Below are 111302 nucleotides of genomic sequence, written 5' to 3'. Positions count from 1 at the left end.
GGGTGGACGGCTCTGCCGTCCACGCGTCCAGCCAGCGGTCGCATGGACGCACGCGTGGTAGGGTGGACGGCTCTGCCGTCCACGCGTCCAGCCAGCGGTCGCATGGACGCACGCGTGGTAGGGTGGACGGCTCTGCCGTCCACGCGTCCAGCCAGCGTTCGCATGGACGCACGCGTGGTAGGGTGGACGGCTCTGCCGTCCACGCGTCCAGCCAGCGTTCGCATGGACGCACGCGTGATCTGAACGCGTGGACGGCGAAGCCGTCCACCCTACTTGCTAACGATATACCGAGCGTGTATTGTTCGCTGGAAATATTCTTGCCAATTTTTCCAGCATGTCCACGACGACCACTCTCGACTTCCTTCCCCTCGGCGCTGCCATCCTGTCCACCGACACCGGCCAGCGCACCCAGATCGTCATCACCAACCACGCAGCGTCCGCCCTGAAGGTGTTCTGGATCGACCGCGCCGGCGTCGAACAGCCGTATGGCGAGATCGCGCCGGGCGCCAGCTGGCGGACCGACACCGTGGGCGGCCACGCCTGGAAGGTCGTCGGCGCGGACGGGACGACCGGCTTCAAGTTCCTCGCGACGCTGCCTGGCGAGATCACCGTCGGCGCCGGCGGCGCGCCGTCCTTCTTCGACTTTTCGGAGCACGTCGGCGCCACCCCGCTGGGCGACTGGTCGACGGCCCAGGGCTATGGCCTGATCAACGTCGCCGCGTCGCTGGGCGTGGCCGACCTCGGCGCCACGCTGCCGATGAACGGCCAGAACAACAACCTGGCGCTGAACCTGATCAGCGCCTCGTCGGCCTGGGCCGCGGGCTATACCGGCAAGGGCGTGAAGGTGGCCGTGGTCGACATCGGCATCGCCGCGCATCCGGAGATCGACGGCAACCTGGCCGGCGGCGTCGACCTGCTCGACAACGACGCCGATCCGCGCCCCACGCCCGGCACCTACCAGTACCACGCGCTGGGCGTGGCGTCGATCATCGCTGCCAGCCATGCCGCCCACGGCGGCCGCGACACCATGGGCGTGGCGCCGGACGCCAGCCTGCTGAGCGTGCGCATCGGCGACGGCAACAACAGCAGCGACAAGGTGGCGCTGGGCATCCGCTGGGCCGTCGACAACGGCGCCAGGGTGATCAGCCTGCCGCTGGGCAGCGGCAGCACCGCCATCGACGGCCAGATCGACGACGCCATCCACTACGCCTACCAGCACGACGTGGTGGTCGTCATCGCCGGCGGCAACAACAGCCACTACGGCGCCACCGGCCCGGCGCTCAGCGCGCAATCGGGCGAGGCCATCGCCGTCGGCAACCTGAACGCGCTGGCGGGCAGCCCCTACGCCTCCTCGAACCAGCCCGGCCAGGCGCCCTTTCCCTGGGTGATGGCCGGTTCGAGCGGCTACGTCCCGACGGGAGACGGCGCCTACGCGTTCTACGACGACGGCGGCACCTCGTTCGCCGGCCCCTACGTCGCCGGCCTGGCCGCGCTGCTGTTCCAGCAATCGCCGCACGCCAGCGCCAGGGACGTCATCGCCAGCATCGTGCGCGGCGCCGCGCTCGGCCCCGGCGCCGCCAACGACGCGCCGCACCAGGTGCTGGCCGGCGGCGACGGCGCCGACTGGCTCGGGATGGCCGCCGGCATCGCTGCGATCGACGGCAAGGCCGGCATCGACACCGTGCAGTTCGGCGGTAAGCGCGCCGACTACACGATCGCGCACGCCGCCGACGGCTTCCACGTCGGCGGCAAGGACGGCGCCGTCGTGCTGTCCCACGTCGAGCGCCTGGCGTTCGACGACGCCACCGTCGCCATCGACATCGACGGCAATGCCGGCATGGTCTACCGGCTCTACCAGGCCGCGTTCGGCCGCACGCCCGACAGTGCCGGCCTCGGTTTCTGGATCCAGGCCAGGGACGCCGGCCAGTCGCTGGAGGCCATCGCCAGCCAGTTCATGCGCTCGGACGAAGCGGCCAGGCTGTACGGCGCGCAGGCGGGCAACGCCGACCTGATCCAGGCCGTGTACCGGAACGTGCTGCACCGCGCGCCCGACCAGGCCGGCTACGACTACTGGCTGGCGGCGCTCGACCACGGCGACGTCCCCGTCGCCCAGCTGCTGACCTCGTTCAGCGAGAGCGCGGAAAACCAGCAGGCCGTCGCCCAGATCGTCGGCAACGGCTTCGCCTTCACGCCCTACCACTGAGCCCCCCACCCGCGCGGCGCCCCGCCCGGAGCGCCGCGCCCCGCCGCATGCGGATATGGCACCATATCTTCCAGACAGCCTCCTGACGTAGTAAATTTACTTGCGAAATACCTTATTGCGTAGTAAATTTACATTATTCCTCACCTCCCGATTCCGACACCATGGCTCTTTCCGACTTCGACCTCGTTTTCTTCGGCGGCAGCGGCGACCTTGCGATGCGCAAGCTGCTGCCTGCGATGGTCGCGCGCGACGTCGCCGGCGACCTGCCGGCGAGCGCGCGCATCATCTGCGTGGGCCTCGACCCGATGTCGCAGGAAGCCTTCCTGCAGATGATCGAGACGAATGCGAAGCCGAACATCAAGGAAGCGGTGGACGCCAGGGCATGGCAGCAATTCCTGGACCGCGTCACCTACGTGGCCGTGAACGCCAGCGACGTCGCCAGCTACGCCCCGCTGGTCGAGGCGCTGCGCAAGGACGCCTCGCTGACGCGCGTGTACTACCTGGCCACCCCGCCCTCGCTGTTCGCGCGCATCTGCGACAACCTGGCCGCCGTGGGCCTGGCCACGCCGAACTCGCGCGTGGTGCTGGAAAAGCCGCTGGGCCGCGACCTGGCGTCGGCCAGGCAGATCAACCTCGACGTCGGCAAGGTGTTCGCCGAGTCGCAGATCTACCGGATCGACCACTACCTGGGCAAGGAGACCGTGCAGAACCTGCTGGCCCTGCGCTTCGGTAACATCCTGTTCGAGCCGCTGTGGCGCCGCGAATGGATCTCGGACGTGCAGATCACCATCGCCGAGAAGATCGGCGTGGGCAACCGCCTGGGCTACTACGACAATTCCGGCGCGCTGCGCGACATGCTGCAGAACCACCTGCTGCAACTGCTGTGCATCGTGGCGATGGAACCGCCGACGTCGATCGCGCCGGACGCCGTGCGCGACGCCAAGCTGCAGGTGCTGCGCTCGCTCAAGCGCTTCACCCCGACCACGCTGGCGCAGAACATCGTGCGCGGCCAGTACCGCTCCGGCTACGTCGACGGCCAGCCGGTGCCGGGCTACCGCGACGAGCCGAACGCGCCCCGGCACTCGAAGACCGAGACCTTCGTGGCGATGAAGGCCGAGATCGACACCTGGCGCTGGGCCGGCGTGCCGTTCTACCTGCGCACCGGCAAGCGCATGGCCGACCGCCTGGCCGAGATCGTCGTGCGCTTCAAGCAGATCCCGCACTCGATCTTCAACCAGCCGACGTCCAGCTTCCAGCCCAACAGCCTGGTGATCCGCCTGCAGCCGGACGAGGGCCTGTCGATGAACCTGATGGCCAAGACACCGGGCGACTCGATGCGCCTGAAGCAGGCCGAGCTCGAACTCGACTTCCGCGAACAGTTCACCTCCCCGCGCATGGAAGCCTACGAGCGCCTGCTGCTCGACGTGCTGCGCGGCCAGCTGACGCTGTTCATGCGCGGCGACGAGCTGGAAGCGGCCTGGGAATGGGTCGAGCCGATCCTCGAACATTGGGAACAGGACGACTCGGCGCCGGCGCCCTACACCTCGGGCACCTGGGGCCCGGCGGCATCGTCCGCGCTGATCGGCCGCGACGGCCTGCAGTGGCGCGAAGAAGCATTGCCTGAAGACTGAAGGACGCGATCTTGCTGCTCGATTCGATCCGCACCCAGCTCGACTCCCTGTCGAAGTCCGAACGCAAGGTGGCGCTGGCGGTGCTGGCCGCGCCCGGCGCCACGGTCAGCCAGAACATCACGGCGCTGGCGCGCAGCGCGCAGGTGTCGGAACCGACCGTCGTGCGCTTCTGCCGCACGATCGGCTACGACGGCTGGCACGAGTTCAAGCTCAAGCTGGCCCAAGGGCTGGCGCTGGCGCTGCCCGGCGCCAGCGAACAGCCGACCCAGGACGACCTGGCGTCGGACCTCGTCAACAAGATCTGCAGCCGCTCGATCAACACCCTGCTCGACCTGCGCAACAACCTCAAGCCCGAGCTGATCCAGAAGGCGCTCGACATCCTGTCGCGCGCCAACAAGATCGAGTTCTACGGCCAGGGCACGTCCGGCTTCGTGGCCGCCGACGCCCAGCACAAGTTCTTCCGCTCGGGCGTGCCCACGGTCGCCTACACCGACCCGGCGATCCATTCGATCGCCGCGGCGCTGCTGCGCGAGGGCGACGCCCTGGTGGCGATCTCACAGCGCGGCAACAATCCGTCGCTGGTGCGCTCGGCCAAGCTGGCGCGGCGTGGCGGCGCCGAGGTGATCGTGCTGGCGCCGTCGGGCACGCAGCTGGCCGACATGGCCAGCCTCCTGATCCCGATCGACCTGGTGTTCGCGACCGATCCGTACACGCCGATCTCGGCGCGCCTGGCCTACCTGGTCGTGATCGACGTGCTGGCCGTCGGCCTGGCGCTGCAGCGCGGCCCCGAATTCCGCAAGAAGATGCAGAACGCGCAGAAGGCGCTGCAGGAATTCGACATGCAGTTCGATTCCTTCATCGGCTGAGCCCCGTCGCCCCGGCGCAGGAGGCTGTCGCAAAAGGCGCCTGGCCGTGCACTCACCGACCTGCACGTCGTCCCGGCGCAGGCCGGGACCCAATGCGCATGCAATGCGACAACGCATGCATGATTGGGCCCCGGCCTGCGCCGGGGCGACGGTTTCGAGGCAACCTACGCGACGCCCGCCGCCTGCGCCGAGGCCGCCGTATCCGCCTTGCGCCGCCGCGCCAGCAGCACCATCAACGCCGCCACCCCGCACGCGCCGGCCGCCACGTACACCGCCGGGCTGTAGGTGAAGCTCACGGTGCGGATGTAGCCGGCGCCATAGGCCGCCACGGCCGCGCCGAGCTGGTGGCCGGCGAACACCCAGCCGAACACCATCGGCGCGCGTTCCTTGCCGTAGTTCTGGGCGGCCAGGCGCACGGTCGGCGGCACCGTCGCGATCCAGTCCAGGCCGTAGAAGATGGCGAACAGCGACAGGCCCGTGAGCGTGAAGTCGGCCGACGGCAGCCACGCCAGCGACAGCCCGCGCAGCGCGTAGTACCAGCACAGCAGGTAGCGGCTGTCGTAGCGGTCGGACAGCCAGCCGGACAGGATGGTGCCGACCAGGTCGAAGGCGCCCATCATCGCCAGCACCGAGGCCGCCGGGATCGCGCCCAGGCCGGCGTCGCCGCACAGCGAGATGAAGTGGCTCTGGATCAGGCCATTGGTGCTCAGGCCGCAGATGAAGAAGCTGCCGAACAGGACCCAGAACACGCGGTCGCCGCGCACCGCGGCCAGCGTGCGGAACGGCGTCATGACCGACACCGGCAGGCGCGGCGGCACGACCGGCGGCGCCGCCGCCTCCCCGCCGAAAGGATGCAGGCCGAGTTCCTGCGGATGGTCGCGCACCAGCAGGAAGGCGGCGACGCCGACCAGCACGCAGCTCGCCATCACCGGCAGCAGCGCCATGCGCCAGCCGCCGTGCTCGATCAGCCAGGTGCCGAACGGCAGGAAGACCAGCTGGCCGGTGGCGGAACTGGCCGTCAGCAGGCCCATCACGAGACCGCGGCGCCGCTCGAACCAGCGGTTCGACACGACGGCGTTCAATACCAGCGCCGTCATGCCCGAGCCGACGCCCAGCACGACGCCGAGCAGCAGCACCAGCTGCCAGAACGCGGTCACCTGGCGCACGCAGGCCAGGCCGGCGGCGATCAGGCCGAGCGCCGCGACCATCACGTTGCGCAGGCCGAAGCGCTGCATCAGGATCGCCGAGAACGGTCCCATCAGGCCGAACAGGGCGAAGCGCAGCGCCAGCGCCGTCGAGATCTGGTCGACGCTCCAGCCGAACTCGCGGCTGAGCGGCTGCAGCAAGGCGCCGGGCAGGCCCAGCGCGGCGGACGAGGACAGCGCCGTCAGGAAGGTGACGGCGGCGACGATCCAGCCGTAGTGCACGCCGCGGCGGGCCAGCGCGTCCGCCAGGCGCTGCGACAGGGGCGCGCGGTTCATGCCTGCGTGGTTCATGCCTGCGCGGCTCATGCCTTGTCTCCCAGCAGGCTGGCGGCGGCCGCGGCGAGGATGCGCCGGGCATAGTCTTCGTCCTCGACGGCGCGCGCCAGCAGCAGCGCGCCGACCATGGTGGAAAACGTGGCGAGCGCGGCGTCGGGCGCGGCGTCCGGCATGGCGTCTTCGAGGATGGCGGCATAGGTCTTGATGCCTGCCTCGAAGCGGCGCGGCAGTTCGGGGCCGTGGCGCGCCGCATCGGCGGCCAGCGCGGCGAACGCGCAACCCGTGCCGACGTTCGCGCGGTGCCCCGGCGCGAGGTAGCGCTCGACCAGGGCGGCATACGCATCCTTGCCCTCGGCATTGGCCGCATCGGCCGCACGGCGCCAGCCGTCGGCGCCCTTCTCCAGCGCGCGCTCGCAGGCCTCGAGGGCCAGCGCGTCCTTCGAGGCGAACTGCTTGTAGAAGCCGCCGTGGGTCAGGCCGACCGACCCCATCAACTCGTTCAGGCCCACGCCGTCGAACCCGCGTTCGCGGAACAATTTTCCTGCCGCTTCGACGACGGCGCGCCGGTTGTCTTCTGCCTGCTCGCGACTGACGCGCATGGTGTTCCCCCTTCGTTTTTCAGTTAGATGGCAATGATAATCTAAATGTTAAAATAGATGTTAACCGCCATCTAATTCGACGATATTCTCGTTGACATCAGGGATTCATCTGACTAGAGTCAGGTAATGGACGATGACCACATTTCGCAGGTACGCCGCTTCAACCGCACGGTAACGCAGCGCATCGGTGTACTCGACGGCAATTACCTGGACAGCGGCCGCCCGCTGGGCGAGGCGCGGCTGTTGTTCGAGATCGGCCGCGACGGTGCCGCAGTGCGCGACTTGCGCGCCCGGCTCGGGCTGGATTCGGGTTATCTCAGCCGCATGCTGCGCGAACTGGAAAGCGCCGGCCTCGTCAGCTCGCAGCGCGACGCCATCGATGCGCGGGTACGGCGCGTGGCCCTGACGGCCGCTGGCATGCAAGAGTGGGACCGGCTCGACCGGCGTTCCGGGGAACTGGCCGCCGCGCTGCTGGCGCCGTTGGGCGCCACCCAGCGCCGGCGCCTGCTGGCCGCGATGGGCGAGGTCGAGCGATTGTTGCGGGCCGCGGCCGTCACCGTCGAACTCGCCGATCCCGCCGGGCCGGACGCCGCCGCCTGCATCCGGGCCTACTTCGAGGAACTGCAGGCGCGCCTGGACGATGGCTTCGATCCCGCGCGCAGCGTCCCGGCCGATCCGCACGAACTGGTGCCGCCCTCGGGCTGGTTCTTCCTCGCGCGCCTGGACGGCGCCGCGCTGGGCTGCGGCGCGCTCAAGACACTGGACGACGACCACGGCGAGATCAAGCGCATGTGGGTGGCGCCGGCCGCGCGCGGCCTGGGCATCGCCCGGCGCCTGCTGGACGCGCTCGAGGCCCAGGCCGCGGCCGCCGGCCTGGACGTATTGCGCCTGGACACGAACAAGCACCTGGTCGAGGCGCGCGCCCTCTACCTGCGCGGCGGCTACGTCGAGATCCCCCCTTACAACGCCAATCCCTACGCCCACCACTGGTTCGAGAAGCGCGGCCTGCGGGCGCGCTGAACCATCGCGTCAGGCGCCGCCGCGCAGCGGCCGGAAGAAGGCGCGGATGTCCTCGGCCAGCAGCGCCGGCTGTTCCAGCGCGGCGAAGTGGCCGCCGGCCGGCATCGCCGTCCAGCGCCGCACGTCGAAACCGCGCTCGACCCAGCTGCGCGGCGGCATCACGATCTCGGCGGGGAAATGCGCCACGCCCAGCGGCGGCCGGATCTTTTGCTGCAACGTCATCGGCCGCGCGCGTTCCTCGGCATACATGCGCATCGACGGGCCGATCGTCTGCGTGAACCAGTACAGGCTGACGTTGGCCAGCAGCGTGTCGATGCCGATGGTGTCGTCGAACTTCTCGGACCAGGCGTGGAACTTCTCCCCGATCCAGGCGGCCAGGCCCGCCGGCGAATCGTTCAGGCCGATGGCCGCCGTGTACGGCCGGGTAGCGTGCATGTGGGCGTAGGCGCCCTCCTCGTCGGCCCATGCCTTGCGGCGCTCCAGGTAGGCCCGTTCCTCGGGCGTGGTCGGCGCGCCCTCGGGCGGGCGGTAGGCGCCGGGGATGAAGTTCAGGTGCATGCCGACGACCCGTTCCGGGAAACGCTGGCCGAGCCAGGCGCTGACGCCGGCGCCGAGGTCGCCGCCCTGGACGCCGAAGCGCGCGTAGCCCAGTTGCGCCATCAGGCCGGCCCACAGGTAGGCCGTCGCATACGTGCCGAGCCCCGCGACCGGCGGCGCCGGCGAAAAGCCGTAGCCCGGCAGCGAGGGCACGACCACGTGGAAACTGTCGGCGGGATCGGCGCCGTGCGCGCCGGGGTCGGCCAGCAGCGGCACGATCCGCTCCATCTCTAGGAAGGAGCCGGGCCAGCCGTGCGTCAGCACCAGCGGCAGCGGGTCCGGCCCGTTGCCGGGCTGGTGCACGAAGTGGATCGGCTGGCCGTCGACGTCAGCGACGTATTGCGGCAATTCGTTCAGGCGCGATTCGTGGGCGCGCCAGTCGAATTCGGACGACCAATAGTCGAGCAGGTCGCGCAGGAAGCCGGGGTCGATGCCTTCGCGCCAGCCCTGGTCCGCGATACCGTCCGGGATGCGCAGGCGCAGCAGGCGTTCGTCCAGGTCGACCAGGGCGGCGTCGGGAATGGCGATGCGGAACGGGGCGATGCTCATCGTGGTCCTCGCGGCGGGATCGGCAGGTCATTGTAGACCGGCGCGCGCGCGTGCCTGCGCACGGCTGTCGTGCGCGCCGTGCGGGCGCATCCCGTGGATCGGGCCGTGGACGCCCAGCACCAAACCGCGCGCTGCCTTAAAATACGCCGCTTCGACATCGACAGCTTCCGTCTCCGCCATGCACATCAATCCCGAACGCAGCACCCGCCCCGACTACGACCTGCTGGTACGCCAGGTCGCCAGCGTCCTCGAGGGCGAGCGCGACCTGACCGCGAACGCCGCGCAATTCTCGGCGCTGGTCTACGACACCATCGCCGACCTGAACTGGGCCGGCTTCTACCTGACCGTGCCGGGCAAAAAGGAAGGCACGCAAGACCTGCTGGTCGGCCCGTTCCAGGGCAAGCCGGCCTGCGCGCGCATCCCGTTCGGGCGCGGCGTGTGCGGCACCACCGCCGTCGAGCGCAAGACCATCGTCGTGGCGGACGTGCACGCGTTCCCGGGCCACATCGCCTGCGATTCGGCCTCGGCCTCGGAAATCGTGATCCCGCTGCTCAAGGGCGACAGGCTGGTCGGCGTGTTCGACATCGACAGCCCGCTCCCGGACCGCTTCTCGGACGAGGACAAGGCCGGGCTGGAAGCGATGGTGGCGGCGTTCCTGGACGCGACCGACTGCTGATCGTCGCACGGCCCGTGCGCGCGGCGTGCGCGCCGGGCCGGGCCCCGCGCCGGTCATGCCCCGGTCCGAAGCGGGTACAATAGCGCCTTGATTTCCACCCATCCCCTTCCCTGCACCATGAACCAACTCGAACAGCTCAAGCAATTCACCACCGTGGTGGCCGACACCGGCGACTTCCAGTCGATCAAGGCCTACGCGCCGCAGGATGCGACCACCAACCCGTCGCTGATCCTGAAGGCCGTCCAGAAGCCGGAATACCGTCCGCTGCTGGAAAAGGCGATCGCCGACAACGCCGGCGCCTCGACCGAGGAAGTCATCGACCGCCTCCTGATCGCGTTCGGCGTCGAGATCCTGAAGTTCGTGCCGGGCCGCGTCTCGACCGAGATCGATGCCGCCCTGTCGTTCGACACCGAGGCCACGGTCGCCAAGGGCCGCGAGCTGATCGCCCTGTACGAAGCCGCCGGCGTGCCGCGCGAGCGCGTCCTGATCAAGATCGCCTCGACCTGGGAAGGCATCCGCGCCGCCGAGATCCTGGAACAGGATGGCATCCGCTGCAACCTGACCCTGCTGTTCTCGCTGTGCCAGGCGATCGCCTGCGCCGAGGCCGGCGTGCAGCTGATCTCGCCGTTCGTCGGCCGCATCTACGACTGGTACAAGAAGTCCACCGGTACCGAGTACACGGGTGCGGACGACCCGGGCGTGCAGTCGGTCAAGCGCATCTACCAGTACTACCGCACCTTCGGCTACAAGACCGAAGTCATGGGCGCGAGCTTCCGCAACACCTCGCAGATCCTGGAACTGGCCGGCTGCGACCTGCTCACCATCTCGCCGGACCTGCTGCAGAAGCTGGCCGACGCCGACGGCGCCGTCGAGCGCAAGCTGGTGGCCGACGCCGCTGCCGACATCCAGAAGATCGCCATGGACGAGAAGACCTTCCGCTTCATGCTGAACGAGGACGCGATGGCGACCGAGAAGCTGGCCGAAGGCATCCGCGCGTTCTGCGCCGATTCGGCCAAGCTGCGCAAGATGATCGACGAGATGCGCTGATCGCCCGGCCGGGCCGCGATCGCCCCACCGGCCCATCGCCCCCGCCGCGCGCGGGGGCTTTTTTTTGTCAGCGCGCTGGCGATGGCGCGCTCCGGAACGGGCCCCCGGCATCCGGAAACGCGATGCCGGCCAGTTCCCCGGACACGGCCCACAGGCGCGCGGCGGCGACGCTGTCGAGGGCCTGCGCGGGGATGCGGGCCGGCGCCGGCGCGCCGCGCAGTTCGCCGAGGCCGGCGGGTCCGTAGTATTCCCCGCCGGCGGCCTGGCGCGCCGTGGCGGCGAACAGGGCGGGCAGCGCCCCCTGCGGCGCCGGCTGGAACAGGAACCACAGGTGGGTGCGCAGGCGCCCGGCCAGGCTGTCCCGTCCGGCGCCGTTGTGCAGCAGGTCGGTCCGCGCCACGCCCGGATGGGCGGCCAGGCTGGCGACGCCCCAGCCCTGCGCAACGCTGCGGCGCTGCAGTTCCAGGGCGAACATCAGGCAAGCCAGCTTGGACTGCGCGTACGCCACCATCGGCCGATAGCGCTGCTGCGCCTGCAGGTCGTCGAACGCGATGGCGCCGCTGCGGCTGGCGACGCTCGACAGCGTGACCACGCGCGCGTCCTGGCGCGCGCGCAGCAGCGGCAGCAGGTGCGCCGTCAGCGCGACATGGCCGAGATAATTGGTGGCGAACTGCAGTTCGAAGCCGTCGGCGCTCAGCCGCCGTTGCGGCGGCGTCATCACTGCCGCATTGTTGACGAGCAGGTCGATGCCCTCATGCCGGGCGCGCAGGCGCCGTGCGCAGGCGTCGACCGAATCCAGGCTCGCCAGGTCGAGTGCCTCGAACCGTACCCGCGCGCCCTCGACCTGGCGGCGCACCGCCTCCACGGCGGCCTGCCCCTTGCCCGCATTGCGGCCGGCAATGATCACGTCGGCGCTGGCGGCGGCCAGCGCCAGCGCGATTTCCCGCCCGATCCCTCCCGTGCCGGTCACGACCGCCGTGCGGCCGCGCTGCGCCGGTATATCGGCAACGTTCCAAGCTGTCATACTAACCCCCTCTCACCACAATTAAATGCACCGAGTGCATAATTTATTGCACTCGGTGCAGATTTGCAAGAGGTTCGATGTGACTGCACTTCCCGACCATGACCCGGACGCCGGCGGCGCGCGCGCGCGCAAGCGCAACGCCACCCGCGCACGCATTGCCGAGACCGGCCTGCAACTGTTCCTGCGCGACGGCTACGAAGCGACCACGCTCGACGACATCGCCGCGGCGGCCGGCATTTCGCGGCGCAGCTTCTTTTCGTATTTCAAGTCGAAGGACGATCTGGTACTGGCCTGGCAGGCGGCCGCGTGGCAGGAAGTGTGCGCGGCGCTGCGCACGGTGTCGCCGGACACGGCGCCGCTGGACGCGGTGCGCCGGACCCTGGTCGCGCATGCCGCGCAATACCAGCACGAAGAGATGGAGGCGCTGGACGGCGTCATGCGCGCCAGCGAAACGCTGACGATCCGCAAGCAGGCCGCCTATGCGACGCAGGAAGCGATGTTGTTCGACGTGTTGTGCGAGGTGTGGCGCCAGCCGGAAAAACGCGCCGCGCTGCGCATCGTCGCGATGGTGGCGATGGGCGCCATGCGCCTGGCGATCGAGGACTGGCGGCGCCGGCCGGAAGCCGGCTCTGCCGCGCAGGCGCTCGAGCGGACGTTCGACCTGATCCGGGCCGAGATCTGACGCTCCGGCCGGTCAGCCGGGCAACCGCGCGCGCAGGCCGTTCAGGTAGGGGTCGATCACGCACTCCCCCTGCCGGATCAGGTCGAACGCGGCCTGGTCGAACATCCAGCTGTGGATCAGGCCGTCGATCAGGATCCACATCGACAGCGCCGTCACGTGCACGTCGATGGCCGGGTCGATCAGGCCCTTCTCGGCCGCCAGCCGGATGCGGCGCTCGGCGCGGCTCATCCAGTTGTTGATGTTGTGCTGGCGGCGCTGGCGCACCGGGTCCATCTCGTCGACGAATTCCACCTTCAGCGTCGCGATCTCGAACACGCGGCGCGCGCCCGGGTCTTCCACGGTGCGGCGCAGCACCGCCAGCAGGTAGTTGCGCAGGTCGTCCAGCGGATCGGCCGATTCCGACCGGTCCAGCATCTGCAGTTCCCCCTCCAGCGGCAGCGTGGCGCGCTCCATCATCGCGTTGAACAGCGCGCCTTTGTCGTCGAAATGCCAGTAAATGGCGCCACGCGTCACGCCGGCCTCGGTTGCGATATGCTGTAGCGTTGTGCGCGATACGCCCTGTTCGACGAACAATTTTTCTGCTGCATCCAGGATGCTGTCACGCGTGGCAGCCGCCTCTTCTTTTGTTCTGCGGGCCATCAGCCGGGATTCTCCATTTGTAGGGGCGGAAACATTTAAACATACACTCGTGATAGTATAGCCGGGTTTCTCCAAAATCAGTGATAAAACCGCGTGCCGTGCCAGAGAAGTGCTGCAGGACGGTTTTATCCTTTTTCTAATAAAAAGGAAGCATTCGATGCGCTCTGCCCACTCCCCTTCCCTGTTGCCCATGCGCATGTCCAGGATCGCCGCGAGTACCCTGATCGCCGTGGCCGCGCTGTCGGCCTGCGGTTCCAAGGACGACGCCAAGGCCGGCCCCGGCGCCGCCGCCGGCGCCAAGATGCCGGCGCCGCAAGTCGGCGTCATCACCGCGAAGTTCCAGCCGGTCGCGCTGGAAACCGAACTGCCGGCCCGTGCCCAGGCCATCCGTACCGCCCAGGTGCGCGCCCGCGTCAACGGCGTCGTCCTGAAGCGCCTGTTCACCGAAGGCAGCGTGGTCAAGCAGGGCCAGTCGCTGTTCCAGATCGATCCGGCCCCGTACCAGGCCCAGGTCAACGCCGCGCGGGCGGCCGTGGGCAGCGCCGAAGCCACCTTCACCTCGACGTCCGCGATCGTCGAGCGCTACAAGCCGCTGGTCGCGGCGAACGCCGTCAGCAAGCAGGAATACACCAACGCCGTCGCCGCCGCCAAGCAGGCCGAGGCCGAAGTCAATTCCGCCAAGGCCCAGCTGAAGATCGCCCAGATCAACCTCGATTATTCGAACGTCTACGCCCCGATCACGGGCCGCATCGGCCGCGCGCTGGTCACCGAGGGCGCGCTCGTCTCCGCCACCGAGGCGACCCAGCTGGCGCTGATCCAGCAGACCGATGCGATGTACCTGAACATCACCCAGTCGGCCCTCGAACTGCAGAACCTGCGCAAGAAGGCCGGCGGCAAGGGCATCGACGCGGCGCTGCCCGTCACCGTGGTGCTGGACGACGGCACCGTGCTGCCGCGCAAGGGCAAGCTGCTGTTCTCCGACGTGACCGTCGACGAGACCAGCGGCCAGGTCACGCTGCGCGCCGAGATCGCCAACCCGGACAACGCCCTGCTGCCGGGCCAGTACGTGCGCGTGCGCCTGTCCCAGGCCGAGCTGCCGTCGGGCATCCTGGTGCCGCAGCAGGCCGTCACCCGCGGCGGCGCCCAGGGCGATACCGTGATGGTGATCGGCGCCGACAACAAGCCGGCCCAGCGCACCGTCAAGATCGCCTCGCAGAACGGCGAGAACTGGGTCGTCGTCGACGGCCTGAAGGAAGGCGAGAAGGTCATGGTGGACGGCTTCCAGAAGCTGCAGATGCTGCCGCCGGGCACGCCGGTGCAGCCGGTCGCCTGGACGCCGGCCGCAGCGCCCGCAGCGCCCGCCGCCGCCGGCGCGCCGGCCGGCCAGCCGAATGCGGCCGGTGCCCAGGCCACGGCCGCCGCGGCGGGCAGCCGCACCCCGGCCAGCGGTTCGCCGGCCGCGGGCGCGAACACGCCGGCCAACGGCAACCGGTAAGACTCGACAGGAACAGGACTACCACATGGCACGTTTTTTCATTGACCGCCCCATCTTTGCCTGGGTGATCGCGCTGTTCATCATGGTGCTTGGCGGCGTCGCCATCAAGCAGCTGCCGATCGCGCAGTACCCGACCGTGGCGCCGCCATCGATCGTCGTCAGCGTCACCTATCCGGGTGCGTCGGCGCAGACGCTGGAGGATTCCGTCATCTCGATCATCGAACGCGAGATGAACGGTGCCCAGGGCATGATCTACATGGAATCGACCAGCCAGGCCAACGGCACCGGCTCGATCACCATCTCGTTCGAGACCGGCACCGACCCGGACCTGGCCCAGGTCGACGTCCAGAACCGCCTGTCGCGCGCCACCCCGCGCCTGCCGCCGGCCGTGACCCAGCAAGGCGTGCGCGTCGACAAGGCGCGCTCGAACTTCCTGCTGTTCACCATCCTGTCGTCGGACGACCCGAATACCGACAACATCGCGCTGGGCGACTACGCGTCGCGCAACGTGCTGCCCGAGATCCAGCGGATCAAGGGCGTGGGCCAGGCCCAGCTGTTCGGTACCGAACGCGCGATGCGCATCTGGATCGATCCGGCCAAGCTGGTCGGCTTCAACATGTCGCCGGCCGACGTGACCACCGCCATCAGCCAGCAGAACGCCCAGGTGGCGTCGGGCACCATCGGCGACCTGCCGCTGGCCAGGGGCCAGCAGATCAGCGCCACCGTGATCGTGACCGGCCAGCTGTCGAGCGTCGAGCAGTTCGGCAACATCGTGCTGCGCGCCAATCCGGACGGTTCCACCGTGCGCCTGAAGGACGTCGCCCGCATCGAGATCGGCGGCCAGGCCTATTCCACCACGGCGCGCCTGAACGGCAAGCCGTCGGCCGGCATCGGCGTGCAGCTGTCGCCGTCCGGTAACGCGCTCGAGACCGCGAACCTGATCAAGGCGCGCATGAAGGAGCTGCAGAAGTACTTCCCGAAAGGCATGAAGTACTCGATTCCCTACGACTCGACCACCTTCATCCAGATCTCGATCGAACAGGTGGTGCACACCCTGATCGAGGCGATCGTGCTGGTGTTCATCGTGATGTTCATCTTCCTGCAGAACTTCCGCTACACCATCATCCCGACCATCGTGGTGCCGGTGGCGCTGCTGGGTTCGTTCGCCTGCCTGCTGGCGATGGGCTTCTCGATCAACGTGCTGACCATGTTCGGCATGGTGCTGGTGATCGGTATCGTGGTCGACGACGCCATCGTGGTGGTGGAGAACGTCGAGCGCATCATGTCCGAGGAAGGCCTGCCGCCGCTGCAGGCCACGCGCAAGGCCATGGGCCAGATCTCGGGCGCGATCATCGGCGTGACCGTGGTGCTGATGGCCGTGTTCGTGCCGCTGGCGTTCTTCGCCGGCGCCGTCGGCAACATCTACCGCCAGTTCTCGGCCGTGATGGTGACCTCGATCGGCTTCTCGGCCTTCCTGGCGCTGTCGCTGACGCCGGCGCTGTGCGCGCACATGCTGAAACCCGTCGAGGCGGGCCACCATATGGACAAGAAGGGCTTCTTCGGCTGGTTCAACCGCAACTTCAGCAAGGGCGCCAAGCGCTACGAGGGCTTCGTCGCCAAGCTGCTGAAGCGCGCGGGCCGCTGGATGGTCGTGTTCCTGGTGCTGGTCGCCGTGGTCGGCTGGATGTTCACGCGCCTGCCGAACTCGTTCCTGCCGAACGAGGACCAGGGCTACGTGATCGCCAACATCCAGCTGCCGCCGGGCGCCACCGCAGAGCGCACCGGCACCGTGCTGCGCGCCATGGAAGACTACGTGCTCAAGCAGCCGGAAGTCGCCAACATGGTCGCCGTGACCGGCTTCTCGTTCTCCGGCCAGGGCCAGAACATGGGCCTCGCCTTCATCCCGCTGAAACCGTGGGACGAGCGCAAGGGCAAGGGCCACACGGCGCAGGACTTCGCCGGCCGCGTGACGATGCACATGGGCGCGCTGCGCGATTCGTTCATCTTCGTGGTGAGCCCGCCGCCGATCCCGGAACTGGGCACCGGCACCGGCTTCTCGTTCCGCCTGCAGGACCGCGGCGGCAACGGCCACGCGGCGCTGGTGGCCGCGCGCAACCAGCTGCTGGGCATGGCGATGCAGAGCAAGGTGCTGACCGGCATGCGTCCGGAAGGCCTGGAAGACGCGCCGCAGCTCAAGCTGAACATCGACCGCGACAAGGCGCAGGCCCTGGGCGTGACGTTCGCCGCGATCAACAACGCGCTGTCGACCTCGCTCGGCTCCTCGTACGTGAACGACTTCCCCAACGCCGGCCGCCTGCAGCGCGTGATCGTGCAGGCCGATGCGCCGCAGCGCATGCAGCCGGACGACCTGCTGCGCATCAACGCCCTGAACACCCAGGGCAAGCCGGTGCCGCTGTCCTCGTTCGCCAGCACCGAATGGGTCACCGGCCCGATGCAGACGATCCGCTACAACGGCTATCCGTCGATGAAGCTGACCGGCGAACCGGCCCCGGGCTATTCGACCGGCCAGGCGCTGGACGAGATGCAGCGCCTGGCGGCCCAGCTGCCGGCGGGCTTCGCCTACGAGTGGACCGGCCAGTCGCGCGAGGAAATCCTGTCCGGCTCGACCGTGTTCATCCTGATCGGCTTCGCCCTGCTGGCCGTGTTCCTGGCCCTGGCCGCGCTGTATGAAAGCTGGTCGATCCCGGTGGCCGTGCTGCTGGTCGTGCCGCTGGGCGTGCTCGGTTCGCTGCTGGCGGCCTCGATGCGCGGCCTGTCCAACGACGTCTACTTCAAGGTCGGCCTGATCACCATCATCGGCCTGGCCGCGAAGAACGCGATCCTGATCGTGGAATTCGCCAAGGACCTGCAGGCCGAGGGCAAGTCGCCGTTCGAGGCGGCGCTGGAAGCGGCGCACCTGCGCTTCCGCCCGATCATCATGACCTCGCTGGCGTTCATCCTGGGCGTGCTGCCGCTGGCCATCTCCAACGGCGCCGGCGCCGCCTCGCAGCACGCCATCGGTACCGGCGTGATGGGCGGCATGATCACGGCGACCGTGCTGGGCGTGGTGTTCGTCCCCGTGTTCTTCCTCGTGATCCGCAGCGTGTTCAAGGGCAGCAAGCGCCAGAACGAGTTGTACAAGCACCAGGAAGACGACAAAATCGCAGAATCGAAAGCCTGATCGAGACCATGAAAACAACGACCCTCATTCCCCTGACCATGGCCCTGGCGCTGGCCGGCTGCGTCAACCTGGCGCCCAAGTACGCGCGCCCGGCCGCGCCGGTGGCCGCCGGCTACCCGACCGTGGAAGGCACGGTCAACAGCGGCAACCCGGTCGCCGCCGACGCGCCGGTCAACATCGCCTGGCAGCGCTTCTTCGCCGACGCGCGCCTGCAGCGCCTGATCGAGCTGGCGCTGGCCAACAACCGCGACCTGCGCGTGTCGATCCTGAACGTCGAGCAGGCCCGCGCGGCCTACCGCATCCAGCGCGCCGACCGCCTGCCGACGATCAACGCGGCCGTCACCGGCAACCGCGTGACCACCGGCGAAGACCAGCCGATCAACAGCACCTACCAGGCCGGCCTGGCGGTGACCTCGTTCGAGCTGGACTTCTTCGGCCGCGTGCGCAACCTGAGCCAGGAAGCGCTGGCGCAATTCCTCGCCACCGAGGAAGCGCGCAAGACCGCCCAGATCAGCCTGGTCTCGCAGGTCGCCACGACCTACCTGACCTTCCTGGCCGACGAGGAATTGCTGGCGCTGACCCAGCAGACCCTCAAGACGCGCGAGGAATCGCTGCGCCTGACCCAGCTGCGCTTCGACAACGGCGTCTCGTCCAAGCTCGACCTGCAGCAGGCCGTGTCGCTGGTCGAGCAGGCGCGCACCACGCTGGCCCAGGCCCAGCGCCAGCGCGCCCAGGACGTCAACCTGCTGACGCTGCTGATCGGCCAGCCGATCCCGGCCGACCTGCCGCAGGGCGCGACGCTGGCGACGACCAACCTGCCCGACCTGCCGGCCGGCATGCCGTCGGACCTGCTGGCGAACCGTCCGGACATCCGCTCGGCCGAGCAGCAGCTGATCGGCGCCAACGCCAACATCGGCGCGGCGCGCGCGAACTACTTCCCGCGCATCACGCTGACCGGCAGCGCCGGCAGCGCCAGCACCGAGCTGTCGGGCCTGTTCAAGAGCGGCACCTTCGGCTGGACCTTCGCGCCGCAGGCGATCCTGCCGATCTTCGACTACGGCCGCGTGCGCGCCGGCGTCGACACGGCCAGGGCCGGCCGCGACATCGCCGTCGCCCAGTACGAGAAATCGATCCAGACCGCGTTCCGCGAAGTGGCGGACGCGCTGGCCGGCCAGGCGACCTACAGCGAGCAGCTGCGCGCCCAGCAGGCCGTGGCCCAGGCCGAAGCCGACCGCTTCAACCTGTCCGACCTGCGCTACCGCAACGGCACCGCCAGCTACCTCGACCTGCTGGACGCCCAGCGCTCGCTGTTCACCGCGCAGCAGCAGGCCATCCAGGCCAACCTGGCGCGCCTGCAGAACCAGGTGGTGCTGTACCGCGTGCTCGGCGGCGGCTGGAGCGAACCGGCCAATCCGGCCACGGCGGCGCGCTGACGCCTGCCGTCCCGGCGCGCCGGGACGGCGCCGCGCGTTTCCGCGCGCCATTGCATGGTCCCGACCGGGGCCGGTAGCGCGATTTCGGTATCATGAAATCGCGGACCGGCCCCGGTTTTTTTTCGTCTCCGAACTTGCGTCCCCGGGGCGGGTCTATCCGGTGCGGTCGCCCTTTGCGCCGCACCCGACACCATGCGAAGCTTCTTCCGCTCACACTGGAAAGTCATCGTCGGCATCGTGCTGCTGATCCTGCTGGCGCTGGTGACCGTGAATCCGCGCGCGGCCCCGCACGATGCGCCGCTGGCGCTGCGCCTGCAGGCGCACGCGGCGGCGCTGCAGGCGGCCGGCCTGCAGGCCGATGCCGCCGCGCGCCGGGCCGCCGCCGCGGCCTACGTCACGGACGCGCTGCGCCTGGCCGGCTACCGCGTGACGCAGGCGCCCGCGCAGGACGGCGGCGCCATCGAGGCGAGCCTCGGGAACGTCCCCGCCGGCACCCGCCCCGCGCGCACCTTCCTCATCGGCGCGCGCATCGATCCGGCGCGGCTGGCGGCGCAGCCGGATGCCGAGGCCGATGCCGACGGCGGCGCTCCGGCCCGCGCCACGGTCGACGACCCCGCCGCCGACGCCGCCGCCGTGCTCGAACTGGCGCGCCTGCTGAAACACGTGCGCCCCGGCCAGGGCAGCGCGATCCGCTTCGCCTTCTTCCTCGACGAGTCCGCCGCCGCAGCGGCGCGCGCCGGGCGCGACCCGGAACGGCGCCAGCACCGGCAACCCGCGCCGGGCAGCGGCAGCTTCATCGCCTTCGTCGGCACGCTGGCGGCCTCGCGCCCGGTGCGCGACGCCCTGGCGGCCTTCCAGGGCGCGTCCGCGCCGGCCGGCCGCGGCCTGGCGGCCCCGGCCTACGTGCAGGGCGTGACGCTGGCGGACCGCGCCGCCTACCGCGACGGCGGCGCCGGGCCCGCCCTGATGATCACGGATACCTCGTTCACCAGCTATCCCTACCGCCACGTCCGCCAGCGCGACGGCATGGACGCGCCCTGCCCGGGCGGCCGCGCGCCGGACGAACGACATGAAGAACGGCCCGCAGAACTGCCCGAAGCGCGGCCCGCAGCGCGACGCGACTACGACGGCCTCGCGCGCGTGGTCGCCGGCCTGGCCCGCACCGTCACGGCGCTGGCGGCGGCCAGGCAGGGCTAGCCTTCATATTTTCACCACAATCGCCCCGTACGCTGGCGGCTCCATCGTTCGACGGGGCGCGCCATGCATCGCATCGTTTTTCTCGTACTGCTGTTCGTCACACTATCCGCCCGCGGGGAGACCTGGCTGCTCACGGTGGACCGCTGGGGCACGCCCGCGGCGATGACGCTGGTGCTGGAGGAGCATGCGGGCCGCCTGTCCGGCACGCTCGACGGCGACGCGCTGGCGGGCTGGCGCCGCGGCGACCGGCTCGCCTTCGAGGTCGGCGACCGGCGCGGGCGGCGCTACGCCTACGGCGGCAGCATCGACGCCGCCGGTATGCGTGGCGACGCCGACTTCCCCGACACCAACGACGCCGCCGCGCGCGCACGCCATACGTTCAGCGCGCGCCGCCTGCCCGCGCGCGCCAGCGCCGCGCCGCAGCGCCACGTCTACGTCCCGGCCGACTATGCGAACGCGTTCAGCGCGACGCGCACGCCGGTGCTGACGATCTGGCCGGGCGATACGGTGCGCACGACCACCGTCGATTCCGGCGGCGTCGACGAGCGGGGCCGCACCCGTGCGCTGTACGGCAATCCGCAGACGGGACCGTTCTTCGTGATGGGCGCAGAGGCCGGCGACACGCTGGCGGTGCGCCTGGTGCGCCTGCGCCCGAACCGCGACTGGGCCGACAGCCTGGACGCCATCGTGGGCCGCGCGCAGGGAACCGGCCTGGCGGCCCGCGCGGCCGGGCTGGGCAAGCCGGTGCGCTGGACGCTGGACCGCGACCGGGGCCTGGCCAGGCCGGCGCAGGCGGGTCCGGGACTGGCCGGCTTCTCCCTGCCGCTGCGCCCGATGCTGGGCGGGCTGGCGGTGGCGCCGGACGGACCGGCCATCTCGACCGGCGACACCGGTCCCTTCGGCGGCAATATGGATTTCAACGAAGTCGTCGAGGGCAATACCGTCTACCTGCCGGTACAGCAGCCGGGCGCCCTGCTCTACCTGGGCGACGCCCACGCGCTGCAGGGCGACGGCGAGACCGCGCAGTTCGCGCTCGAGACATCGATGGAGGTCGAGTTCACGGTGGAACTCGTCAAGGGCAAGGCGATCCGGATGCCGCGCGTCGAATCGCCGACCCACATCATGACGCTGGGCCAGGCGGGCTCGCTCGACGATGCCGTGCGGGTGGCCACGGCGGGGATGGTGCAGTGGCTGCAGCAGGACTACGGCCTGAGCCTGTCCGAGGCGGCGGTCGTGCTGGGCAGTTGCGTGCAGTATGCGGTGGCCAACCTGGCGGGGCGCAGCGTGGGGGTGGCGGCCAAGGTCGACAAGCGGGTGCTGGGACGGTGAGGTAACGGGTCGGTCGGCGTCCGACCACCGACATCAATCCCCCAAGAACATCTCCTGCAAATCGTTGAGGAAGCGCTGCCCCAGTGCCGTCGGCCGGATCACCTTGAAATCGCGGTACAGCAAGCCCTTGGCTTCCGCCTCGTCGAGCGCCCGCTCGATCGCCGTGATCGGCATCCCGGTGCGCTCGCCGAACAGGTTCGGCGCGAAGCCTTCGGTCAGGCGCAGCGCGTTCAGCATGAACTCGAAACCCATGTCGCCGCGTCCGATCTCGTGCTCCTCGGCCACCGCGTTGCCCTTCCTGGCCGCCTCGATGAACGAGGCCGGCTGCTTGTAGCGCGCCTGGCGCAGCACGCGGTGCGGGAACGACAGCTTCGAATGGGCGCCGGCACCGATGCCGAGGTAGTCGCCGAACTGCCAGTAGTTCAGGTTGTGGCGCGCGCGCCGGCCCGGCCGGGCGTAGGCCGACACCTCGTAGTGCTCGTAGCCGGCGCCAGCGGTGCTGTCCAGGATCATGTCCTGGATGTCGGCGCTCTCGTCGTCGCTGGGCAGTTGCGGCGGGTACTTGGCGAAGACCGTGTTCGGCTCCATCGTCAGGTGGTACAGCGACAGGTGCGGCGGCGCGAACGCCAGCGCCGTGTCGATGTCCTGGCGCGCTTGCGCCAGCGTCTGGCCCGGCAGGGCGAACATCAGGTCGAGGTTGAAGTTGTCGAAATTGGCGTGCGCGATCTCCACGGCCCGCATCGCCTCCGCTTCGCCATGGATCCGGCCCAGCGCCTGCAGGTGCCGGTCGTTGAAGCTCTGGATGCCGATCGACAGGCGGTTGATGCCGCTGGCGCGGAACGACCGGAACTTCTCGGCCTCGAAGGTGCCGGGATTGGCTTCCATCGTGATCTCGGCGTGCAGGTCGAGCGGCAGCAGCGTGCGCACGTCCGACAACAGGCGGTCCAGGCCCGCGGCCGAGATCAGGCTGGGCGTGCCGCCGCCGATGAAGATGGTCTGGATCTTGCGGCCCCAGACCAGCGGCAGCGACATCTCCAGGTCGGCGCGCAGCGCGTCCAGGTATGCCTGCTCGGGAATGGGTTCCTTCGACTCGTGCGAGTTGAAGTCGCAGTACGGGCACTTGCGCACGCACCAGGGCCAGTGGATGTACAGCGACAGCGGCGGCAGCGCCGTCAGGTTCAGCGACCCCGGTTGCAGGTATTGCAGCGCAGCCTGGGCCGGCGAGCGCGGCGCGGCCCCAGGCAGGCTGGCGACAGGCTTGATCGGGATCATTTCAGTTTTTCCACCAGTGCGCGCAGGGCCTGGCCGCGGTGCGAGATGGCGTTCTTGTCGAGCGCCGACAGCTCGGCCGCCGTCTTGCCCAGCGCCGGCAGCAGGAAGTGCGGATCGTAGCCGAAGCCGCCCTCGCCGCGCGGCATGTCGACGATCTGCCCGCGCCAGACGCCGTCGGCGATCACCGGCTGCGGGTCGTCCGCATGGCGCACGTAGACCAGCACGCAATAGTAATAGGCCGACTTGTCGGCGTGCGCCGCCAGGTCGGCGATCAGTTTCGCGCTGTTGCGCGCATCCGACTTCGGCTCGCCCGCATAGCGCGCCGACAGCACGCCGGGCGCGCCGCCGAGGGCGTTCACGCACACGCCGGAATCGTCGGCCAGCGCCGGCAGGCCGGTCAGGCGCGCCGCATGGCGCGCCTTCTGCAGCGCGTTCTCGACGAAGGTGCCGAACGGCTCTTCCGCTTCGGGGACGTTGAACTCGCCCTGTGGATGCAGGTCGAAGCCGATCGGGGCCAGCAGCTGGGCGAATTCCTTGAGCTTGCCGGCGTTGTTCGAGGCGAGGATGAGGCGTTGGGTCATGGTGAGTGTTCGGTAATGGCGCGCCGTGGCGGCGGAAAGGCGCCATTTTACCGCCGTGGCGCCCGCGCCGCTGGCCGCGCCTTGCCGCGGATCGCCTGCCCGCCGCCGGTCCCGTGCCACGCCGCGTGTCGGTTAGTTGCATGAGTGAGCCAGAGCAATGCGGCGGGCCGTATGTGACAAAGCACGTACTTTCCGCAGCGCATTCCCGCTACCATGCGAGAGAACCCCGCCAGCCGGGCGGCAAACCTCGAGGAGCGACCATGTTCGACCGCATCCAGCGCAGTGTCGATCTCGTGCACGCCAGCATCCAGGTACTGCGGCAGGACAAGCACCTGCTGCTGTTCCCCGTGATCTCCTCCGTGGCACTGCTGCTCGTGCTCGCGGCGTTCGCCCTGCCGCTGTTCGGCGGCGCCGCGATCGACGGCATGCACGCGGGCGGCCTGTATTCGCTCGCCTTCCTGTTCTACGTCGTCCAGTATGTCGTCATCTTCTACTTCAACACGGCGCTGGTGGGCGCCGTCATGCTCCGGCTCGACGGCGGCAGCCCGACGCTGGGCGACGGCCTGCGCATCGCCAACGGCCGCTTCGGCGCCATCCTCGGCTATGCCGTCATCGCCGCGACGGTCGGCGTCGTCCTGCGCGCCATCCAGGAACGCCTGGGCTTCGTCGGCCGCCTCGTCGTCGGCCTGCTCGGCGCGGGCTGGGCGGTCGCAAGCTTCCTGGTCGTGCCGGTCATCGTGACGCGCGACCGCGGTGCGATCGGTTCGATATCGGAAAGCGCCGCCCTGCTCAAGCGCACCTGGGGCGAGAACCTGGCCGGCCAGGCCGGACTGGGCGTCGCCTTCACGCTGGCCTACGTCGGGCTGGCCATCGGCGCCGCCGGGCTCGCCGCGCTGGCGGCGCTGGCCCCGCATGCGCTCGCGCCGCTGCTGCTGGTCGCGATCGTGGTCACCGTCGTGCTGGCCTTCCTGGGCTGCATGCTGCTCCATACCACGCTGAGCGGCATCTATTCGGCCGTGCTGTACCGCTACGCGGCCGACGGCAAGGGCACGGCCGGGTTCGATACGGCCGCGCTGGCGTCGAGCTTCCGGCGCAAGTCCTGAGCGGCGATGCGGCGGGAGCCGCACCGGCGGTGCGCAAGCCGTACAATGCGCCTTTTATCCGGAAGATCCCGCCATGGAAACCGCCGACCAGCGCTACCTCGTCCAGCAGAACAAGATCAACGACGCCGACAAACCGCCCGTCTTCGCCCGGGTCATGCGCAGCAAGGAAGGCAGGTTCGAAGGCGTTTCCTTCATCAAGAACAAGGACAAGGCCACCGTGATGACGATGGCCGAGGCCGAGGAAGCCATCCGCTGGGCGACCCGGAAAAAGCCCAACGCGCACGAATACGCGACCAGGATCATCTGCGTGGGCCAGTAGGTCACCCCGCAAAGGTGATGCTGACCTCCAGTCCCGGCCCCGCATTGCGCAACTCGAACGCCGCCCCGTGCAGCTGCGCGATCGCCATCACGATCGACAGCCCCAGTCCATTGCCCGGCAGGTGCCGGCTCTGGTCGACGCGGTAGAAGCGCTCGGTCACCCTGTCCAGGTCCCCCTCCGGCACGCCCGGCCCGTAGTCGCGCACGGTGACCACGGCGTCGCGCCCGCGGTGGCGCACCTCGACGTCGACGTACAGGCCGGCGCGCGCGTACTTGATCGCGTTGTCGATCAGGCTGGCCAGCGCATTGGCCAGCAGGTGGCGGTCGCCGCGCACCGGCACCGCCTCGTCGCCCAGGAAGCGCAGCGCCACGCCCTGCTCCTCGGCGGCGGCCTCGTACAGTTCCGTCATGTCGCGTGCGATCTCGCCCAGGTCCAGCGCCTCGAACGAGCGGGTGCGCATGCCGGCTTCCGCGGCGGCGATCTGCAGCAGCTTGTCGAACAGCGAGATCAGGCCGTCGATGTCCTCGATCGCCAGGCGCGCGTCGGCCACCAGGGAATCGCGGTCGGCCGCGGCCTGCAGCGCGCGGTCGAGGCGGTTGCGCACCCGGCCCAGCGGCGTGCGCAGGTCGTGGGCGATCGAGTTCGACACGTGGCGCACGCCTTCCATCAGCGATTCGATCCGGTCCAGCATGCGGTTGATGTCGGCGCCCAGGCGCGCGAATTCGTCGTCGCCCTGCACGTCGATGCGGCTGGACAGGTCGCCGGCCGCGATGCGCGCCGCGGTGCGGCGGATGCGGCCGATGCGCGCTTCCAGGCTGCGCCGGAACAGCAGCGCGCCCAGGAAGGCCAGCAGTACCGACACCACGGCGCTGGCGGCCAGCGCGCGTTCGATCACGGTGCGGATCGCATCCAGTTCGCGCAGGTCGCGCCCCACCACCAGCACGGTGCCGTCGTCCAGGTGCTGCGCCAGCAGGCGCGCCGAGACGGGGGCGCCGTCGCGCTCGATGGTGGCGAAGGCCAGCTCGCCCGGCACCGGCAGGGCGCCGCGCCAGACCGGCAGGTTGCCGGCCAGGACGCGGCCGCGGTCGTCCAGCAGGCCGACGATCTCGATATCGCTGTCGATGCTGTCGTTGAGCTGGACGTCGATCTCGTGCTTGAGCGCCTGCGCGCCCTGGTCGTTCCAGGCCTGCACCATGCGCGCGGCGATGGCCGACACCTGGTTGTCGATCGAGCGCTCGAACACGCCCACGGTGCCCAGGTAGAACACCAGCGAGACGGCGGCCACGGCCACGGCCAGCAGCAGGCCGACGCCGACCGCCAGGTGCGCGGCGATCGAGCCGCGCAGGCTGAACGCGGGCCTAGCGGCTCGCATCCGCGCCCGCCTGCGCGTGGCCCAGCACCGGCGTGCTGCTCAGCACGTAGCCGGCGCCGCGCACCGTATGGATCAGCGCCGGGCTGAAGTCCTTGTCGACCTTGCCGCGCAGGCGGCTGATCTGCACGTCGATGACGTTGGTCTGCGGGTCGAAATGGTATTCCCACACGGATTCCAGCAGCATCGCGCGGGTGACGATCTGGCCTTCGTGGCGCATCAGGTATTCCAGCAGGCGGAACTCGCGCGGCTGCAGGTTGATGACGGTGCCGTGGCGCGACACGCGCTGGGTACGCAGGTCGAGCTGCAGGTCGGCCACCTGCAGCTGGTTGACGTCGCGCGACCAGGCGGCGCGGCGCGCCAGGTTTTCCACCCGCGCCAGCAGTTCCGACATGACGAAGGGCTTCGACAGGTAGTCGTCGCTGCCGGCGCGCAGGCCGTGCACGCGCTCGTCCACGCTGTTCAGGGCGGACAGGATCAGTACCGGGGTGGTGTCGGCGCGCGCGCGCATCTGCTCGAGGATGGCGACGCCGTCGACCTGGCCCGGCAGCATGCGGTCCAGCACGATCACGTCCCAGCGTCCCTCCTGCACGCGCGCGTTGCCGTCGGCGCCGTCGGCGCAGGCGACGACGTCGTAGCCGGCGGCGCGCAGGCCGGTGCACAGGTAGTCTCGGGTTTCGGCGTCGTCTTCGATGACCAGGCAATTAGGCATAAACAGTTTCGATGATGCGGCGGCTCGTGGCCCCCCGACTATAACAGGGAAATCTACAGGGTTGCGCCGAGGCGCGCCATCACGCCGACCACGTGGTCGATCTGGGCGCGCGTGTGGCCGGCGTTGAGCATGAAGCGCAGGCGCGCCTGGCCCGGCGGCACCGCCGGGAACTGGATCGCGTCGACGTGCACGCCCTCGGCGCGCAGCGCGCGGGCGAAGCGCTGGCAGCGTTCGGCGTCGCCGATCAGCACCGGCACGATCGGCGTGCTGGTGCTGGTCAGCGTGTAGCCCAGCGGGCGCATGCGCTCGACGAAGTAGCGCTGGTTGTCCCACAGGCGCGCGCGCCGCTCCGGCTCCTGCTCCAGCAGGTCGAGCGCGGCCAGCAGCGCGTTGGCCTGGTCCGGCGGCGGCGGGCAGGTGAAGCCGTAGGCGGAGCTGGTCAGGCGCAGCACGTCGGCCATCTCGCGCTCCAGCGCGACGAAGCCGCCGATCGCGCCGAGCGCCTTCGAGAGCGTGCCCATCTGCATGATGGTCTCGCTGTAGCAGCCGAAGTGTTCCGAGGTGCCGCCGCCGTGCGCGCCCAGCACGCCGGTGGCATGGGCGTCGTCGATGTACAACATGGCGCCGTATTTCTCCGCCAGCGCCGTCAGTTCCGGCAGCGGCGCGATCGTGCCTTCCATGCTGAACACGCCGTCGCTGACGATGATCGGACTGGCGCCGCCGGCCGCCTTCAGCAGCGACTCCAGGTGCGTCATGTCGGCGTGGCGGTAGGTGTGCTTGTCGGCGCCCGACATCAGGATGCCTTCGCGGATGCTGATGTGGTTGTACTCGTCCGTGAAGTAGGCGTACTTGCGGCGCTTCGATGGCCGGAAGCCGTGCAGGCGCGCCAGCAGGCCCGCCTTCACCAGCGTCGACAGCACGCCGATGTTGGTCATGTAGCCGGTGACGAACAGCACGGCGTCGCTCTTGTGCTTGAGCGCGCCCAGGCGCCGCTCGAGCTCGCGGTACACGGGCAGGTCGCCGCCCAGCAGGCGCGACTCGCAGTTGCCCACGCCGTAGCGTTCCAGGCCGGCCTTGGCCGCTTCCACCAGGCGCGGGTGGTTGGCCAGGGCCAGGTAGTTGTTGGTGCTGAAGGACACGGCTTGCTCGCCGCCCACCCGGAACACCGGGTCCGGCAGCGTGTCGTGCACGCTCGATTCGTGGTGGATGGCGTGGCTGTGCAGCCAGTCGGCGATTTCGCTGATGTCGTGCATGGCGGTCATGGCATGGTCCGGCAAGTGAAAGGCGCGCGGCGCTGCGGCAGCGCGGACCAGGCCAGTATAGGGGAGCGATGACACCGTAAATATTACAGTTCGGTAATATCCAGCAAGGGAAATCGTTCATTACCAAACGGTAATCCCACGCTGGATCGGCCTGCTCTATCATGGTTTCCGTTCCCAATGCGCCGGCACGGTCAGTGTCGGCGCCACCGGCGCCTGCCTCGCTCCCGCAAGCCGGACGGACCACCCTTTTTCAACTTTTATGGAGTCCCTTCCATGGGCACTTGTTCGAGTGGCAGTTGTCGCCGGCGTCGCGCCGGCCTCGCCTCGGCAAGATAACGGTTCTCTCCCCGCCGTCATCTCGACCGAGCTAGAGTGACGGCTTTTGCGTTCCGGTCCGCCGGGACGCTTTTTCTACGACGCCGGACGCGGTACCTCCTCCCGGAGGCGGCCGCGTCCAGCACCCGCATCCGCATCGACGATCGCACCCGGAAGGTATGCCGTTACGACGGAGATACCGATGTTGCGCACCCCTTTCGCCGGCCCGTGCCTGCGCTGAAAGGAACGATCATGTTCGAACTGTTCGTTCCCGGCCGCACCGGCCGCACCTTCCTCGCGACCACGCCCAACCGCTGGGACTGGGCCCTGCTGCCCCTGGTCCTGGCCGTGCTGGCCGGCGCCGCGCTGGGCGCCATGCAGATGGCGCGCCCGTTCGCGCTGGGCCAGCCGGACACGCTGGCGCTGCTGCCGGCGCGCCTGCCCTGGTACCTGCTGTGCACGATCCTGCGCATGTTCGCCGCGCTGGCCTGCTCGCTCCTGTTCACCTGCGCGTTCGCGGTCGCGGCCACGCGCTGGCGCGCCGCCGAGAAGATCCTGGTGCCGCTGCTCGACGTGCTGCAGTCGGTGCCGATCCTGGGCTTCCAGGCGATCGCCATCGCCCCCTTCATCGCGCTGTTCCCGGGGCGCATGCTGGGCGTCGAGTGCGCCGCCATCTTCGCCATCTTCACCTCGCAGGCCTGGAACATGGCGTTCAGCCTGTACCAGTCGATGAAGACGATCCCGCCCGAGCTGGCGGAGGCGGCGCGGGTGTTCCGCCTGTCGGCCTGGCAGCGCTTCTGGCGCCTGGAACTGCCGTTCGCCATGCCTTCGCTGCTGTGGAACATGATGATGTCGATGTCCGGCGGCTGGTTCTTCCTGGTCGCCGCCGAGGCCATCTCGGTGGCCGGCCAGGACATCAAGCTGCCCGGCATCGGCGCCTGGATCGCGGTGGCGATCGAGCGCAGGGACGGCGCCGCCATCGCCTGGGCCATCGGCGCCATGTTCGCCGGCATCGTGCTGGTCGACCAGCTGTTCTTCCGGCCGCTGCTGGCCTGGGCCGACAAGTTCCGCGTCGAGGAAACCGGCGCGCCGGGCGACGCCGCGCGCCGTTCCTGGCTGCTCGACTGGACCCGCCGCAGCCGCCTGGCGCGCGCCGCCGGCCGGCGCGCCCGGGCGCTGCTGGGACGCGTGCCCGGCTGGTTCCCCGTTGCCGCCCGCGCCGACGCCGGCGCCGGCGCGCCGGCGCCGCGGCGCCCGGCCCCGCCCTGGCACGCGCACGCCTTCGACGCCGCGCTGGCCGTGCTGGCGCTGCTGGGGGCCTGGCGCTTCCTGCTGTTCGTCCACGCGCAGGTCGGCTGGGACGAGGCGCTGCACGTGGTGGCCCTGGGCGGCATCACCCTGGCGCGGGTGCTGCTGCTGATCGCGCTGGCCTCGCTGTTCTGGGTGCCGGTGGCGGTGTGGATCGGCCTGCGTCCGTGGTGGGCGCAGAAGGTGCAGGCGGTGGCCCAGTTCCTGGCGGCCTTTCCCGTCAACCTGATGTTCCCGCTGGTCGTGTACGGCATCGTGCACCTGCGCCTGGCGCCGAACGTCTGGCTCAGCCCCCTGATGGTGTTCGGCACCCAGTGGTACATCCTGTTCAACGTAGTGGCCGGCGCGTCGACGCTGCCGGGCGAGCTGCGCCTGGCGGCCGGCAACCTGGGCCTGCGCGGCTGGCTGTTGTGGAAGCGGGTCTACCTGCCGGCCGTGTTCCCGAGCTTCGTCACCGGCGCCATCACCGCCAGCGGCGGCTCGTGGAACGCGGCCATCGTGGCCGAATACGTCACCTGGGGCAAGACGGCGCTGGTGGCCGACGGCCTGGGGAGCTACATCCGGCGCATGACCGATGCCGGCGACTTCCACCGCATCGCCCTCGGCATCGGGGTGATGTGCGTCTTCGTGATGCTGTTGAACCGCGTGTTCTGGCGCCGGCTGTACCTGCTGGCCGAGGACCGCAGCCGTTGATGATCGACACCGGGAGAACACCATGAACACCACACTGATCGAACTGCAGGACGTCGCCAAGGTCTTCCACGCCGCCGGCGGCGGCGCGCGCACCGTGCTGGAAGGCGTCGATTTCGCGCTGCACGACGGCGAGATCGTCGCCCTGCTGGGCAAGTCCGGCTCGGGCAAGTCGACCCTGCTGCGCATCATCGCCGGCCTGGTGGCGGCCGACGCCGGGCGCGCCTGCTACCGCGGCAGGCCGATCGCCGGGCCGCTGCCGGCCATCGCGATGGTCTTCCAGTCCTTCGCGCTATTCCCCTGGCTGACGGTGCGCCAGAACGTCGAGCTGGGACTCGAGGCCCAGGGCATGGCGCCGGCCGCGCGCGGCGCGCGCGCCGGCGCGGTGCTGGAACTGGTGGGCCTGTCCGGCGTCGGCGCCGCGCTGCCGCGCGAGCTGTCGGGCGGCATGCGCCAGCGCGTGGGCATCGCCCGCGCCCTGGCCACGCAGCCGGACGTGCTGCTGATGGACGAGGCCTTCTCGGCGCTGGACGTGCTCACCGCCGAGACCTTGCGCAACGACATCCTCGACCTGTGGGACGGCGGCCGCATCCCCACCCGCGGGATGCTGGTGGTGTCGCACAATATCGAGGAAGCGGTGACGATGGCGGACCGCATCGTGATCATGTCGAGCGATCCGGGGCGCATCCTGCACGAGATCCGCATCGACCTGCCGCGCCGGCGCGCGCCGGACGCGCCCCAGGTCAAGGCATTGATCGAGCGGGTGTACGGGTTGATGACGCAGCGCGTCCCGGCGTAGGGTGGACGGGTCCCCCGTCCACGCGTTCAACCATCGTACGATGGCCATGCGCATGCGGTCGACGCGACGCCGTGTGCGGATTCGACGCAGAGCGGGTGTACGGGTTGATGACGCAGCGCGTCCCGGCGTAGGGTGGACGGGTCCCCCGTCCACGCGTTCCACCGTCGTACGATGGCCCATGCGCATGCAGTCGACGCGACGCCGTTTGCGGATTCGACGCATCATGTGGCGCGTATCGCCGCGTGGACGGCACAGCCGTCCACCCTACGCATCACGCCAGGCCGAGGGAACGCTTCTGCAGGACGACCAGTTCCTCGATGCCCTTCTGCGCCAGGTCCAGCAGCCGGTTCATGCCCGCGCGGTCGAACGCTTCCCCCTCGGCCGTGCCCTGCACCTCGACGAAGTGCCCGGCCTCGGTCATGACCACGTTCATGTCGGTATCGCAGCCCGAATCCTCGACGTAGTCCAGGTCCAGCACCGGCACGCCGCCGACCACGCCGACCGAGATCGCCGCGACGAAGTGCCTGACCGGCACCGTCGCGACCAGGCCCGCCGCGGCCAGCTTGGCGAACGCGTCGTAGGCCGCGACCATGGCGCCGGTGATCGACGCGGTGCGGGTGCCGCCGTCGGCCTGGATCACGTCGCAGTCCAGGTGCAGCGTGCGCTCGCCGAAGGCCTGCAGGTCGAAGGCGGCGCGCAGCGAGCGGCCGATCAGGCGCTGGATTTCCTGGGTGCGGCCGGACTGCTTGCCGCGCGCCGCCTCGCGGTCCATGCGCGAATGCGTGGAGCGCGGCAGCATGCCGTATTCCGCCGTCAGCCAGCCCTGCCCCTTGCCCTTCAGGAAGCCCGGCACTTTCTCCTCGATGCTGGCGGTGCAGATCACCTTGGTGTCGCCGCATTCGATCAGCACGGAGCCTTCGGCGTGCCTGGTGTAGTCGCGGGTGATGCGGATGGCGCGCAGCTGGTCGACGGCGCGGCCGCTCGGGCGGGTGGTGACGCTCATTGATGTCCTTTGTCGGTGGTGATGGTGATGATGGGGTTACTTGAGCAGCTGCGAGGATTTCTCGATCGCGCTGCGGATCTCGGCGATCGCCTTCTCGATGTCGTCCTCGTCGAACGGGTCCGGCTCGGCCGGCGCGGCGGCGGCGACGGCGGGATCGATGCGGGTCGTGACCTCGCCTTCCGGCAGCAGCTGGGTCGAGACCACGCTGTCGTCCCCGGCCGACAGCGCCGCGCCCGCGCCCTGCCACTGGATCGCCAGCGCCGTGGTGTTGTCGGCGCGGCTGCCGCCGATCGCGGTGGCCATGCCGATCATGTCCGGCACCGCCTGCACGATGGTGCGGGTGGAGAGCTGGTGCGCGATCTCGCGGTCGGGCAGCATCGACCACAGGCCGTCGGAACACAGCAGCAGCACGTCGCCCGGCTGCAGGCTGGCCTGGCGCGAGATCTCGATGCGCGGCGCGGTCGAGGCGCCCAGGCAGCTGTACAGCTTGTTGCGGTCGGGATGGGTGCCGCGCTCGGACGGGTCGGCCAGGCCGCGCGCGATCAGGTGCTCCAGGTGCGAATGGTCGCGCGTGCACGCCAGCACCTGGCCGCGCCGCAACCAGTACAGGCGCGAATCGCCGCAGTGGGCCCACACGGCGCAGTTGTGCTGCACCAGGCAGGCGACGATGGTCGTGCGCGGGCTGTCCGGCATCGCGCGCTCGCGCGCATGGCGCACGATGTCGCGGTGCGCCTGCAGCAGCCCTTCCTCGAGGAAGCGCTCGGGCTTGCGCACGTAGGGCGCGGCCTGGGCGCGGAACTGCGCGGCCATGCTCTGCAGGGCGACGGTGGCGGCGACCTCGCCGCGCAGGTGGCCGCCCATGCCGTCGGCCAGCACCAGCAGCAGCGCGTCGCGCGTGTACAGGTAGCCCATGCGGTCCTGGTTGACCTTGCGCCCGCCGATGTGGCTTTGCTGGTAGACGGAAAATTGCATGCGGCCTCCTAGCTGCGCCCGCGCCCGAGGGCGCCGATGCGGCCGACCAGGCCGCGCCAGCCCGCTGCCGGCGTCGCGGCCGGCGCTTCCCCGCGCGCCGGCGCCGCCTGCGCGCGCGCCGCGTCCAGGCCGGCCTGCAGCACCTTCTGCACCGCGAACACGCTCTGCGGGCGCGCCAGCGGATCGAGCGCCAGGCAGGACGTCACCATCGCCACCAGTTGCGGCGAATACCCAGACGGCAGGCGGGCCAGGCGCGCGGCCATCTCGTCGCCCGCGCGGCGCTGGTCGGCCGGCTGCGGCGGCGCGCCCGCCATGCAGGCGTAGATGGCGGCGCCGATGCTGTAGATGTCGGTCCAGGGGCCCAGCGGCAGCGCCTTGTTGTACAGCTCGGGCGGCGCGAAGCCGGGCGTGTACATCGGCGCCAGCGCCGGCACGTCGCCGCCCACGGTCTGGCGCGCCGCGCCGAAGTCGAGCAGCAGCGGCGAGCCGTCGGTACGCAGGTAGATGTTGGCCGGCTTGAGGTCCAGGTGCAGCAGCTTGTTGGCATGGACTTCGCGCAGGCCGGCGCAGACGCCGTGGAACACGCGCAGGATGAAGGCTTCGGCGGCGCGGCCGCCGCGCGCCACCAGGTGGCCGACGTGCTCCTGCAGCGAGTGGCCGGATTCGTAGGCCATGACCATGTAGACCGTGTCGTTGGCGCGGAAAAAATTGAGCACCCGTACCACGTTCGGGTGCACGATGCGCGCCAGCGCCCTTCCTTCCTCGAAAAAGCATTTCAGGCCGATGCGGAACACCGGCAGGTTGGGCCGCGACACGACCGGCACCAGCTCGCCGGGCTGGCGCAGGGCCAGCGCGCTCGGCAGGTATTCCTTGACGGCGACCGCATTGCCGTCGCCATCATATGCAAGATAAACAATACTGAACCCGCCGGACGCAATTTTCTTTACAATGCGATATCCGCCAATTTCTAGCCCATCAGGAAGGGGTGCGTTATTTTGGGCAGCCATTTGGGAAAAGTATTCCTTGCTAAACACGGCGATTGTGTGGATAAATCACCGCTTTGTAAAGAATAAAGGGATTTCGAAAATCCTTGACGTTCGCGGCAAGCACGCCGCGCGGCGCGGGGCGTTGGCGAGATCCCATGAAACCGGGGATTCCATTGAGCATTTCTAGCATGACAGGGTATGCGGTTGCCACCAGCGAGGGTGCTGCCGGCACGCTGACGATCGAGATCAAGAGCGTCAATTCGCGCTTCCTCGACCTGCAATTCCGCATCAACGACGAGCTGCGCGCGCTGGAACCGGACCTGCGCTCCGCGATCATGGCCGCGATCTCGCGCGGCAAGGTCGAAGTCCGCCTGTCCTTCGGGCGCAAGGCCGCGAGCGGCTCGCAAGCCCTGAACCACGACCTGCTGGCCGACCTGGCGCGGCTGCAGTCCGAAGTCACGCGCCACTTCGTGTCGGCGCCCCCGATGACGGTGGCCGAACTGCTGCGCTGGCCCGGCGTCATCGAGGAAGCGCAGATCGGCCAGGAATCGCTGCAGGCCGACGTCGCCGCCCTGGCGCAGAAGACCATCGCCGCCTTCGTCGACAGCCGCAGGCGCGAAGGCGCAGCGCTGGAAGCGATGCTGCTCTCCCGCATCGAGTCGATGGAAGCCATCGTCAAGCGCATCACCCCCCTGATCCCGCAAGTCATCGCGCAGTTCCAGCAGAAGGCCGTCGAGCGCATGCAGGACGCCCTCGGCCTGGCCGGCCACGGCAACCCGACCGTATTGACGCGCCAGGAAGTGTTCGAACGCATCCGCCAGGAAGTGACGCTGTACGGCATCCGCATCGACGTCTCGGAAGAGCTGTCGCGCCTGACCGCGCACCTGAACGAGACCCGCCACATCCTCAAGAAGGGCGGCCAGGTCGGCAAGCGCCTCGACTTCATGATGCAGGAACTGAACCGCGAGGCGAATACGCTGGGCGCCAAGGCTTCCGTCAAGGAACTGGCGGACGCGTCGATGGAACTCAAGCTGCTCATCGAGCAGATGCGCGAGCAGGTGCAGAACCTCGAATAATCCGACAAATCGGGGTCAGAGCCCGGTTTACACGGGTGGGCACTGACCCCGACTGACTAGGATCGGGGTCGGAGCCCGGTTTTCCCGGGTGGGCTCTGACCCCGACTGACTCAAGTGTCGCCCCCTTCAGGCGACGTTGGACGCGTGGACGGCGGAGCCGTCCACCCTACGTAGGGTGGACGGGTTCCCCGTCCACGCGTTCAATTGCATTATGCTCAGACGTAATGCGACAATCACCGCAATACACGTAATACAAAGGAAAATCACCATGCTCACGACCGCCTTCTCCGGCAGCCTGTTCATTGTCGCCGCCCCGTCCGGCGCCGGCAAATCGACCCTGGTCAATGCCCTGCTGGCGCAGGAGCCGGGCATCAAGCTGTCGATCTCGACCACGACGCGCCCGCCGCGCCCGGGCGAGCAGGATGGCGTGCACTACCACTTCACGACCGCCGAGGATTTCGTCGCCCGCGCCGAGCGGGGCGAATTCCTGGAATGGGCCGAGGTGCACGGCAATTATTACGGCACGAGCCGCTTGAGCGTGGAACAGGAAATGAAGACCGGCACCGACATCCTGCTGGAAATCGACTGGCAGGGCGCGCGCCAGGTGAAGAAGCAGTTCCCGGACGCCGCCGGCATCTTCATTCTGCCGCCGTCGATCGCGGCGCTCGAAGAGCGCCTGAACAAGCGCGGCACCGACGAGCCGCACATCATCACGCGTCGGCTGCTGGCGGCCGGCGGCGAGATCGCTCACGCTCCCGAGTTCGAATATGCTATCATCAACGAAGAGTTCAACGTCGCCCTGTCCGAGCTGGTGGCGATCGTCAAGGCGACACGTTCGCGCTTTGCCCAGCAGGCAGCCCGCAACGCCTCGCTGTTTGCCCAGTTGGGAATCCACGCACACCAGCCGAACGGCTGACATTCGGGACCGCAGCCCGTCCTGCCCCGCTTGACTGCCCCGCTCGATTTTTTCCAATTTAGCCTGTCCCAGGAGTAAAACCATGGCCCGCATCACCATCGAAGATTGCCTGAAAAACGTCCCGAACCGTTTCCAGCTGACCCTGGCTGCCACCTACCGCGCCCGCCAGTTGCTGCAAGGCCACACCCCGAAGGTCGAAGCCAAGGACAAGCCGACCGTCGTCGCCCTGCGCGAAATCGCCGCAGGCAAGGTCGGCCTGGAAATGCTGAAAAAGGTGCCGATGTAATCCGTCCGCGGCTCGACCCGGACAGTCCAACGTCGTCCCCGCATGGGTGGGGCCCCGATTTGCCGGCGTCGCGCGACGCCGGCAGACCCTGGGTCCTCCGCCTGCGCGGGGACGACGTGCGTTTGGGCGCCCGCGCGCCCGCTCGCACCCGACTTGCTCAATCAGCCCTTTATTCTGATATCCTGCTTTCACACAGCGGCTGATTCTCATAGAGTATGACTTTGTCTTCACCGGATTCCATCCACTCAGGCTCCACTTCCAAGGCGACCCGGCCCGGCCGCGCCGTCGCCAGGCCGCCGGAAGCCGAAGCCCCGCCCGCGCCGGGCGTCGCCTCGATCACCCAGCTGGCCAACAAGCTGGCCGAATACCTCACGCCCGTCGAACTCAAGCGCGTCAAGGAAGCCTATCGCTTCTCCGACGAGATGCACCTCGGCCAGGTGCGCAAGTCGGGCGAACCCTATATTTCCCACCCGATCGCCGTCGCCGAGATCTGCGCCGACTGGAAGCTCGACGCCCAGGCCATCATGGCCGCGCTGCTGCACGACGTGATCGAGGACCAGGACGTCAAGAAGGAAGAGCTGATCGAGCGCTTCGGCGCGCCGGTCGCCAACCTCGTCGACGGCCTGTCGAAGCTCGAGAAGATCGAGTTCCAGAGCGTGGTCGAGGCCCAGGCCGAGAACTTCCGCAAGATGCTGCTGGCGATGGCGTCGGACGTGCGCGTCATCCTCATCAAGCTGGCCGACCGCCTGCACAATATGCGCACGCTGGGCGTGATGGCGCCGGCGAAAAAGCGCCGCATCGCCGGCGAGACGATGGAAGTCTACGTCCCGATCGCGCACCGCCTCGGCCTGAACGACATCTACCGCGAACTGCAGGACCTGTCCTTCTCGCACCTGTATCCGCTGCGCTACCAGACCCTGTCCAAGGCCATCAAGGCGGCGCGCGGCAACCGCCGCGAAGTGGTCAAGAAGATCCTCGACGCGGTCAAGAACCAGCTGGCGGCCGCCGGCATCGCGGCCGAGGTCTACGGCCGCGAGAAGACCCTGTTCGGCATCTATAAAAAGATGCGCAACAAGCACCTGTCGTTCTCGCAGGTACTGGACGTGTACGGCTTCCGTGTCGTCGTCGACTCGATCCCGAACTGTTACGTGGCGCTCGGCACCCTGCACGCCCTGTACAAGCCGATGCCCGGCAAGTTCAAGGACTACATCGCGATCCGCAAGATCAACGGCTACCAGTCGCTGCACACCACCCTGATCGGCCCCTACGGCACCCCGGTCGAATTCCAGATCCGCACCCAGGAGATGCACCGCACGGCGGAATCCGGCGTGGCCGCGCACTGGCTGTACAAGACGGGCGACCAGAACATGTCCGACCTGCAGCAGCGCACCCATGCCTGGCTGCAGTCGCTGCTCGACATCCAGCAGCAGACCGGCGACTCGGCCGAGTTCCTGGAACACGTCAAGGTCGACCTGTTCCCCGACTCCGTCTACGTGTTCACGCCGAAGTCGAAGATCATCGCCCTGCCGCGCGGCGCCACGCCGCTGGACTTCGCCTACAGCATCCACACGGGCATCGGCGACCACACGGTGGGCGTCAAGATCAACCACGAACCCGCCCTGCTGCGCACCGAGCTGCACAACGGCGACATCGTCGAGATCGAGACCGACCCCGATTCGCGTCCGAGCCCGACCTGGCTGTCGTTCGTGCGCACCGGCAAGGCGCGCTCGGCGATCCGCCACTACCTGCGCACGATCAACCTGAACGAATCGGTGGAACTGGGCCAGGAACTGCTGGCCCAGGCGCTGGCCCAGCTGGGCATCCGCACCGAACTGGCGCCGGTCACCATCGAGCGCCTGCTGGCCGAATCCTCGGCCAAGTCGATGGACGAGCTGTACGCCGACATCGGCATCGGCAAGCGCATGCCGGCGCTGGTGGCGCGCCACATCTTCGGCATGCTCGACGCCGACGTCGACGTGCAGCCGGCCCAGCCCAGCGGCGGCGGCGGCGCCGAGCTCGACCCGGTCACGATCTACGGCAGCGAAGGCGTGGCCGTGCAGCTGGCGCCGTGCTGCCTGCCGATCCCGGGCGACCAGATCATCGGCCAGCTGCGCCGCGACCAGGGCCTGGTCGTGCACACGGCCGACTGCTCGCAGGCCAAGCGCCTGCGCGCCAAGGAGCCGGACCGCTGGATCGCGGTCCAGTGGGGCGGCGAGCTGAACCGCCGCTTCGACTGCCGCATCCGCCTCCTGATCAACAACGAGAAGGGCATCCTGGCGCGCGTGGCCGCCGAGATCGGCGAATCCGACGCCAACATCACCTATGTCGGCATGGACGAGGACGACGAAGCCATGATGACCCAGCTGCGCTTCACCATCCAGGTGAAGGACCGGGTGCACCTGGCGCACCTGATCCGCAACCTGCGGCGGGTGGCGGGCGTCAATCGCGTGGAGCGCGAGCGGGCGTAGCGATCGGCGCCGGGGGCGGCGCGGAGGTCGGCGCAGGGGTCAGGGCCCGGTGTTGCCTTTCAGGGCTCCGACCCCGGTTTTCACCCCGGTTTCCAGCAACGGCCCGCCCAGGCAGCCTAGGCGTCCGCCACGCCCCCTTCGCGCAGCGCCAGGATCCGTTCGAACGCCGCGCACGCCCCCGCGCGGGCGTCCGCGATCTCGCCCGGCGTGCGCACGTGCTCGCGCAGCGCCTGCATGAAGGCGCGCCAGCGCGGCCCCGGACCGGCCGCGTCGCCGCGCAGGTAGCGCAGCGGATGCGGCGCCAGCCGCTCGTGCAGGCGGCCGTACAGCACGGCGCCGCCCAGTTGCGAACCTTCCACCACATAGGCCACGCCCCAGCGCCAGGCGGCGCCGGCGGCGGCCGGCCAGCGCTGCGGCGCGCCCGGCCCGGCGGATGCCGGCATGCCCGGCTCGGCCAGGTCGGCATCGATCAGGGCCAGGCGCGCGCCGGCGTCGAAGCGGGCATCGGCCTGCGGCCCGTCGGCATAGCCCGCCTGCCACGCGTGCAGCGGTGCCAGCCAGGCGCGCAGCAGGGCCAGGTGGGCGGCGTAGTCGTCCAGCGAAGCATCCGGCTTGCCGATCGGCAGGCCTTCGTCGAGCCGTTCATGCAGTTCGCCGGTCGCGGCGCGCAATGCGGCCAGCGGATCCGCCGCGCCGGCGGTGTCGTGGGGCTGGTCCATGGTTCAATCCGCGACCGGTTCGGGGTAGGCGACGGCGACGATCTCCAGCTCGTCGACACCCTGCGGCGTGGCGAGCGTGACGACGTCGCCCTCGCGCGCCTTGGTCAGCGCGCGCGCCACCGGCGACACCCAGCTGATGCGCCCGTGCAGCGGATCGAGCTCGTCGATGCCGACGATGGTCACGACGTGCTCCTCCCCCGCCTTGTTGACGTAGGTGACGGTCGCGCCGAAGAACACCTGGTCGTTGCCATGGTGCACCGACGGGTCCACGACGAAGGCGGAATCGAGGCGCTTGGTGAGGAAGCGGATGCGGCGGTCGATCTCGCGCAGCCGGCGCTTGCCGTAGATGTAGTCGCCGTTTTCCGAACGGTCGCCGTTGGACGCGGCCCAGTGCACCACCTTCACGACCTCGGGGCGGTCGACGTCGATGAGCTGCAGCAGCTCGTCCTTGATCGCCTGGTGGCCCGCCGGGGTGATGTAGTTCTTGGCGCCGGCGGGGATGGCCCGCGCCAGTTCCAGCGCCTCGTCGTCGTCGTCGTTGTCCGACTCTTTTACAAATGCCTTGTTCATGCAGCCATTGTAGCGCCACGGGCGCGGACGCGACGCGACGAACCCGGTTTCATATTTACCGTATCATGGGGGCATGACTAGAGTCGTTACGCGAAGCCGCCTGTTCGCCCCGCTGGTAGTCCTGGCGGCGCTGCTGCTGCTGCTCGAGGAATGGTGCTGGAACGCCGGCCTGCGCCTGTCCCGGGCGCTGGCGCGCTGGCCGCTGCTCGCCGCGCTGGAGCGGCGCGTGCGCGCCCTGCCGCCCTGGGCCGCGCTGTGCGCGTTCGCCCTGCCCGGCATCCTGCTGTTTCCCGTCAAGCTGCTCGCGCTGTTCGCCATCGCCCAGGGCCATGCGGCGTCCGGCATCGCCGCGCTCGTCGCCGCCAAGCTGGGCGGCGCGGCGGTGGTCGCGCGCATCTATGCATTGACCCTGCCGTCGCTGCTGGCGCTGGGCTGGTTCGCGCGCTGCCACGGCTGGTTCATGCGCGCCAGGGAACGCTGCCTGGCCCAGTGGCGCGCCAGCCGCACCTGCGCGCGCGCCGGCCGCGCGTTGCGCGCGGCGCGGCTCGGCTTGCGCCGGATCGCGCGCGCGCTGCGCGCCATGCTGCGCCGCCGGCGTCCCGCGCCGTCCGGCCGCCGCCGCGGCAGCCATGCGGCGCGCGTATTGCGCCGCTTCGTCGTCCAATGGCGCGCGCGCCGGCGCTGACCCTTCCCATCCACCTCACCGACCGAGATCCCGTCCATGAGCCTTTCCGTTCCCGTCACCGGCACCGCCCAGGAACCCGTCCTCGCCCCCGAACTGCAGGACGCCGCCGCCGACATCTACCTGTTCGACGCCGCCACCCTGCGCCTGGTCGACGCCAATGCCGGCGCGCGCCTGGGCGGCATCGACCCGGCGCGGCTGGCCGAGATGACGCTGTTCGAGCTGGCGCCCGAACTGGAACAGGCGACGCTGGACGCGCTGCTGGCGCAACTGGGCCACGCGCCGGGCGCCCAGGCGACGCTGCGCACGCGCTACCTGCGCGCCGGCGGCACCTATCCGGTCAAGCTGGTGTTCCTGCGCATCGTGCGCGACGGCCGCGCGCTGCTGCTGGCGGTGGCCGACGACCTGGCGCTGGCGCTCGAGATCAGCGTGGCGCTGGAACAGTACCAGGCCGGCTTCGACGCCGTCGTCGACCATACCCCGGGCCTGGTCTACCAGTTCCTGCGCCAGGCCGACGGCACGGTCGCCTTCCCCTACCTGAGCGAGGGTTGCGCCGCCCTGTTGGGCCTGGCCGGCGCGGAACTGCAGGCGGCGCCGCAGCGCTTCCTGGAACTGGTGCTGCCGGAAGACCGCGGCGACTACCTGGACGCGATGGACGCCTCGCAGGCGGGCCTGTCGGCCTGGAACTGGGAGGGGCGCATCTGGATCGACGCCTGGAAGGACGTCAAGTGGATCAACCTGCGCGCCACCCCGTTCCCGCTGGAAGACGGCGGCGTGCGCTGGGACGGCATCATGACCAACATCACGGCCAGCAAGCTGGAACAGGAAGAAATCCGCGACTCGCGCGCGCGCCTGGCCGAGCTGACCGACCACATCGAACAAGTCAAGGAGCAGGAACGGGCGCGCATCGCGCGCGAGATCCACGACGACCTGGGCGGCAACCTGACGGCGATCAAGATGGCGCTGGCGATGCTGGCCGCGCGCCTGCCCGCCGATCCGGTGCTGGCCGAGAAGGCGCAGTACGTGGACGACCTGGTCGACCGCACCATCGACGCCGTGCACCGCATCTCGCTCGACCTGCGCCCGCCGATGCTGGACCTGGGCATCGTCGCGGCCCTCGACTGGCAGGCGCGCGAATTCGAGAAGCGCATGGGCATCGCCTGCGTCTTCACCAGCAGCGACAGGGAGGTGGCGCTGGCCCCGTCCGAGGCCACGGCGCTGTTTCGCATCTTCCAGGAAGCGCTGACCAATATCGCCAAGCACGCCCACGCCACCCGGGTGACGGTGGACCTGCGGCGCGAAGGCCGGCACCTGGTGCTCGCCATCTGCGATAATGGCCGCGGCATCGCCGCATCGGACCGCGCCAAGCCGCAATCGTTCGGCCTGCGCGGCATGAGCGAGCGCGCCCGGGCGCTGGGCGGCACGCTCGACCTGGCGCCGGCGCCCGGCGGCGGCACGATGGTGACCGTCAGGATCAGGCCGAGCGCCCCGGCGGCCGCAGGGCAACCTTCAACAACCGAAGCATGAGCGACAAGACCAGCATCCGCGTTTTCATTGCAGACGACCACGCGATCGTCCGCGAAGGCCTGAAACAGATCCTCGCCGAGCAGCGCGACATCGCCATCGTGGGCGAGGCCGAGACCGGGCTGGATGCCGTCAAGCTGTTCCGCAAGTCGCGCTGCAACCTGCTGCTGCTGGACATCTCGCTCCCGGACCGCAACGGCATCGAGGTGCTCAAGCAGATCAAGAAGGACAAGCCGGAACTGGCGGTGCTGATGCTGTCGATGCACCGCGAGGACCAGTACGCGATCCGCGCGCTCAAGGCCGGTGCCGCCGGCTATCTCACCAAGCAGAGCGCGCCGCGCGAGCTGGTCGGCGCGATCCGCCAGGTCGCCGCCGGCCAGCGCTACGTCAGCGCCCAGCTGGCCCAGGTGCTGGCCGCCCAGGTCGGCGAGGACCACGACGGCCCGGTCCACGAAACCCTGTCCGACCGCGAATACCAGACCCTCACCATGATCGCCTCCGGCAAGACCGTCAGCGAGATCGCGCGCGACCTGTCGCTGTCGGTCAAGACGGTCAGCGAATACCGCGCGCGCCTGCTGGCGAAGATGAAACTCAAGACCAGCGCCGAATTGACGCATTACGCGATCCGCAACCAACTGATCGACTAGAAGCTGGCCCCGGCGGGCGGACCGGGCGCCAGACTTGCCGGATCGGCAAGCGAACTGTTGCAAACGCTGGACTGAATGGTAATCCCGCGCTTTTTTGCTCGATCAAACCTCCCGAAACTGATTACTATGGTAGGAATAATTCCAATCAGCAAGTTCCGCCATGTCCAGCACCCTCACGCCGCCGCTCAGCCAGAATCCGGCGGACATCGCCCGCGAAGCGTTCCGCCGCCTCGCCACGCGGCGCATCGCGCCGACGCCCGACGCCTACCGCGACATCTATAACGAGATCGCGGGACTGCCGCCGGCCGCGCCGGCGCCGGCGGTCGACGTGGCCGGCGCCGAGACGGTGCTGGCGGGCTTCGCCGGCCGCCTGGCCGAGACCCCGGGCGAACTGGCCGAGTTCGGCACGCGCATGCAGCGCGCCACGCGCCAGCGCGACTGGGACGGCTACGGACGGGCGCTGACGCAGTTGGCGGAAAAGCACCTGCGCCGCCATACGCATCCGGTCCTGGCGCTGGGCGTCGAGGACGCCGAACCGAAGCTGCTGCGTGAACTGCTGGCCCGCACGCTGAGCTATGCCCTCGCCTCGCTGCTGGGCGGCACGCCCAAGCTGGCCGCCGAGGCCGAGGCGCTGGGCGCCGACGTCAAGCAGGCGCACGGCGAGGCGGCGCTGCAGGACGTGGCCGGGCGCCTGAAGGAATTGTGCTACCAGATCGAGCTGAAGGGCGGCGACCTCGCCGAGCAGCAGGAATTGCTGCTGCGCCTGTTCAAACTGCTGCTGGAAAACGTCGGCGAGCTGCTGGAAGACGACAGCTGGCTGCGCGGCCAGGTCGTCGCCGTGCAGGACCTGATCGCCGGCCCGCTCGACCAGCGCGCGCTGGAAGACGCCACGCGCAGCCTGAAGGACGTGATCTACAAGCAGGGCCAGCTGCGCCACGGCATCGCCGACGTGCGCTCGACGGTCAAGAACATGATGATGACCTTCATCGACCGGCTCGGTTCGGTGGCGGCGTCCACCGGCGACTTCCAGCAGAAGATCGGCGGCTTTTCGGAACGGATCCAGAAGGCCGCGAACATCGGCGAACTCGACGAGTTGCTGCAGGAAGTGCTGCGCGAGACGCGCACCGTGCAGGCCGAGACGCTGGCCTCGCGCGACCGCATGGTCGCCGCGCACCAGGAAGTGCAGGAAGCCGAGGCGCGCATCCGCGAACTGGAGGCGCAGCTGCAGCATATGAGCGAGCTGGTGCGCGAAGACCAGCTGACCGGCAGCCTGAACCGGCGCGGCCTGGACGACGTGTTCGAGCGCGAGAGCGCCCGCGCCGACCGCCGCGGCACCCCGTTGTGCGTCGCCCTGCTCGACCTGGACAATTTCAAGCGCCTGAACGATACCTATGGCCACCTGGCCGGCGACAACGCGCTGCGCCACCTGGTGAAGGTGGTGCGCGACACGCTGCGCTCGATGGACGTGATCGCCCGCTTCGGCGGCGAGGAATTCCTGATCCTGCTGCCGGAGACGACGGTGGAGTCGGCCTCGGCGGCGATGGTGCGCGTGCAGCGCGAGCTGACCCGCCATTTCTTCCTGCACGAAAACGAAAAGATGCTGATCACCTTCTCCTGCGGGGTGGCGCTGCGCCACCCGAACGAGGAGCAGGCGCACCTGATGGCGCGCGCCGACCGTGCCATGTACCAGGCCAAGCAGAGCGGCAAGAACCGGGTGGTGGTGGCCGATTGATTGCCGGTCCGATATCGGATCGGCGCCTGGCGCCCCGCCTGCAGCATTGAAAATAAATTTTTTTTGGGCCTAAAGTTCACGCTTTCCGCGCCGCTGAGCGCAGGCTCCGCAAGCATAAAAACGTCGTCTGCCGAAAAATTTCACGTTCTCGCTATAAAGTTTTTTCGCAGAAGTACGTTACCTGAATCAACAGCGGCTTGAATGTCACGGAACAGCGTGGCAGGCCAACGTGAACAGCGGCACGTCGCCGCACCACGCAAGACCAAGTCTGGAGAGACACCATGTCGTCCGTTATCAATACCAACGTCGCATCCCTGAATTCCCAACGTAACCTGTCGGCTTCGCAAAACTCGCTGAACACCTCGATCCAGCGCCTGTCCTCGGGCCTGCGCATCAACAGCGCGAAAGACGACGCCGCCGGCCTCGCCATCTCGGATCGCATGAATTCGCAGATCAAGGGCATGAACCAGGCGACCCGCAACGCCAACGACGGCGTGTCGATGGCGCAGACCGCCGAAGGCGCCCTGTCGAGCTCGGGCGACATCCTGCAGCGTATCCGCGAACTGGCGGTGCAGTCGTCGAACTCGTCGAACTCGGCCAGCGACCGCAAGGCCCTGCAAACTGAAGTCACCCAGCTCAGCTCGGAACTGAACCGCATCTCGAACACCACCGAATTCAACGGCCAGAAGCTGCTGGACGGCACCATGGGCACCGCGAACTTCCAGGTCGGCGCCAACGCCAACCAGCTGATCTCGATGACCGGCGCGAACTTCCAGACCAACACCTACGGCAACAACCAGATCACCGCCGACAGTGTCGCCATCAAGGACACCAGCAATATCGCTGCCGGCGACATCACCATCAACGGCGTCAGCGGCACCGCCACCATCAGCACCAAGGTCGGCGACGACACCGCCACCCCGCCGGTCAAGGGCGACACCGCCAAGTCGGTCGCCACCGCGATCAACAACAAGACCGCCGACACCGGCGTGACGGCCAGCGCCCGCACCGACATGAACGTCAAGCTGGGCGGCGGCGAGTCCTACCAGTTCACGCTGGCCTCGGACAACAGCGACCCGGTGACGGTTTCGTTCTCGGTCGGCGGCGGCGCCTCGAACGCCACCGACTACGCCTCGGCGATCAGCGCCATCAACGCCCAGACCGCGAAGACCGGCGTGACCGCCCAGTACGACCAGGACAACGGCGGCCTGAAGCTGACCAACGCCAGCGGCGAAGACATCAACCTGAAGAACACCAAGACCGACGGCAATACCACCTTCGACGTCAGCAACTACAAGGCTGACGGCAAGGTGCTGGACGCCGCGACCCCGGACCTGAGCCTGGCGGCAGCCGACGCCACCGGCGTGGCCAACGGCCGCGTGACCTTCGACTCGCCGGACAGCTTCTCGATCGCCGACAGCGGCACCGGCCTGGCCGTCGCCACCGACTCTGGCGCCAAGTCGTCGGACCTGAAATCGGTCGCGTCGCTGGACATCACCAGCTTCGAAGGCTCGCAGAACGCGATCAAGATCGCCGACGCGGCCCTGGCCAAGGTCAACGCCCAGCGCTCCCAGTACGGCGCACTGCAGTCGCGCTTCGACTCGGCGATCTCGAACCTGCAATCGACGACCGAGAACCTGTCGGCCTCGCGCAGCCGCATCGTCGACACCGACTTCGCTTCGGAAACCGCGAACATGACCCGCGGCCAGATCCTGCAGCAGGCCGGTACCTCGATGCTGGCGCAAGCCAACTCGCTGCCGAACGGCGTCCTGTCGCTGCTGCGTGGCTAATCGCAAGACCTAGCCCACCGCTAGCGCAGTAACCGGTTCCTCGGCTGGAGAAATTCAGTCGGGGAATTGTTTTTGCTAAAGGGAACTCAACATGCATATCCAACCCGTTGGTTCGCCCGTCACCACCAGGCTCGACGAGCGCGCGCCCGCGCCCGTGGAGCCAGCGGGCAGCGTTGCCGCCGTGGCAAGCAAAAGCGCCGACGACACGGCGACTTCCGCCTCGCGCGAGGAGGTATCGTCCGCCGTCAAGAAGATCAACGCATCGATGCAGGTATCGTCCCAGAGCCTGGAATTCTCGATCGACGAGGACAGCAAGGACATCGTCGTCAAGGTGATCGACCAGAACACCAAGGAAGTCGTGCGCCAGATGCCTTCCGAAGAGGCGCTGCACATCGCCAAGTCGCTCGACAAGATGCGTGGTCTCCTGATCCGGGAAACCGCCTGAGCCGGCACATCCGCCGCCCTCCATGAACCGCTGCCGCCCGCCGGGCGCCGGCGGTTTTTTCATATCCAGCTCAACCGTTCCACGAATTGAACGGGATTTCCTGCTCTCAAGTACGAATTGCTTCTGTCGTTAATGACTTACAGTGTGACTTTCACGGGAGAAAGAAGTGGGACTCAGTTCATCAGGGATCGGTTCAGGGCTGCCTGTCGACGACCTCGTCGCCAAGCTGATGGCTGCCGAGTCGGCGCCGCTGAGCAACTATGACAAGAAAACCGCCGCCTACCAGAACCAGCTGCAGGCCTATGGCAAGGTCGGCGCCGCCGTGGGCAGTTTCCAGGCCGCGCTCACCTCGCTGAATTCGCAGTCGACGTTCGCGGCCCTGTCCACTTCCTCCAGCAACAAGGACATCCTCGGCGCCACCGCCAGCAGCGGCGCGGTGGCCGGCAACTATAAAGTCAACGTCACCCAGATGGCCCAGTCGCAGAGCCTGGTCAGCGGCGGCAAGGCCAGTACCAGCGCGCTGATCGGCGCCGGCGCCAAGACCACGCTGACGTTCCAGTTCGGCAGCGTGAGCGGCGGCACCTTCGGCGCGGCCGGCACGGCGCTGAGCCTGGCCACCGCCGCCTCGGGCATCGCCAGCGGTTCGCTGACCCTGAACGGCACCACGATCGTCACCAACGGCACCACGCGCAGCGCGCGCGACCTGGCCGCCGCCATCAACGACAAGAGCGCGGATACCGGCGTCACCGCCAAGACCGGCACCACGACCACCGCGGCCGACCTGTTCAAGGATTTCGGCGACGTCGCCGTCACCAGCGGCAACTACACGCTGTCGGTCGGCGGCGTCGCGCTGGCCTCGGCGGACAGCGGCGAGACCGTGACCGCGGCCTCGATCGACACCTCGCTGGCCAGCGCCGCCACCAGGAACGCCCTGGCCGCCGCCAACATCACCGTGACCGGTTCGGCCATCGACGGCACGCTGCAATTCCTGGCCGCGGACGGCTCGAACATCAGCGTGGACGAGGACGTGACCGGCGGCGCCACCGGCGGCATCAAGGTGGCCGCAGGCGGCGAGAACAAGGGTTCCAGCGTGATGGCCACGGCCGGCATCACGCTGAGCTCGGCCGACGGCAGCCAGATCCTGGTCGGCGGCAACAACCCGTCCGCCGCCGGCTTCGCCGCGGGCAGCGTCGGCAGCTACCTCGGCGCCGGTTTTTCGCAGGACGGCTCGCAGAACATGGGCATCGTCACGCTGGACGCCAAGGACCAGTCGCTGCAGGGCATCCGCGACGCCATCAACAAAGCCAACATCGGCGTGACCGCGACCATCGTCTCGGACGGCGGCGACAATCCCTACCACCTGGTGGTCACCAACAACGCCACCGGTTCCAACACGACCATGAAGATCAGCGTGGCCGGCGTCGACGGCCAGGACGGCGACCCGGCCATCGCCGCCCTGATGGGCTACGATCCGGGCGGTACCCAGGGCCTGACCCAGACCAGCGGCGCCCAGGACACCAAGCTGACCGTGAACGGCATCGCCGTCACCAGCAAGAGCACCTCCGTGAACGATGCGATCCAGGGCGTGAACCTGAGCGTCACGGGCCTGGGCAACAGCACGCTGACCGTGTCGAAGGACACCAGCACCGTGTCGGACTCGATCAAGGCCTTCGTCAAGGCCTACAACGACCTGAACACGACCATCGCGGGCCTGACCGGCTACAACGCCGAGACCAAGACCGGCGGCGCGCTGCAGGGCGACGCCTCGGTGCGCTCGATCCAGTCGCAGCTGCGGCGCCAGCTGAGCACGAGCGTCGAAGGCCTGGGCGGCAAGCTGACCAACCTGGGCCAGGTCGGCATCTCGTTCCAGAAGGACGGCAGCCTGGCGATCGATTCGACCAAGCTGAACACGGCGATCGCCAACAACTTCAGCGACATCGGCGGCTTGTTCGCCGCGATGGGGTCGGCCAGCGACAGCGGCATCAGCTTCGACAAGTCGACGCCGTCGACCAAGGCCGGCGAGTACGCCGTCAACGTCACCCACATGGCGACCAAGGGCGCGCTGACCTCGACCGCGGCGCTGAGCGGCGCGACGAAGATCGATCCGAACACCACCTGGACCGTGACGCTGAACCAGACCGACCCGGTCACCAGCAGCAAGGTGCAGAACATCCAGATCCCGGCCGGCACCTACGACAACACCCAGCTGGCCGCCGTGCTGCGCGCCGCGATCAACGGCAACAGCACCTTTTCCGGCGCGGGCGACGCGGTCGAGACCTCGGTCGACAAGGACGGCAAGCTGACGATCTCGTCGAGCATCTTCGGCGAGAAGTCGAACATCGCGATCGCCGGCGTCACCGGCACCGCGGTCGATGCGATCTTCGGCGGCGCCAGCCCGGTCAAGGGCAGCAACGTCGAAGGCACCATCGGCGGCGTGGCCGCCACCGGCAACGGCCAGACGCTGACGGCGGCGGCCGGCTCGGACGCGGTCGGCATCCAGATCACGGTCAAGACCGGCGACGTCGGCGACCGCGGCAGCGTCACCTTCTCGCAGGGCTACGCCTACCAGTTGACCAACCTGGCCGCCACCTTCACCGGCAAGGACAGCATCCTGCAGGGCAAGACCGACGGCCTGAACAGCAGCATCAAGCAGGTCGCCAGCCAGCGCGACAAGTTCAGCGACCGCCTGACGGCGATCGAGGCGCGCTACCGCGCCCAGTTCACCGCGCTCGACACCATGCTGGCGTCGATGCAGAGCACCCAGAGTTACCTGACACAACAACTCGCGTCGATTGCCGCGAACAGTTAATCCCACACCTGGACCATTGGAGAACCAAAGATGTTCGGAACCATGAAACGCGGCGTCAACGCCTATGCCCACGTCGGCCTCGAAACGGGCGTCGCCTCCGCGTCGCCGCACAAGCTGATCGTCATGCTGTACGACGGCGCCCTGGTCGCCCTGTTGAACGCCAAGGCGAATATCGCCGCCAACAATATCGCCGCCAAGGGCACCGCCATCTCGAAGGCGATCACGATCATCGACAACGGCCTGCGCGCCTCGCTCGACAAGAGCGCCGGCGGCGAGATCGCGGCCAACCTGGACGCCCTGTACGACTACATGAGCCGCCGCCTGCTGCACGCCAACCTGAAGAACGACGTCGCCATCCTCGACGAAGTGCACCGCCTGCTGTCGGACCTGCGCGAAGCCTGGGTCGCCATCGGCGACAAGGTCGGCCAGCCGGCCGCCCCGGTGCCCGCCGCCGTCGCCGCCTCGCCGATGCCGAAGGCAGCCACCCTGGTCAGCGCCTGAGGAGAGACAGCACATGATGACCGGACAGGAAGTCGTCTCCGTGTATGAAGCCATGGTCGGCATCACCGACCAGATGCTGGCCGCCGCCAGCGCCAGCGACTGGGACCGCCTGGTCCAGCTCGAGCACCAGTGCGCCGCCTGCGTGCGCCAGCTCAAGGACAACGGCGACGGCCAGCCGCTGGCCGGCCAGGAACGCGTGCGCAAGGTCGACGCGATCCGCCGCATGATGGCCTCGGACCGCAAGATCCGCGACCTCACGCAACCCTGGATGGCCAGGCTGACCGCCATGATGAGCAACAACCAGACCGAACGCCGCCTCGCGCGCGCCTACGGCGTCTGAGGTTGCGGTAACGCTGTCCGCGTTCCGCGAACCATTCCCCCATGCTGCCGCGCGACCAGCTGTCCCTGCCCCAGGTCGCGCGCACCGCGCCGGTGGTGCCGGCGCTGTCGTCCGTCGACCCGCGCCAGCAGGCCTTCCAGCGCGCCGTCGCCAACCTGCTCGGCCAGTCGATGCAGGCCGAGGTGCTGGCCAAGCTCCCCGGCGGCGATTTCGTCGTGCGCGTGGCCGACATGGCGGCGCGCATGCCGCTGCCGCCCGGCACGCAACCCGGCGCGCAGGTGCCGATGACGCTGGTCGCCGTCCATCCCCGCCCCACCTTCCAGGTCCGCGACGCCCAGGGCGCGCACGCCTTCGCCGAAGCCGCACCGGCGCCGCAGGACGGCCAGCCGGCCGGCGCGGCGCTGGCCTTCGTCGCGGGCAAGGAAGCCGCCGCGCTGACGCGCAGCGCCGCCCTGCTGGCCAGCGCGCAGGACCTGGGCCGGCTGGCGGGTCAGGGTAACGGTAGCGCCGGCGACGCCAACGCCTCGATCAGCACGGCCGGCAAGGCGCTCGGCGACGTGATCGCCGCCGCCCAGAAGGCCGACGCGCCCGCCACCGCGGCGCTCGGCCGCACGCCCCTGCTGGGCGCGCCGGACGCGAACGCCGGCCGCATCGCCGCCGCCCTGCAGGACGGCCTGGCCAAGAGCGGCCTGTTCTACGAATCGCACGTGGCCGAATGGGCGGCGGGCGCGCGCACGCTGGGCGAGCTGGCTGCCGAGCCGCAGGCGCGCGGCATGCCCGCGCCGACCGATCCGGCCACCGCCCAGTTCATCAACCTGCAGCTGAACGCCCACGAGCAGGGCCGCGTCGCCTGGCAGGGCCAGCTGTGGCCGGGGCAGGAGATGCGCTGGGAGATCGAACGCCATGCCGAACGCGACGCGCCCGACAAGGAACAGGCGGGCCGCGACGCCGGCGAGGAAGGAACGTCGTCCACCTGGCAGAGCCGCCTGCGCCTGCGCTTCGGCGCGCTGGGCGAGGTGGCGGCGCGCATCGTACTGTCCGGCGACCAGGTGCACATCCGCCTGGACGCCGCCAGCCAGGACGCCGGCAGCGCGATGGAAGCCCGGCGCGCCGGCCTGGCGCAGGCGCTGGAGGCGGCCGGCGTGCCGCTGTCGACGCTGGCCATCCACGGCGCCGGCGCCAGGGAAAGCGGCGATGGGCAAGCCTGAGGACGCCGGCACGCGCCGCCAGAACGCCGTCGCGCTCGCCTACGGCGCGGGCGACCCGGCGCCCAAGGTCGTCGCCAAGGGCAGCGGCCTGGTGGCGGAGCGGATCATCGGCAAGGCGCGCGAGGCCGGCGTGTTCGTGCACGAATCGAAGGAATTGGTGTCCCTGCTGATGCAGGTCGACCTCGACCGCCAGATCCCGCCCGCCCTGTACCGCGTTATTGCCGAACTGTTGGCATGGCTATATCATGTTGAATCGGCACAAGCCGCCGGGCGGGAGATGCCTCCCGCGCCGGACACGGCACGGCTGCTGCCCCCACCCGAAGAATCACCGTCTGGAACAGATGCAAGCAATCACTGATGCCGAACTGGCGAACTGGCACGACTACGAAGTCGAATCGCGCAGGGAAATCGTCGCGCTGTTGCGCCAGATCTCCGAAAAGAACCAACTGATCCGCCTGCTGGTCAAGGGCGAGGCCGACGTCTGCGTGACGTCGCTGCTGCACGTCGATCCCGACACCGAGACGATCATCCTCGACCGCTCCGTCAGCGCCGAGCAGAACGCGCGCATCGTCGCCGCCAAGCAGGTGCGCTGCGAGACCTCGCTCGACAAGATCCGCATCCTGTTCGGCCTCGAGAACCTGCGCGAGACCGCCTTCGAAGGCGGCACCGCGCTCGCCGCCGACCTGCCGGCCAGCCTGATCCGCCTGCAGCGGCGCGAGTACTACCGCATGCCGACCCCGCTGACCAACCCGGTGCGCGCCACGATCCCCCTGCCGCCGGAACTGGGCGGCGGCAGCGCCGAGTTCCCGCTGGCCGACATCAGTTGCGGCGGCATCGCGATCTTCGACAACAAGCACCAGCTCGGCACGACGATCGGCGCCACCTTCGGCAACTGCAAAATGGAACTGCCCGACGTCGGCATCGTGACCTGCTCGCTGCAGATCCGCAACTCGCTGGACATGACCCTGCTGAACAACAAGACGACCCGCCGCCTCGGCTGCCAGTTCATCGACATCTCGCGCGCCAACCTGGCGGGCGTGCAGCGCTACATCACCAAGCTGGAACGCGAACGCAACGCGCGCCTGGCCGGCTTCTAAGGAAGGGGTCAGAGCCCGGTGTTTCTTTTGGGGCTCCGACCCCGGTGTTCCGTCCGCGACTCCCATCTCTGCGCAGGCCACGCACACACCTGGGTCAGAGCCCCAACGGAAAAACCGGGCTCTGACCCCTAATTGGTTTTGGTAGCGATATAATTTCCATTAATCCACTATCGTTACCAAAAAGGAAATCCATGTCCGCCCGCCTGCTCCTCGCTACCCTCTCGCTCGCCCTTTCCGCCGGCGCCGTCCACGCTGCTCCCGTGACCGCCACGGGCGAACTGGTGAGCAACGGCGGCTTCGAGGCCACCACCGTCAAGAGCGGCAACTGGATTACCTATACCAACGCGGGCGGCGGCTACAGCGGCTGGACGCTGGGCAGCAACGGCGTCGAGATCCGTAACGACGCCGTCGGGGCCGCCTACCAGGGCAGCAATTTCGCCGAGCTGGACACCAGCGCCAACAGCTGGATCAGCCAGAGCCTGGCGACCACGAAGGACACGCTGTACACGCTGACCTTCGCCTACTCGCCGCGCTCGAACGTGGGCAGCGACAGCAACGGCATCGGCGTCTACTGGAACGGCACGCTGCTGCAGGACATCACGGCCAGCGGCCTGGTGGGCGACGGCGCCGGCAACGACTGGACGCTGTACACCTTCAACGTGCTGGCGACGGGCAGCAGCAGCGTGCTGAAGTTCGCCGCGACCGGCAAGTCGGACACCATGGGCGGCGGCATCGACGCCGTCTCGGTGAAGGCCGCCGCCACGACGGCCGTGCCGGAACCGGCCAGCCTCGCCCTGCTGGGCCTGGGCGCCGCCGCCCTCGCCTTCAGCCGCCGCCGCAAGCGCGGTTGATCCGCGCCCTCTTCAGCAGCCTCCCGTCCCCGCCTCCTGCCTGCGCACCGCCGCCCCGATCGCGGCGGCCATCTTGGCCAGCGCGGCGCGATGGCCCGCCACCAGCGCCTCGTAGCCCTCGCCCACCGGTTCCCGGAACACGCTGCGGCACGCCAGCACGGCGTCGCCGCCCGCCTTGCGCACGCTCCAGGTGGCGTCCAGCAATGCGTAGGCGCCCGGCGCCGACTCGAAGCGCTGCACCGTCGTGCCGATCCGGTACGGCGTGCTGCCGCTCGGGTGCGGCGTGCGATAGACGTCGAGCGCGCCCAGCGCGGCGCTCAGGTCGAGCGACAGCGCGCGGCCGATCTCGTCCGGCAGCGGCCCGGCCCAGCGGTGGTGCTCGAGCAGGTCGACGCGGCCCGGCCCCTCCGTGACGACCAGCTGGCTGCGCCGCACCTGGGCCGGCACCGTCACCGGCAGCACTTCGATGTACAGCGGCGCGGCAGTCGTCGCGGCCGGCGCGGCGGCATCGCCCCCGCCCAACGTGTAGAAGCGGTCCGGCGGCGCATTGCTGGCGCAGGCGGCCAGCAATGCGCCCGCCGCCGCCAGCGCGAACGAAAGTGGAAGACGGTTCATTTGTTCTCCTTTGCCTTGCCCCGGATCAGCGATTCCGGATGGCGTTCGAGATAGTCGGCCAGCTGGTTCAGCGACTCCATCGTGCGCGACACGTCCTGCATCGCCTGGCGCAGGTCCGACTGCAGCGGCGAATCCTGCTGCAACAGCGCCTCGGCGCTGGCGAAGGTCTTGCGGGCCGAGGCCAGCGTGTCCTTCATCTCGGGCAGCAGTTGCTGGTCCAGGCGCGCGACCAAGCGGTTGGCCTCGACCAGCGTCTTGTTCAGGTTCTTGCCGATGTCGTCGAAGGGCACCTTGTCGAGCTTGCTCGCGATGCTGGAAAGCTGGCTCTGCAGCTCGTCGAGCGAGCCCGGCACGGTCGGCAGCAGGATCTCGTCGCCGCGCGCTGCCAGCTGGGCCCTGGGCGCGTTCGGGAAGAAGTCGAGCGCGATGTAGAGCTGGTTCGTCAGCAGGCTGCCGGTGCGCAGCTGGCCGCGCAGGCCGCGCGCGACCATCTGCGCCAGCACGGCGTTGCTGCCGGCGGCGCTGCCGTCCGCGCTGCCGACCGATGCGGCGAACGAGGGGCCCAGGCGTTCCGGATACAGGTCCACCGTCACCGGCATGCGGATCGCGCGCCGGACGCGGTCGAATTCCACGCCCACGCTGCGCACCTCGCCCAGCACGATGCCGCGAAAGTCGACCGCCGCGCCCGGCGCCAGGCCGCGCAGCGACTGGTCGAAGTACAGCACCGTCGCGATCGCCGGCCCGTCGGGCGGACGCAGCGCGGCGGCGCGGTCGGCGGCCAGGCCGAACACGGTGCCGGCCGGGGCCGGCGCCGCCGGCTTCCTGCCGTTCTCCGATTCGAAGGCGACGCCGCCCGTCACCAGCGCCGCCAGCGACTGCGTGTTCAGCTTGAAGCCGCCGGCATCGAGGCGTACGTCGACGCCGCTGGCATGCCACCAGCGCGCATTGGTGCCGACGAAGGCGACATAGGGTTCCTCGACGAATACCGAGAGGTCGACGCCCTGCCCTTCGCGGTTCAGCTCGGCCGAAGCGACCTGGCCCACGCGCACGCGGCGGTAGTAGACCGGCGAGCCGGGCGCGAGCGAACCCAGGCTGTCGCCGTGCAGGCGGTATTCGCGTCCCTTGAGGCCGGGCGGCACGGCGGGCGGCGCTTCCAGGCCGGTGAAGGCGGACGCGGTCTGCGCGGCCGTGCCGGGCGCGGCGCCGATGTAGGCGCCCGACAGCAGCGTGTTCAGTCCCGACACGCCGCTCGCGCCAATCTGCGGGCGCACCACCCAGAAGCAGGTGTCGGCGGCCGCGAAGCGCGCCGCTTCCTTCGCCATCTCGATGGTGGCGACGACGCGGTTGCCGTCCGGGCCGAGCTTGACCGTCACCACCTGGCCGATGTCGACGTCCTTGTACTTGACCTTGGTCTTGCCCGCTTCCAAGCCCTCGCCGGTGGCGAAGCTGACGGCGATCGTCGGGCCCTTGTCGACCAGCCAGTTGACCACCTGCACGGTGCCGATGACGGCGGCCAGGATCGGGATCAGCCAGACCAGCGAGGGCAGCCAGCGGCTCGGGCGGTCCACGTCCGGAGGTGGCGCGGGCGGCGGCAGGGTGGCCGGCGGCACGGCGGGGCCGTCCTGTTCACTCATCTCGTTGTTCTCCATGCGAATCGACGGGGTCCCAGATCAGGCGCGGGTCGAACTGCGCCGAGGCGACCATCGTCAGGATCACGACGCAGCCGAAGGCCAGCGCGCCGGGACCCGGGGTGATCGTCGCCAGCGCCTGGAAGCGCACCAGCGCGACGGTGAGCGCGACGACGAAGATGTCGAGCATCGACCAGCGGCCGATGAACTCGACGAGGCGGTACAGCCGGGTGCGGCCGACGGGCGCCCGGCGCGAGCGCAGCTGCGCCGTCGCGGCCAGCACGCCCAGCGCCGCCAGCTTGAGCACCGGCACGGCGATGCTGGCGACGAAGATGATGACGGCCAGGCCGGGCGAATCGCCGCGCCAGAACAGCAGCACGCCGCTCATGATGGTGTCGCCCTCGGTGCCGCCGATCGACGCGGTGTACATGATCGGCAGGATGTTGGCGGGCACGTACAGCAGCGCGGCCGCGGCCAGCAGCGCCCAGGTGCGCTCGATGCTGTGCGGGATGCGCGCGTGCAGCCTTGTTGCGCAGCGGGCGCAGCGCTGGTGCGGGCGCGGCCGTTGCGCCAGCGCGCGGTTGACCAGGCCGCAGGCGTGGCAGGTCAGGAATCCGGACGGCAGCCCCGGCGTGGCCGGGACAGGGACGGGAGCGGGCCGCGCGCCGGGCAGCCGGTCGCCCATGGCCCACAGGGCGCGCGGCTCGAAGCGCAGCGCCATGGCGGCGAGCACCGTCAGCGCGCCGAAGGCGAACAGGCCCGGATGCGGCGTGACCCTGGCCAGGCTGGTCATCTTGATGGTGGTGACCAGCACGCCGATCATGAACACTTCGGTCATCGCCCAGTGGCGCGCGCCCTGCACGGTGCGCAGCAGCATGTTGAAGCCGCGCACGCGCCGTCCGCGCCACAGGCCGAAGGACACATACAGCAGCGCGCCCAGTTCCAGCGCGGGGAACGCGATGGCGAAGAAGAACACCATGGCGGCGATGACCTGCATGCGCTCGTCCCACAGCACGCGGATGGCGCCCAGCAGCGTGGCGCTGGTGGTCAGGCCCGCCATGTCCAGCGAGACGATGGGGAAGCACTGGGCGATCAGGTAGACCAGCATCGCGCCCAGGGTGACGGCGACCATCGTGGCGGGCCGGCGCGCGTCGTGCCAGCGGTACAGCTCGCCGCTGCAGCGCGTGCAGCGGGCCCGCTCGCCGCGCCCCAGCGGGCGCCAGCGGTGCAGGCGGCCGCAGTCGTGGCAGGCGACGAGCGCGTCCGTCAAGCCGCGGCTCCCGGGCAGGAATGGCACGATGGACGTGGCGGCAAGGAGGTGCTCCGGCGGGTTCGAGGCATAGGCATTGTCATTATGGCTATTTCCAACCATGCTAGTGCGCACGATTGGGATACGAATCGTACCAAAGGACAATATATGCGTGGAGATTGGTGCTCGATTCCACGTCGCACCGGCGCAGGCCGGTGCCCAATTTGCACGCGCGGTCGTGACGCATGCAAGGCTTGGGCCCCGGCCTGCGCCGGGGCGACGATGTGCAAGGGTGGCGTCACACCTGCATGTTCATGATGTCGTGGTAGGCCGACACCAGCTTGTTCCTCACCTGCACGGTGGCCTGGAAGGAAATGCTGGCCTTCTGCATCGCGATCATGGTGTCGGACAGGCTGACCTTGTCGTCGCCGGCGGCAAAGCGTTCGCCCATCTGGTCGGCCTGCACCTGCGCCTTGCTGACGTTGTCCAGCTGCGCCTTGAGCGCGTCCGAAAAGCTGACCCTGGAAGCCGATTCCGGCCTGGCGGCATTGCCCGGCCCGCCGATACCGGCGACACTGCCCGCGCCGTCCGCGGCCGACGCCCCGGCGGCCGGCTTGTTCGCCGCCGCCTTCAGTTGCGCCATCATCGCCTCGATACGGCTGCTGTCGATGCCGCCAATATGCATATCGCCTCCCGGAAGTCGTGCTGCAAACGTGGACAAGATGCCCACGCATGCGATGTCAGGCTCCCAGAATAGCAGCGCAGGTACAATTGTTGCCTTCGAGCAGCGCGGTAAACCTGCCGCTATTCCCGGGTTTGAACGTTGCCGCACAGCTTCATAATGGCGTCCATACCCTCATTCCACCACGACCATGGCCACCGCAGCGGATCCTACCCTCGACAGCGACATCGATACCGACACTCCGGAACCGAAACCCAAGTACTGGGAAACCCCGATGGGGAAAAAGGTCGTCGCCGGCGGCGCGGCGGCGCTGGCGCTGGCCATCGTCGCGGCCATCTGGCTGTGGCAGTCGGAGCCGGAATACCGCGTGCTGTTCTCGAACTACACCGACCGCGACGGCGGCGCGATCACCGCGTCGCTCGACCAGATGGGGGTCAAGTACAAGTTCTCCGATGGCGGCAACGCCATCCTGGTGCCGGCCGAGCAGGTGCCGAGCATCCGCCTGAAACTGGCCGCGCAGGGCCTGCCGCGCGCCGGCAACGTCGGCTTCGAGCTGCTGGAAAACCAGAAGCTGGGCACCTCGCAGTTCGTCGAGCAGGTCAACTACCAGCGTTCGCTGGAAGGCGAGCTGGCCAATTCGATCCAGGCGCTGGCGGCGGTCGGTTCGGCGCGCGTGCACCTGGCGCTGCCGAAACCGTCCGTGTTCGTGCGCGACGTCCAGAAGCCGACCGCGTCGGTGCTGCTGAACCTGCAGCCGGGCCGCACGCTGGACCAGGCCCAGGTGAACGCCATCGTGCACCTGGTGGCCTCGTCGGTGGCGGAACTGCCGGCCTCGAACGTCACCGTGGTCGACCAGAACGGCAACCTGCTGTCCGACAGCGCCAACAAGGCCGGCAAGCAGCTCGACCCGAACCAGCTGAAGTACGTCGAGGCGCTGCAGCAGAACATCGTCAAGCAGGTGCAGTCGATCATCGCCCCGCTGGTGGGCCAGAACAACGTGCGCGCCGAGGCGACCGCCGAAGTGGACTTCGCCCAGGTCGATACCGCCGCCGAGATGTACAAGCCGAATTCGCCGCCGGAGCCGCAGGCGATCCGCAGCCAGCAGACCTCGGAATCGAGCGGTCCGGGCAGCACCAATCCGTCGGGCGTGCCGGGCGCGCTGTCGAACCAGCCGCCGGGCACGGCCACCGCGCCGCTCGACGCCAACGGCCAGCCGGCCGCGGCGCCGGCCACCGCCACCGGCCCGACCCGCAAGGACGCGACGACCAACTACGAAGTCGACAAGACCGTGCGCTACGAGCAGAAGCCGATGGGCGGCATCAAGCGCCTGACGGTGGGCGTGGTGGTCAACTACCGCCGCAGCGTCGACCCGGCCACCGGCAAGGTCACCATCAAGCCGCTGTCGGCCGCCGAAGTGGCCCAGATCAACGAGCTGGTCAAGCAGGCGATGGGCTACAGCCAGGCGCGCGGCGACACGCTGAACGTGACCAACGCCCCGTTCGACGGCGTCGACAAGCCGGAAGACGTGGCGCCGGACTGGTGGAAGGACCCGGCCAACCTGCCGATGGCCAAGGACGTCGCGAAGTGGCTGTTCATCGCCCTGGTGCTGGCCTTCCTGTACTACCGGATCCTGCGCCCGATCCTCAAGCCGGTCATGAAGACCTTCGACAAGGCGGTCGAGATGCCGCCGGAGCCGGAGCCGGAAGAACCGGAGCCGGAACCGGAACCGGACCTGGAAGCCGAGGCCGAGGCCGCGCGCCAGGCGGAAGAAGAGAAGCAGGTGATCATCTACAAGAGCAACCTGGACATGGCCAAGAGCCTCGCGTCGAACGACCCGCGCATCGTCGCGAACGTCATCAAGGAATGGTTGGGAGCTGAACAATGAGCGACAAGGAAAAAGACAACGTCAACAAGGCCGCCATCCTGATGCTGGCCCTGGGCGAATCGGAAGCGGCCGAGGTGATGAAGTTCCTCGGCCCGCGCGAAGTGCTGAAGCTGGGCGCCGCGATGGCGCAGATGAAGGCCGTGCAGCACGAGGAAGTGACCTCCGTGCTGACCGAGTTCCGCGAGCGCGTCGACCTGCAATCCACCGTCGGCCTGGACTCGGACGAGTACATCCGCCAGGTGCTGACCAAGGCGCTGGGCGACGACAAGGCGGCCGTGCTGCTCAACCGTATCCTGGGCGGCAAGGACGCCTCCGGCATCGAGAGCCTGAAGTGGATGGACTCGCAGTCGGTGGCGGAACTGATCCGCAACGAGCACCCGCAGATCATCGCCACCATCCTGGTGCACCTCGAGCGCGACCAGGCCTGCGAGATCCTGGCCCACTTCACCGACCGCCTGCGCAACGACGTGGTGCTGCGCATCGCCACGCTGGACGGCGTGCAGCCGGCCGCCCTGCGCGAGCTGAACGACGTGCTGACCAAGCTGCTGTCGGGCAACGAACACATCAAGAAGTCCTCGCTGGGCGGCGTGCGCACGGCGGCCGAGATCCTGAACTTCATGAGCGGCGAGCAGGAAAGCTCGGTGATGGAAAACATCAAGAACTACGACAACGACATGGCGCAGAAGATCATGGACGAGATGTTCGTGTTCGACAACATCATCGACATCGACGACCGCGGCATCCAGCTGCTGCTGCGCGAAGTGCAGTCGGAGATGCTGATCATCGCCCTCAAGGGCGCCTCGCAGGACCTGCGCGAGAAGATTTTCAAGAACATGTCGCAGCGCGCGGCCGAGATGATGCGCGAGGATCTCGAATCGAAAGGCCCGGTGCGCCTGTCCGAAGTAGAATCGCAGCAGAAGCAGATCCTGCAGATCGTGCGCCGCCTGGCCGACGAAGGCCAGATCGTTCTCGGCGGAAAAGGTGAGGATTCGTTCGTCTGATGGCCATCTCGAAGGAACAGCAGTCCGCATACCAGCGCTGGGAAATGGCGTCGTTCGGCGACGAGCGTCCCAGCGCGCTGGCCCAGCGCCAGGCCGCCGCCGCCCAGGCCGCGGCCGAGGCCGCCGCGCTCCAGGCCCGCCTGGAGCCGTCCCCGCCAGTGCCGGCCGCGCCGGCGATCCCCTTGCCCACCATCGAGGAAATCGAGGCGATCCGCGAGAACGCGCACCAGGAAGGCTACGAGGAAGGCCATGTCCAGGGCCTGCAGTCCGGCCACGACGCCGGCTACCAGGACGGCCTGGCCCAGGGCCGCGCCGAGGCGGCGGAAGAGCTGGCGCGCCTGAAGGAGATCGCCGTCGGCTTCGCCGACGCCGTCACCCAGGCCGACGCGGCGATCGCCCAGGACGTGCTGGAACTGGCCCTGCAACTGGCGCGCAACATGGTGCGCACCGCCTTCGACGTCAAGCCCGACCTGATCATCCCGGTCGTGCGCGAAGCCATCGACTACCTGCCCACGCTGCAGCAGCCCGCGCTGCTGCACCTGCATCCGGACGACGCCGCCATCGTCAGGAACGGCATGGCCCAGGAACTCGAGACGGGCGGCTGGCGCATCGTCGAGGACCCGGCGCTGGCGCGCGGCGGCTGCCGCGTCGACACCGCCAGCAACCAGATCGACGCCCAGATCGCGTCGCGCTGGCAGCGCCTGACGCACGCGCTGAACAAGGACGTGGAGTGGCTCGGATGAGTACCCCCGCGGCCGACGCGCACACCGGGCGCTGGCGCGCGTTCCTGGAGGATTGCGGCAACGTGCTCGACATCGCCGAGCCGATGCAGGTCTCGGGCCGCGTGACGCGCGTGGCCGGCCTGGTGATGGAATGCGTCGGCCTCAAGCTGGCCGTCGGCAGCGCCTGCACGATTCCGGTCACCTCGGGCGCGCGCATCGAGGCCGAAGTGGTCGGCTTCGAGGGCGAACGCCTGTTCCTGATGCCGCAGAGCGACGTCGAAGGCGTGATCCCCGGCTCGCGCGTGTTCCCGGTCGAGGCCAGCATCCCGAAGCCCGGCAGCGTGGCGCATCCGCGCCGCCGTCCGGCCGACCGCGCGCGCCACCTGCCGGTGGGCTGGGGCCTGCTGGGCCGCGTCGTCGACGGCGCCGGCCGCCCGCTGGACGGCAGGGGCGCGCTCGACACCACCGACGTCGGCCCGTTGAATGCGCGCCCCATCAACCCGCTCGAGCGCGCGCCGATCAAGGAAACGCTGGACGTCGGCGTGCGCGCCATCAACGCCATGCTGACGGTCGGCCGCGGCCAGCGCCTGGGCCTGTTCGCCGGCACCGGCGTCGGCAAGTCGGTGCTGCTGGGCATGATCGCGCGCTACACCACGGCCGACGTCATCGTCGTCGGCCTGATCGGCGAGCGCGGCCGCGAGGTCAAGGAATTCATCGAGCAGATCCTGGGGCCGGACGGCCTGGCGCGCTCGGCCGTCGTCGCGGCGCCGGCCGACTCGCCGCCGCTGATGCGCCTGCAGGGCGCCGCCTACGCCACCGCCATCGCCGAGTATTTCCGCGACCAGGGCAAGAGCGTCATGCTGATCATGGATTCGCTGACCCGCTATGCCCAGGCGCAGCGCGAGATCGCGCTGGCCATCGGCGAGCCGCCCGCGACCAAGGGCTATCCGCCGTCGGTGTTCGCCAAGCTGCCGGTGCTGGTCGAGCGGGCCGGCAACGGCCACGAGGGCGGCGGCTCGATCACCGCCTTCTACACCGTGCTGTCCGAGGGCGACGACCAGCAGGACCCGATCGCCGACGCGGCGCGCGGCATCCTGGACGGCCACATCGTGCTGAACCGCCGGCTGGCCGAGGCCGGCCACTACCCGGCCATCGACATCGAACAGTCGATCTCGCGCGCGATGCACATGATCACCTCGCGCGATCACCAGATGGCGGCGCGCCAGCTCAAGCAGCTGTACTCGCGCTACGAGCGCTCGCGCGACCTGATCACGGTGGGCGCCTACGCGGCCGGCAGCGATCCGGTGCTGGACAAGGCGATCCAGCTGCACGAGCGCATCGAGCAGTTCCTGTGCCAGGAAATCCACGACAACACCACGATGCTGCAGAGCTTGGGGGAATTGACCTCGCTATTCGGCTGATTGAAAAGTTGCGGGGCGGAATATACTGCGCTGGAACCTATTTCAGTGGGCAGGAGGAAGCGAATGGCGATGCATGGCAAGCGGGGGCAAGGCGCGAGGAGGCCGCATGGTAATCCATGCAACGACGAGCAACGCGGCACCCGTTTGCCAGGCGCGCCAGGCGCGACTCTTGCCCACTGAAATAGGTTCTCGATGTCTACCCTCTCCGCACTCGAGACCCTGATCGACCTCGCCCAGCGCGAATCCGACGCCTGCGCCAAGCGCCTGGGCGCGGCGCAAAAGGCGGTGGACGACGCCGAACAGAAGCTGCAGATGCTGCACGGCTACCGCGACGACTATGCGAACAAGCTCGACGCCGCCATGGTCAACGGCATCACGCCGTTCGCGCGCCAGAACTTCGTCGCCTTCCTCGACAAGCTGGAGAACGCGGTCAACGGCCAGCGCGAAGTGCTCAAGCATGCGCAGTACAAGGCCGAGAAGGAGCGCAAGGCCTGGCAGGAGAGCGAGCGCAAGCGCCTGTCCTACCGCACGCTGACCGAGCGCGCGGCGGCCCAGGCGCTGGCCGTCGAGAACAAGCGCGACCAGAAGATGATGGACGACCATGCGGCGCGCACGGCGCGCCGCCAAAGCTAGCACGATTCCACGGACGACAGCGACATGCAGACCACGACCCTCCCGATCCAGCTGAACAACACCGCCGGCGTCCAGCGCAACGGCGGCGGCAACGCCAATGGCAGCGACGGCGCCCAGTTCGGCGCCATGCTGTCGAACGAGATGGAACAGCGCGCGGCGCCGCCGGCGCCCGCACCGGCGCCCAAGCCGGCATCCAGCCAGTCCCCGGCCCCGGCCAAGCCGAAGGCCGCCGACAAGCCCGCCCAGCCCGACGACGGCGCCTCCAGGGCGGCCGACGGCCAGCCGGCGCCGGCCACCGCCGGCGGCGCCGGTGCCGCCGGTGCCGATTCAGCGGCCGAGGCCGCCGACACGACCGACGAGCGCGCCGCGTCCGACGATGCCGCCGCCGGCGACCCGGCCGCCGCCATGCTGGCGCTGATGGCCAGCCTGCACACGCCGGCCCAGGACAGCGCCGCGGGCGCCGCCGATGCGGCCGGCCAGGCCTTCGACGCGCTGGCCGGCGCGCGCGGCAAGCGCAGCGACACGGCCCAGCTGGCGTCGCTGCAGGCGGCGCTGAAGACGGCGGCCAAGGACGCCGGCGTCGACGCCACCGGCGCCAGGATCTTCGGCGCCACCGGCGCGCCGAAGAACCCGGCGCTGGCGGCGGCCGGCGCCGAGCTCGGCGCCGGGGCCAAGGCCACTGCCGCCACGACGGCCGACGGCGCGGCCGCCGACGGCATCGACCTGCGCGCGCTGCAGGGCGGCGCCGTCAAGGCCGAGCTCAAGCCGGAAGCCGAGTTCAGCCTGCAGCAGGCGCGCGATGCCGCCCTGCTCCAGGCCGCGCAGAAGGAAGCGGCGCCGGCCGCCGCCGCCATCGCCCAGGCCCAGCCGGGCGCGCTGGCCACCGTCGACGCCGCCGCGGCCGCCGCCGAGCAGCTGACGGCCCGCGTGGGCACCAGCGCCTGGGAAAACCAGGTCGGCCAGAAGGTCGTCTACATGGTCGGCAGCGAGGAGCAGACCGCCTCGCTGACGCTGAACCCGCCGGACCTGGGCCCGATGCAGGTGGTGCTGTCGGTGACCGGCGACCAGGCCAGCGTGACCTTCTCGGCCGAGCAGCTGGAAGTGCGCCAGGCCCTGGAGAACGCCCTGCCGCGCCTGCGTGAAATGATGAGCGAGAGCGGCATCGCGCTGGGCAACGCCACCGTCAACGCGGGCATGCAGGACAACCGCCAGGCCCAGGACCAGCCGGCGCGCGGCAGCCGCGGCTTCGGCCGCGGCGATGGCAACGGCCGCGACGACGGCATCGCCGTCGGCGAAGCCACGGTGCGGCCGGCCCGTACCGTCGGCGCGGGCGGGCTGGGCGCCGTCGATACGTTCGCCTGACCGCGACGGCACGGCGGGCCCGGGGCACGGCGACTGGCGGACGCAGGGTGGGCAGCTCCACCCTTGCGTCCGCAACGACGCTAGCCCTGCGCTGCCCACGCGTGACGGTCGCGTCATGTTGGCGCTTCTTCGTGTGCGGCCGCGGGCCGTGCATGCGTCACGCGTGGGCAGCATGCACGCAGCGTGGTTGCGAACGGCGCAGTGGAGCTGCCCACCCTGCGGGTTATCGATGAAGAAACCTCGAGATAACCCGCCTTCTTCCCTCTTTTCGACCGTTGCCGCTGCTCACTTTTTCCCGATAATGACATAATCACGGGAATGAACCAAAACAGCGGGACCAGACACCATTGAAAGCGAATCCAAAAGTGAAGGCTGATCCGAAAGCGGAAGCAGCGGCGCCCGCCGCGGGCGGCAAGGGCAAACTGCTGATCATCGTCGGTGCGCTCGTCGCCGTGCTCGCCGCCGGCGGCGGCGGCGCCTGGTATTTCCTGCACGGCAGCGCCGATGCCGGCGCCACCGAGGAGGAGGCACCGAAGAAGGAGCACAGCAAGAAAAAGAAGAAGGACAAGGAAGTGGCGCCGGAATACATCGCCATCGAACCCTTCACCGTCAACCTGCAGCCGGAGAACGGCGACCAGTATCTGCAGGTGGCGTTCACGCTGCAGGTGGACGGACCCGAGCAGGTCGAGGTAATCAAGGCTAATATGGCGAAGGTGCGCAGCCGCGTGCTGTTGCTGCTTTCGGGCAAGAAGGCGTCCGAAATCAACACGGTCGAAGGCAAGCAGCAGCTGGCCGGCGAAATCCTGGCCGCGGTCAAGGAACCGTTCGACCGCCACGGCGACGAGCAGGAAGTCTCCGACGTCCTGTTCACGTCCTTCATCATCCAATGAACCGCCATTCTCACCAGTAAAGCAGCATGGCCGATAATTTTCTCTCACAGGAAGAAGTCGATGCCCTCCTCAAGGGGGTCAACGGCGATCAGGACGACGTCGCGACGCCTGAAGACACCTCGGGAGTCCGCACGTACAACCTGGCAACGCAGGAGCGGATCGTCCGCGGCCGCATGCCGACGCTCGAGATCATCAACGAGCGTTTCGCCAGGTACCTGCGGGTCGGCCTGTTCAACTTCCTGCGCCGCAGCGCCGAGGTGTCGGTCGGCTCGGTGCGGGTATCGAAGTACAGCGAGTTCATCCGCAACCTGGTCGTCCCGACCAACCTGAACCTGATCCACATGAAGCCGCTGCGCGGCACGGCGCTGATGGTGTTCGACCCGGGCCTCGTGTTCCTGCTGGTGGACAACCTGTTCGGCGGCGACGGCCGCTTCCACACGCGCGTGGAAGGCCGCGACTTTACCCAGACCGAACAGCGCATCATCATGCGCATCCTCGACATCGTGTTCGAGGCCTATGCCAAGTCGTGGGAACCGGTGTACCCGATCGAGTTCGAGTACATCCGCTCCGAGATGAACACGCAGTTCGCGAACATCGCGACCCCGAACGAGGTCGTGGTATCGTCCACGTTCACCATCGAGCTGGGCTCGGTATCCGGCCAGATCCACTTCTGCATGCCGTATTCGATGATCGAGCCGATCCGCGACGCGCTGACCTCGAGCATCCAGGGCGAGGCGCTGGAAGTCGACAAGCGCTGGATCCGCCTGCTCACCCAGCAGATCCAGATCGCCGAGGTCGAGCTGGTCGCCGTGCTGGGCCACGGCAAGGCGAACTTCGACGAAATCCTGAACATGAAGATCGGCGACGTGATCCCGATCTCGGTGCCGGAAAGCATCCAGGCGACCGTGGACGGCGTGCCCGTGATGGATTGCACCTATGGCGTGTTCAACGGACAATACGCGCTGAAAGTCGAGAAACTGCTCGCCAACAGCGAAACTTTTCATAAGGAAGGTCCCGGCGCAGTCGGCGGCGGCGGCCAGGGGTAACACAGGAGAATCACATGTCCGATACACAAGACGACCAGAGCAGCCTCGACGACGATTGGGGCGCGGCGATCGCCGAGCAGGCCGCCGCCGAGGCGGCCGCGCTGGCGAACCAGCAGCAGGCCGCCACCGCCGCCGTGTTCAAGGACTTCTCGAACAAGGGCCCGCGGCCGGACACGCCGAACGACATCGACTTCATCCTCGACATCCCGGTCCAGCTGACCGTGGAACTGGGCCGCACCAAGATCGCCATCAAGAACCTGCTGCAACTGGCGCAGGGCTCGGTGGTCGAGCTGGACGGCCTGGCCGGCGAACCGATGGACGTGCTCGTCAACGGCTGCCTGATCGCCCAGGGCGAGGTGGTCGTGGTCAACGACAAATTCGGTATCCGCCTCACCGACATCATCACGCCGTCGGAGCGCATCCGCAAGCTGAACAAATGAGGCGCCGGACCAGCCCGGGCCTGCTGGCCATGCTGGCCGTGGCGCTGCCGCTGGCCGCCTGCGCGGCCCAGCCGGCGGGCGCCCCGGCCACGGCGCCGGCCGTACAGCCGGCACCGGAAGCGGCGCCCGAGCTTCCACGAACGGCCCCGCCGCGGACGCGTGCACAGGATGCCGGCCATGCGCCGGCATCTGCCATTCAGGCGCCGGCGCATGCGGCGCCGCAGCAGCGGTCCGCGTCCACGCCGGCGCCGCGCGCCGTCGCGCCGGTTGCCTCCGACGCTGGCGCCACCGCCACCACTACCACATCCGCCACTGCCGCCGCTTCCGGCACCTCGCGCGCCGCCGCGCCGGATGCGCAATCGGGCATGACGGCCGGCACCACGGTCGGCGACGCAGGTACCGGCGCGACCGCCGACGCGGCCGCCGGCACGCCGCCCGCGGCCGCGCCCGCGCCGGCGGCGCCCGTCCCCGCGGCCCCGCTGCCGCCGGTGGCGATGCCGTCCGGCTCCGCCACCGGCAGCCTGCTGCAGACCCTGTTCGCGCTGGTCGCCGTGCTGGCCATCCTGGCCGCGCTGGCCTGGTTCCTCAAGCGCTACGGCCCGCGCGCCGGCGGCGGCACGGCCAGCATCCGCGTCGTCGGCTCGCTCAACCTGGGCGGACGCGAGCGCCTGCTGGTGGTGGAAGTGGGCGACCAGTGGATCGTGGTCGGCGCCGCGCCCGGCCGCGTCAACGGCCTGGCCACGATGCCGCGCCAGGAAGGCGCCACGGGCGCCGCCGGCGGCGCTACACTGGCGCCCCAGGGCGCCCAGGCCCCGGCGCACAACTTCGCCGACTGGCTCAAACAGACGATCGACAAACGCAAGTGATATCCAGACAACGCATCCTGCCGGCCCTGGCGCTGCCCGCCATCCTGCTCGTCCCCCTCCTCGTCCCGCTCGCGGCCCTGGCGGCGCCGGCCGTGCCGGCCGTGACCACCAGCCCGGCGCCGGGCGGCGGCACCACCTGGTCGCTCCCGGTGCAGACGCTGCTGTTCATGACGGCGCTGACCTTCATCCCGGCGGCCCTCCTGATGATGACGAGCTTCACCCGCATCGTCATCGTGCTGTCGCTGCTGCGCCAGGCGCTGGGCACCCAGACCGCGCCGCCGAACCAGGTGATGGTCGGGCTATCGCTGTTCCTGACCCTGTTCGTGATGGGCCCGACATTCGACCGCATCTACAACGAGGCCTATCTGCCGCTGCAGGAAAACCGGATCCAGATGGGCGAGGCGCTGGACCGCGCCGTCGTGCCGCTGAAGGGCTTCATGCTCAAGCAGACGCGCCAGGCCGACCTGGCCCTGTTCGTGAAGATCTCGCGCACCCCGGCCCTGCAGGGACCGGAGGACGTGCCGCTGCGCGTGCTGATCCCGGCCTTCGTCACCAGCGAACTCAAGACCGCCTTCCAGATCGGCTTCGCCATCTTCATCCCCTTCCTCATCATCGACATGGTGGTGGCGTCGGTGCTGATGTCGATGGGCATGATGATGATGTCGCCGGCCGTGATCTCGCTGCCGTTCAAGCTGATGCTGTTCGTGCTGGTCGACGGCTGGCAACTGCTGCTGGGCTCCCTGTCCCAGAGTTTCTACTGAGGTAAAGCATGACTCCGGAAAGCGTCATCGCGATGGGCCGCACGGCCATGGAGGTCTGCCTGATGGTGTCGGCACCGCTGCTGCTGGTGGCGCTGATCATCGGCCTGATCGTCAGCATCTTCCAGGCCGCCACCCAGATCAACGAACAGACCCTGTCCTTCATCCCCAAGCTGATCGGCGTGTTCGTCGCCCTGGTGCTGGCCGGGCCGTGGATGATCGGCGTGATGACCGACTACATGCGCACCATCTTCACCGGCATCCCGGGCATGATCGGTTGACCGCGGCCCGATGATCTCGTTCACCTCGGCGGAGCTGTATGCGTGGATCGGCGCGATCCTGTGGCCGCTGACGCGCATCCTCGGGCTGGTCGCGGCCGCGCCCGTGTTCGGCAATACCGCCGTGCCGATGATGATCAAGGTGATCGTCGGCGGCCTGCTGGCGACCATCGTCGCCCCCACCATCCCGCCCGTGCCCGGCGTCGATCCGACGTCCTGGGCCGGCATGCTGATCCTGGGCCAGGAATTTCTGATCGGCACGGCGATGGGCTTCGCCATGCGCCTGGTGTTCGCCGCCATCGAATTCTCGGGCGAGGTCGCCAGCCAGACCATGGGCCTGTCCTTCGCCAGCTTCTTCGACCCCAACACGTCGGCGCGCACCTCGGCCATCAGCCAGTTCCTGGCACTGGTCGCGACGCTGGCCTTCCTGGCCACCAACGCCCACCTGGTGCTGGTCGAGGCGCTGGTGGAAAGCTTCCACACCCTGCCGATCTCGGCCACGCCGATGTCCCTGTCCGCGCCGCTGGAAATGGTGCGCTGGGGCGGCAGGATCTTCTCGGCGGGACTGCAGATCGCCATGCCGATCGTCGCCACCCTGCTCGTCACCAACATCGCCCTGGCCATCCTGACGCGCGCCGCCCCGCAGCTGAACCTGTTCGGCATCGGCTTCCCGATCACGCTGGGCACGGGCTTCCTGGTCATCAGCCTGACGCTCCCCTACCTGAACACCCCGCTGCAGAACCTGTTCAACCAGGGCATCGAAGCCGGCCGCCGCATCCCGCGCACAGGCGGCGACCGCCCGCCCCCCGCCCCACCCCGTTGACAAACCCCAAACCGGGGTCAGAGCCGGGGTCAGAGCCCGGTTTTTGGAAATAGCTTGGGGGACAGAGCGCGGTGGTTGGGCGGCAGGCGCCGCCCCCCTCGCTCAGGAGATGTAGTTGAACAGGGACAGGCCCGACAGCGTCTTGAACGAGACCTGCGCCGCCTGCAGCGTGGTCTGCTGCTGCGAGAACAGCGAGATGGCCTTGACCATGTCCAGGCCCGTCAGGTCTTCCAGCGTGCTCTGGTACTGGATGTTGAGATCGTCACCGGTGCTGTCCAGCGCATCGATTTCCTTCATGCGCGCGCCCACCGAGGCCTGCACCGTCAGCACGTTGTCGAGGGCGTTCTTCATGTTCTGGCTCGCTTCCGACAGGCGGTTCGCCAGGTCGGCCTTGCCGGACGAGCCATCGGCCGGCATGCGCAGCGTGGAGATCAGGTCGGTGATGGTGCTGAACACCGACTGGCTCTGGCTCGGCTCGACGGTGAAGCTGTCGCCGTCGGCCGGGGCGCCCTTGACGTCGAGCGACATGCCGCCGAAGGTGATGCTGGCGCCCGCCGTGTACGGCTGGTCTTCCAGCACCGCGGCCGGCGGGTCCTGGGTGGTGTCGGTCACCGTGTAGGTGGTCACGGCCGGCTCGCCCGCCACCTTGAAGCTGATCGCGTAGTTGGTGCTGCCGTTGAACTGGCTGGCGTCGACGACCGAACCCGGCGAGATGATGCCCGCGCCCTTGTTGCCGTCCGCCGCCAGCGCCTGGAACTTGCCGTTGCCGGTCTTGATGGCTTCGAAGATGGCGCTGCCGCTCTCGCTGGTCGCCATCTTGCGCGCGGAGCCCACCTGCAGGCTGCGCTGGCCCTGGTCGCCCTGGTAGGTGGCGCCTTCCGGGGTCTGGGTGAACGGCTGCGTGGTCGACTTGTAGCCGGAGAACAGGTAGCCGCCGGTGCCGTCGGCCGTGTTGGCCAGGCCCAGCAGGTCGCTCAGGCGGCCTTCCAGCTCGGTGGCCAGCGCCTGGCGGTCGCTGGTGGTGTAGCCGGCGTTGCCGGCGTTGACGATCAGCGTCTGGATGTCCTGGATCTGGGTGCTCACGTCCTGCAGCGTCTTGTCCACCAGCGACAGCGAGGATTTCGCATTGGTCCGGTTGGTGCCGAACTGCGTGTTCATCGACTGCGACTGCGTGACCTCGAGCGCGCGCGCCGAGGCAATGGGGTCGTCGGCCGCCGTCAGGATGCGCTTGTTGGTCGACAGCTGCATCTGCGTCTTGGCCATCTGGCCCTGCAGCGTGTTGATCTGGTTCGTTCCGGTCGCGTAGATGGACGCGGTGCTCAGGCGCAGGGTCATGGTGCGGCTCCGTTGTTCATTGCGTGGCGCTCAGGATGCGGTGGATGGCCGGTGCCACTCAATGGCCGATCGACAGCAGGGTGTCGAAGATCGTGTCGGCGATCTGCATCACCTTGCCCGAGGCCTGGTAGGCCTGCTGGTACTTCAGCAGGTTGGCCGCCTCCTCGTCGAGGTTGACGCCCGAGACGTTGCTGGCCGCCGTCTGCGCCTGCGCCAGCAGCGCCGCGCTGGCCTCGGCGTTGACCTGCACTTCGCGGGTCTTGTTGCCGATCGCGCCGACCAGGTTGGCGTAGGCCGACTGGTAGGTCGCCTTGCCGCCGTCCAGGATGTTCTTCGACTGCAGGTCGCCCAGCAGGCTGGCGTTGCGGGTGTCGCCGGTGCCGGTGTTCTTTTCGATCTTGAAGGTGTCGCCGACGGCCGGTGCGCCGTTCATCTGCACGGTGATGCCGCCCGCCGTATAGCTGGCGCCGTCCTTGAACGGCACTTCCGAGCCGGCCGGATAGGTGGTCTTGTTGCCGTTGACGGTCATCGTGATGTCCTGGCCGTCCGGGAAGCCGGTCAGCACGCCCGTGCCTTCGGCGCCCAGGCCATAGGTCAGCGTCACCGGCGCGGTCAGCGGCGCGGCCAGGTAGGTCTTGTCGACCGCGCCTTCGCCGATCTTGCCGGTGCCCTTGTTGGTCAGCGGCACGCTGGTGGCGATCGGCGCGGCGGCCGCGACCTGGGACTGGTCGGTCAGCGCCAGCTTGAAGTCGGCGGCGCCGTTGACGGTCGGGCGCACCAGGAAGTTGTCGCCGGCGTCGGCGTCGCCCGTGATCGCGAAGTCGATGCCGTCGATGGTCTGCGGCACGTCCTGCGGATACGGGTCGATCGGGGTCTTCTTGTTGTCCGACAGGCGGATCACGTTGTAGCTGGCGCCGTCGTACTCGACCTTGTAGTCGCTGGTGGTCAGCTGGCTCGCGTCGCTGATGGTGGCCTTGATCTCGGTGGTCGAGGTCGCGGTGTTGTTGACGTCCCTGGTGACCGCGGCCGGCGGGATCGTGAAGACGTCGCCGCCCGGGTTGCCGTTGGCGTCCAGGCCCAGGTGGTGCTGGTCGTTGAAGGTCTGGGCCAGGCCGATGGCGATGCGGCCCAGCGAGTTCTGGGCCAGGTCCAGCGACTTGGTGCGGAATTCCAGCACCGCGCCCAGCGCGCCACCGGACAGGCTGCTTTCCGGCAGCGGCGTGGCCTTGCCGCCGGTGACGTAGCCGACCGTGATCTTGGTCTGGTCGGTCGGCGAATTCATCGCCGCCAGCTGGAAGGACTTGGAGCCGACGATCAGCGGCTGGCCGTTGCCGATCGAGACCGTCAGGCTGTTGTTGTCGCCCGGCGTGACGGTAGCCTTGACCTGCTTGTTCAGCTCCATCACCAGCTGGTCGCGCCGGTCCAGCAGGTCGTTCGGCACATTGGTCTCGCTGCCGGCGGACAGCTTGCCGATCTGGTCGTTCAGCGCGGCGATCTGCGAGGCATAGGTATTGATCGTGTCGACGCTGCTGGTGAGCTGGGTGTTCACGCCCTTGCGGATTTCGTCGAGGCGGCCGTTCATCGCCTGGAAGCGGGCGACCAGCGTGTCGGCCGAGCTCAGCAGCGCACCGCGCGACGGCACGCCGGCGCGGTCGCCGGTGAGGTTCTGCACGGCCGCGAAGAAATCCTGCAGCGCCGGCGACAGGCCCGAGGTGCTGTCGGCCAGCAGGTTGTCGATCTGGGTGATCTGCGCCTCGTAGGCTTCCAGGCCGCTGGTCTGGGCCTGGGCCGTGCGCACCTGGGCGTTCAGGAACTCGTCCGAATAGCGCTTGACCTGGGCGATCTGGGTGCCGGTACCGATGAAGCCCCCGCTCGTGGACATCGAGATGGCCGTCGACTGCACCACCACCTGGCGGCTGTAGCCTGCCACGTTGGCGTTGGTGATGTTGTTGCCCGCGGTCGAGAGCGCCGCCTGGGCCGCGAACAGGCCGGATTTGCCGATGCTGAGGAGGGACATGGTATTAACCTATCTGTTGTGTCATTGACGGCAAGTCGCGCCAAAACTTTATTATTTTCTGCATGCGCCCGTCTGGTACTGGTGTTTCCGCCAAGCTTGTCCTGTGGGCATCAGGCCAGCGAGTGCTTGATGATGCGCGACAGCTTGGCCGCGTACTGCGGGTCGGTCGCGTAGCCGGCGCGCTGCAGGCCGTGCGCGAACGTGGCGGCGTCGCCGCCGTGCTGCAGCACCTTCTCGTAGCGCGGGTTGTTGCCGATCATGCGGGCGTAATCCTTGAACGCGTCCGCATGGCTGTCGTAGGCGCGGAACTTCTCGACCTTGCGGTGCGGATGGCCGTTCACGTATTCGGTGGTCACGGCGGTGGCGACCTTGCCCTTCCAGTCGCCGCCCGCCTTGATGCCGAACAGGTTGTTGCTCGACGTGCCGTCGGCGTTGCGGATCATGCGCTTGCCCCAGCCCGTTTCCAGCGCGGCCTGGCCCAGCATGAACTTGGCCGGCACGCCAGTGGCCTGTTCGGCTTCCTCGGCGGCGTCGGCCAGCTTTTCCTGGAAGGCGCGCACGTGGGCCGGCTTGTTCTCGTTGTTGGTGCCGCGCGCGCTGCCCGTCACGCCCGCGCTGGTCGCGGCGCGGTCGGTCGGCAGCGCACCGCTGGCGCGCAGCATGCGCGCGGCGTCCTGGCTGCCCAGGCCGCCGGCGGCGCCGACGGTGCCCTTCTCGCCGCCGATCGCCAGCGCCTGCGCATCCATCTGCGTGCCCGCCTGCGTGTTCATCTGGGCCAGCGCGGCCTTGCCCTTTTCCTGGGCGCCCAGCTGGCGCACCAGCACGTCGGCCAGGCCGATGCCGCGCTGGGCCAGCTTCTGGCTCATCTGCTGGTCCAGCATCGTGGTGAAGGTGCGGGTTTCCTGGCTGTCCATCGGACCGTCCTGGGGCGTGGCTTCGCGCATGCTCTTCATCATCATGTTGATGAACATGGATTCGAACTGCGTCGCCGCGCCCTTCAGCGCTTCCGGCGAGCCGGCCTTGGCGCCGCGCTTGAGGTCGCCGAGGCTGTTGGTATCGAGCGCGAACTTGCCGGACAGGTCTTGGGTGGAGCCGAGCATGGTGGTTTCCCGCTTGCGTGAATTAAATGATCTCGAGGTCGGCGCGCAGCGAGCCGGCGGCCTTGAGCGCCTGCAGGATCGCCAGCAGGTCTTGCGGCGTGGCGCCGATGGCGTTCATCGCCTTGACGACCTCGGCCAGCGAGGCGCCCCGGTTCAGTTCGATGACCTTGCCGGCATCCTTCTTGATCGACACCGACGGGTTCTGGGTCACGACGGTGGCGCCGCGCGAACCGGCCGGCGGCTGGCTGACGCTGGTGTCGCTGCCGATGCTGACCGACAGGTTGCCGTGCGAGATCGCGCAGGCATCCAGCGTCACCGCGCGGTTCATCACGACCGAGCCGGTACGCGCGTTCAGGATCACCTTGGCCGCCGCTTCCGACGGCTTGACGTCCATGTTTTCCAGCATACCCAGGAAGGACACGCGCTGGTCGCTCGACGACGGCACCCGCACGCGGATCACGCGGCCGTCCAGGGCGGTAGCGATGCCGGGGCCGAACTTGTCGTTGATCGCCTCGACCACCCGGCTGGCCGTCGAGAAATCGGTGGCGTTCAGTTCCAGCTTGACCTGGTTGTCGGCGCCCAGGTTCGAGGCGACGGCGCGCTCGACGGTGGCGCCGGCCGAGATGCGGCCCACGGCCAGCTGGTTCACCTGCACCGACGCACCGCCCGCCTGGGCGCCGGCGCCGCCGACCAGCACATTGCCCTGGGCCATCGCATACACCTGGCCGTCCGCGCCCTGCAGCGGCGTCATCAGGAGCGTGCCGCCGCGCAGGCTTTTCGCGTTACCCATCGACGAGACGGTCACGTCGATCGTCTGGCCCGGCTGGGCGAACGCCGGCAGCGACGTGGTGACCATCACGGCCGCCACGTTCTTCAGCTGCAGCTGGGTGCCGGCCGGCAGGCTGATGCCCTTCTGCTGCAGCATCGCCATGATCGACTGGACGGTGAACGGGGTCTGCGTGGTCTGGTCCCCGGTACCGTCCAGGCCGACGACGATGCCGTAGCCGGACAGCTGGTTCTGGCGCACGCCGCCGATGCTGGCGAGGTCCTTGATGCGTTCGGCGTGGGCCGGGACCGCCATCATGGGAGCCAGCAAGGCGGTGCAGAGGGCGATCAGTTTCAGGTTCAGGCGCATGGTAGCTATAGTCAGTCGGGGTCGGGGTCCGCCCCCAAGGAATCAGAAGGGCAACAGGGACTGGAAGAAACGCGACATCATCGAGGTCATCTCGGCGCGGTCGATCTGGCTGTTGGTGCGGTACTCGACGCGGGCGTCGGCGACCAGCGTCGACGACACGACGTTGTTCTGGATATTGTCCGGATTGACCATGCCCGAGAAGCGGATGAACTCGACGCCCTTGTTCATCGCGATCTGCTTCTCGCCGACCACGACCAGGTTGCCGTTCGGCAGAACCTCGGAGACGGTCACGCCGATCGTGCCGGTGAAGGCGTTCGACGCGGTCTGGGTGTCGCCGTCCGCGTACTTGGTGCCCGAGCTGGCCGCCACGCCGGTGCCCAGCTTGCCCTGCAGCGGGCCCGGGATCGCCATGTCGACGCTGCCCGACTTGTTGCCGGTGCTGGCGCCGCTCTTGTTGGCCGACGTCTTCTCGACGATGCTGACGGTCAGGATGTCGCCGATGTGGCGCGCGCGGCGGTCCTCGAACATCGGGCGGTAGGTGTTGACGTTGAAGATCGCGCCATCCGTCGCGGTGCCGGTGTCGGTGAGCAGCGGGCGGGCACTCGTGGGCTGCTTGACGATCGAGGTCGGGGTGGCGGCGCAGCCGGCGAGGGCCACGGCCATCGTCGCCGCGGCGAGGGCCAGGGCCCGGTCACGCATTTTCAAGATGTTTTTCATCACAGTTGAGCGAGTTTCTGCAGCATCTGGTCGGACGTGGTGATGGCCTTCGAATTGATCTCGTAGGCGCGCTGGGTCTCGATCATGTTGACCATTTCCTCGACCACGTTGACGTTCGAGGTCTCGACATAGCCCTGCATCAGCACGCCGGCGCCGTTGGTGCCCGGCACGTTGGCGTTGGCGGTGCCCGACGCGCCGGTCTCGACGTACAGGTTCTCGCCGCGCGACTCCAGGCCGGCCGGGTTGACGAAGGTGTGCAGCTGGATCGCGCCGATCTGGGTGGCGGCGGTCTGGCCCGGGGTGGTCACGGACACGGTGCCGTCGCGGCCGACGGTCAGGGTCAGCGCATTGTTCGGGACGGTGATCGGCGGCTGCAGCACGTAGCCGCTGGACGTGACCAGCTGGCCGTTGGAATCGGTCTGGAACGAGCCGTCGCGGGTGTAGGCCTGGGTGCCGTCAGGCGTGAGCACCTGGAAGTAGCCGGCGCCGTTGACCATCACGTCCTTGGAGTTGCCGGTCTGCGACGGGTTGCCCTGGGTGTGGATGCGCTCGGTGGCGACGGTGCGCACGCCGGTGCCGATCTGCAGGCCGGACGGCAGCTGCGTCTGTTGCGAGGACTGGGCGCCGGGCTGGCGCACGTTCTGGTACAGCAGGTCCTCGAACACGGCACGCGACTTCTTGAAGCCGTTGGTGCTGACGTTGGCGAGGTTGTTCGAGATGACGTCGAGGTTGGTCTGCTGGGCTTCGAGACCGGTCTTGGCGATGTGCAGCGAGCGGATCATGGTGTTCTCCTAACGGCGCCGGAAAACCTCCGTCGCCCACCATGAAATTATGTCCCAGGGGCAATCAAGTCAAAGCGAGGATCTGGGCCGCTTTCGCCGCGTTATTCTCGGCGTTCTTCATCAGGCTCATCTGTGTTTCGAAGGATCTCGCCAGGGAAATCATGTCGACCATCGATTCCACGGCCGAGACATTGCTGCCCTCGAGGGCGCCGCCGACGACCGTCACGGCCGGATCGGCCTGGGCCGTGCTGCCGTCGCGCAGGCGGAACATGCCGTCGTCGCCGCGCACCAGGTCGGCCTCGTTCGGGTTGACCAGCTTGATGCGGCCCCGCACGGTCGAGGCGGCCGGCGTGTCGGTGGCGGACAGCGTGGCAACGGTGCCGTCGGCGCCCACCGAGACGGTGGTATCGGGCGGGATCGTGATCGGGCCGCCCTCGCCGGCGATGGTCAGGCCGTTGGCCGTCTGCAACAGGCCGTTCGGGCTGACTTCGAACGCGCCGTTGCGGGTATAGGACTCGGAGCCGTCGGGCATCTGCACGGCGATCCAGCCCTTGCCCTTGACGGCCACGTCGAGGGCGCGCCCGGTGGCCTGCAGCGCGCCGGCGGAAAAATCGGCGCCGACGGTATTGTCGACCACGAACGCCCGCGTCGGCAGGCCCTCGCCCTGGACCGGCACGGCACGGAACGTATCGAGCTGGGCGCGAAAACCGGTCGTGCTGATATTGGCCAGGTTGTTGGCCGTCGTCGCCTGCTTCTCCAGGATGTGCTTGGTACCGCTCGCTGCCGTATAAATCAACCGATCCATGATCTCTTCCTGTCTTCCCTCAAACCGGGGTCAGAGCCGGGGGCAGAGCCCGAATTTTGGCAATTTCTTGCCGATACATTCGTGGGGGGGGGGCGACGGCGGGCGCTTGTGTCGCCGTTGCCGTCTATCCATTTCCAAAAACCGGGCTCTGACCCCGGCTCTGACCCCGGTTTGCGTTAGCGCAGGTTCACCAGGGTTTGCAGGACGGAGTCCTGGGTCTTGATGGTCTGTGCGTTTGCCTGGTAGACGCGTTGTGCGGTGATCATGTTGACCAGTTCGGCGGTCAGGTCGACGTTCGAGGCTTCCGTCGCCGACGATTGCAGGTTGCCGAAGCTGCCCGTGTCCGGGGTGCCGACCTGCGGGGCGCCCGAGGCGGCGGATTCGGCCCAGGCATTGTTGCCCAGGGGTTCGAGGCCGTTGGCGTTGGTGAAGTTGGCCAGCACGATCTGGCCCAGCGCCTTGGTCTGGCCGTTGCTGTACTGGCCCAGGATGGTGCCGTCGTCGGCGGCCGAGAAGCGCTGCAGGCGGCCGGCGGTGTAGCCGTCCTGGGTGGTCTTCTTCTCGCTGGTGTCGGAACCGTACTGGGTGGAGCCGGCGAAGTTCAGGTTGATCGGGATCGTTTCCTTGGCGCCCGTCGACGGGTAGACCGGCAGGGAGATCGACAGCGGCAACGTCTGCGGCGCCATCAGGGCCGAGGACAGCGCGCCGTTGGCGTCGAACCGCAGCGTGCCGACCGGGGTCGCCGGCACCTTGACGGCCTTGGCGATGTCCTGGTCGATCTGGTCCGGGGTGTAGCCCGGCGTGGTGCCCGCGGTCTCGGCGGCGGCGCGGATCGCGGCGACGGTCGCTTCGCTCGCGCCGGCGGCGGCGGCGGCGGTGGCGACGGCTTCGCCGGCGGCGCTGGCGTAGGCCGCCTGGGCCTCGTTGATGGCGGCCTGGTCCAGCGGCGATGCCTTGGTCGCGGCAGTCCAGGCGCCGCGCGCCGCGACCGACGCGTCATCCTTCAGGCTGGTGCCGGCGACGGTGACGTTGGTCATCTCGGTGCCGTCGCTGCCGACGTACACGTCCCAGCTGCCGGAATCGGTCTTGACGTAGTACATCGACATCACGTGCGAGTTGCCCAGGGTGTCGTAGACGTCGACCGGCACCTGCTTGTTGTAGGTTTCCGGATCGCTGGCGTTGAACGGGAACTTGACCGGCACCGACGAGCGCGAATCCAGGTTCATCTGGGTGTCGACGCGGGTGGTGGAGACCGGCTTGAGGTCGGCGGTGTTGATCTGCAGCGGCGCCGGCGAACCGGCCAGGATCTGGTTGTTCGAGCCGATGCCGTAGCCGGTCAGCTTGGCGCCCTGGGCGTTGACGATGTAGCCGTTCTTGTCCAGCGAGAACTGGCCGTTGCGCGAATACTGCACGAGGCCCGAGGTTTCCATGCGGAAGAAGCCGGAGCCGTTGATGGCGATGTCGAGCGGGTTGTTGGAGGTCTCGATATTGCCCTGGCTGAACTGCTGGGCGATGCCGGCCACGGCCACGCCGATGCCGGGCGTATTGCCGCCGGCGCCGTTCAGCGAGCGCGCGTAGACGTCGGCGAACTGGGTGGTCGAGCCCTTGAAGCCGACGGTGCTCGCGTTGGCGATATTGTTACCGATGACGTCCAGCGATTTCGCCGCGCCGTTCAAGCCGCTCAGGCCTTGTTGGAAAGACATGTGGTGCTCCTGTATCTATTCGTTGCGGTGAGGGTCCGAAGCGACGCGGCTTACAGGACCTGCTTGATGTCGGCCAGCGTGACCGCGCCCTTGACGGGCAGGTTCAGCTTGACGCCATCGGCGGAATTGGTGGTGACGCTCAGCACGCTGTCGAAGGACAGCGACTTGGCGTCCTTCAGCGCCTCGCCGCCGCGCGTGGCGGTGACGCTGATGTTGTAGTCGCCATCGGCCACGGTGACCGGCTTGCCGTCGGCGCCCAGCTTCTTCGGATCGGGCACGCCGTCCCAGGCCAGCGGCACGATGCCGGCCTTCTGCGCGCCCAGGTCCATGGTCTGCACCACGTTGCCGGCCTTGTCGGTGATCGTGACCTCGACCTTGTCGGCATCGCTGCCCAGCTCGACGCCCAGGATGCCCTTGCTGCCCGACAGCGTGACCTTGTTGCCCTCGACCAGCACGCCGTGGCCGATCAGGTTCGTCGCCTGCATCGATTCCGAACTCTGGTAGCTGGCCTTCAGCGATTCCAGCGTCGTGTTCAGCTTGTTCACGCCGGTCACGGTCTGCAGCTGGGCCAGCTGGCTGGTCACCTGGGCGTTGTCCAGCGGGTTGAGCGGGTCCTGGTTCTTCAGCTGGGTCACGAGGAGGGTCATGAACTTGTCGGTGTCGGCCTGCACGCTGTCGGTGCTGGTGGCCGGCTTGGCGTTCATGGTCGACATCAGGTCGGTGATGTTCGAGGCAGTGTTGTTGGTAACGGGCGTCGCCATGGGAGCGTCTCAGTCTTGGTAAGGGATTATTGGCCGATGGTCAGGGTCTTGAGCAGCATGGTCTTGGCCGCGTTCATCGTCTCGACGTTGTTCTGGTACGAGCGCGAGGCCGACAGCATATTGACCATCTCGTCGACCACGTTGACGTTGGGCATGCTCACATAGCCCTTGTCGTCGGCGAGCGGATTCTTGGGGTCGTACACCTGCTTCAGCGGCGACGGGTCTTCCACGACCTCGCGCACCTTGACGCCGGTGGCGCCCCCGCTCTCGGTCGGCACCGCCTCGAACACGACCTGCTTGGCGCGGTAGGCCTCGCCGGTGGGGCTGGTGGCGCTGTCGGCGTTGGCGAGGTTGCTGGCGGTGGTGTTCAGCCGCATCGACTGGGCGGTCATCGCCGAGCCGGCGACGCCGAAGACGTTGAACAGGGACATGGTTACTGGCCTCCCTGGATCGCCGCCATCAGGCTGCGGATCTGGTGGTTGATCATGGTGATGCCGGCTTCGTAGCGCAGCGCGTTGTCGGCGAACTGGGTGCGTTCGGTATCCATCTCGACCGTGTTGCCGTCGACCGCGCCCTGGGTAATGCTGCGGTACAGCACCGGCGTGCCGTCCGGCAGCGCCTTGCCGTCGGCGGCAACGTTGGCGTTCGGGTAGTGCGCCTGCGCCGTCGTGGCCAGCGCGCCGCCGGCCTGGCCGGCCCTGGCCAGCGCGCCCTGCAGGGCGCTGGAAAAATCGATGTCGCGCGCCTTGTAGTTGGGCGTGTCGGCATTCGCGATGTTCGACGCCAGCACTTCCTGGCGCTGCGCGCGCAGGCTCAGCGCGGTCTCGTTGAAGCGCAGGTAGTCGTCGAGTTTGCCGATCATGGTTTGCTCCGGGTGGATGGACAGCATCGATCATACGGACCCGCCCGGTCTTCCAATCGGGCAATAAGGGAGGGCAAAACCCGGCTATTCGAAGTTTCAGTACGGAATCATCCAGCCTAAGATGGCCACCGTCGCACAACCCTTGGGTTCCTTCCCGCCATGAAACGCATCCTGTTGACCTCGCTTCTCCCCGCCCTGCTGGCGAGCGCCCCCGCCTATGCCCAGGTCGCGCCGGCCGCCGGTGCCCGCCAGAACCTGAACGCCCTCAAGGGCGTGGTCGAGCAGTTCCTGCAGGTCCAGGCGGCCGGCCTGCCGGGCCAGGTGTCGGTGAAGGTCGGCGCGATCGATCCGCGCACCGCGCTGGCCGCCTGCCCCGCCCCGGAAGCCTTCCTGCAGCCGGGCGCGCGCGCCTGGGGCAAGACCACCGTCGGCATCCGCTGCACGGCGCCGTCGAACTGGACGCTGTTCGTCCAGGCGCAGGTGAGCGTGCAGGCCGACTACGTGACGGCGGCGCTGCCGCTGGCCCAGGGCCAGCCGATCGAACCGGGCCAGCTGGCGTTGGTAAAAGGCGACATCGCGGCGATGCCCCCCGGCATCATCACGGACATGGGCCAGGCCGTCGGCCGCACGCCGACCGTGTCGCTGGCGGCCGGCACGCCGCTGCGGGCGGACACGCTCAAGAGCCGGCCGGTCGTGCAGCAGAACCAGGCGGTGCGGCTTGTGTTGAATGGAAATGGATTTTCGGTATCAGCCGACGGCAAGGCGATCGGCACCGCGGGCGACGGCCAGGTGGTGCAGGTGCGCACGCCCTCGGGCACGGTGGTGAGCGGGACGGCGCGCACGGGCGGCATGGTCGAGGTGGCGTTCTGAGCGATCGCGCGGCAAGGGCGCTGCGGAACAAGTCGGGAATCGACCTAAAGTTTTCGGCAAGGGCGCCGATAACCCTGGCAGATCCCGGGCTTTCTGCTCCGACCTGAGAAGGATGATGCTGTGAAAATCAACGATACACTCAAGAGCAACGTTCCTGCCGCGACCACGACGGCGACGAATGCGAAAGCGAACGATGCGGCGGCGGCTGCCAAGACCACCCCGTCGTCGAGCGATACGGTACGCCTGTCCTCGCAGGGCCAGGCGCTGGCTGCCACGGGCAGCGCGAACCAGGTGTTCGACAGCAAGAAGGTCGAACGCATCAAGGCGGCCATCGCGGATGGCCAGTTCCAGGTAAATTCGGAGAAAGTGGCGGACGGCCTGCTGGAAACGGTGCGCGACCTGCTGCATTCCCGCCAACGATAGAGTCATCCATGGCCATTGCATCCCCGGGCGCGACACTGCGCGAAGAACAGCAACTGATCGGCGCCATGGTGGCGCTGATGAAGACGGAGCAGCAGCTCCTCGTCAGTGCGGATGCCGATGGCCTCGCGACCCTCACGCCGGCCAAGCTGCAGCTGGCGCAGCAGGCGGCCGAGCTGGCGCGGCGTCGCCACAAGGCGCTCGGCGCCGCCGGCTTCGCGGCCGCCGAAGCCGGCATGGAGCCGTGGCTCGCCGTCGGCGGCAACGCCGACACGCGCCGGCTGTGGGACGAGCTGCTCGACCTGGCGCGCCAGGCCAAGGAGCTCAACCGCGTGAACGGCATGCTGGTCAACAAGCAGATGGCCCATACGACGAACATGCTCAACACCCTGCGCGGCCCGGCCGCCGGCGCCGCCGGCGTGTACGGGCGCAGCGGCCAGGCGGTGGCGGCGGGGCCGTCGCGGCGGTACGTGGTCGGTTGATGACAGCGTGGTGCGCACGGGTGCGCACCGTACGGCTGCGGCAAACACCGGGGTCAGAGCCCTCGAACATCAACACCGGGCTCTGACCCCTATGTAGGGGGCGCACCCCGTGCGCACCATTGGCCTTGAAATATTACTTCACCAACTCATTTATGGTGAAATTTTCTTTCACGAGCATGGGCTCCAGTTGCTCCGGCCACACCGGCGGACTGAAGTAATACCCCTGCACCTCGTCGCAGCCGTGCAGGCGCAGGAATTCCAGCTGCGCGGCCGTCTCCACGCCTTCGGCCACCGCTTCCAGGTTCAGCCCGTGCGCCAGCGCGATGATGGCGCAGGTGATCGCCGCGTCGTTCGGGTCCTCGATCACGTCCTTGACGAAGGAACGGTCGATCTTCAGCACGTCCAGCGGGAAGCGCTTCAGGTAGCTCAGCGACGAATAGCCGGTACCGAAGTCGTCGATCGACAGGGCGACGCCGAGCGCCTTCAGCGAGCGCAATACGTCGGCCGCCTCGGCGGTGTCGCGCATCACCGTGCTTTCCGTGATCTCGATCTCCAGGCTGCCGGGGGGCAGGCCGCTGTGTTCCAGCGCGGCGCGCACGCGCCGGGCCAGGCCGGCCTGCTGGAACTGGCGCGCCGACAGGTTGACCGACACCCGCACCGGCGCCAGCCCCAGCGCGCGCCAGCCGGCGGCGCGCAGGCAGGCTTCGCGCAGCACCCACATGTCGAGCTCCTCGATCATGCCGGTGTCCTCCGCCAGCGGGATGAACCGGCCGGGCGGCACCAGGCCCAGCACCGGATGGCGCCAGCGCACCAGCGCCTCCACGCCGACCATGGCGCCGTCGGCCATGCGCACGCGCGGCTGGAACTGCAGCGTGAGCTGGGCGCGCTCGAGCGCGTGGCGCAGCAGCGCCTCCATGTCGACGCGCTCGCGGATCGCCTCCGCCATCTCGGCCGTGTGGAAACGGTATTGCGCGTTGCCGCCGGTGCGCGCCCCGTGCATCGCCACCTGGGCCATCTGCAGCAGTCCGTCGGCGTCGCAGGCGCCGTCCGGCAGCAGCGCGATGCCGACGCTGCCCGACAGGAACACGCGCTGGCCGCCCAGCACGAAGGGTTCGCGCATGCAGGCCAGCAGGCGCTCGGCCAGCGCGGTGGCGGGCGCGCTGCCGGAATCGCCCTGCACGATGATGAATTCGTTGCCGCCCTGGCGCGCCAGCGTGTCGCCGGGCCGCAGCTGCGCGGCCAGGCGGGCGGCGCAGTCGCGCAGCACGCCGTCGCCGCCGGACCAGCCGTAGCCGCTGTTGATCTTGCGGAATTCGTCGATGTCGAACACCAGCACGGCCAGCGCGCGGGCGTCGCGGCGCGCGGCGCCGATGGCCTCGTCCAGCGTCTCGAGCACGCGGCGCCGGTTCGGCAGGCCGGTCAGGGCGTCGCAGGTGAGCTGCTCGACCATCGCGTGTTCCAGCCGGCGCCGCTCCGAGACGTCGCGCACGATCGCCACCTGCTGGCCGGTCGGCATGCGCGCGCGCCGCACCTCGGCCGGGAACGGGCCCGCATGGAAGCGCCGGCAGTGCGCCTCGCCCGTCGCTTCCTCCTCCACCGCGCCGGACGGCACCAGGGCCTCGAGCGGCAGCCCGGCGGCGGCGTCGCGCCCGAGCCCGAACATCTCCTCGGCGCAGGCGTTCATCACGGCGATGCGGCCGTCGGCGCCGGCCAGCACGATGGCGTCGGGCGCGCATTCCATCAGGCCGCGAAACTTGGCCTCGCTCTCGGCCAGCGAGCGCTCGGAGCGCTCCAGGCGGGCATACGGCGCCTGCACTGCGGCCACGTAGATGGCCCGGAACAGGAACAGGTAGCCCAGCAGCTTGTAGGCATGCCCCACGACATTGAATACGTCGTCCGGGGTGTCGTAGATGGCGATGGCCATGCGCGACAGGCACAGCATCGCCGCTGCGGCGGCCAGATAACGGTCGCTGCGCAGGTGGCTCGCCATGGCGCGCGCGAACAGCAGCAGCGTCGCCAGACCGTAGGCCACGATGAGCGCCAGCTCGGCGGCGACCTTGAAGCGCGTCGCCATGCCATCCGGTGCATAGGTCGGCGGCAACAGGTCGCCGGGCACCAGTGCCAGCCAGAATCCGCACGCCGCCGCGCCCAGCGCCAGCATCAGCGCCACCCGGTGCGTGCGGCGCCCGACGGTGCGCTCGCGCGGCGCCACTGCGGCGGCCAGCAGGGCCAGCGCGCTCAGTCCGCGCGCCACCAGCCAGAACGCGGTTTCCTGGTGCATCCCGTCCGCTTCTGTGCCCAGGCCCGGCATGCCGGGCACGGTCATCAGGTGTCCGAAATCGAGCAGGCCGATCGCCAGCGCCACGGGTGCCAGCACCGCCACCCGTAGCGGAATGCGCGGCCCGACGCCGTGCCAGCCGGTGGCGAACACACAGGCCGCGACGACCACCGAAAACACTTCCATGGCAGTATGCCAGGACAGGTACCAGGCCGGATTCCACGGCAGCCGGCTGGCGTTGCCGGCCGCCAGCCAGGTGCCGAAGGTGGCCAGCAGCGCCACCAGCACGGCGAGCCGCAGCGCGCCGGGAAAACGGTGCAGCCAGGATGTCATGCCGCCTCGCCCGGCGGGTCGGCGCGCAACAGCGCTTCGATCGCGGCCGCCGCCATCGGGCGCCCGAAACGGTAGCCCTGCATCTGGTGGCAGCCGTGGGCGCCCAGGAAGGCCTGCTGGACGCCGGTCTCGACGCCCTCGGCGATCACCTCGAGCTTGAGCGAGCGCGCCAGCGCGATCACCGCCTTGACGATGACGGCGCCGCCCTCGCCTTCCCCGCCCCTGCCGCCGTCGATGTCGGCGACGAAGCTGCGGTCGATCTTCAGGCTGTGGATCGGGAAGCGCTTCAGGTTCGACAGGCTCGAATAGCCGGTGCCGAAGTCGTCGACCGCCAGCTGCACGCCCATCTGCGCCAGGCGCGCCATGGTGGCGGCGGCTTCCAGGTTTTCCATCAGCACGCTCTCGGTGATCTCCAGCACCAGGCGCGACGGATCGACGCCTTCCTGGGCCAGCAGGCGCGCGACCAGGCCGGCCACGTCCTGCTGGCGGAACTGGCGCGCCGACATGTTCACGCTCATGCGCAGGTCCAGGCCGGCGCGCGCGAACGCGGCCTGCTGGCGCAGCGCGGTGGCCAGCACCCATTCGCCGATCGGCACGATCAGGCCGGTCTCCTCGGCCAGCGGGATGAACTCGCACGGCGGCACCAGCGGCCCGTCCTGCGGCTGCCAGCGCAGCAGCGCCTCGACGCCGACGATGCGGCCGCTGGCGACGTCGACCTGGGGCTGGTAGTGCAGCACGAATTCCTCGCGCAGCAGGGCGTGCTGCAGGCCGGTCTCCAGGCGCAGGTGCTCCTCGGCGTGGGCGCCCATGTCGGCCGCGTAGAAATGGAAGCCGTTGCCGCCGCCGCCCTTGGCGTGGTACATCGCGCTGTCGGCGGCCTTCAGCAGCGAATGGCTGTCATGGCCGTCGCGCGGATACATGGCGATGCCGATGCTCCCGCTCGGGAACACTTCCTGGCCGGCCAGCGTCAGCGGCTGGAACAGGCCGTCGAGCACCTTGCGCGCCACCAGCGCGGCGTCGTCCGGGCCGCCCAGGTCGGCCAGCACCACGACGAACTCGTCGCCGCCCTGGCGCGCCACGGTGTCGCTCTCGCGCAGCGCGCTGCCCAGGCGGCGCGCGATCTCGACGATCAGCTGGTCGCCGGCCTCGTGCCCGAGGCTGTCGTTGACATGCTTGAAGCGGTCCAGGTCGACGAACATGACGCCCACCTGGCGCCCGCTGCGCTGGGCCTGGACGATCGCCTGGCCGAGCCGGTCCTGCAGCAGCAGCCGGTTCGGCAGGCCGGTCAGGGCGTCGTGGTTGGCCATGCGCAGCAGCGCTTCCTCGGCCTGCTTGCGGCGCGAGATGTCCTCGACCGCGACGATCAGGCGCAGCTGGCCGCTGGACGCCTCGCGCATGGTCGAGGCGCTCACCGCCACCCAGACCAGGCTGCCGTCCTTGCGCAGGTAGCGCGTCTCGCGCTGGAAGTCGCGGATCTCGCCGTCGACCAGGCGCGTGAACAGCGCGCGGTCCTCGACCAGGTCTTCGGGCCAGGTGATCTGGTGGAAGAAGCGCTGCAGCAGCTCGATCTCGGTGAACCCGACGATGCGCGAGAGCTTGCGGTTCACGCGCAGGAAGCGCCCTTCGCGCGACAGCAGCGCGATGCCGACGGCCGCCTGGCTGAAGGTCAGGCGGAAGAATTCCTCGCTCTCCTGCAGGCGCAGCCGGGCCTGGCGCCGGAACGTGACGTCCTGGCCGATCAGCAGCAGCAGGCAGCCGCCGGCCTGGCGCGTGCGGCGGATGTTGAACTCGAACCAGCGCACGCCCTCGGCATGGCCGTCGATGGCCACCGCGACCGCGGCGGCGACGCCGTCCTGCGGCATGCCGGACGCCAGCGCCGCGGCGGCGCGTTCGACCAGTTCGGGACTCGGGATCAGCGCCTCGAGCAGCGGCCGCTCGGCCAGCGCCTCGGTCGGCACCCCCAGCATGTCGCTCATCGCCTTGTTCATCGACAGGATGCGGCAGTCGGCGTCGAGCACGATCAGGCCGGCCGGCATGCCGTCGATGACCTGCTCGAGGTGGTCCTGGTGCTGCAGCAGGCGGCGCTGGCCGGCGTGGCCGTAGGTGTCGAGCGCCAGGCCCATGTCGAGGCAGACCACCTTGAGCACGGCGTCGCAGGCGGCCGGAAACAGTTCGGGACGGTCGCCCAGGCGCTGCCACAGCGTGCGCAGCATGTCGGACAGGCATTTGCGGTAGGCGCCGATGTACCACTTCGGCGCCAGGCCGATGCGCTCGTGCACCAGGCCCACGCGCAGGCGGTTGCGCACGTAGTCGGCGCCGTAGTCGCCGGCGGTGAGGCTGGCGAGGTAGGCGCCCTGCGTGCGGCGCAGGCGCGCCTCGGTGGCGTCGTCGCGCACCAGCGCGCGCATCTCGGGATAGGCCAGCACGTGCCGGTAGAAGCTGTCGGCGAAGGCGTCGTGCTCGCCTTCCATCAGGGCGTGCACTTCGCGCAGCAGCGCCAGGTCGTCCTCGCCCAGTTCCAGATAGTCCTTGCGCGCGGCGAGCTCGCGCGCATCCAGCCCGATCTCGCGCGCGATCGCCTCGACGGCGTCGTCCAGCGCTTGCATGGCGGCCGCGGTGGCCGCAGGCGCTATCGTGCCGGCCGCTTCCACAGCCGCATCGCCCATGGCGCAGCCCGCCGCAGCGTGGCCCGGCGCCTCGTGTAACCCATCAGTCGTCTTGATCAACATCGTTCCTGTGCGTTCAGGCCCGGCAGGCGCGTCCAGCGTCGCGGCGGACCATGCCCGACAGTTCCCGACCAAGTGACCAAGGACCACGCACCCTTGCGCGGCGGCTCGACGAGAAGGTAAGTACTGTCGTGAAATATCCATTTTCCTACAGCATCATTACATTCTATCAATACACGCGATAAAGAATCGAGCGTTGTCGGCAACCGATAATCAAAGTGTTGCGGCAATGCAGCATTTGCAAGGATTTTCCCCGTTATTTAGTTGCGCATTAGCAATATTTGCCGTGCCGCCGGGTGTTACAACGACATCTGTCGACGTCACGCGAAGGAGGAGGCATGGACAGCAAATGGAGGATCATGGCGCTGCTGGCGGGGCTGGCGGGGCTGACGGGACTGGCGACGGTCGCGCACGCGGCGCCCGGCGGGGTGCGCGTCGCAGTAGCGCAGGAAGGGGTGCGCGTCGCAGTGGCGCAGGAAGGGGTACGCGTCGCAGTGGCGCCGCAGGGCCAGGACCTGGCCGCCAGCGACGACGTGGTGGTGACGGTCACGATGACCAACACGACCGGCGCGACGCAGTACCTGCTGGCCTGGCAGACGCCGTTCGGCCGGGAGGTGGAGGCGCCGCTGTTCGAGGTCATGCGCGACGGCGCGCCGGTGCCGTATCTCGGCATCCAGGCCAAGCGCCCGGCGCCGCGGCCGTCCGACTACATCGCGCTCGCGCCGGGCGCCTCGCGCAGCGCCAGCGTGGAACTGTCGGCGCTGTACGACATGCGCGCCGGCGGCGCCTACAGCGTGCGCTGGCGCGCCGGCGCGGCCCGGCTGTACAGCCGGCCCGGCACGCCGCAGCCGGGCATGCTGGCCGAGCCGGAGGCGCCGGCCATCGTCCGGGTGGCGCGGCAGCCGGGTGCCGCGGCCGCGACGCCCGCCCTCCCCCCCGCCCCGGCCGAGGGCGGCGGCCTGTCGTACAGCCGCTGCTCGAACGCCCAGCAGGGCACGATCGTGCAGGCCGTTGAGGCGGCGCAGGCGATGGCGCAGGATGGCGAGGCGTACATGCAAAAGAAGGCGCTGGCGGCGCGCTACACCGGCTGGTTCGGCGCCGTCGAGGCGCAGCGCGCGACGACCGTGGCGCAGCATTTCGCGGCCATCCGCGAGGCCTTCCAGGCCCGGCCGGTGACGGTCGATTGCGGCTGCAACGAGGCCTACTATGCCTACGTCTACCCGAACCAGCCGTACCGGATCTACGTCTGCCGCGCGTTCTGGGACGCGCCGCCGGCCGGCACCGATTCGCAAGGGGGCACGCTGGTGCACGAGATGAGCCACTTCACGGTGGTGGCGGGCACCGACGACTGGGCCTACGGGCAGGACGCGGCGGCCGCGCTGGCCGCCGACGATCCGGCGCGGGCGGTCGACAACGCGGATTCGCACGAGTATTTCGGTGAGAATACGCCATACCAGGCCAAGGGGTCCGAGGTGTCCCGGGTTTCGGGCCGCAGGGGTCAGAGTCCGGTGTTGCTTTTAGAAGGGCTCTGACCTCGGAGTCGCCGGCAGCGGCGTACCGTGCGGCTGAGAACCGGGGTCAGAGCCCCTGGAAAGAAAAACCGGGCTCTGACCCCTCCCGCGCGATGACGCCTTGGCCGCCTCCTCGGCAAACGCCCGCGCCAGCGCCGTCGCCCGTTCCGGCATGACCAGCGCGCGGCGCGCCCGCGCATCCTCGTCCGCCAGCGCCACGTAGCGCACGCCCGGCGGCCGGATCGCCGTCATCCCCTCCGGGACCACGGCGATGCCGAAGCCGGCCGCCACCAGGTCCAGCATCGCCGTCTTGCGCGACACGGCGCGCGCCACGCCCGGCACGAAGCCGCGCGCCAGGCACAGGTCCGTCACCAGGCGCGCCAGGCCGCCGCGTTCGCGGTGCACGGCCGACACGAACGGCAGGCCGCGCAGCTGCGCGATCTCCAGCGCGGCGCCGTCCGCCAGCGGATGCCCGTGCGGCAGCGCCACCCACAGCCGCTCCGGCGCCAGTTCGACGAACTGCACGTCCGCATGGCTGCCCAGCAGCGGCAGGCGCACGATCCCGACGTCGGCCCGGCCCGCGGCGATCTCGCCCGGCTGCAGTTCCGACGCCACCCGGTCCAGCTCGACCCGCGCGCCGGGACTGGCGTCCAGCAGGCGCCCGATGGCCGGCACCAGCGCCTTCGCCGGCGTCGACGAGGAGTGCAGCAGGCGCAGCACGCCCGCCTCGCCGCGCGCCAGCTGGGCGCCCTCTTCGGCGGCGGCCAGCAGCAGCGCATCGACCGGGCGGATGCGCGCGCGGTACAGCGCGCCGGCCGGGGTCGGCCGCACGCCGCGCGGCTCGCGCTCCAGCAGGGCGAACCCGAGCTCGTCCTCGAGCTGGCCGATGTGGCGGCTGAGCGCGGACTGGGCCACGAACAGCGCGGCCGCCGCCTGGGTGAAGCCGCCGTGGTCGACGACGGCCAGGAAATAGCGCAGCTGCTTCAGGGTTGGCATATCAGGATGGCATGGATGGTGGCGAAAATCGGTATTTGTGTTATACCGCAGCGCGGCCGAGAATGAAACGCCCTGTTTCGAGGTTTCGCTGAATGGACATGCTCGTCGCCGACCCGCTTTCCCTGTTCCTGGCCGCCGCCGCGGTGGCCGTCGCCTATGCCGTCTTCACGCTGGTCGGCTTCGGTTCCGCCCTGGTCGCCAGCGGGCCGCTGGCCATGGTGATGGCGCCCAGCCGCGTGATCCCGCTGCTGGCGCTGCTCGACTTCTTCGGTGCCGCCACGCGCGGCTGGCGCGCGCGCCGCGACGTCGCCTGGACCGAGTTCCGGCACCTGTTCCCGGGCATGCTGGCCGGGCAATGCCTCGGCATCACGGTCCTGGCGCGCGCCGGCACCGCGTTCACGCTCGCCGCGCTGGGCCTGTTCGTCGCCGGCCAGGGCCTGCGCGGCCTGCTGGCGCGGCCCGGCAATACCGCGCGGGCGCCGCGCTGGCCGTTCCTGCACGGGCTGTTCGGCGGGTTGCTGGGCGGGCTGTTCGGCAGCGGCGGCTTCGTCTACGCGGCCTGGCTGGAACGCCGGCTCGAGAACCGCAGCGCGTTCCGCGCGACGCAGGCGGTCCTGATCGCGCTGTCGACGGTGTGGCGCATCGTGCTGTGCCTGTCGCTCGGCCTCCTGGATGCGCGCCTGCTGCTGACGGCCCTGTGCTTCGTGCCGGCCGTGCTGCTGGGGGTGCTGGCGGGGCGGCGCATCGACCTGCGGCTAGGACGCGCGCAGCTGTTTGCAGTGCTGAACGTGCTGCTGGTGGCGAGCGGGGTGGGGTTGCTGGCCAGGGCGGTGGGGTGAGCGGCCGTGCTTGCGGGTGGTGCGCACGGGGTGCGCACCCTACGGTTTTTTGCGCACCAGGCCGTCACGACGCCGTGCGACGGTGTTGCGTAGGGTGGACGGCTGCGCCGTCCACGCGTCCAGGCGACGTGCGGTCGACCGTGCGGCCTGCCCTACGCCGGTCGACCGTGCGGCCTGCCTACGCTGGTCGGCCGTGCGGCCTGCCTATGCCGGTCGGCCGTGCGGCCTGCCTACGCCGGTCGGCCGTGCGGCCTGCCCACGCCGGTCGACCGTGCGGCCTGCCTAAGCCGGTCGAACGCGTGGACGGGAGACCCGTCCACCCTACGACGACGCCTGGGGCAAGCGGCGGGTTGAAAGCCGGGTCAGCGCCCGTGGCACCCGGCCATCAAGGCGCCGTGTGCGTGAACATCACCGGCGCCGCCGCCACCTCGGTGAAGGCGTCGAGCTGCTTCGCGTCGGCCAGGGCCAGGCCGTTCCAGCGGATCTCGTAGGTGTGCTGGCCCGGCTTGAAGGCGTAGTAGCGGGTGATGTCGATGGTGTGCGTGTGCGCGGAATGCGGGGCCAGTTCGACGTAGTCGGCGGCCGTGAACGGCAGGCGCTTGACCATCGGGCCCAGGTAGGCGACCTCGGCCCCGCCCGGGTGCTCGCGCAGTTCGAACAGGCGGTTGGTCAGGCGCGTGTCGGCGGCGGCGGCGTTCGGCAGCCACACGCGGCGCTCGCCGCGGTTCTCGAAACGCAGCGTGGCCAGCACCTTGTCGTGGCTGGCGTCGACGCTCAGGATGGCGTGCAGGTTCATCGCTTGGTTTCCTTGGTGTTCCTTGCCCGGTTCGTGGGCCGCGCAGCCGGCCAGCGCGAAGGCCAGGGCGGTGCACAGGATCGTTCTTCTTTGCATGCAGACTCCGTGTTCGGGTTTCGATTATGCGCACGAACGGACGAGCGGCGCGCCCGATTGTGCAATGACGGACATCATTTTATGCGATGCGCGGGGAACGATCGCGCCCTACGGTGCGGCGGGCGGCTCGCCGGTGAGGATGGTGATGGCCACGCGCCGGTTGCGCGCCCTGCCCGCCTCGTCGGTGTTGGGCGCGAGCGGGACGTTGGCGGCGCGCCCGACGGCGGCCAGGCGGCGCTCCGGCACGCCGCTCTCGGCGAACAGGCGCACCACGGTGCTGGCGCGCGCCGCCGACAGTTCCCAGTTGGACGGGAACGAGGGGTTGCTGATCGGCCTGTCGTCGGTATGGCCCTCGACCTCGATCGCGTGCGGATCGTCCTTCATGACCTCGGCCACCGCCTGCAGCGTCTCGCGCGCGTTCGCGCCCAGCGCGGCCTGGCCTTCGTCGAACAGCACGCTGGCATTGATCTCGATGGTGACGCCGCGCGCGGTCTGCGTCACGCGCACCTTCCCGCTGCGCACCAGCGGCGCCATCACGCTGTCGAGCTTGCGCGCCAGCAGGTCCAGGCGCTCGCGGTCGCGCTTGGCGGCCTCGGCGCGCTTGCGGGCGATGATGTTCGACAGCGGCAGCGCTTCCAGCTCGACCTGGGTATTGGTCGTGCTGGCGGCGCCGCGGCCGCCGAAGGCATCGCCCAGCGCTTCCGACAGCACCGTGTACTTGCCGATGTTGACGACGGAGACCGCGTACATCACGACGAAGAAGGCGAACAGCAGCGTGATGAAGTCGGCGTAGGAGATCAGCCAGCGCTCGTGGTTGTCCTCGTCCTGCTGGTAGGGCTTGCGGCGCGCCATGGCGGTCAGGGCTCGCTGAGCAGGCAGCCGATGCGCTCCTCGATGACGCGCGTGTAGTCGCCCGTGGCCAGGTCGTGGAACACGTCGGCCAGGATCTCGTACTGGGCCACGCGCTCGGTGACGATGCCCTTGATCTTGTTCCCGGCCGGGTAGAAGAACAGGTTCGCCAGGCCCACGCCGTACACGGTGGACACGAAGGCGACGGCGATGCCGGCGCCCAGGCGCGACGGGTCGCTGAGGTTTTCCATCACGTGGATCAGGCCCAGCACGGCGCCCAGGATGCCCACCGTGGGCGCGTAGCCGGCCGCCGATTCCCAGATGCGCGCGGCCTGGCGCTCGCGGAATTCGTAGGTGTTGATCTCGGTGTGCATCAGGCTGCGGATCTTGTCGGGCGCGATGCCGTCCACCACCAGCCGCAGGCCCTTCTGGATGAACGGGTCGGCCTTGGCCATGTACTGCTCGAGCGACAGCAGGCCGTCGCGCCGCGCCGACAGGCTCCACAGATTGATTTCGCGCGCCAGCTGCTGGCGGCGGTCGGGCGGCGGAAAGAACACCCAGCGCAGCATGCGCACGCCGCGCAGGAAGGCCTTGCGCTTGCTCTGCAACAGCACGGCGCCGAAGGTGCCGATCACGACGATCGCGAACGCGGCCGGCTGGACCAGGGAGGAAAACTTGCCGCCGTCGAGCGTGTGCCCGACGACGATGCCGGCCAGCGCCAGCGCGAGACCCAGCAGGCTGGTCAGGTCCACGCACGCTCCTTCAGGTAGGCGCGCAGGCGCGCCACGGCCTGGGTGTGCAACTGCGAGACGCGCGACTCGGACACGCCCATGACGGCGCCGATTTCCTTGAGGTTCAGCTCTTCCTCGTAGTACAGGCCCATCAGCATCTTCTCGCGCGGCGGCAGCGCGTCGATCGCGTCGATGACGGTCTGGCGGAAGTCGGTGTCGAGCAGGCTCTTGAGCGGATCGTCGTCGTCCACCGCGTAGCGGTCGAGGAAGCTGTCGTTGCCGTCGGCATCGTCATGGAAATCCTCGTAGTAGACCAGCTGGTGGCCGCCCGAATCGCCCAGCATTTCCTGGTAGTCGGCCAGCGACAGCTTGAGGGACTTGGCCACCTCGGATTCGCTGGGCGGACGGCCCAGCTGCTGCTGCAGCGTGGCCATGGCCTGTTCGACCTTGCGCATGTTCGAACGCGTCGAGCGCGGCATCCAGTCGCTGTTGCGCAGCTCGTCGAGCATGGCGCCGCGGATGCGCAGCACGGCATAGGTCTCGAACTGCGCGCCCTGGTTTTCCTCGTAGCGGTTGATCGCGTCGAGCAGGCCCATCATGCCGGCCTGGATCAGGTCGTCCACTTCGACGGACGGCGGAAGCTTGGCCTTCATGTGGTGCGCGAGACGCTTGACCAACGGCATGTGCACCGTCAGTAAAGAATTCTTGTCCGCTGTCCCTTTGGCCGTGTACATAAGTCCCGTATCCGTTCAATCATTGCCGCCTCCCGGGGAAACCCTCAGGCGGCGCGTCCCTGCTGCATGCCGGCACCGGCGAAGCGCCCGGCCAGGCGGCGGAATGCCACCGAGGCCCCGGCCAGCGGGAACGCATCCACCACGGCTCGCCCCAGGCGCGCGGCGCGGTGCAGGTATTCGTCCGCCGGTACCGAGCCCATGGAGCTCAACGTTACCGCGAGGTAACGAGTTGCCGCAGATGACATATTATCGTATACCACCTTGGCTTCGGCTTCGGTCGCGCCGGTGACCAGGATGCCGAACGGACGGCGTCCCAGGTGCTGCGACAGGCGCTTGACCAGCGCATAGGCGTTGGTGATCGAGGTGGCGCTGGTCGACACCTGCACGACGATCTCGGACGAATCCATCAGCGGGATCGGAAAACCGTCGTCCTCGGCGAACTCGCCGTCGACGATCACGATGCTGCCGGCCGACTGCTTGACCAGCACGTCGAAGGCGTTGGCGAGGCGGCGCACTTCGGCGCCGTCCACCGTCGGCTGCCCCATCCGTACCACCGAAAAGCCCTGCGGCACCTGGTGCACCACCTGGTTCAGCGCGCACTCCTGGCGCGCCACCTGCAGCAGGCTGCCGCCATGGTCCACGCCCAGGCGCCGGGCGACGCCGTAGTCGCGCCGGCAGGCGTCGACGATCACCACGTCGTTGCCGGACTGGACCAGCGAAGCGCCCAGGTTGACCAGCATGGCGCCCTTGTCGTCCGAGGCGGTGGCCGAGAGGAAGGTGACGATGCGCGGCTTGGGGCCCGCCAGCATGCGGCGCAGGCCTTCGGCCTGGTCGAAGTCGAAACTAGCCAACATACACCTCGCGCAGCGAACGGTCGTTGTTCAGGTTGCCCAGGCCGGACATCATGAGCGGCAGGTCGCTGTCCTGGATCTGGGCGGCGGCGTCGCGCTTGTTGCGGAAGGCGCGGTCGACCAGCATGGCGCGGTCGGCCATGTGCAGGTCTTCCGGCACGCGCTGGCCGTTCGAGACGTAATACAGATTCAGTTTCTGCCGGATCATTACGTCGAGCACGCCGCCGATCGACGCGGCTTCGTCCAGCTTGGTCATGATGCAACCGGCCAGGCCGCTGCCCTGGTAGGAGCGCACCACTTCGTTCAGCGTCTCGTTGGTGGCGGTCGCGTTCATGCACAGCAGGCGCTGCACGTGCGCGCCGGAATTCGTCAGCATGGCGACCTGCTCGGTGACCATCTGGTCGCGCTGCGACATGCCGATGGTGTCGATCAGCACGGTGTGCTTGTTGCGCAGTTCCTTCAGGGCGATGCGCAGGTCGGCCTCGTCCTTCACCGAGTGCACCATCACGCCCAGGATCTTGCCGTAGATGCGCAGCTGCTCGTGGCCGCCGATACGGTAGGCGTCGGTGGTGATCAGCGCCAGCTTTTCCGGGCCGTGGCGCATCACGCAGCGCGCGGCCAGCTTGGCGGTGGTGGTGGTCTTGCCGACGCCGGTCGGGCCGACCAGGGCGAACACGCCGCCGCGGTCGAGGATCGCGTCCTCGTCGGCGATGGTGGTCAGGTTGCGCGCCAGCACGGTCTTGACCCAGCGCATGGATTCGGCGGCATCCTTGCCGGCCGGCAGCTTGTCGATCAGGTAGCGCGACAGGCTGGCCGAGAAGCCGGCGGCCAGCAGTTCGCGCAGCACGGCGGCCTTCTGCGGCTCGCGCTGCTGGGTATTGCCCCAGGACAGTTCGGCCAGCTGCGTTTCCATCATGCCGCGCATCGCGCGCAGCTCGTTCATCATGCCGTTCATCTCGGCGGCGGCGGCGCTGGCCGCCGACTCGCGGGCTTGGGCGATCGCGGCCGACATCATCGCGGTCATCGCGTTCATGTCGAAGGCCGGGGCTTCCGCCTGCGGGGCGCGGCGGTTGGCATAGGTCTGCGGGGCCGGCGCCGGCGCCGGGGCCGGCGTAGGGGCCGGGATGTCGTCGTCGATGCCGTACAGCTGGTTCAGCGGCACGCGCGCGGCCGGCTCCTGGACGAACGGGCGCGGCGCCGGGGCCGGTGCGGCGAAGTCGTCCGCGCGCACGTTCAGGCTGGGACGCGGCGCGGCCATTTCCGATTCGGGAGCCGGCGCCGACAGCGAGGCGACGTCGTCGTTGTCCAGCGCCAGGATCTCCACGACACCGTCGACCGGACGGTTCGACAGGATGACCGCGTCCGGCCCGAGGGCCTCGCGCACCTTGCGCAGGGCTTCACGGGATGTGGGCGCTGTAAATTTCTTCACGTTCATCTTGTTCTCCGCTTTCGCTGGCTCGGTTTGATCGCTATCAATCTGTCTTGCGGGCGCAAACGCCCATTCATGGATAGGATTATTGACGATGCCAGCAGGAAACGATCGGGGGAAAAGGCGGGGGAAATCCGCTCAATTCACATCGCAGTCGTCACGTGATGGAGAAACGTGCGCCCCGTGGCCGGAAGGCGTGCCAGAATCAAGGCAAGAAATATTAGAAATAATGCAATAAAACAGTGTATTCTGTTACCGAATGCCGACGATGGCAGGGAACTAATGACGTTGATAGATTCTTTCCAATTGTAACTATCATGGGTTGCGGGCATACTGAACACGTACAGACACCGCCCCATGGTCACAGCGAAAGGCCGGCACATGAAAATCAGGTTACCGAAGCACCAGTCCGGCATGCCGGGTGCAGTCGCCCTGCTGGCGCAATGCTGCGGCGCGCTCGACCGCAGTATTCCTGGCCTGCGCACCGCCCTCCTCGTCGCCGGCATCGTCGCGGCCGCGCTGCGCACCGGACGCACGGCGGACTTCCTGTTCGTGAGCGGCCTGCTGTTCCACATGGCCATCTGGTTGGAAGGATGGTGGATGGGCCAGCGGCCGTCCTGACCACGCTGCCCCCAGACTCGTCCGACGCCTTCGCAACGGCGTAGGGTGGGCACCCCGTGCCCACCCTGTTTCTACCCTATCCTCAAGCCCCCACCAGGCTCGTCACCCGGATCGTCTTCGTTTCCGGAATCTCCGAGTGCGACAGCACCTTCAATTGCGGCAACGCGCGACGCAGGAAGCGCGACAGCAGCGTGCGCAGCGGACCCGGCACCAGCAGCACCGGGGTCAGGCCCATCGCTTCCTGCTGCTGGGTCGCATTGGCGGCCTGCTGGACGATGGTGTCGGCCAGGCCCGGCTCGATGCCGGTGCCGTCGCCGCCGGCGCTCAGCGCCTGGACCAGCAGGCGCTCGAGGCGGTTGTCCAGGGTCATCACCGACAGCTCATTGGTGCCCGGGAACAGTTGCTGGACGATGGCACGGCCCAGCGCGATGCGCACCAGCGTGGTCAGGTCGTTCGCATCCTGCGTGTTCGCGCCGTGCTCCGACAGCGTTTCGATGACGGTGCGCATGTCACGGATGTGCACGCCTTCGTTCAGCAGGTTCTGCAGCACTTTCTGCAAGGTCGACAGCGACACGACCTTCGGTACCAGGTCCTCGACCAGCTTCGGCGATTCCTTGCCCAGGTGGTCCAGCAGCGCCTGGACTTCCATGCGGCCCAGCAGTTCGGCGGCATGCGTCGTGATCAGGTGGTTCAGGTGGGTGGCGATCACGGTGCCGGCATCGACGACGGTATAGCCCATGCTCTGCGCCTCGTCCTTCAGGCCGGCGTCGATCCAGATCGCCGGCAGGCCGAACGCCGGATCGGTGGTCACCAGGCCCGGCAGCGTGCCGCTGGCCATGCCCGGGTTGATCGCCAGGAACTGGCCATTCATCGCCTCGCCGCTGCCCACTTCCACGCCCTTGAGCGTGATGCGGTAGGCCGAGGGCTTCAGTTCCAGGTTGTCGCGGATGTGCACCGGCGGTGCCAGGAAGCCGACTTCCTGGGCGAATTTCTTGCGGATGCCCTTGATACGCTTGAGCAGTTCGCCGTTCTGGCCCTTGTCGACCAGCGGGATCAGGCGGTAGCCCACTTCCAGGCCGAGGGTGTCAACCGGCATCACGTCCTGCCAGGTCGCCTCTTCCGATTCCGCCGGCGCGGTGGCGGCGCCGGCGCCGCCCGCACCCGCCGCGGCGCCGGCCGCGCCCTGGGCGCCGGCCGGACGACCGCCCGCCTCTTGCGGCGCTGCCTCCTTCTGGCGCTTTTCCAGCAGGTAGCCGGCGCCGAACAGGGTACTGCCCAGCAGCAGGAACACCAGGTTCGGCATGCCCGGGATCAGGCCCATGCCGCCGATGATGCCGCCGGTGATGTACATGACCATCGGACGCGCGAACAGCTGGCCGATGACCTGGCCGCCGACGTCCTTGTCGCTGGCCACGCGCGAGACGACCATGCCGGCCGCGATCGAGATGATCAGCGAGGGGATCTGGGCGACCAGGCCGTCGCCGATGGCCAGCAGCGTGTAGGTCTTGACGGCATCGCCGAAGGCCATGTCGTGCTGGACCATACCGACGATGAGACCGCCGATCACGTTGATGACGGTGACCAGGATGCCGGCCACGGCATCGCCGTGCACGTACTTCGAGGCACCGTCCATCGCGCCGTAGAATTCCGCTTCCTGGCCCACTTCGGCACGGCGCAGCTTGGCTTCCTGCTCGCCGATCAGGCCGGCATTCAGGTCGGCGTCGATCGCCATCTGCTTGCCGGGCATCGCATCCAGCGCGAAGCGCGCGCCGACCTCGGCGATACGGCCCGCACCCTTGGTGACGACGGTGAAGTTGATGATGGTCAGGATGATGAAGACGACCAGGCCGACCGTGTAGTTACCGCCGATCAGGAAGTGGCCGAACGCCTCGATGACCTTGCCGGCCGCCGCGCCGCCGGTATGGCCCTCGGTCAGCACCACGCGGGTCGAGGCCACGTTCAGCGCCAGGCGCAGCATGGTGGTGACCAGCAGCACGGCCGGGAAGGCCATGAAGTCGAGCGGCTTGACCGTGTACAACGCGGTCAGCAGCACGATCACCGACATCGCGATGTTGAAGCTGAAGAACAGGTCCAGCGCGAACGCCGGCAGCGGCAGGATCATCATCGCCAGCAGCAGGATGATGAGGATGGGCGCGGCCAGTGCGTTGCCGCGTCCTGCGATGCCTTTCAGCCAACCGGGCAGTTGGAAGCCGTTCATTGATACTCCATCGTTCGCAATCGGGTTGTCGGTGCCGGCAAGCTGCTTGCTCGGTTACAACATTATTGCCGATGCTCAATGGAAGTCATGCGCCGAGGAGACGGGCAAAACCCGCGCATTTCGGCGTGAAGGCCGCCGCGACGGCCGGGCACGGCCGTCGCTGGGAGACGATACGGCAGAAGATCAGTGCGGGTTGCCGGTCCTGCCGTCGGCGCCCGGCTGCTGGGACGCCGGATTGAACGGGTCCATCTCCGGCGGCACCGGCAGGCGGCTCGGACGATCCGGATACTGGGTGGTCGTGCCCTTGCCGTAGGCGCGCAACTGGTACACGTAGGCCAGCACTTCGGCGACGGCGGAATACAGGGCTTCCGGGATCTCGTCGTCGATGTCGGTGTGCTTGTACAGCGCACGGGCCAGGGCCGGGGCTTCCAGCAGCGCCACCTTGTTTTCCCTGGCCAGTTCGCGGATCTTGGCCGCGACCTCGTCGGTGCCCTTGGCCACCACGCGCGGCGCGCCGCGCTGGCCTTCGGCATACTTCAGCGCCACCGCGAAGTGGGTCGGGTTGGTCACGACCACGTCGGCGGTCGGGACGTTGGCCATCATGCGCTTCCTTGCCATCTCGCGCTGCATCTGGCGGATCTTGCCCTTGATCTGCGGATTGCCGTCCGATTCCTTGGATTCCTGGATCACTTCCTGGCGCGTCATCTTGAGCTTGTTGGCGTAGTGCCACATCTGGTACGGACCGTCCAGCAGCGCGATGACGCCGAGCGAACCGACGATGATCAGGAAGGCCCTGGCCAGCAGGCTGCCCAGGTGGGCCGTGCCGGTGCCGAGCGGCTCGACGGCCAGGCCGATCAGCGCGTCCTTCTGCCCCATGATGACGATCCAGGCGACGAAGCCCACCAGCAGCGTCTTGGCGATGGCCTTCACCAGTTCGACCAGCGCATTGGTCGAGACCATATTGCCCAGGCCATTGATCGGATTGAGCTTGCCGAACTTGGGAACGAACGCCTTGCCGCTGAAGTTCCAGCCGCCGATCACCAGGGGCGAGGCGAGCATCATCAGCATGATGGCCCCGGCCAGCGGCAGGCAGGCCAGCAGCACGCTCATCACGTCCGCCAGGATGCGCTCGGACATCAGGGCCGGGTTGTGGATCTGGTCGCGGTCCAGCGACAGGCCGTTGTGCAGCGCGGTGGACAGCTTGTCGACCATGCCGCCGCCCATCATCCACAGGCCGGCGCCGGCGGTCATCAGCACGACGAAGGTGGCGACTTCGCGCGAACGGGGGATGTCGCCGTTTTCGCGCGCCTGCTTCAAGCGCCGCTCTGACGCTGGCTGGTTCTTTTCTTCGCCGCTCGCTTCCGCCACGTGCTCGCTCCATGATTAATTTCAGTGGAGCATTATTCCAGAAGTTTCTGGGCGCTTATAGGTCGAAAAGGAAGACGATCAGCTGCCTGTTCATTCCCAAAGCGTGTCGGCGATACGACACCAGGCAGATACCCGATGGGTTGAGATACACGCAAGATTGGGGGGAAATGTAAAAATGTCGACACTGATTAGCAAAAACTTGCTAAGTTAACGGGATGATAGTGAACTAAAGCAATATTTCATTGTTATAATCCCTTGGCAACATAGCATTGCTATAGCTGTCTCTCCACCGAATTAAAGGAATCGATATGAAGAAACTGATCGCTACCGGCGCCATCCTGGCCCTGATGTCGGCCCAAGTGTTCGCACAAGCCACCGGCGCCGCTGGCACCGGTACCACCGGCACCGCAACTGGCACCGCGGCAGGCACCGGCGGTGCAGGCGCGGGCGGCGCAGCAGCAGGCGCAGGCGCTGCCACCGGCGCAGCAGCCGGCACCGGCGGCTTCCTGGCAGGCGCCGGCGTGGCCGGCCTGTCGGTCGGCGCGACCATCGCCGTCGGCGCCGCCGTGGCTGCCGTTGCCGTCGCCGCGTCGGACGACAACGACTCGACCACCAACCACTCGGCAACGACCCACCGTTGATCGATCGGGGCGGACCGGTTCCGCCTCATGCGGGGGCCTTGCCTCCGCGTGGCAGTCGAAAAAAATGGCCGCGGATAACGCGGCCATTTTCATTTGCGCATGGTGCGCCGTATCATCGTCAGTCGAACTTGTCGGCCTTGCTGAAAGGCACCGCCGCTGCATCCTTGGCCGCAAGCTGAGGCGCTTGCGCCGCCGGCCACTCGATGCCCAGTTCCGGATCATTCCACAGCAGGCTGCGCTCGTGTTCCGGATACCAGTAGTCGGTCGTTTTGTAGAGGAATTCCGCTGTATCGCTCAATACCAGGAAACCGTGGGCAAAACCCGGCGGTACCCAGATCTGCCTGTGATTATCGGCGCTCAGGATTTCGCCCACCCATTTTCCATACGTGGGCGAGGATTGGCGCAGGTCCACGGCGACATCGAATACACTCCCCTGTACTACCCTGACCAGCTTACCTTGGGGATGCTGGATCTGGTAATGCAGGCCACGCAATACGCCTTTCACCGATTTGCTGTGATTATCCTGGACAAAATCCACGTCCATTCCGGTCAGCGCCTGGAAATCGCGCTTGTTGAAACTTTCGAGAAAGAATCCACGTGCATCGCCAAACACTTTCGGCTGGAGCACGAGCACATCAGGAATCGCGGTCGGGGTAGCGGTAAAAGGCATACTGGACTCACTTCAAGAGATTCAACAAATAGCGGCCATAGCCGTTCTTGGACAGGGGTGTCGCCAGCTTTTCGAGGGCGCCCGCATCGATCCAGCCCTGGCGATAGGCGATCTCTTCCGGACAAGCCACCTGCAGGCCCTGGCGCTTCTGCAGCGTGGCGATGAAACTGGCCGCTTCCAGCAGGCTGTCGTGGGTGCCGGTATCGAGCCAGGCGAAGCCGCGGCCCATGATCTCGACGTTCAAGCTGCCGCGGTCGAGATAGCACTGGTTGACGTCCGTGATTTCCAGTTCGCCGCGCGCGGACGGCCGGATGTCGGCGGCGATGCCGCACACGTCCTTGTCATAAAAATACAGGCCGGTCACCGCGAAGTTCGACTTGGGCGCCTGCGGCTTCTCTTCGATCGAGATGGCGCGCTGGCCCGCATCGAATTCCACCACGCCATAGCGTTCGGGATCCTGCACGTGGTAGGCGAACACCGTCGCGCCATCGGTCCGGGCATTCGCGCTGTGGAGTTGCTTGACCAGGTCGTGGCCATAAAAGATGTTATCGCCCAGCACCAGCGCGCTCGGATTATTGCCCACGAAATCCTTGCCGATGACGAAGGCCTGCGCCAGTCCGTCCGGGCTCGGCTGCACGGCATACTGGATGTTCATGCCCCAGCGGCTGCCGTCGCCCAGCAGTTCGGCGAAACGCGGGGTGTCCGTCGGCGTACTGATCAGCAGCACGTCGCGGATGCCGCTGAGCATCAATGTGCTCAGCGGGTAATAGACCATCGGCTTGTCGTAGACCGGCATCAGCTGCTTGCTGACGGACTGGGTGACCGGATACAGGCGCGTGCCCGAGCCGCCGGCCAGGATGATCCCCTTGCGTGTTGGATTGGACATGCTGCCCCTCTCAGAATAATTGTTCGAGCACGTGGCCCACGCCCTCCTGCCACGGTGGCAGGCGCAGGCCGAAGGCGGCGCGGAAACGCTGCGTGTCCAGGCGCGAGTTGGCCGGGCGCCGCGCCGGCGTCGGGTACTGCGCCGTCGCCAGCGGATGGATGTCGCCGGGCCCCGCCTTCAGCGTCTTGCCGGCCGCCAGCGCGGCTTCGACGACGAAACGCGCATAGGCGTGCCAGCTGGTTTCCCCCGACGCCGCGACATGATACGTGCCGTACGGAAAAGACGTCGCGCGTTCGCGCTGGTACCGGCCGATCAACTGCGCGGTGAGGTCGGCCAGCAGCGCGGCCGACGTCGGCGCGCCGAACTGGTCGGCCACCACGTTCAGCTGGTCGCGTTCGGCCGCCAGGCGCAGCATCGTCTTGGCGAAGTTGCCGCCGTGCGCGCCAACCACCCAGCTGGTGCGCAGGATCAGGTGGCGCGGATTCGCCGCCGCCAGTGCCAGTTCGCCGGCCAGCTTGCTGCTGCCGTAGACGCCCTGCGGGGCAGGGACGTCGTCCTCGGTATAGGCGCCGTCCTTGGCCCCGTCGAACACGTAGTCGGTCGAGTAATGCACGACCAGGGCGCCCAGGCGCGCGCCCTCCTCGCCCAGCACACCGGGCGCGACGGCGTTCACGGCCCAGGCGGTGTCGCGGTCCGATTCCGCCTTGTCCACGGCCGTGTAGGCGGCCGGGTTGACGATGACGTCCGGCGCCACCCGGCGCACGAGGGCGCGCACGGCATCGGCATCGCCCAGGTCGCAGGTCGCCTGGTCGACGGCGACCACCTCGCCCAGCGGCGCCAGCGCGCGGCGCAGCTCGAAGCCGACCTGCCCGTTCTTGCCAGTCAGGAGGATCTTCATGCTATGCACCGTACTGCTTGCCGAGCCACTCGCGGTAGTTGCCGCTGGTGACGTTGGCCACCCATTCCTGGTTGTCGAGGTACCACTGGACCGTCTTGCGGATGCCGGTCTCGAAGGTTTCGGCCGGCTTCCAGCCCAGTTCGCGCTCCAGCTTGCTTGCGTCGATCGCATAGCGGCGGTCGTGGCCCGGGCGGTCGGTCACGAAGGTGATCTGCGTCTTGTACGACTGGCCGTCGGCGCGCGGGCTGAGTTCGTCGAGGATGGCGCACAGCGTGCCGACGACGTCGAGGTTGGCCTTCTCGTTCCAGCCGCCGACGTTGTAGACCTCGCCCAGGCGCCCGGCGTCGAGCACGCGGCGGATGGCCGAGCAGTGGTCCTTCACGAACAGCCAGTCGCGGATCTGCTGGCCGTCGCCGTAGATCGGCAGCGGCTTGCCGGCCAGCGCATTGTGGATGCACAGCGGGATCAGCTTTTCCGGGAAGTGGTACGGCCCGTAGTTGTTCGAGCAGTTGGTGGTGAGCACCGGCAAGCCGTAGGTATGGTGGTAGGCGCGCACCAGGTGGTCGCTGGCGGCCTTGCTGGCCGAGTACGGGCTGTTCGGCTCGTAGCGGTTGGTCTCGCTGAACGCCGGATCGTCCTTGGCGAGCGAACCATAGACCTCGTCGGTCGACACGTGCAGGAAGCGGAACGCCGCCTTTTCCGCGTCCGGCAGCGCGCCCCAGTAGTCGCGCACGGCTTCCAGCAGGTGGAAGGTGCCGACGATATTGGTCTGGATAAAGTCTTCCGGGCCGTGGATGCTGCGATCGACGTGGCTTTCCGCGGCAAAATTGACGACCGCACGTGGCCGGTGCTCGGCCAGCAGCCGGCGCACCAGCGCGACATCACCGATGTCGCCCTGGACGAATACATGGTTCGGATCGTCCCGCAGGCTCGCCAGGTTTGCCAGGTTGCCGGCGTAGGTCAGCTTGTCGAGGTTGACGACTGGTTCGTCGGCGCCGGCGCACCAGTCCAGTACAAAATTACTACCGATGAAGCCGGCACCGCCCGTCACTAAAATCATGATTTGTCTCTCCCGAATACCACACCCCGTCCGCCGGCATGGCCGTCCTCCATCACGGAAGCGGGCACGCCGGCCAGGCCGGATTAGCACATCAAAACGTTGCAATTATATCCATTCCACAAAAAAATGCTCGCCACGCAGCAAGTCGTATTCCGCCCTGGAACGACACCCGGCCGGGCCTGCGGCTCAGTAGGTGCCGCTCCAGCTGACGCTGACGGACTTGACGCCCGGACTCACTGCGAAACCCTGGCGCGAATCGTCACGCTGCGCCTGCCACAGCCAGCTGCCGACCGCATAGCCGAGCACGCCGCCGGCGACCACGTCCGATACCCAGTGCTGGCGTCCGGCGGAGCGGCCCAGCGAACTGAGCGCGGCCACGCTGTACAACCAAGGGGCATCGTACTCCTGCGCGAACGGCGTGACGGCGGCGAATGCGACCGTGCTGTGATTGGAGGGGAAGGAGGAATCGGCGCGATCTGGCGCGCGGTGCCACTGGCCCAGCTCGTCGCGCGGACGCGCGCGGCCGACGAGGTGCTTGGTGCCGGTCGACAGCACGGCCGCGCCGGCGATCGACTGCAGCGCGATGATGCCCATGTTCTGCATACGCCTGTCGCCGAAGGCCACCGCACCGGCGGCGGCGCCGGCCAGCAGGACCGGCATGCCCTTGCCGACATTGTCCCAGGCGCGCGCGACGCTGGAATCCTGGTGCTTCTTCATGAAGCGGTCGACCGGCTTGTCCAGCAGGGCGCCGGCCAGGATCGCGCCGCCGCCCAGGACAGTGCCCTTCGCCCATTCCGGCAGCGTCGGCGTGGTCGATACCGACTGCTCGAGGCGCCAGCGGAACTGCGGCCACGGGTTGCCGATCGGCCTCACCGGCGGACGTACGGCGGGCAGGTTCTGCTCGTCGGCACGCTCGGCGAAGTTGCCCAGGCCATCGTAGGTCGTCAGGTCGCGGCGCGGATCCTCGAAAATCTCGTACAGGTCGCCCGGGCTGGCGACCGTCTGGCCGACGTCGCGGGTCCACGGCGACAAGGCCACGCCGGCCGAAGCCTGCGAGTCCATCGGCAGCATGATGTTCAGCGGTACCGACAGGAAGATGCCCTTGTCGTTGTAGGGACTCGACGGCGTGCCAGGGCTCGTGATGTCCTTGCCGTTGGTCTTGGTATACCAGGCACCGACCTCGACGCCGGACGGGAAGCGGCGCTTGAATTCCACCCGCACCCCCTCGTCGCGAGCCAGGAAGCGCCCTGCCCGCGCGGTCGCGGTGATGTCGTACGGCAGCTTGTAGTGCAGGGCGCCGAGCGCCGTCACGGTCTGGTAGTCGCGCCTGTCGAGCCAGCCGTTGTAGCCACGCTGCTGCAGCGCATCGACCGTGAGGTCCGCCGCCCAGCGGCTGTCCTTCGGCAGGTACAGCACCTGGCCGCCCGCGCCGCGGTACATCTCCTCGTAGAAACCGACCGATCCGCGCGCGTACACGCCTTCGTCCAGCGTCATGTACTTGTTGAGCAGCAGGCGGTTCATCTTGAAGCGGCCGCCGCGCTTGTACTCGGCAATGTCGGAGCGCACGTGCGGCAGCAGGCTGTTCGACGGCTGGGTGACGCCCGAGATGTTCTCCAGCAGTTCGAGGCGGAAGGCGCTGTTCAGGTAGGTGCCTTCGGCCAGGCGCCTGTCGTAGTTGGCGTTGGCGGTGACTTCATAGCGCAGCGCCCCGCTCGGGTCGTTGAAGAAGAAGCCCATTTTCGGCACGACCTTGAAGCGGTTCGCCTCGCGGTCCAGCGACTGCATCTGCACCATGTTGCCGTCTTCGCCGACCTGCACCTGCAGGCCGTTGCCCTCGTCGCGCACGGCGGCCAACATCTCGCCCTGGTCGGCGCCCACCTTGTCGGCTGGCGTCGCGTAGCGCACCAGCACCGTCTGCAGGAATTCGTCGCGCGTCGACAGGCCGGTCAGGTAGTCGGTCAGGCGCTGCAGGTCGAAGAATTCGTAGGTCGCCAGCGGCTGTTCGAGCTTGGTATAGGTGACGTGGATCGCGCGCGTGCCTTGCGGCGCGAACGCCAGCGCCGTGCGCACCGCGCGGCCGACCGCCCGACCCATGTTCGAGATGCGGTTATTCGTCAGCACCAGTTTGAGCACGCCGCCATCGAGTTCCACGCGGACGTTCTTGAAATCCTGCTTCGCCAGCGCCTGCACCAGCGCCGCGCCGTGACCCGCATCGCCCTGCCATTCGGCGGCGGACACGCGCGGCGGCGCCTTCTTCGGATCGAAGGGCGCCGGCTCGAAGATCTTGGGAACGAACTCGCGCTCCGAAAAGGGAATGCTGACGTAGGCGTTGGCGCTGAAATGGTCGCGGTGGCGCGCGACCTGGGCGCCCAGCCAGCCCCAGCGGTATTCCAGGCCCACCGATGGTCCCTTGCGCCGCTCTCCCGCGGACGTTTCGGACGCGCGGAAATCCTTGCGGTAGTCGTTGGCATCGTATTCCGCCACCAGCGCGAACGCCGGCGCGGCAACCGGCACCCAGCGCACGCCGGCGAAGACGCCGTCCGGACGCCGCCGGCCATAACCGACGCTCGCCTCCAGGTTGCGGTACTGGCCGAACGTCTTGGTCGCGACGATGTATTTGCCCTTGAACAGTTCGGTGCCGAGCGTGTCGGTGGCACCGACCGCGAGCGACGGCATCCATGCCGACTCGCCCCACAGCGCCAGCTTGACGTCGGCGACCTTGTCCTTGTAGCGCCCGTATTCGCTGCCGTACTGCCCTTCTTCGCGCGTAAATCCCGCGATCCCGCTGATCGACACGTAACGACCCGTCACCTGCAGGAAAGGCAGGATGGTGGCCGTCGCCCAGAAACTGCCATAGGGCCGGTCGTAGCCGTAGCCGGTCGATATCGTCCCGTCCGCTTCGACGAAGGCGGATGGCATGTTGATATAACCAGACTGGCCCTGCACGGTCGGGGTCGCACCGTAGGCACCAGCGGTACTCAGCAGAAGCGCGCCGTACCAGGAAAGTTTGAAGGGGTGTTTGAGGACGGTCAGCACAACTTTACTCAAGAAACCGAACTTGCGTGTTGTGCAGGTACCGGCAATCAGCTAGAAAAACCAACGGAAACGAACAAGTTTATCATTGGAAATGATGCAAGCCAAGCAATGCATGCCGGCCCGCGGTTCGTCAGGAATTGAAGCGCTTCGGCACCAGGTCCGCGATATCCGCTTGCACCTGCTGGGGGCGGACGATGCTGTCGAGGGCCTGCAGGTATTTCTGGATGACGATCTGCTCGTCGAACTGGGTCTCGACCTTGCTGCGCCCCGCTGCGCCCATGCGGGCGCGCTGCGCCGGCGCCATGGCCAGCATCGCGCCCATCTGCTGCGCCAGCGAAGCGGCGCTCTTCGCCTCGCACAGCAGGCCGGTCACGCCGTGGTCGACAGCATCGCGGCAACCGACGACATCGGTGGCAACGATTGGCCTGGCCATGGCCGCCGCTTCCAGCAGCGAACGCGGCACGCCTTCGCGGTAGGAGGGCAGCACGACGCAATCGGCGGCCGCCAGGTGCGGCCTGACGTCGTCAGTCTTGCCATGGTAGACGACCAGGCCCTCGCTTTGCCACTGCGCCAGGCGCTCGGCCGGGACGGCATTCGGATTGCCGTTGCCGGCATCGCCCAGCAAGTGGAATTCGGCCGTCGCGCCGGACTGGCGCAGCAGGCGCGCGGCGTCGGCGAACTCCTCGACACCCTTGTCCTTGAGCATGCGGGCGACGAGCAGGAACCGGAACGGCTTCGCCGCCTGGTCGTCCGGGGCAGGCGGCATGTAGTGATCCAGGTTCAGGCCCGAACCGGGGAGCAGGCTGGTCTGCGCTTTCGCCACCAGACGCGACTCCACGAACAGCGACTGGTCGTCGGCGTTCTGGAAAAACACCTTGTGCGAGCGCTTCAACGCGACCTTGTACAAGCCACGCACCACCTTGGTCACCAGGCTGTCGCGGATGAAGGTGGCGCCAAGGCCGGCGATATTGTTGATGACCGGGATGCCCAGCGCATGGGCGGCCAGGGAGCCGTAGACGTTGGGCTTGATGGTGTAGCCGAGGAAAGCATGCGGGTTAATTGCTCGCAACACTTTATAGTAGCGCGCCAGCAGCAGCAGGTCCCTTCCGGGATGTGTGCCATTGGTGTCCATTGGCAAATCGACAACTTGGCAACCGAGTTTTACTAAGCGCTGGGAATATTCATCCTTCGGTGAGAGAGCCACAACCTCGTAGCCTTCAGCGATCAAGGAGCGGATCAAACCGGCGCGGAAGTTATAGATGTTCCATGCGGTGTTGATCGAGATGACAACTTTGCGCTTCATTTATGTGGATCTCTTACAAAATGAATATGCATTTCCGTAACAAGAAACGCATAAAAAATCCGCGTTACCCAACGCGGATTTTTCTATTCTCTACAGGCAACAGGATAGCGTAATCTCTGGCTTTGCGCTAACTATTGCTGCCTTGATGTTGCAATTTAACGGTTGTGCTCAAGCCATGATTGGAACATCAATACATCCCACAAGTGAGCCTGCCAATTTCGTTGGCCCGAAAGATGCTGTTTCCACTTCGTCCGGATGGGACCAGCGTGAAAATAGCCTTCTTCTCTCAGGCGGCGCTCGTCCAGCAACGTCTCTGCCCAATCGCGCAATGGTCCACGAAGCCAATCGGCGATGGGGACGGCAAAGCCCATCTTCGGCCTTTCGATGAGTGCCTTGGGCACGTGCCTATAAAGCACTTCTCGTAGCACCCACTTGCTTTGCCCTTCACGCAGTTTCAGGGACTGCGGCAACTTCCACGCAAATTCGACGACACGATGATCGAGCATGGGAACGCGCGTCTCCAGCGACACGCCCATCGCGGCGCGGTCGACCTTGGCGAGAATATCGTCCGGTAGATAGGCCAGCATGTCGAGCGCCATCATGCGCTGGATCTTGTCCAACCCTTCGAGGCGCGGCGCATCTTCGACAAGGACTGTGGGAGGCTGGAACCCATCCACCACGACTTCCGCCGGGTCATACCAGTGCGCGCACAAATGCAGATACAAAGAGTCGAAATCCCGTGACGCGAGGACGGCCGCACCCTTGTGCAATTTATCCCCGACATTTGCAAATCGAAGCGACCGGGGAAGTACCCCTTTAACGCTACCCGCGAGCACATTCCAGTGTTTAGGTGAAATACTCGTAATGCCTGCAGCCGCGACGCGACGCAACACGCTAGGCGCCATGCTGATGTTATCCCACATCCGCGATGCCATCTTGTAACGATTGTACCCGCAGAACAATTCATCTCCTGCGTCGCCCGACAAGGAAACGGTCACATGCTGGCGCGCGAGACGTGACACCAGATAAGTCGGAATTTGCGACGAGTCGGAAAACGGTTCGTTGTACAACGATGGCAAAGATGGAATGACTTCACGTGCCTCACGCGATGTCACATAGAGTTCCGTATGCTCCGTGCCAAGA

100 protein-coding genes and 1 pseudogene (1 of these 101 running past the window's edge) are annotated in these 111302 nt (G+C 68.3%); 53 read left to right on the top strand and 48 right to left on the bottom strand.

Annotated elements, in window-relative coordinates:
• Positions 1 to 334 precede the first annotated feature (334 nt).
• The 3 genes from QZ749_RS17430 to QZ749_RS17420 all read left to right on the top strand — a co-directional run bounded on the left by QZ749_RS17430 (position 335) and on the right by QZ749_RS17420 (position 4700).
• Complete coding sequence (locus QZ749_RS17430; RefSeq protein ID WP_296949351.1) at positions 335 to 2203, top strand: S8 family serine peptidase; 1869 nt, start codon at positions 335 to 337, stop codon at positions 2201 to 2203.
• A 161-nt stretch (positions 2204 to 2364) separates the two neighbouring features.
• The gene (zwf, locus tag QZ749_RS17425; protein WP_296949349.1) at positions 2365 to 3834 is read left to right on the top strand and encodes a glucose-6-phosphate dehydrogenase; all 1470 of its coding nucleotides are present in this window, start codon (positions 2365 to 2367) and stop codon (positions 3832 to 3834) included.
• 11 nt (positions 3835 to 3845) lie between these two features.
• Positions 3846 to 4700 carry an SIS domain-containing protein gene (locus QZ749_RS17420; RefSeq protein ID WP_296949347.1) on the top strand — a complete coding sequence of 285 codons (855 nt, stop codon included), beginning with the start codon at positions 3846 to 3848 and terminating at the stop codon, positions 4698 to 4700.
• 164 nt (positions 4701 to 4864) lie between these two features.
• On the opposite strand, the gene QZ749_RS17415 is transcribed toward QZ749_RS17420, so the two are convergent.
• Together QZ749_RS17415 and QZ749_RS17410 are read right to left on the bottom strand one after the other, a co-directional pair.
• Entirely contained in the window at positions 4865 to 6211 is a 1347-nt protein-coding gene (locus QZ749_RS17415) for an MFS transporter (protein WP_373896833.1), read from the bottom strand.
• Positions 6208 to 6780 (bottom strand): TetR/AcrR family transcriptional regulator, encoded by a 573-nt coding sequence (locus QZ749_RS17410; RefSeq protein ID WP_296949346.1) that lies wholly within the window; start codon positions 6778 to 6780, stop codon positions 6208 to 6210. Before QZ749_RS17410 ends, QZ749_RS17415 begins: the two co-directional genes overlap by 4 nt.
• A 126-nt stretch (positions 6781 to 6906) precedes the next feature.
• On the opposite strand from QZ749_RS17410, the gene QZ749_RS17405 reads away from it, so the two are divergent.
• Positions 6907 to 7800: a helix-turn-helix domain-containing GNAT family N-acetyltransferase gene (locus QZ749_RS17405; RefSeq protein ID WP_296949344.1), complete on the top strand. Its 894-nt coding sequence runs from the start codon at positions 6907 to 6909 to the stop codon at positions 7798 to 7800.
• Between the two features lie 9 nt (positions 7801 to 7809).
• On the opposite strand, the gene QZ749_RS17400 is transcribed toward QZ749_RS17405, so the two are convergent.
• Positions 7810 to 8946 carry an epoxide hydrolase family protein gene (locus tag QZ749_RS17400; RefSeq protein ID WP_296949342.1) on the bottom strand — a complete coding sequence of 379 codons (1137 nt, stop codon included), beginning with the start codon at positions 8944 to 8946 and terminating at the stop codon, positions 7810 to 7812.
• A gap of 178 nt (positions 8947 to 9124) precedes the next feature.
• On the opposite strand from QZ749_RS17400, the gene QZ749_RS17395 reads away from it, so the two are divergent.
• Both QZ749_RS17395 and tal read left to right on the top strand, forming a co-directional pair.
• The gene (locus QZ749_RS17395) at positions 9125 to 9622 is read left to right on the top strand and encodes a GAF domain-containing protein (RefSeq protein WP_296949340.1); all 498 of its coding nucleotides are present in this window, start codon (positions 9125 to 9127) and stop codon (positions 9620 to 9622) included.
• Positions 9623 to 9739: 117 nt separating this feature from the next.
• Positions 9740 to 10669 carry a transaldolase gene (gene tal, locus QZ749_RS17390; protein ID WP_296949338.1) on the top strand — a complete coding sequence of 310 codons (930 nt, stop codon included), beginning with the start codon at positions 9740 to 9742 and terminating at the stop codon, positions 10667 to 10669.
• A 67-nt stretch (positions 10670 to 10736) separates the two neighbouring features.
• On the opposite strand, the gene QZ749_RS17385 is transcribed toward tal, so the two are convergent.
• Positions 10737 to 11693 (bottom strand): SDR family oxidoreductase, encoded by a 957-nt coding sequence (locus QZ749_RS17385; RefSeq protein ID WP_296949336.1) that lies wholly within the window; start codon positions 11691 to 11693, stop codon positions 10737 to 10739.
• A 79-nt stretch (positions 11694 to 11772) separates the two neighbouring features.
• On the opposite strand from QZ749_RS17385, the gene QZ749_RS17380 reads away from it, so the two are divergent.
• A complete protein-coding gene (locus QZ749_RS17380; RefSeq protein WP_296949335.1) occupies positions 11773 to 12375 on the top strand; it encodes a TetR/AcrR family transcriptional regulator in 603 nt (200 codons plus the stop codon).
• Positions 12376 to 12387: 12 nt separating this feature from the next.
• On the opposite strand, the gene QZ749_RS17375 is transcribed toward QZ749_RS17380, so the two are convergent.
• Complete coding sequence (locus tag QZ749_RS17375; RefSeq protein ID WP_296949333.1) at positions 12388 to 13014, bottom strand: TetR family transcriptional regulator; 627 nt, start codon at positions 13012 to 13014, stop codon at positions 12388 to 12390.
• Between the two features lie 190 nt (positions 13015 to 13204).
• Here QZ749_RS17375 and QZ749_RS17370 point away from each other — a divergent pair, with 190 nt between their 5' ends.
• From QZ749_RS17370 to QZ749_RS17350, 5 genes are all read left to right on the top strand, one after another.
• Complete coding sequence (locus QZ749_RS17370; protein WP_296949370.1) at positions 13205 to 14509, top strand: efflux RND transporter periplasmic adaptor subunit; 1305 nt, start codon at positions 13205 to 13207, stop codon at positions 14507 to 14509.
• A 25-nt stretch (positions 14510 to 14534) separates the two neighbouring features.
• Positions 14535 to 17690 carry an efflux RND transporter permease subunit gene (locus QZ749_RS17365; protein WP_296949332.1) on the top strand — a complete coding sequence of 1052 codons (3156 nt, stop codon included), beginning with the start codon at positions 14535 to 14537 and terminating at the stop codon, positions 17688 to 17690.
• 8 nt (positions 17691 to 17698) lie between these two features.
• Positions 17699 to 19123: an efflux transporter outer membrane subunit gene (locus QZ749_RS17360; protein WP_296949330.1), complete on the top strand. Its 1425-nt coding sequence runs from the start codon at positions 17699 to 17701 to the stop codon at positions 19121 to 19123.
• A 192-nt stretch (positions 19124 to 19315) separates the two neighbouring features.
• Positions 19316 to 20320, top strand: coding sequence for a hypothetical protein (locus tag QZ749_RS17355; protein ID WP_296949328.1), 1005 nt, complete (start codon positions 19316 to 19318; stop codon positions 20318 to 20320).
• 63 nt (positions 20321 to 20383) lie between these two features.
• The gene (locus QZ749_RS17350) at positions 20384 to 21649 is read left to right on the top strand and encodes an acetamidase/formamidase family protein (RefSeq protein WP_296949326.1); all 1266 of its coding nucleotides are present in this window, start codon (positions 20384 to 20386) and stop codon (positions 21647 to 21649) included.
• Between the two features lie 33 nt (positions 21650 to 21682).
• On the opposite strand, the gene hemW is transcribed toward QZ749_RS17350, so the two are convergent.
• Positions 21683 to 22921: a radical SAM family heme chaperone HemW gene (hemW, locus tag QZ749_RS17345; protein WP_296949325.1), complete on the bottom strand. Its 1239-nt coding sequence runs from the start codon at positions 22919 to 22921 to the stop codon at positions 21683 to 21685.
• Positions 22918 to 23502 carry an RdgB/HAM1 family non-canonical purine NTP pyrophosphatase gene (rdgB, locus tag QZ749_RS17340; RefSeq protein WP_296949324.1) on the bottom strand — a complete coding sequence of 195 codons (585 nt, stop codon included), beginning with the start codon at positions 23500 to 23502 and terminating at the stop codon, positions 22918 to 22920. Before rdgB ends, hemW begins: the two co-directional genes overlap by 4 nt.
• A 260-nt stretch (positions 23503 to 23762) precedes the next feature.
• Here rdgB and QZ749_RS17335 point away from each other — a divergent pair, with 260 nt between their 5' ends.
• Both QZ749_RS17335 and QZ749_RS17330 read left to right on the top strand, forming a co-directional pair.
• Positions 23763 to 24605: a DUF6159 family protein gene (locus QZ749_RS17335; protein ID WP_296949323.1), complete on the top strand. Its 843-nt coding sequence runs from the start codon at positions 23763 to 23765 to the stop codon at positions 24603 to 24605.
• Positions 24606 to 24678: 73 nt separating this feature from the next.
• Positions 24679 to 24924, top strand: a complete 246-nt coding sequence (locus QZ749_RS17330) for a hypothetical protein (protein WP_296949320.1) — start codon at positions 24679 to 24681, stop codon at positions 24922 to 24924.
• A 1-nt stretch (position 24925) separates the two neighbouring features.
• Here the strand turns inward: QZ749_RS17330 and QZ749_RS17325 are convergent, their stop codons facing one another.
• The 3 genes from QZ749_RS17325 to QZ749_RS17315 are packed head-to-tail and all read right to left on the bottom strand — an operon-like array spanning position 24926 to position 28267.
• Positions 24926 to 26296: a HAMP domain-containing sensor histidine kinase gene (locus QZ749_RS17325; RefSeq protein WP_296949318.1), complete on the bottom strand. Its 1371-nt coding sequence runs from the start codon at positions 26294 to 26296 to the stop codon at positions 24926 to 24928.
• Positions 26283 to 27005, bottom strand: a complete 723-nt coding sequence (locus QZ749_RS17320) for a response regulator transcription factor (protein WP_296949316.1) — start codon at positions 27003 to 27005, stop codon at positions 26283 to 26285. The genes QZ749_RS17325 and QZ749_RS17320 overlap by 14 nt, the downstream gene beginning before the upstream one ends.
• Positions 27006 to 27058: 53 nt before the next feature.
• A complete protein-coding gene (locus QZ749_RS17315) occupies positions 27059 to 28267 on the bottom strand; it encodes a pyridoxal phosphate-dependent aminotransferase family protein (RefSeq protein ID WP_296949314.1) in 1209 nt (402 codons plus the stop codon).
• Positions 28268 to 28834: 567 nt separating this feature from the next.
• On the opposite strand from QZ749_RS17315, the gene QZ749_RS17310 reads away from it, so the two are divergent.
• Both QZ749_RS17310 and QZ749_RS17305 read left to right on the top strand, forming a co-directional pair.
• The gene (locus tag QZ749_RS17310; protein WP_296949311.1) at positions 28835 to 30583 is read left to right on the top strand and encodes an ABC transporter permease subunit; all 1749 of its coding nucleotides are present in this window, start codon (positions 28835 to 28837) and stop codon (positions 30581 to 30583) included.
• A gap of 22 nt (positions 30584 to 30605) precedes the next feature.
• Positions 30606 to 31367, top strand: a pseudogene (locus QZ749_RS17305) (ABC transporter ATP-binding protein); the annotation flags it as partial.
• Between the two features lie 283 nt (positions 31368 to 31650).
• Here QZ749_RS17305 and rph read toward each other — a convergent pair.
• Genes rph through QZ749_RS17290 form a run of 3 tightly spaced genes read right to left on the bottom strand, consistent with a single transcriptional unit; the run spans position 31651 to position 34361 of the window.
• Positions 31651 to 32382 carry a ribonuclease PH gene (gene rph / locus QZ749_RS17300; RefSeq protein ID WP_296949309.1) on the bottom strand — a complete coding sequence of 244 codons (732 nt, stop codon included), beginning with the start codon at positions 32380 to 32382 and terminating at the stop codon, positions 31651 to 31653.
• A gap of 36 nt (positions 32383 to 32418) precedes the next feature.
• The gene (locus QZ749_RS17295; protein ID WP_296949308.1) at positions 32419 to 33354 is read right to left on the bottom strand and encodes a PP2C family serine/threonine-protein phosphatase; all 936 of its coding nucleotides are present in this window, start codon (positions 33352 to 33354) and stop codon (positions 32419 to 32421) included.
• Between the two features lie 8 nt (positions 33355 to 33362).
• The gene (locus tag QZ749_RS17290) at positions 33363 to 34361 is read right to left on the bottom strand and encodes a serine/threonine-protein kinase (protein ID WP_296949306.1); all 999 of its coding nucleotides are present in this window, start codon (positions 34359 to 34361) and stop codon (positions 33363 to 33365) included.
• 167 nt (positions 34362 to 34528) lie between these two features.
• On the opposite strand from QZ749_RS17290, the gene QZ749_RS17285 reads away from it, so the two are divergent.
• From QZ749_RS17285 to QZ749_RS17270, 4 genes are all read left to right on the top strand, one after another.
• The gene (locus QZ749_RS17285) at positions 34529 to 35416 is read left to right on the top strand and encodes a YicC/YloC family endoribonuclease (protein ID WP_296949304.1); all 888 of its coding nucleotides are present in this window, start codon (positions 34529 to 34531) and stop codon (positions 35414 to 35416) included.
• A 268-nt stretch (positions 35417 to 35684) separates the two neighbouring features.
• Positions 35685 to 36332, top strand: a complete 648-nt coding sequence (gene gmk, locus QZ749_RS17280) for a guanylate kinase (protein WP_296949303.1) — start codon at positions 35685 to 35687, stop codon at positions 36330 to 36332.
• Between the two features lie 82 nt (positions 36333 to 36414).
• Positions 36415 to 36618, top strand: a complete 204-nt coding sequence (rpoZ, locus tag QZ749_RS17275; RefSeq protein ID WP_005665923.1) for a DNA-directed RNA polymerase subunit omega — start codon at positions 36415 to 36417, stop codon at positions 36616 to 36618.
• A gap of 215 nt (positions 36619 to 36833) precedes the next feature.
• Positions 36834 to 39086, top strand: a complete 2253-nt coding sequence (locus QZ749_RS17270) for a bifunctional (p)ppGpp synthetase/guanosine-3',5'-bis(diphosphate) 3'-pyrophosphohydrolase (RefSeq protein ID WP_296949286.1) — start codon at positions 36834 to 36836, stop codon at positions 39084 to 39086.
• A 116-nt stretch (positions 39087 to 39202) separates the two neighbouring features.
• On the opposite strand, the gene QZ749_RS17265 is transcribed toward QZ749_RS17270, so the two are convergent.
• Positions 39203 to 39805, bottom strand: a complete 603-nt coding sequence (locus QZ749_RS17265) for a biliverdin-producing heme oxygenase (RefSeq protein ID WP_296949285.1) — start codon at positions 39803 to 39805, stop codon at positions 39203 to 39205.
• 3 nt (positions 39806 to 39808) lie between these two features.
• Complete coding sequence (greB, locus tag QZ749_RS17260) at positions 39809 to 40375, bottom strand: transcription elongation factor GreB (protein WP_296949283.1); 567 nt, start codon at positions 40373 to 40375, stop codon at positions 39809 to 39811.
• A 73-nt stretch (positions 40376 to 40448) separates the two neighbouring features.
• Between greB and QZ749_RS17255 the strand changes: the two genes are divergently transcribed.
• From QZ749_RS17255 to QZ749_RS17195, 13 genes are all read left to right on the top strand, one after another.
• The gene (locus QZ749_RS17255) at positions 40449 to 41060 is read left to right on the top strand and encodes a hypothetical protein (protein ID WP_296949282.1); all 612 of its coding nucleotides are present in this window, start codon (positions 40449 to 40451) and stop codon (positions 41058 to 41060) included.
• 36 nt (positions 41061 to 41096) lie between these two features.
• Positions 41097 to 42584, top strand: coding sequence for a histidine kinase (locus tag QZ749_RS17250; protein WP_296949280.1), 1488 nt, complete (start codon positions 41097 to 41099; stop codon positions 42582 to 42584).
• Positions 42581 to 43228, top strand: a complete 648-nt coding sequence (locus QZ749_RS17245; protein ID WP_296949278.1) for a response regulator transcription factor — start codon at positions 42581 to 42583, stop codon at positions 43226 to 43228. The genes QZ749_RS17250 and QZ749_RS17245 overlap by 4 nt, the downstream gene beginning before the upstream one ends.
• Before the next feature lie 160 nt (positions 43229 to 43388).
• Positions 43389 to 44960 (top strand): GGDEF domain-containing protein, encoded by a 1572-nt coding sequence (locus QZ749_RS17240; protein WP_296949277.1) that lies wholly within the window; start codon positions 43389 to 43391, stop codon positions 44958 to 44960.
• 281 nt (positions 44961 to 45241) lie between these two features.
• Complete coding sequence (locus QZ749_RS17235; RefSeq protein ID WP_296949276.1) at positions 45242 to 46750, top strand: flagellin; 1509 nt, start codon at positions 45242 to 45244, stop codon at positions 46748 to 46750.
• A 91-nt stretch (positions 46751 to 46841) separates the two neighbouring features.
• A complete protein-coding gene (locus QZ749_RS17230) occupies positions 46842 to 47195 on the top strand; it encodes a flagellar protein FlaG (protein WP_296949274.1) in 354 nt (117 codons plus the stop codon).
• Between the two features lie 166 nt (positions 47196 to 47361).
• Complete coding sequence (gene fliD / locus QZ749_RS17225) at positions 47362 to 50004, top strand: flagellar filament capping protein FliD (protein ID WP_296949273.1); 2643 nt, start codon at positions 47362 to 47364, stop codon at positions 50002 to 50004.
• A gap of 30 nt (positions 50005 to 50034) precedes the next feature.
• A complete protein-coding gene (gene fliS, locus QZ749_RS17220) occupies positions 50035 to 50505 on the top strand; it encodes a flagellar export chaperone FliS (RefSeq protein WP_296949271.1) in 471 nt (156 codons plus the stop codon).
• 13 nt (positions 50506 to 50518) lie between these two features.
• On the top strand, positions 50519 to 50845 hold the full coding sequence (locus QZ749_RS17215; RefSeq protein ID WP_296949270.1) for a flagellar protein FliT: 327 nt from the start codon (positions 50519 to 50521) through the stop codon (positions 50843 to 50845).
• Positions 50846 to 50886: 41 nt separating this feature from the next.
• Positions 50887 to 52053, top strand: a complete 1167-nt coding sequence (locus tag QZ749_RS17210) for a flagellar hook-length control protein FliK (protein ID WP_296949269.1) — start codon at positions 50887 to 50889, stop codon at positions 52051 to 52053.
• Entirely contained in the window at positions 52040 to 52411 is a 372-nt protein-coding gene (locus QZ749_RS17205; protein WP_296949267.1) for an EscU/YscU/HrcU family type III secretion system export apparatus switch protein, read from the top strand. Before QZ749_RS17210 ends, QZ749_RS17205 begins: the two co-directional genes overlap by 14 nt.
• Complete coding sequence (locus QZ749_RS17200) at positions 52395 to 53150, top strand: flagellar brake protein (protein ID WP_296949265.1); 756 nt, start codon at positions 52395 to 52397, stop codon at positions 53148 to 53150. Before QZ749_RS17205 ends, QZ749_RS17200 begins: the two co-directional genes overlap by 17 nt.
• 191 nt (positions 53151 to 53341) lie before the next feature.
• Entirely contained in the window at positions 53342 to 54001 is a 660-nt protein-coding gene (locus tag QZ749_RS17195) for a PEP-CTERM sorting domain-containing protein (RefSeq protein ID WP_296949262.1), read from the top strand.
• Between the two features lie 12 nt (positions 54002 to 54013).
• On the opposite strand, the gene QZ749_RS17190 is transcribed toward QZ749_RS17195, so the two are convergent.
• From QZ749_RS17190 to fliE, 4 genes are all read right to left on the bottom strand, one after another.
• The gene (locus QZ749_RS17190; RefSeq protein ID WP_296949259.1) at positions 54014 to 54616 is read right to left on the bottom strand and encodes a membrane integrity-associated transporter subunit PqiC; all 603 of its coding nucleotides are present in this window, start codon (positions 54614 to 54616) and stop codon (positions 54014 to 54016) included.
• Positions 54613 to 56250 carry an intermembrane transport protein PqiB gene (locus QZ749_RS17185; RefSeq protein WP_296949258.1) on the bottom strand — a complete coding sequence of 546 codons (1638 nt, stop codon included), beginning with the start codon at positions 56248 to 56250 and terminating at the stop codon, positions 54613 to 54615. Before QZ749_RS17185 ends, QZ749_RS17190 begins: the two co-directional genes overlap by 4 nt.
• Complete coding sequence (locus QZ749_RS17180; RefSeq protein ID WP_296949256.1) at positions 56243 to 57514, bottom strand: paraquat-inducible protein A; 1272 nt, start codon at positions 57512 to 57514, stop codon at positions 56243 to 56245. The genes QZ749_RS17185 and QZ749_RS17180 overlap by 8 nt, the downstream gene beginning before the upstream one ends.
• A gap of 277 nt (positions 57515 to 57791) precedes the next feature.
• On the bottom strand, positions 57792 to 58178 hold the full coding sequence (gene fliE, locus QZ749_RS17175; RefSeq protein WP_296949254.1) for a flagellar hook-basal body complex protein FliE: 387 nt from the start codon (positions 58176 to 58178) through the stop codon (positions 57792 to 57794).
• A gap of 187 nt (positions 58179 to 58365) precedes the next feature.
• Here fliE and fliF point away from each other — a divergent pair, with 187 nt between their 5' ends.
• The 13 genes from fliF (at position 58366) to fliR (ending at position 70300) form a co-directional block, all read left to right on the top strand.
• Positions 58366 to 60060 (top strand): flagellar basal-body MS-ring/collar protein FliF, encoded by a 1695-nt coding sequence (fliF, locus tag QZ749_RS17170; protein ID WP_296949252.1) that lies wholly within the window; start codon positions 58366 to 58368, stop codon positions 60058 to 60060.
• On the top strand, positions 60057 to 61061 hold the full coding sequence (fliG, locus tag QZ749_RS17165; protein WP_296949251.1) for a flagellar motor switch protein FliG: 1005 nt from the start codon (positions 60057 to 60059) through the stop codon (positions 61059 to 61061). The genes fliF and fliG overlap by 4 nt, the downstream gene beginning before the upstream one ends.
• Positions 61061 to 61804, top strand: a complete 744-nt coding sequence (fliH, locus tag QZ749_RS17160) for a flagellar assembly protein FliH (protein ID WP_296949250.1) — start codon at positions 61061 to 61063, stop codon at positions 61802 to 61804. The genes fliG and fliH overlap by 1 nt, the downstream gene beginning before the upstream one ends.
• Positions 61801 to 63204, top strand: a complete 1404-nt coding sequence (gene fliI / locus QZ749_RS17155) for a flagellar protein export ATPase FliI (protein WP_373896832.1) — start codon at positions 61801 to 61803, stop codon at positions 63202 to 63204. The genes fliH and fliI overlap by 4 nt, the downstream gene beginning before the upstream one ends.
• 192 nt (positions 63205 to 63396) lie before the next feature.
• Positions 63397 to 63837, top strand: a complete 441-nt coding sequence (gene fliJ / locus QZ749_RS17150; protein ID WP_296949249.1) for a flagellar export protein FliJ — start codon at positions 63397 to 63399, stop codon at positions 63835 to 63837.
• 24 nt (positions 63838 to 63861) lie between these two features.
• A complete protein-coding gene (locus tag QZ749_RS17145; protein WP_296949247.1) occupies positions 63862 to 65199 on the top strand; it encodes a flagellar hook-length control protein FliK in 1338 nt (445 codons plus the stop codon).
• Between the two features lie 365 nt (positions 65200 to 65564).
• A complete protein-coding gene (gene fliL / locus QZ749_RS17140; protein WP_296949244.1) occupies positions 65565 to 66089 on the top strand; it encodes a flagellar basal body-associated protein FliL in 525 nt (174 codons plus the stop codon).
• Positions 66090 to 66115: 26 nt separating this feature from the next.
• Positions 66116 to 67135, top strand: a complete 1020-nt coding sequence (fliM, locus tag QZ749_RS17135) for a flagellar motor switch protein FliM (RefSeq protein WP_296949242.1) — start codon at positions 66116 to 66118, stop codon at positions 67133 to 67135.
• Between the two features lie 14 nt (positions 67136 to 67149).
• On the top strand, positions 67150 to 67575 hold the full coding sequence (gene fliN, locus QZ749_RS17130; RefSeq protein ID WP_296949240.1) for a flagellar motor switch protein FliN: 426 nt from the start codon (positions 67150 to 67152) through the stop codon (positions 67573 to 67575).
• Entirely contained in the window at positions 67572 to 68441 is an 870-nt protein-coding gene (fliO, locus tag QZ749_RS17125; RefSeq protein WP_296949239.1) for a flagellar biosynthetic protein FliO, read from the top strand. Before fliN ends, fliO begins: the two co-directional genes overlap by 4 nt.
• Positions 68438 to 69202: a flagellar type III secretion system pore protein FliP gene (fliP, locus tag QZ749_RS17120; protein ID WP_296949237.1), complete on the top strand. Its 765-nt coding sequence runs from the start codon at positions 68438 to 68440 to the stop codon at positions 69200 to 69202. Before fliO ends, fliP begins: the two co-directional genes overlap by 4 nt.
• 8 nt (positions 69203 to 69210) lie before the next feature.
• A complete protein-coding gene (gene fliQ / locus QZ749_RS17115; protein ID WP_296949235.1) occupies positions 69211 to 69480 on the top strand; it encodes a flagellar biosynthesis protein FliQ in 270 nt (89 codons plus the stop codon).
• A gap of 10 nt (positions 69481 to 69490) precedes the next feature.
• A complete protein-coding gene (gene fliR / locus QZ749_RS17110; protein WP_296949233.1) occupies positions 69491 to 70300 on the top strand; it encodes a flagellar biosynthetic protein FliR in 810 nt (269 codons plus the stop codon).
• 102 nt (positions 70301 to 70402) lie between these two features.
• Here the strand turns inward: fliR and flgL are convergent, their stop codons facing one another.
• From flgL to flgB, 11 genes are all read right to left on the bottom strand, one after another.
• Entirely contained in the window at positions 70403 to 71635 is a 1233-nt protein-coding gene (gene flgL, locus QZ749_RS17105) for a flagellar hook-associated protein FlgL (RefSeq protein WP_296949232.1), read from the bottom strand.
• A gap of 58 nt (positions 71636 to 71693) precedes the next feature.
• Positions 71694 to 73652, bottom strand: a complete 1959-nt coding sequence (gene flgK, locus QZ749_RS17100; protein WP_296949231.1) for a flagellar hook-associated protein FlgK — start codon at positions 73650 to 73652, stop codon at positions 71694 to 71696.
• Positions 73653 to 73762: 110 nt separating this feature from the next.
• Positions 73763 to 74752 (bottom strand): flagellar assembly peptidoglycan hydrolase FlgJ, encoded by a 990-nt coding sequence (flgJ, locus tag QZ749_RS17095; protein WP_296949229.1) that lies wholly within the window; start codon positions 74750 to 74752, stop codon positions 73763 to 73765.
• Between the two features lie 22 nt (positions 74753 to 74774).
• The gene (locus tag QZ749_RS17090) at positions 74775 to 75887 is read right to left on the bottom strand and encodes a flagellar basal body P-ring protein FlgI (protein WP_373896831.1); all 1113 of its coding nucleotides are present in this window, start codon (positions 75885 to 75887) and stop codon (positions 74775 to 74777) included.
• 42 nt (positions 75888 to 75929) lie between these two features.
• Positions 75930 to 76586 carry a flagellar basal body L-ring protein FlgH gene (locus QZ749_RS17085; RefSeq protein WP_296949365.1) on the bottom strand — a complete coding sequence of 219 codons (657 nt, stop codon included), beginning with the start codon at positions 76584 to 76586 and terminating at the stop codon, positions 75930 to 75932.
• Positions 76587 to 76603: 17 nt separating this feature from the next.
• On the bottom strand, positions 76604 to 77386 hold the full coding sequence (gene flgG, locus QZ749_RS17080; protein WP_296949228.1) for a flagellar basal-body rod protein FlgG: 783 nt from the start codon (positions 77384 to 77386) through the stop codon (positions 76604 to 76606).
• A gap of 64 nt (positions 77387 to 77450) precedes the next feature.
• Entirely contained in the window at positions 77451 to 78191 is a 741-nt protein-coding gene (gene flgF, locus QZ749_RS17075; RefSeq protein ID WP_296949226.1) for a flagellar basal-body rod protein FlgF, read from the bottom strand.
• 176 nt (positions 78192 to 78367) lie between these two features.
• Positions 78368 to 79894, bottom strand: a complete 1527-nt coding sequence (locus tag QZ749_RS17070; RefSeq protein WP_296949225.1) for a flagellar hook protein FlgE — start codon at positions 79892 to 79894, stop codon at positions 78368 to 78370.
• Positions 79895 to 79944: 50 nt separating this feature from the next.
• The gene (locus QZ749_RS17065) at positions 79945 to 80655 is read right to left on the bottom strand and encodes a flagellar hook assembly protein FlgD (protein ID WP_296949223.1); all 711 of its coding nucleotides are present in this window, start codon (positions 80653 to 80655) and stop codon (positions 79945 to 79947) included.
• Between the two features lie 26 nt (positions 80656 to 80681).
• Positions 80682 to 81086 carry a flagellar basal body rod protein FlgC gene (gene flgC, locus QZ749_RS17060; protein ID WP_296949221.1) on the bottom strand — a complete coding sequence of 135 codons (405 nt, stop codon included), beginning with the start codon at positions 81084 to 81086 and terminating at the stop codon, positions 80682 to 80684.
• Positions 81087 to 81088: 2 nt separating this feature from the next.
• Positions 81089 to 81517, bottom strand: coding sequence for a flagellar basal body rod protein FlgB (flgB, locus tag QZ749_RS17055; RefSeq protein ID WP_296949219.1), 429 nt, complete (start codon positions 81515 to 81517; stop codon positions 81089 to 81091).
• Positions 81518 to 81676: 159 nt separating this feature from the next.
• On the opposite strand from flgB, the gene flgA reads away from it, so the two are divergent.
• From flgA to QZ749_RS17040, 3 genes are all read left to right on the top strand, one after another.
• Positions 81677 to 82387: a flagellar basal body P-ring formation chaperone FlgA gene (gene flgA / locus QZ749_RS17050; protein WP_296949217.1), complete on the top strand. Its 711-nt coding sequence runs from the start codon at positions 81677 to 81679 to the stop codon at positions 82385 to 82387.
• A gap of 120 nt (positions 82388 to 82507) precedes the next feature.
• Positions 82508 to 82810 carry a flagellar biosynthesis anti-sigma factor FlgM gene (gene flgM, locus QZ749_RS17045; protein WP_296949216.1) on the top strand — a complete coding sequence of 101 codons (303 nt, stop codon included), beginning with the start codon at positions 82508 to 82510 and terminating at the stop codon, positions 82808 to 82810.
• Between the two features lie 8 nt (positions 82811 to 82818).
• Positions 82819 to 83289 (top strand): flagella synthesis protein FlgN, encoded by a 471-nt coding sequence (locus QZ749_RS17040; protein ID WP_296949214.1) that lies wholly within the window; start codon positions 82819 to 82821, stop codon positions 83287 to 83289.
• A gap of 133 nt (positions 83290 to 83422) precedes the next feature.
• Here the strand turns inward: QZ749_RS17040 and QZ749_RS17035 are convergent, their stop codons facing one another.
• The gene (locus QZ749_RS17035) at positions 83423 to 85900 is read right to left on the bottom strand and encodes an EAL domain-containing protein (protein WP_296949212.1); all 2478 of its coding nucleotides are present in this window, start codon (positions 85898 to 85900) and stop codon (positions 83423 to 83425) included.
• Positions 85897 to 88506 (bottom strand): EAL domain-containing protein, encoded by a 2610-nt coding sequence (locus tag QZ749_RS17030; protein WP_296949209.1) that lies wholly within the window; start codon positions 88504 to 88506, stop codon positions 85897 to 85899. Before QZ749_RS17030 ends, QZ749_RS17035 begins: the two co-directional genes overlap by 4 nt.
• 458 nt (positions 88507 to 88964) lie before the next feature.
• Here QZ749_RS17030 and QZ749_RS17025 point away from each other — a divergent pair, with 458 nt between their 5' ends.
• Positions 88965 to 90158, top strand: coding sequence for a M35 family metallo-endopeptidase (locus QZ749_RS17025; RefSeq protein WP_296949207.1), 1194 nt, complete (start codon positions 88965 to 88967; stop codon positions 90156 to 90158).
• Here the strand turns inward: QZ749_RS17025 and QZ749_RS17020 are convergent.
• On the bottom strand, positions 90144 to 91133 hold the full coding sequence (locus QZ749_RS17020) for a LysR family transcriptional regulator (protein ID WP_296949205.1): 990 nt from the start codon (positions 91131 to 91133) through the stop codon (positions 90144 to 90146). The genes QZ749_RS17025 and QZ749_RS17020 overlap by 15 nt on opposite strands.
• Before the next feature lie 92 nt (positions 91134 to 91225).
• Here QZ749_RS17020 and QZ749_RS17015 point away from each other — a divergent pair, with 92 nt between their 5' ends.
• Positions 91226 to 91972, top strand: coding sequence for a TSUP family transporter (locus tag QZ749_RS17015; protein WP_296949203.1), 747 nt, complete (start codon positions 91226 to 91228; stop codon positions 91970 to 91972).
• Between the two features lie 385 nt (positions 91973 to 92357).
• On the opposite strand, the gene QZ749_RS17010 is transcribed toward QZ749_RS17015, so the two are convergent.
• The 6 genes from QZ749_RS17010 to flhF form a co-directional block, all read right to left on the bottom strand.
• Positions 92358 to 92864 (bottom strand): hypothetical protein, encoded by a 507-nt coding sequence (locus QZ749_RS17010; protein ID WP_296949202.1) that lies wholly within the window; start codon positions 92862 to 92864, stop codon positions 92358 to 92360.
• A 108-nt stretch (positions 92865 to 92972) separates the two neighbouring features.
• The gene (gene motD, locus QZ749_RS17005; RefSeq protein WP_296949200.1) at positions 92973 to 93716 is read right to left on the bottom strand and encodes a flagellar motor protein MotD; all 744 of its coding nucleotides are present in this window, start codon (positions 93714 to 93716) and stop codon (positions 92973 to 92975) included.
• A 5-nt stretch (positions 93717 to 93721) separates the two neighbouring features.
• Positions 93722 to 94465 (bottom strand): flagellar motor protein, encoded by a 744-nt coding sequence (locus QZ749_RS17000; RefSeq protein WP_296949198.1) that lies wholly within the window; start codon positions 94463 to 94465, stop codon positions 93722 to 93724.
• On the bottom strand, positions 94456 to 95178 hold the full coding sequence (locus QZ749_RS16995; RefSeq protein ID WP_296949196.1) for an RNA polymerase sigma factor FliA: 723 nt from the start codon (positions 95176 to 95178) through the stop codon (positions 94456 to 94458). Before QZ749_RS16995 ends, QZ749_RS17000 begins: the two co-directional genes overlap by 10 nt.
• Positions 95179 to 95222: 44 nt before the next feature.
• Entirely contained in the window at positions 95223 to 96029 is an 807-nt protein-coding gene (locus tag QZ749_RS16990) for an antiactivator of flagellar biosynthesis FleN protein (protein WP_296949364.1), read from the bottom strand.
• Positions 96022 to 97464: a flagellar biosynthesis protein FlhF gene (gene flhF / locus QZ749_RS16985; RefSeq protein ID WP_296949195.1), complete on the bottom strand. Its 1443-nt coding sequence runs from the start codon at positions 97462 to 97464 to the stop codon at positions 96022 to 96024. Before flhF ends, QZ749_RS16990 begins: the two co-directional genes overlap by 8 nt.
• 375 nt (positions 97465 to 97839) lie before the next feature.
• On the opposite strand from flhF, the gene QZ749_RS16980 reads away from it, so the two are divergent.
• Positions 97840 to 98079 (top strand): hypothetical protein, encoded by a 240-nt coding sequence (locus tag QZ749_RS16980; protein ID WP_296949193.1) that lies wholly within the window; start codon positions 97840 to 97842, stop codon positions 98077 to 98079.
• A gap of 82 nt (positions 98080 to 98161) precedes the next feature.
• Here QZ749_RS16980 and flhA read toward each other — a convergent pair whose 3' ends face one another.
• Both flhA and flhB read right to left on the bottom strand, forming a co-directional pair.
• Positions 98162 to 100297, bottom strand: coding sequence for a flagellar biosynthesis protein FlhA (flhA, locus tag QZ749_RS16975; protein WP_296949191.1), 2136 nt, complete (start codon positions 100295 to 100297; stop codon positions 98162 to 98164).
• A 183-nt stretch (positions 100298 to 100480) separates the two neighbouring features.
• Positions 100481 to 101665 carry a flagellar biosynthesis protein FlhB gene (flhB, locus tag QZ749_RS16970; protein WP_296949189.1) on the bottom strand — a complete coding sequence of 395 codons (1185 nt, stop codon included), beginning with the start codon at positions 101663 to 101665 and terminating at the stop codon, positions 100481 to 100483.
• A 308-nt stretch (positions 101666 to 101973) separates the two neighbouring features.
• Here flhB and QZ749_RS16965 point away from each other — a divergent pair, with 308 nt between their 5' ends.
• Complete coding sequence (locus QZ749_RS16965; RefSeq protein WP_296949188.1) at positions 101974 to 102306, top strand: hypothetical protein; 333 nt, start codon at positions 101974 to 101976, stop codon at positions 102304 to 102306.
• A 118-nt stretch (positions 102307 to 102424) separates the two neighbouring features.
• Here the strand turns inward: QZ749_RS16965 and rfbC are convergent, their stop codons facing one another.
• The 7 genes from rfbC to asnB all read right to left on the bottom strand — a co-directional run.
• Positions 102425 to 102976, bottom strand: a complete 552-nt coding sequence (rfbC, locus tag QZ749_RS16960) for a dTDP-4-dehydrorhamnose 3,5-epimerase (protein ID WP_296949186.1) — start codon at positions 102974 to 102976, stop codon at positions 102425 to 102427.
• A gap of 7 nt (positions 102977 to 102983) precedes the next feature.
• On the bottom strand, positions 102984 to 103862 hold the full coding sequence (gene rfbA / locus QZ749_RS16955; protein ID WP_296949184.1) for a glucose-1-phosphate thymidylyltransferase RfbA: 879 nt from the start codon (positions 103860 to 103862) through the stop codon (positions 102984 to 102986).
• Between the two features lie 10 nt (positions 103863 to 103872).
• A complete protein-coding gene (gene rfbD / locus QZ749_RS16950; RefSeq protein WP_296949182.1) occupies positions 103873 to 104760 on the bottom strand; it encodes a dTDP-4-dehydrorhamnose reductase in 888 nt (295 codons plus the stop codon).
• A gap of 1 nt (position 104761) precedes the next feature.
• Positions 104762 to 105820, bottom strand: coding sequence for a dTDP-glucose 4,6-dehydratase (gene rfbB, locus QZ749_RS16945; protein WP_296949180.1), 1059 nt, complete (start codon positions 105818 to 105820; stop codon positions 104762 to 104764).
• A gap of 186 nt (positions 105821 to 106006) precedes the next feature.
• Positions 106007 to 108766, bottom strand: coding sequence for a YjbH domain-containing protein (locus QZ749_RS16940; protein WP_296949178.1), 2760 nt, complete (start codon positions 108764 to 108766; stop codon positions 106007 to 106009).
• 220 nt (positions 108767 to 108986) lie between these two features.
• On the bottom strand, positions 108987 to 110159 hold the full coding sequence (locus tag QZ749_RS16935; RefSeq protein WP_296949176.1) for a glycosyltransferase family 4 protein: 1173 nt from the start codon (positions 110157 to 110159) through the stop codon (positions 108987 to 108989).
• Positions 110160 to 110314: 155 nt separating this feature from the next.
• Positions 110315 to 111302, bottom strand: the 3' portion of a protein-coding gene (asnB, locus tag QZ749_RS16930; RefSeq protein ID WP_296949174.1) for an asparagine synthase (glutamine-hydrolyzing). It continues 980 nt past the right edge of the window; the window shows 988 of its 1968 coding nt (coding positions 981–1968); its start codon lies beyond the right edge, outside the window; the stop codon is at positions 110315 to 110317.

It is taken from the genome of uncultured Massilia sp. (assembly GCF_913773735.1).
Taxonomy (GTDB): domain Bacteria; phylum Pseudomonadota; class Gammaproteobacteria; order Burkholderiales; family Burkholderiaceae_D; genus Telluria.
This window is presented reverse-complemented; position numbering and strand designations above follow the sequence as displayed.

Excerpts from the sequence above, each read along its gene's own strand:
- QZ749_RS17430 (WP_296949351.1), top strand. The coding sequence starts at position 335 with ATGTCCACGACGACCACTCTCGACTTCCTTCCCCTCGGCGCTGCCATC.
- zwf (WP_296949349.1), top strand. The coding sequence starts at position 2,365 with ATGGCTCTTTCCGACTTCGACCTCGTTTTCTTCGGCGGCAGCGGCGAC.
- QZ749_RS17415 (WP_373896833.1), bottom strand. The coding sequence starts at position 6,211 with ATGAGCCGCGCAGGCATGAACCACGCAGGCATGAACCGCGCGCCCCTG.
- QZ749_RS17410 (WP_296949346.1), bottom strand. The coding sequence starts at position 6,780 with ATGCGCGTCAGTCGCGAGCAGGCAGAAGACAACCGGCGCGCCGTCGTC.
- QZ749_RS17405 (WP_296949344.1), top strand. The coding sequence starts at position 6,907 with ATGGACGATGACCACATTTCGCAGGTACGCCGCTTCAACCGCACGGTA.
- QZ749_RS17400 (WP_296949342.1), bottom strand. The coding sequence starts at position 8,946 with ATGAGCATCGCCCCGTTCCGCATCGCCATTCCCGACGCCGCCCTGGTC.
- QZ749_RS17395 (WP_296949340.1), top strand. The coding sequence starts at position 9,125 with ATGCACATCAATCCCGAACGCAGCACCCGCCCCGACTACGACCTGCTG.
- tal (WP_296949338.1), top strand. The coding sequence starts at position 9,740 with ATGAACCAACTCGAACAGCTCAAGCAATTCACCACCGTGGTGGCCGAC.
- QZ749_RS17385 (WP_296949336.1), bottom strand. The coding sequence starts at position 11,693 with ATGACAGCTTGGAACGTTGCCGATATACCGGCGCAGCGCGGCCGCACG.
- QZ749_RS17375 (WP_296949333.1), bottom strand. The coding sequence starts at position 13,014 with ATGGCCCGCAGAACAAAAGAAGAGGCGGCTGCCACGCGTGACAGCATC.
- QZ749_RS17370 (WP_296949370.1), top strand. The coding sequence starts at position 13,205 with ATGCGCATGTCCAGGATCGCCGCGAGTACCCTGATCGCCGTGGCCGCG.
- QZ749_RS17365 (WP_296949332.1), top strand. The coding sequence starts at position 14,535 with ATGGCACGTTTTTTCATTGACCGCCCCATCTTTGCCTGGGTGATCGCG.
- QZ749_RS17360 (WP_296949330.1), top strand. The coding sequence starts at position 17,699 with ATGAAAACAACGACCCTCATTCCCCTGACCATGGCCCTGGCGCTGGCC.
- QZ749_RS17355 (WP_296949328.1), top strand. The coding sequence starts at position 19,316 with ATGCGAAGCTTCTTCCGCTCACACTGGAAAGTCATCGTCGGCATCGTG.
- QZ749_RS17350 (WP_296949326.1), top strand. The coding sequence starts at position 20,384 with ATGCATCGCATCGTTTTTCTCGTACTGCTGTTCGTCACACTATCCGCC.
- hemW (WP_296949325.1), bottom strand. The coding sequence starts at position 22,921 with ATGATCCCGATCAAGCCTGTCGCCAGCCTGCCTGGGGCCGCGCCGCGC.
- rdgB (WP_296949324.1), bottom strand. The coding sequence starts at position 23,502 with ATGACCCAACGCCTCATCCTCGCCTCGAACAACGCCGGCAAGCTCAAG.
- QZ749_RS17335 (WP_296949323.1), top strand. The coding sequence starts at position 23,763 with ATGTTCGACCGCATCCAGCGCAGTGTCGATCTCGTGCACGCCAGCATC.
- QZ749_RS17330 (WP_296949320.1), top strand. The coding sequence starts at position 24,679 with ATGGAAACCGCCGACCAGCGCTACCTCGTCCAGCAGAACAAGATCAAC.
- QZ749_RS17325 (WP_296949318.1), bottom strand. The coding sequence starts at position 26,296 with ATGCGAGCCGCTAGGCCCGCGTTCAGCCTGCGCGGCTCGATCGCCGCG.
- QZ749_RS17320 (WP_296949316.1), bottom strand. The coding sequence starts at position 27,005 with ATGCCTAATTGCCTGGTCATCGAAGACGACGCCGAAACCCGAGACTAC.
- QZ749_RS17315 (WP_296949314.1), bottom strand. The coding sequence starts at position 28,267 with ATGACCGCCATGCACGACATCAGCGAAATCGCCGACTGGCTGCACAGC.
- QZ749_RS17310 (WP_296949311.1), top strand. The coding sequence starts at position 28,835 with ATGTTCGAACTGTTCGTTCCCGGCCGCACCGGCCGCACCTTCCTCGCG.
- rph (WP_296949309.1), bottom strand. The coding sequence starts at position 32,382 with ATGAGCGTCACCACCCGCCCGAGCGGCCGCGCCGTCGACCAGCTGCGC.
- QZ749_RS17295 (WP_296949308.1), bottom strand. The coding sequence starts at position 33,354 with ATGCAATTTTCCGTCTACCAGCAAAGCCACATCGGCGGGCGCAAGGTC.
- QZ749_RS17290 (WP_296949306.1), bottom strand. The coding sequence starts at position 34,361 with ATGGCTGCCCAAAATAACGCACCCCTTCCTGATGGGCTAGAAATTGGC.
- QZ749_RS17285 (WP_296949304.1), top strand. The coding sequence starts at position 34,529 with ATGACAGGGTATGCGGTTGCCACCAGCGAGGGTGCTGCCGGCACGCTG.
- gmk (WP_296949303.1), top strand. The coding sequence starts at position 35,685 with ATGCTCACGACCGCCTTCTCCGGCAGCCTGTTCATTGTCGCCGCCCCG.
- rpoZ (WP_005665923.1), top strand. The coding sequence starts at position 36,415 with ATGGCCCGCATCACCATCGAAGATTGCCTGAAAAACGTCCCGAACCGT.
- QZ749_RS17270 (WP_296949286.1), top strand. The coding sequence starts at position 36,834 with ATGACTTTGTCTTCACCGGATTCCATCCACTCAGGCTCCACTTCCAAG.
- QZ749_RS17265 (WP_296949285.1), bottom strand. The coding sequence starts at position 39,805 with ATGGACCAGCCCCACGACACCGCCGGCGCGGCGGATCCGCTGGCCGCA.
- greB (WP_296949283.1), bottom strand. The coding sequence starts at position 40,375 with ATGAACAAGGCATTTGTAAAAGAGTCGGACAACGACGACGACGACGAG.
- QZ749_RS17255 (WP_296949282.1), top strand. The coding sequence starts at position 40,449 with ATGACTAGAGTCGTTACGCGAAGCCGCCTGTTCGCCCCGCTGGTAGTC.
- QZ749_RS17250 (WP_296949280.1), top strand. The coding sequence starts at position 41,097 with ATGAGCCTTTCCGTTCCCGTCACCGGCACCGCCCAGGAACCCGTCCTC.
- QZ749_RS17245 (WP_296949278.1), top strand. The coding sequence starts at position 42,581 with ATGAGCGACAAGACCAGCATCCGCGTTTTCATTGCAGACGACCACGCG.
- QZ749_RS17240 (WP_296949277.1), top strand. The coding sequence starts at position 43,389 with ATGTCCAGCACCCTCACGCCGCCGCTCAGCCAGAATCCGGCGGACATC.
- QZ749_RS17235 (WP_296949276.1), top strand. The coding sequence starts at position 45,242 with ATGTCGTCCGTTATCAATACCAACGTCGCATCCCTGAATTCCCAACGT.
- QZ749_RS17230 (WP_296949274.1), top strand. The coding sequence starts at position 46,842 with ATGCATATCCAACCCGTTGGTTCGCCCGTCACCACCAGGCTCGACGAG.
- fliS (WP_296949271.1), top strand. The coding sequence starts at position 50,035 with ATGTTCGGAACCATGAAACGCGGCGTCAACGCCTATGCCCACGTCGGC.
- QZ749_RS17215 (WP_296949270.1), top strand. The coding sequence starts at position 50,519 with ATGATGACCGGACAGGAAGTCGTCTCCGTGTATGAAGCCATGGTCGGC.
- QZ749_RS17210 (WP_296949269.1), top strand. The coding sequence starts at position 50,887 with ATGCTGCCGCGCGACCAGCTGTCCCTGCCCCAGGTCGCGCGCACCGCG.
- QZ749_RS17205 (WP_296949267.1), top strand. The coding sequence starts at position 52,040 with ATGGGCAAGCCTGAGGACGCCGGCACGCGCCGCCAGAACGCCGTCGCG.
- QZ749_RS17200 (WP_296949265.1), top strand. The coding sequence starts at position 52,395 with ATGCAAGCAATCACTGATGCCGAACTGGCGAACTGGCACGACTACGAA.
- QZ749_RS17195 (WP_296949262.1), top strand. The coding sequence starts at position 53,342 with ATGTCCGCCCGCCTGCTCCTCGCTACCCTCTCGCTCGCCCTTTCCGCC.
- QZ749_RS17190 (WP_296949259.1), bottom strand. The coding sequence starts at position 54,616 with ATGAACCGTCTTCCACTTTCGTTCGCGCTGGCGGCGGCGGGCGCATTG.
- QZ749_RS17185 (WP_296949258.1), bottom strand. The coding sequence starts at position 56,250 with ATGAGTGAACAGGACGGCCCCGCCGTGCCGCCGGCCACCCTGCCGCCG.
- fliE (WP_296949254.1), bottom strand. The coding sequence starts at position 58,178 with ATGCATATTGGCGGCATCGACAGCAGCCGTATCGAGGCGATGATGGCG.
- fliF (WP_296949252.1), top strand. The coding sequence starts at position 58,366 with ATGGCCACCGCAGCGGATCCTACCCTCGACAGCGACATCGATACCGAC.
- fliG (WP_296949251.1), top strand. The coding sequence starts at position 60,057 with ATGAGCGACAAGGAAAAAGACAACGTCAACAAGGCCGCCATCCTGATG.
- fliH (WP_296949250.1), top strand. The coding sequence starts at position 61,061 with ATGGCCATCTCGAAGGAACAGCAGTCCGCATACCAGCGCTGGGAAATG.
- fliI (WP_373896832.1), top strand. The coding sequence starts at position 61,801 with ATGAGTACCCCCGCGGCCGACGCGCACACCGGGCGCTGGCGCGCGTTC.
- fliJ (WP_296949249.1), top strand. The coding sequence starts at position 63,397 with ATGTCTACCCTCTCCGCACTCGAGACCCTGATCGACCTCGCCCAGCGC.
- QZ749_RS17145 (WP_296949247.1), top strand. The coding sequence starts at position 63,862 with ATGCAGACCACGACCCTCCCGATCCAGCTGAACAACACCGCCGGCGTC.
- fliM (WP_296949242.1), top strand. The coding sequence starts at position 66,116 with ATGGCCGATAATTTTCTCTCACAGGAAGAAGTCGATGCCCTCCTCAAG.
- fliN (WP_296949240.1), top strand. The coding sequence starts at position 67,150 with ATGTCCGATACACAAGACGACCAGAGCAGCCTCGACGACGATTGGGGC.
- fliO (WP_296949239.1), top strand. The coding sequence starts at position 67,572 with ATGAGGCGCCGGACCAGCCCGGGCCTGCTGGCCATGCTGGCCGTGGCG.
- fliQ (WP_296949235.1), top strand. The coding sequence starts at position 69,211 with ATGACTCCGGAAAGCGTCATCGCGATGGGCCGCACGGCCATGGAGGTC.
- fliR (WP_296949233.1), top strand. The coding sequence starts at position 69,491 with ATGATCTCGTTCACCTCGGCGGAGCTGTATGCGTGGATCGGCGCGATC.
- flgL (WP_296949232.1), bottom strand. The coding sequence starts at position 71,635 with ATGACCCTGCGCCTGAGCACCGCGTCCATCTACGCGACCGGAACGAAC.
- flgK (WP_296949231.1), bottom strand. The coding sequence starts at position 73,652 with ATGTCCCTCCTCAGCATCGGCAAATCCGGCCTGTTCGCGGCCCAGGCG.
- flgJ (WP_296949229.1), bottom strand. The coding sequence starts at position 74,752 with ATGCTCGGCTCCACCCAAGACCTGTCCGGCAAGTTCGCGCTCGATACC.
- QZ749_RS17090 (WP_373896831.1), bottom strand. The coding sequence starts at position 75,887 with ATGCGCCTGAACCTGAAACTGATCGCCCTCTGCACCGCCTTGCTGGCT.
- QZ749_RS17085 (WP_296949365.1), bottom strand. The coding sequence starts at position 76,586 with ATGCGTGACCGGGCCCTGGCCCTCGCCGCGGCGACGATGGCCGTGGCC.
- flgG (WP_296949228.1), bottom strand. The coding sequence starts at position 77,386 with ATGATCCGCTCGCTGCACATCGCCAAGACCGGTCTCGAAGCCCAGCAG.
- flgF (WP_296949226.1), bottom strand. The coding sequence starts at position 78,191 with ATGGATCGGTTGATTTATACGGCAGCGAGCGGTACCAAGCACATCCTG.
- QZ749_RS17070 (WP_296949225.1), bottom strand. The coding sequence starts at position 79,894 with ATGTCTTTCCAACAAGGCCTGAGCGGCTTGAACGGCGCGGCGAAATCG.
- QZ749_RS17065 (WP_296949223.1), bottom strand. The coding sequence starts at position 80,655 with ATGGCGACGCCCGTTACCAACAACACTGCCTCGAACATCACCGACCTG.
- flgC (WP_296949221.1), bottom strand. The coding sequence starts at position 81,086 with ATGTCCCTGTTCAACGTCTTCGGCGTCGCCGGCTCGGCGATGACCGCC.
- flgB (WP_296949219.1), bottom strand. The coding sequence starts at position 81,517 with ATGATCGGCAAACTCGACGACTACCTGCGCTTCAACGAGACCGCGCTG.
- flgA (WP_296949217.1), top strand. The coding sequence starts at position 81,677 with ATGAAACGCATCCTGTTGACCTCGCTTCTCCCCGCCCTGCTGGCGAGC.
- QZ749_RS17040 (WP_296949214.1), top strand. The coding sequence starts at position 82,819 with ATGGCCATTGCATCCCCGGGCGCGACACTGCGCGAAGAACAGCAACTG.
- QZ749_RS17035 (WP_296949212.1), bottom strand. The coding sequence starts at position 85,900 with ATGACATCCTGGCTGCACCGTTTTCCCGGCGCGCTGCGGCTCGCCGTG.
- QZ749_RS17030 (WP_296949209.1), bottom strand. The coding sequence starts at position 88,506 with ATGCAAGCGCTGGACGACGCCGTCGAGGCGATCGCGCGCGAGATCGGG.
- QZ749_RS17025 (WP_296949207.1), top strand. The coding sequence starts at position 88,965 with ATGGACAGCAAATGGAGGATCATGGCGCTGCTGGCGGGGCTGGCGGGG.
- QZ749_RS17020 (WP_296949205.1), bottom strand. The coding sequence starts at position 91,133 with ATGCCAACCCTGAAGCAGCTGCGCTATTTCCTGGCCGTCGTCGACCAC.
- QZ749_RS17015 (WP_296949203.1), top strand. The coding sequence starts at position 91,226 with ATGGACATGCTCGTCGCCGACCCGCTTTCCCTGTTCCTGGCCGCCGCC.
- QZ749_RS17010 (WP_296949202.1), bottom strand. The coding sequence starts at position 92,864 with ATGCAAAGAAGAACGATCCTGTGCACCGCCCTGGCCTTCGCGCTGGCC.
- motD (WP_296949200.1), bottom strand. The coding sequence starts at position 93,716 with ATGGCGCGCCGCAAGCCCTACCAGCAGGACGAGGACAACCACGAGCGC.
- QZ749_RS16995 (WP_296949196.1), bottom strand. The coding sequence starts at position 95,178 with ATGTACACGGCCAAAGGGACAGCGGACAAGAATTCTTTACTGACGGTG.
- flhF (WP_296949195.1), bottom strand. The coding sequence starts at position 97,464 with ATGAACGTGAAGAAATTTACAGCGCCCACATCCCGTGAAGCCCTGCGC.
- QZ749_RS16980 (WP_296949193.1), top strand. The coding sequence starts at position 97,840 with ATGAAAATCAGGTTACCGAAGCACCAGTCCGGCATGCCGGGTGCAGTC.
- flhA (WP_296949191.1), bottom strand. The coding sequence starts at position 100,297 with ATGAACGGCTTCCAACTGCCCGGTTGGCTGAAAGGCATCGCAGGACGC.
- QZ749_RS16965 (WP_296949188.1), top strand. The coding sequence starts at position 101,974 with ATGAAGAAACTGATCGCTACCGGCGCCATCCTGGCCCTGATGTCGGCC.
- rfbC (WP_296949186.1), bottom strand. The coding sequence starts at position 102,976 with ATGCCTTTTACCGCTACCCCGACCGCGATTCCTGATGTGCTCGTGCTC.
- rfbA (WP_296949184.1), bottom strand. The coding sequence starts at position 103,862 with ATGTCCAATCCAACACGCAAGGGGATCATCCTGGCCGGCGGCTCGGGC.
- rfbD (WP_296949182.1), bottom strand. The coding sequence starts at position 104,760 with ATGAAGATCCTCCTGACTGGCAAGAACGGGCAGGTCGGCTTCGAGCTG.
- rfbB (WP_296949180.1), bottom strand. The coding sequence starts at position 105,820 with ATGATTTTAGTGACGGGCGGTGCCGGCTTCATCGGTAGTAATTTTGTA.
- QZ749_RS16935 (WP_296949176.1), bottom strand. The coding sequence starts at position 110,159 with ATGAAGCGCAAAGTTGTCATCTCGATCAACACCGCATGGAACATCTAT.